The sequence below is a fragment of the Streptosporangium sp. NPDC000563 genome (assembly GCF_040299985.1).
Taxonomy (GTDB): Bacteria; Actinomycetota; Actinomycetes; order Streptosporangiales; family Streptosporangiaceae; genus Streptosporangium.
On record NZ_JBEPDA010000005.1, the window covers coordinates 196,682 to 311,560 of the forward strand.

108 protein-coding genes and 1 pseudogene (2 of these 109 only partly in view) are annotated in these 114,879 nt (G+C 68.4%); 57 read left to right on the forward strand and 52 right to left on the reverse strand.

Going from position 1 to position 114,879, the window contains the following annotated elements; all coding sequences use genetic code 11:
- A protein-coding gene (locus ABT352_RS15960; RefSeq protein WP_350945569.1) for a DUF4407 domain-containing protein crosses the window boundary here: on the forward strand, nt 1-381 show its final stretch. The gene continues 954 nt to the left of window position 1, outside the view; only the last 381 of its 1,335 coding nucleotides appear in the window; its start codon lies beyond the left edge, outside the window; its stop codon occupies nt 379-381.
- 143 nt (nt 382-524) lie between these two features.
- On the opposite strand, the gene ABT352_RS15965 is transcribed toward ABT352_RS15960, so the two are convergent.
- Entirely contained in the window at nt 525-1,067 is a 543-nt protein-coding gene (locus ABT352_RS15965) for a hypothetical protein (RefSeq protein ID WP_350945570.1), read from the reverse strand.
- A 423-nt stretch (nt 1,068-1,490) separates the two neighbouring features.
- Nucleotides 1,491-1,928 carry a hypothetical protein gene (locus ABT352_RS15970; protein WP_350945571.1) on the reverse strand — a complete coding sequence of 146 codons (438 nt, stop codon included), beginning with the start codon at nt 1,926-1,928 and terminating at the stop codon, nt 1,491-1,493.
- A gap of 302 nt (nt 1,929-2,230) precedes the next feature.
- On the opposite strand from ABT352_RS15970, the gene ABT352_RS15975 reads away from it, so the two are divergent.
- The 6 genes from ABT352_RS15975 to ABT352_RS16000 all read left to right on the forward strand — a co-directional run bounded on the left by ABT352_RS15975 (nt 2,231) and on the right by ABT352_RS16000 (nt 8,187).
- Nucleotides 2,231-3,439, forward strand: a complete 1,209-nt coding sequence (locus ABT352_RS15975; protein WP_350945572.1) for an RNA ligase RtcB family protein — start codon at nt 2,231-2,233, stop codon at nt 3,437-3,439.
- Complete coding sequence (gene prfH / locus ABT352_RS15980; RefSeq protein WP_350945573.1) at nt 3,436-4,059, forward strand: peptide chain release factor H; 624 nt, start codon at nt 3,436-3,438, stop codon at nt 4,057-4,059. Before ABT352_RS15975 ends, prfH begins: the two co-directional genes overlap by 4 nt.
- Nucleotides 4,056-4,706 (forward strand): MOSC domain-containing protein, encoded by a 651-nt coding sequence (locus tag ABT352_RS15985; RefSeq protein WP_350945574.1) that lies wholly within the window; start codon nt 4,056-4,058, stop codon nt 4,704-4,706. The genes prfH and ABT352_RS15985 overlap by 4 nt, the downstream gene beginning before the upstream one ends.
- Nucleotides 4,707-5,187: 481 nt before the next feature.
- Nucleotides 5,188-6,033 (forward strand): peptidoglycan-binding domain-containing protein, encoded by an 846-nt coding sequence (locus ABT352_RS15990; RefSeq protein WP_350945575.1) that lies wholly within the window; start codon nt 5,188-5,190, stop codon nt 6,031-6,033.
- Between the two features lie 234 nt (nt 6,034-6,267).
- Nucleotides 6,268-7,170 carry a peptidase inhibitor family I36 protein gene (locus ABT352_RS15995; protein WP_350945576.1) on the forward strand — a complete coding sequence of 301 codons (903 nt, stop codon included), beginning with the start codon at nt 6,268-6,270 and terminating at the stop codon, nt 7,168-7,170.
- A gap of 57 nt (nt 7,171-7,227) precedes the next feature.
- The gene (locus ABT352_RS16000; RefSeq protein ID WP_350945577.1) at nt 7,228-8,187 is read left to right on the forward strand and encodes a SpoIID/LytB domain-containing protein; all 960 of its coding nucleotides are present in this window, start codon (nt 7,228-7,230) and stop codon (nt 8,185-8,187) included.
- 168 nt (nt 8,188-8,355) lie between these two features.
- Here ABT352_RS16000 and ABT352_RS16005 read toward each other — a convergent pair whose 3' ends face one another.
- From ABT352_RS16005 to ABT352_RS16015, 3 genes are all read right to left on the reverse strand, one after another.
- Nucleotides 8,356-9,357: an NBR1-Ig-like domain-containing protein gene (locus ABT352_RS16005; protein ID WP_350945578.1), complete on the reverse strand. Its 1,002-nt coding sequence runs from the start codon at nt 9,355-9,357 to the stop codon at nt 8,356-8,358.
- A gap of 328 nt (nt 9,358-9,685) precedes the next feature.
- On the reverse strand, nt 9,686-10,564 hold the full coding sequence (locus tag ABT352_RS16010; protein ID WP_350945579.1) for a bile acid:sodium symporter family protein: 879 nt from the start codon (nt 10,562-10,564) through the stop codon (nt 9,686-9,688).
- Nucleotides 10,565-10,940: 376 nt separating this feature from the next.
- The gene (locus ABT352_RS16015) at nt 10,941-11,096 is read right to left on the reverse strand and encodes a hypothetical protein (RefSeq protein ID WP_350945580.1); all 156 of its coding nucleotides are present in this window, start codon (nt 11,094-11,096) and stop codon (nt 10,941-10,943) included.
- A gap of 495 nt (nt 11,097-11,591) precedes the next feature.
- On the opposite strand from ABT352_RS16015, the gene ABT352_RS16020 reads away from it, so the two are divergent.
- A complete protein-coding gene (locus ABT352_RS16020) occupies nt 11,592-12,590 on the forward strand; it encodes a lytic transglycosylase domain-containing protein (RefSeq protein ID WP_350945581.1) in 999 nt (332 codons plus the stop codon).
- 207 nt (nt 12,591-12,797) lie between these two features.
- On the opposite strand, the gene ABT352_RS16025 is transcribed toward ABT352_RS16020, so the two are convergent.
- The 5 genes from ABT352_RS16025 to ABT352_RS16045 form a co-directional block, all read right to left on the reverse strand.
- Nucleotides 12,798-13,169, reverse strand: a complete 372-nt coding sequence (locus ABT352_RS16025) for an STAS domain-containing protein (RefSeq protein ID WP_350945582.1) — start codon at nt 13,167-13,169, stop codon at nt 12,798-12,800.
- Nucleotides 13,170-13,270: 101 nt separating this feature from the next.
- Nucleotides 13,271-13,864 (reverse strand): GNAT family N-acetyltransferase, encoded by a 594-nt coding sequence (locus tag ABT352_RS16030; RefSeq protein ID WP_350945583.1) that lies wholly within the window; start codon nt 13,862-13,864, stop codon nt 13,271-13,273.
- Nucleotides 13,861-15,333, reverse strand: a complete 1,473-nt coding sequence (locus ABT352_RS16035; protein ID WP_350945584.1) for an APC family permease — start codon at nt 15,331-15,333, stop codon at nt 13,861-13,863. The genes ABT352_RS16030 and ABT352_RS16035 overlap by 4 nt, the downstream gene beginning before the upstream one ends.
- 33 nt (nt 15,334-15,366) lie before the next feature.
- Nucleotides 15,367-16,062: a GOLPH3/VPS74 family protein gene (locus tag ABT352_RS16040; RefSeq protein ID WP_350945585.1), complete on the reverse strand. Its 696-nt coding sequence runs from the start codon at nt 16,060-16,062 to the stop codon at nt 15,367-15,369.
- Nucleotides 16,063-16,525: 463 nt separating this feature from the next.
- Complete coding sequence (locus ABT352_RS16045; RefSeq protein ID WP_350945586.1) at nt 16,526-17,725, reverse strand: esterase-like activity of phytase family protein; 1,200 nt, start codon at nt 17,723-17,725, stop codon at nt 16,526-16,528.
- A 711-nt stretch (nt 17,726-18,436) separates the two neighbouring features.
- Here ABT352_RS16045 and ABT352_RS16050 point away from each other — a divergent pair.
- From ABT352_RS16050 to ABT352_RS16075, 6 genes are all read left to right on the forward strand, one after another.
- Nucleotides 18,437-18,688, forward strand: coding sequence for a hypothetical protein (locus tag ABT352_RS16050; RefSeq protein ID WP_350945587.1), 252 nt, complete (start codon nt 18,437-18,439; stop codon nt 18,686-18,688).
- Nucleotides 18,689-19,135: 447 nt separating this feature from the next.
- Nucleotides 19,136-20,275: a glycosyltransferase gene (locus ABT352_RS16055; RefSeq protein ID WP_350945588.1), complete on the forward strand. Its 1,140-nt coding sequence runs from the start codon at nt 19,136-19,138 to the stop codon at nt 20,273-20,275.
- A 23-nt stretch (nt 20,276-20,298) separates the two neighbouring features.
- Entirely contained in the window at nt 20,299-21,327 is a 1,029-nt protein-coding gene (locus tag ABT352_RS16060; protein ID WP_350945589.1) for a glycosyltransferase, read from the forward strand.
- Nucleotides 21,328-21,427: 100 nt separating this feature from the next.
- Nucleotides 21,428-22,912 carry a glycoside hydrolase family 130 protein gene (locus ABT352_RS16065; RefSeq protein ID WP_350945590.1) on the forward strand — a complete coding sequence of 495 codons (1,485 nt, stop codon included), beginning with the start codon at nt 21,428-21,430 and terminating at the stop codon, nt 22,910-22,912.
- A gap of 114 nt (nt 22,913-23,026) precedes the next feature.
- Nucleotides 23,027-23,584: an ArsR/SmtB family transcription factor gene (locus ABT352_RS16070; protein WP_350945591.1), complete on the forward strand. Its 558-nt coding sequence runs from the start codon at nt 23,027-23,029 to the stop codon at nt 23,582-23,584.
- Nucleotides 23,577-24,452, forward strand: coding sequence for an SRPBCC domain-containing protein (locus ABT352_RS16075; protein ID WP_350945592.1), 876 nt, complete (start codon nt 23,577-23,579; stop codon nt 24,450-24,452). Before ABT352_RS16070 ends, ABT352_RS16075 begins: the two co-directional genes overlap by 8 nt.
- Before the next feature lie 102 nt (nt 24,453-24,554).
- Here the strand turns inward: ABT352_RS16075 and ABT352_RS16080 are convergent, their stop codons facing one another.
- Nucleotides 24,555-25,664: a zinc metalloprotease gene (locus ABT352_RS16080; RefSeq protein WP_350945593.1), complete on the reverse strand. Its 1,110-nt coding sequence runs from the start codon at nt 25,662-25,664 to the stop codon at nt 24,555-24,557.
- 379 nt (nt 25,665-26,043) lie between these two features.
- Between ABT352_RS16080 and ABT352_RS16085 the strand changes: the two genes are divergently transcribed.
- Nucleotides 26,044-28,056 carry a LuxR C-terminal-related transcriptional regulator gene (locus ABT352_RS16085; protein WP_350945594.1) on the forward strand — a complete coding sequence of 671 codons (2,013 nt, stop codon included), beginning with the start codon at nt 26,044-26,046 and terminating at the stop codon, nt 28,054-28,056.
- A gap of 181 nt (nt 28,057-28,237) precedes the next feature.
- Here the strand turns inward: ABT352_RS16085 and ABT352_RS16090 are convergent, their stop codons facing one another.
- Nucleotides 28,238-30,865: a CHAT domain-containing protein gene (locus ABT352_RS16090; RefSeq protein ID WP_350945595.1), complete on the reverse strand. Its 2,628-nt coding sequence runs from the start codon at nt 30,863-30,865 to the stop codon at nt 28,238-28,240.
- A 232-nt stretch (nt 30,866-31,097) separates the two neighbouring features.
- Between ABT352_RS16090 and ABT352_RS16095 the strand changes: the two genes are divergently transcribed.
- The 4 genes from ABT352_RS16095 to ABT352_RS16110 all read left to right on the forward strand — a co-directional run bounded on the left by ABT352_RS16095 (nt 31,098) and on the right by ABT352_RS16110 (nt 34,511).
- Nucleotides 31,098-32,540, forward strand: a complete 1,443-nt coding sequence (locus ABT352_RS16095; protein WP_350945596.1) for a S8 family peptidase — start codon at nt 31,098-31,100, stop codon at nt 32,538-32,540.
- A gap of 66 nt (nt 32,541-32,606) precedes the next feature.
- The gene (locus tag ABT352_RS16100; protein ID WP_350945597.1) at nt 32,607-33,185 is read left to right on the forward strand and encodes an RNA polymerase sigma factor; all 579 of its coding nucleotides are present in this window, start codon (nt 32,607-32,609) and stop codon (nt 33,183-33,185) included.
- A 165-nt stretch (nt 33,186-33,350) separates the two neighbouring features.
- Entirely contained in the window at nt 33,351-33,785 is a 435-nt protein-coding gene (locus ABT352_RS16105; protein ID WP_350945598.1) for a hypothetical protein, read from the forward strand.
- 135 nt (nt 33,786-33,920) lie between these two features.
- Complete coding sequence (locus ABT352_RS16110) at nt 33,921-34,511, forward strand: hemerythrin domain-containing protein (protein ID WP_350945599.1); 591 nt, start codon at nt 33,921-33,923, stop codon at nt 34,509-34,511.
- Nucleotides 34,512-34,647: 136 nt separating this feature from the next.
- Here the strand turns inward: ABT352_RS16110 and ABT352_RS16115 are convergent, their stop codons facing one another.
- Complete coding sequence (locus ABT352_RS16115; protein WP_502992868.1) at nt 34,648-35,541, reverse strand: iron-containing redox enzyme family protein; 894 nt, start codon at nt 35,539-35,541, stop codon at nt 34,648-34,650.
- 649 nt (nt 35,542-36,190) lie between these two features.
- Between ABT352_RS16115 and ABT352_RS16120 the strand changes: the two genes are divergently transcribed.
- Both ABT352_RS16120 and ABT352_RS16125 read left to right on the forward strand, forming a co-directional pair.
- Nucleotides 36,191-36,646 (forward strand): hypothetical protein, encoded by a 456-nt coding sequence (locus ABT352_RS16120; RefSeq protein WP_350945601.1) that lies wholly within the window; start codon nt 36,191-36,193, stop codon nt 36,644-36,646.
- Between the two features lie 300 nt (nt 36,647-36,946).
- Complete coding sequence (locus ABT352_RS16125; RefSeq protein WP_350945602.1) at nt 36,947-37,417, forward strand: MarR family winged helix-turn-helix transcriptional regulator; 471 nt, start codon at nt 36,947-36,949, stop codon at nt 37,415-37,417.
- Between the two features lie 204 nt (nt 37,418-37,621).
- On the opposite strand, the gene ABT352_RS16130 is transcribed toward ABT352_RS16125, so the two are convergent.
- The 3 genes from ABT352_RS16130 to glyA form a co-directional block, all read right to left on the reverse strand.
- Nucleotides 37,622-38,560 (reverse strand): anti-sigma factor RsbA family regulatory protein, encoded by a 939-nt coding sequence (locus ABT352_RS16130; protein WP_350945603.1) that lies wholly within the window; start codon nt 38,558-38,560, stop codon nt 37,622-37,624.
- 127 nt (nt 38,561-38,687) lie between these two features.
- Nucleotides 38,688-39,044: a DUF3140 domain-containing protein gene (locus ABT352_RS16135; RefSeq protein WP_350945604.1), complete on the reverse strand. Its 357-nt coding sequence runs from the start codon at nt 39,042-39,044 to the stop codon at nt 38,688-38,690.
- 256 nt (nt 39,045-39,300) lie between these two features.
- Nucleotides 39,301-40,638 (reverse strand): serine hydroxymethyltransferase, encoded by a 1,338-nt coding sequence (gene glyA / locus ABT352_RS16140; protein WP_350945605.1) that lies wholly within the window; start codon nt 40,636-40,638, stop codon nt 39,301-39,303.
- A 240-nt stretch (nt 40,639-40,878) separates the two neighbouring features.
- Between glyA and ABT352_RS16145 the strand changes: the two genes are divergently transcribed.
- The 5 genes from ABT352_RS16145 (at nt 40,879) to ABT352_RS16165 (ending at nt 48,060) form a co-directional block, all read left to right on the forward strand.
- Entirely contained in the window at nt 40,879-41,487 is a 609-nt protein-coding gene (locus ABT352_RS16145) for a TetR/AcrR family transcriptional regulator (protein ID WP_350945606.1), read from the forward strand.
- A 432-nt stretch (nt 41,488-41,919) separates the two neighbouring features.
- Complete coding sequence (locus ABT352_RS16150) at nt 41,920-43,653, forward strand: ABC transporter ATP-binding protein (protein ID WP_350945607.1); 1,734 nt, start codon at nt 41,920-41,922, stop codon at nt 43,651-43,653.
- A 107-nt stretch (nt 43,654-43,760) separates the two neighbouring features.
- Nucleotides 43,761-45,671 carry an ABC transporter ATP-binding protein gene (locus tag ABT352_RS16155; protein ID WP_350945608.1) on the forward strand — a complete coding sequence of 637 codons (1,911 nt, stop codon included), beginning with the start codon at nt 43,761-43,763 and terminating at the stop codon, nt 45,669-45,671.
- A 243-nt stretch (nt 45,672-45,914) separates the two neighbouring features.
- Complete coding sequence (locus ABT352_RS16160; RefSeq protein WP_350945609.1) at nt 45,915-46,952, forward strand: FAD-dependent monooxygenase; 1,038 nt, start codon at nt 45,915-45,917, stop codon at nt 46,950-46,952.
- A 247-nt stretch (nt 46,953-47,199) separates the two neighbouring features.
- Nucleotides 47,200-48,060 carry an NAD(P)H-binding protein gene (locus ABT352_RS16165; protein ID WP_350945610.1) on the forward strand — a complete coding sequence of 287 codons (861 nt, stop codon included), beginning with the start codon at nt 47,200-47,202 and terminating at the stop codon, nt 48,058-48,060.
- Nucleotides 48,061-48,338: 278 nt separating this feature from the next.
- On the opposite strand, the gene ABT352_RS16170 is transcribed toward ABT352_RS16165, so the two are convergent.
- Together ABT352_RS16170 and ABT352_RS16175 are read right to left on the reverse strand one after the other, a co-directional pair.
- A complete protein-coding gene (locus ABT352_RS16170; RefSeq protein WP_350945611.1) occupies nt 48,339-49,175 on the reverse strand; it encodes an MBL fold metallo-hydrolase in 837 nt (278 codons plus the stop codon).
- A complete protein-coding gene (locus tag ABT352_RS16175; protein ID WP_350945612.1) occupies nt 49,169-49,765 on the reverse strand; it encodes a dihydrofolate reductase family protein in 597 nt (198 codons plus the stop codon). The genes ABT352_RS16170 and ABT352_RS16175 overlap by 7 nt, the downstream gene beginning before the upstream one ends.
- A gap of 74 nt (nt 49,766-49,839) precedes the next feature.
- Between ABT352_RS16175 and ABT352_RS16180 the strand changes: the two genes are divergently transcribed.
- Nucleotides 49,840-50,355: a winged helix-turn-helix transcriptional regulator gene (locus tag ABT352_RS16180; RefSeq protein WP_350945613.1), complete on the forward strand. Its 516-nt coding sequence runs from the start codon at nt 49,840-49,842 to the stop codon at nt 50,353-50,355.
- On the opposite strand, the gene ABT352_RS16185 is transcribed toward ABT352_RS16180, so the two are convergent.
- Nucleotides 50,310-50,906 carry a TetR/AcrR family transcriptional regulator gene (locus ABT352_RS16185; RefSeq protein ID WP_350945614.1) on the reverse strand — a complete coding sequence of 199 codons (597 nt, stop codon included), beginning with the start codon at nt 50,904-50,906 and terminating at the stop codon, nt 50,310-50,312. The genes ABT352_RS16180 and ABT352_RS16185 overlap by 46 nt on opposite strands.
- A gap of 191 nt (nt 50,907-51,097) precedes the next feature.
- Between ABT352_RS16185 and ABT352_RS16190 the strand changes: the two genes are divergently transcribed.
- Entirely contained in the window at nt 51,098-51,982 is an 885-nt protein-coding gene (locus ABT352_RS16190) for an NAD-dependent protein deacetylase (protein ID WP_350945615.1), read from the forward strand.
- On the opposite strand, the gene ABT352_RS16195 is transcribed toward ABT352_RS16190, so the two are convergent.
- The 3 genes from ABT352_RS16195 to ABT352_RS16205 all read right to left on the reverse strand — a co-directional run bounded on the left by ABT352_RS16195 (nt 51,971) and on the right by ABT352_RS16205 (nt 54,512).
- Nucleotides 51,971-52,699, reverse strand: coding sequence for an HAD family hydrolase (locus ABT352_RS16195; RefSeq protein WP_350945616.1), 729 nt, complete (start codon nt 52,697-52,699; stop codon nt 51,971-51,973). The genes ABT352_RS16190 and ABT352_RS16195 overlap by 12 nt on opposite strands.
- A 199-nt stretch (nt 52,700-52,898) precedes the next feature.
- Nucleotides 52,899-53,786, reverse strand: a complete 888-nt coding sequence (locus ABT352_RS16200; RefSeq protein ID WP_350945617.1) for an endonuclease/exonuclease/phosphatase family protein — start codon at nt 53,784-53,786, stop codon at nt 52,899-52,901.
- Between the two features lie 255 nt (nt 53,787-54,041).
- The gene (locus ABT352_RS16205) at nt 54,042-54,512 is read right to left on the reverse strand and encodes a hypothetical protein (protein WP_350945618.1); all 471 of its coding nucleotides are present in this window, start codon (nt 54,510-54,512) and stop codon (nt 54,042-54,044) included.
- A 264-nt stretch (nt 54,513-54,776) separates the two neighbouring features.
- Here ABT352_RS16205 and ABT352_RS16210 point away from each other — a divergent pair, with 264 nt between their 5' ends.
- From ABT352_RS16210 to ABT352_RS16220, 3 genes are all read left to right on the forward strand, one after another.
- A complete protein-coding gene (locus ABT352_RS16210; protein WP_350945619.1) occupies nt 54,777-55,409 on the forward strand; it encodes a LysE family translocator in 633 nt (210 codons plus the stop codon).
- Nucleotides 55,410-55,687: 278 nt separating this feature from the next.
- Nucleotides 55,688-56,248, forward strand: a complete 561-nt coding sequence (locus tag ABT352_RS16215) for an RNA polymerase sigma factor (RefSeq protein ID WP_350945620.1) — start codon at nt 55,688-55,690, stop codon at nt 56,246-56,248.
- Nucleotides 56,245-57,192, forward strand: coding sequence for a hypothetical protein (locus ABT352_RS16220; RefSeq protein WP_350945621.1), 948 nt, complete (start codon nt 56,245-56,247; stop codon nt 57,190-57,192). The genes ABT352_RS16215 and ABT352_RS16220 overlap by 4 nt, the downstream gene beginning before the upstream one ends.
- A 125-nt stretch (nt 57,193-57,317) precedes the next feature.
- Here the strand turns inward: ABT352_RS16220 and ABT352_RS16225 are convergent, their stop codons facing one another.
- Nucleotides 57,318-57,692 (reverse strand): winged helix-turn-helix transcriptional regulator, encoded by a 375-nt coding sequence (locus tag ABT352_RS16225; protein WP_350945622.1) that lies wholly within the window; start codon nt 57,690-57,692, stop codon nt 57,318-57,320.
- 53 nt (nt 57,693-57,745) lie between these two features.
- Here ABT352_RS16225 and ABT352_RS16230 point away from each other — a divergent pair, with 53 nt between their 5' ends.
- Entirely contained in the window at nt 57,746-58,135 is a 390-nt protein-coding gene (locus tag ABT352_RS16230; protein ID WP_350945623.1) for a YybH family protein, read from the forward strand.
- 68 nt (nt 58,136-58,203) lie between these two features.
- Here the strand turns inward: ABT352_RS16230 and ABT352_RS16235 are convergent, their stop codons facing one another.
- From ABT352_RS16235 to ABT352_RS16265, 7 genes are all read right to left on the reverse strand, one after another.
- A complete protein-coding gene (locus ABT352_RS16235) occupies nt 58,204-58,983 on the reverse strand; it encodes a dihydrofolate reductase family protein (RefSeq protein ID WP_350945624.1) in 780 nt (259 codons plus the stop codon).
- Between the two features lie 143 nt (nt 58,984-59,126).
- Nucleotides 59,127-59,852: a cation efflux transmembrane domain-containing protein gene (locus ABT352_RS16240; protein ID WP_350945625.1), complete on the reverse strand. Its 726-nt coding sequence runs from the start codon at nt 59,850-59,852 to the stop codon at nt 59,127-59,129.
- A complete protein-coding gene (locus tag ABT352_RS16245; protein WP_350945626.1) occupies nt 59,852-60,193 on the reverse strand; it encodes an ArsR/SmtB family transcription factor in 342 nt (113 codons plus the stop codon). Before ABT352_RS16245 ends, ABT352_RS16240 begins: the two co-directional genes overlap by 1 nt.
- A 285-nt stretch (nt 60,194-60,478) precedes the next feature.
- Nucleotides 60,479-61,870, reverse strand: coding sequence for an RNA polymerase sigma factor (locus tag ABT352_RS16250; RefSeq protein ID WP_350945627.1), 1,392 nt, complete (start codon nt 61,868-61,870; stop codon nt 60,479-60,481).
- Nucleotides 61,857-62,222: a YciI family protein gene (locus ABT352_RS16255; protein WP_350945628.1), complete on the reverse strand. Its 366-nt coding sequence runs from the start codon at nt 62,220-62,222 to the stop codon at nt 61,857-61,859. The genes ABT352_RS16250 and ABT352_RS16255 overlap by 14 nt, the downstream gene beginning before the upstream one ends.
- A 131-nt stretch (nt 62,223-62,353) precedes the next feature.
- Nucleotides 62,354-62,992 (reverse strand): class I SAM-dependent methyltransferase, encoded by a 639-nt coding sequence (locus tag ABT352_RS16260; protein ID WP_350945629.1) that lies wholly within the window; start codon nt 62,990-62,992, stop codon nt 62,354-62,356.
- Nucleotides 62,993-63,097: 105 nt separating this feature from the next.
- Nucleotides 63,098-64,243 (reverse strand): epoxide hydrolase family protein, encoded by a 1,146-nt coding sequence (locus ABT352_RS16265; RefSeq protein ID WP_350945630.1) that lies wholly within the window; start codon nt 64,241-64,243, stop codon nt 63,098-63,100.
- Nucleotides 64,244-64,305: 62 nt separating this feature from the next.
- Here ABT352_RS16265 and ABT352_RS16270 point away from each other — a divergent pair, with 62 nt between their 5' ends.
- Complete coding sequence (locus tag ABT352_RS16270; RefSeq protein ID WP_350945631.1) at nt 64,306-65,244, forward strand: helix-turn-helix transcriptional regulator; 939 nt, start codon at nt 64,306-64,308, stop codon at nt 65,242-65,244.
- A 68-nt stretch (nt 65,245-65,312) separates the two neighbouring features.
- Here ABT352_RS16270 and ABT352_RS16275 read toward each other — a convergent pair whose 3' ends face one another.
- Nucleotides 65,313-66,314 carry an ADP-ribosylglycohydrolase family protein gene (locus tag ABT352_RS16275; protein WP_350945632.1) on the reverse strand — a complete coding sequence of 334 codons (1,002 nt, stop codon included), beginning with the start codon at nt 66,312-66,314 and terminating at the stop codon, nt 65,313-65,315.
- 180 nt (nt 66,315-66,494) lie between these two features.
- Here ABT352_RS16275 and cpt point away from each other — a divergent pair, with 180 nt between their 5' ends.
- The 5 genes from cpt (at nt 66,495) to ABT352_RS16300 (ending at nt 71,162) form a co-directional block, all read left to right on the forward strand.
- On the forward strand, nt 66,495-67,028 hold the full coding sequence (gene cpt / locus ABT352_RS16280; protein WP_350945633.1) for a chloramphenicol phosphotransferase CPT: 534 nt from the start codon (nt 66,495-66,497) through the stop codon (nt 67,026-67,028).
- A 265-nt stretch (nt 67,029-67,293) separates the two neighbouring features.
- A complete protein-coding gene (locus ABT352_RS16285; RefSeq protein ID WP_350945634.1) occupies nt 67,294-68,355 on the forward strand; it encodes an ABC transporter substrate-binding protein in 1,062 nt (353 codons plus the stop codon).
- Nucleotides 68,356-68,440: 85 nt separating this feature from the next.
- The gene (locus ABT352_RS16290) at nt 68,441-69,271 is read left to right on the forward strand and encodes an ABC transporter ATP-binding protein (RefSeq protein ID WP_350945635.1); all 831 of its coding nucleotides are present in this window, start codon (nt 68,441-68,443) and stop codon (nt 69,269-69,271) included.
- Nucleotides 69,272-69,281: 10 nt separating this feature from the next.
- Entirely contained in the window at nt 69,282-70,139 is an 858-nt protein-coding gene (locus ABT352_RS16295; RefSeq protein ID WP_350945636.1) for an ABC transporter permease, read from the forward strand.
- A 246-nt stretch (nt 70,140-70,385) separates the two neighbouring features.
- Complete coding sequence (locus ABT352_RS16300) at nt 70,386-71,162, forward strand: DUF899 family protein (protein WP_350945637.1); 777 nt, start codon at nt 70,386-70,388, stop codon at nt 71,160-71,162.
- 251 nt (nt 71,163-71,413) lie between these two features.
- Here ABT352_RS16300 and ABT352_RS16305 read toward each other — a convergent pair whose 3' ends face one another.
- The 5 genes from ABT352_RS16305 to ABT352_RS16325 all read right to left on the reverse strand — a co-directional run bounded on the left by ABT352_RS16305 (nt 71,414) and on the right by ABT352_RS16325 (nt 75,841).
- Nucleotides 71,414-71,923, reverse strand: a complete 510-nt coding sequence (locus ABT352_RS16305) for a hypothetical protein (protein ID WP_350945638.1) — start codon at nt 71,921-71,923, stop codon at nt 71,414-71,416.
- Nucleotides 71,924-72,179: 256 nt separating this feature from the next.
- Complete coding sequence (locus ABT352_RS16310) at nt 72,180-72,908, reverse strand: class I SAM-dependent methyltransferase (RefSeq protein ID WP_350945639.1); 729 nt, start codon at nt 72,906-72,908, stop codon at nt 72,180-72,182.
- Nucleotides 72,909-73,138: 230 nt separating this feature from the next.
- Nucleotides 73,139-73,891, reverse strand: coding sequence for a DUF429 domain-containing protein (locus ABT352_RS16315; RefSeq protein ID WP_350945640.1), 753 nt, complete (start codon nt 73,889-73,891; stop codon nt 73,139-73,141).
- A gap of 190 nt (nt 73,892-74,081) precedes the next feature.
- A complete protein-coding gene (locus tag ABT352_RS16320) occupies nt 74,082-74,747 on the reverse strand; it encodes a response regulator (RefSeq protein WP_350945641.1) in 666 nt (221 codons plus the stop codon).
- On the reverse strand, nt 74,744-75,841 hold the full coding sequence (locus ABT352_RS16325; RefSeq protein ID WP_350945642.1) for a sensor histidine kinase: 1,098 nt from the start codon (nt 75,839-75,841) through the stop codon (nt 74,744-74,746). The genes ABT352_RS16320 and ABT352_RS16325 overlap by 4 nt, the downstream gene beginning before the upstream one ends.
- A 140-nt stretch (nt 75,842-75,981) precedes the next feature.
- Here ABT352_RS16325 and ABT352_RS16330 point away from each other — a divergent pair, with 140 nt between their 5' ends.
- The 4 genes from ABT352_RS16330 to ABT352_RS16345 all read left to right on the forward strand — a co-directional run bounded on the left by ABT352_RS16330 (nt 75,982) and on the right by ABT352_RS16345 (nt 79,547).
- The gene (locus ABT352_RS16330; RefSeq protein WP_350945643.1) at nt 75,982-77,100 is read left to right on the forward strand and encodes an alpha/beta hydrolase family protein; all 1,119 of its coding nucleotides are present in this window, start codon (nt 75,982-75,984) and stop codon (nt 77,098-77,100) included.
- Between the two features lie 226 nt (nt 77,101-77,326).
- On the forward strand, nt 77,327-77,965 hold the full coding sequence (locus ABT352_RS16335) for a hypothetical protein (protein ID WP_350945644.1): 639 nt from the start codon (nt 77,327-77,329) through the stop codon (nt 77,963-77,965).
- 143 nt (nt 77,966-78,108) lie between these two features.
- Nucleotides 78,109-78,927 carry a sugar nucleotide-binding protein gene (locus ABT352_RS16340; RefSeq protein WP_350945645.1) on the forward strand — a complete coding sequence of 273 codons (819 nt, stop codon included), beginning with the start codon at nt 78,109-78,111 and terminating at the stop codon, nt 78,925-78,927.
- Between the two features lie 176 nt (nt 78,928-79,103).
- A complete protein-coding gene (locus ABT352_RS16345) occupies nt 79,104-79,547 on the forward strand; it encodes a GNAT family N-acetyltransferase (protein ID WP_350945646.1) in 444 nt (147 codons plus the stop codon).
- 53 nt (nt 79,548-79,600) lie between these two features.
- On the opposite strand, the gene ABT352_RS16350 is transcribed toward ABT352_RS16345, so the two are convergent.
- The 8 genes from ABT352_RS16350 to ABT352_RS16385 form a co-directional block, all read right to left on the reverse strand.
- Nucleotides 79,601-80,137, reverse strand: coding sequence for a GNAT family N-acetyltransferase (locus ABT352_RS16350; protein WP_502992869.1), 537 nt, complete (start codon nt 80,135-80,137; stop codon nt 79,601-79,603).
- Nucleotides 80,138-80,482: 345 nt separating this feature from the next.
- Nucleotides 80,483-81,643, reverse strand: coding sequence for an ATP-grasp peptide maturase system methyltransferase (gene tgmC / locus ABT352_RS16355; protein ID WP_350945648.1), 1,161 nt, complete (start codon nt 81,641-81,643; stop codon nt 80,483-80,485).
- Complete coding sequence (gene tgmB, locus ABT352_RS16360) at nt 81,640-82,575, reverse strand: ATP-grasp ribosomal peptide maturase (RefSeq protein WP_350945649.1); 936 nt, start codon at nt 82,573-82,575, stop codon at nt 81,640-81,642. Before tgmB ends, tgmC begins: the two co-directional genes overlap by 4 nt.
- Nucleotides 82,576-82,586: 11 nt before the next feature.
- Nucleotides 82,587-82,859, reverse strand: coding sequence for a putative ATP-grasp-modified RiPP (tgmA, locus tag ABT352_RS16365; protein WP_350945650.1), 273 nt, complete (start codon nt 82,857-82,859; stop codon nt 82,587-82,589).
- 209 nt (nt 82,860-83,068) lie between these two features.
- The gene (locus ABT352_RS16370) at nt 83,069-83,920 is read right to left on the reverse strand and encodes a helix-turn-helix domain-containing protein (RefSeq protein ID WP_350945651.1); all 852 of its coding nucleotides are present in this window, start codon (nt 83,918-83,920) and stop codon (nt 83,069-83,071) included.
- Nucleotides 83,910-84,440 carry a DUF6879 family protein gene (locus tag ABT352_RS16375; RefSeq protein WP_350945652.1) on the reverse strand — a complete coding sequence of 177 codons (531 nt, stop codon included), beginning with the start codon at nt 84,438-84,440 and terminating at the stop codon, nt 83,910-83,912. Before ABT352_RS16375 ends, ABT352_RS16370 begins: the two co-directional genes overlap by 11 nt.
- Nucleotides 84,441-84,445: 5 nt before the next feature.
- A complete protein-coding gene (locus ABT352_RS16380; RefSeq protein ID WP_350915960.1) occupies nt 84,446-84,643 on the reverse strand; it encodes a hypothetical protein in 198 nt (65 codons plus the stop codon).
- A gap of 522 nt (nt 84,644-85,165) precedes the next feature.
- Nucleotides 85,166-86,377 carry a hypothetical protein gene (locus ABT352_RS16385; RefSeq protein ID WP_350945653.1) on the reverse strand — a complete coding sequence of 404 codons (1,212 nt, stop codon included), beginning with the start codon at nt 86,375-86,377 and terminating at the stop codon, nt 85,166-85,168.
- A 97-nt stretch (nt 86,378-86,474) separates the two neighbouring features.
- Here ABT352_RS16385 and ABT352_RS16390 point away from each other — a divergent pair, with 97 nt between their 5' ends.
- Nucleotides 86,475-89,348: an AfsR/SARP family transcriptional regulator gene (locus ABT352_RS16390; protein ID WP_350945654.1), complete on the forward strand. Its 2,874-nt coding sequence runs from the start codon at nt 86,475-86,477 to the stop codon at nt 89,346-89,348.
- Nucleotides 89,349-89,555: 207 nt separating this feature from the next.
- Here the strand turns inward: ABT352_RS16390 and ABT352_RS16395 are convergent, their stop codons facing one another.
- Nucleotides 89,556-90,146, reverse strand: a complete 591-nt coding sequence (locus tag ABT352_RS16395) for a hypothetical protein (RefSeq protein WP_350945655.1) — start codon at nt 90,144-90,146, stop codon at nt 89,556-89,558.
- A 657-nt stretch (nt 90,147-90,803) separates the two neighbouring features.
- On the opposite strand from ABT352_RS16395, the gene ABT352_RS16400 reads away from it, so the two are divergent.
- Complete coding sequence (locus ABT352_RS16400) at nt 90,804-91,685, forward strand: TIGR03619 family F420-dependent LLM class oxidoreductase (protein WP_350945656.1); 882 nt, start codon at nt 90,804-90,806, stop codon at nt 91,683-91,685.
- 79 nt (nt 91,686-91,764) lie between these two features.
- On the opposite strand, the gene ABT352_RS16405 is transcribed toward ABT352_RS16400, so the two are convergent.
- Nucleotides 91,765-93,351: a metallopeptidase domain-containing protein gene (locus ABT352_RS16405; RefSeq protein ID WP_350945657.1), complete on the reverse strand. Its 1,587-nt coding sequence runs from the start codon at nt 93,349-93,351 to the stop codon at nt 91,765-91,767.
- Between the two features lie 393 nt (nt 93,352-93,744).
- Here ABT352_RS16405 and ABT352_RS16410 point away from each other — a divergent pair, with 393 nt between their 5' ends.
- Entirely contained in the window at nt 93,745-95,133 is a 1,389-nt protein-coding gene (locus tag ABT352_RS16410; protein WP_350945658.1) for a hypothetical protein, read from the forward strand.
- 109 nt (nt 95,134-95,242) lie between these two features.
- Here the strand turns inward: ABT352_RS16410 and ABT352_RS16415 are convergent, their stop codons facing one another.
- Both ABT352_RS16415 and ABT352_RS16420 read right to left on the reverse strand, forming a co-directional pair.
- Nucleotides 95,243-96,118, reverse strand: a complete 876-nt coding sequence (locus ABT352_RS16415; protein ID WP_350945659.1) for a phosphotransferase family protein — start codon at nt 96,116-96,118, stop codon at nt 95,243-95,245.
- 2 nt (nt 96,119-96,120) lie between these two features.
- Complete coding sequence (locus tag ABT352_RS16420) at nt 96,121-96,582, reverse strand: very short patch repair endonuclease (protein ID WP_350945660.1); 462 nt, start codon at nt 96,580-96,582, stop codon at nt 96,121-96,123.
- Between the two features lie 625 nt (nt 96,583-97,207).
- On the opposite strand from ABT352_RS16420, the gene ABT352_RS16425 reads away from it, so the two are divergent.
- From ABT352_RS16425 to ABT352_RS16450, 6 genes are all read left to right on the forward strand, one after another.
- Entirely contained in the window at nt 97,208-97,477 is a 270-nt protein-coding gene (locus ABT352_RS16425) for a hypothetical protein (protein WP_350945661.1), read from the forward strand.
- An 18-nt stretch (nt 97,478-97,495) separates the two neighbouring features.
- Complete coding sequence (locus ABT352_RS16430; RefSeq protein ID WP_350945662.1) at nt 97,496-99,832, forward strand: Z1 domain-containing protein; 2,337 nt, start codon at nt 97,496-97,498, stop codon at nt 99,830-99,832.
- Entirely contained in the window at nt 99,829-100,842 is a 1,014-nt protein-coding gene (locus ABT352_RS16435; RefSeq protein ID WP_350945663.1) for a PD-(D/E)XK motif protein, read from the forward strand. The genes ABT352_RS16430 and ABT352_RS16435 overlap by 4 nt, the downstream gene beginning before the upstream one ends.
- 89 nt (nt 100,843-100,931) lie before the next feature.
- Complete coding sequence (locus ABT352_RS16440) at nt 100,932-102,662, forward strand: hypothetical protein (protein ID WP_350945664.1); 1,731 nt, start codon at nt 100,932-100,934, stop codon at nt 102,660-102,662.
- Nucleotides 102,659-103,585, forward strand: a complete 927-nt coding sequence (locus tag ABT352_RS16445) for a hypothetical protein (RefSeq protein WP_350945665.1) — start codon at nt 102,659-102,661, stop codon at nt 103,583-103,585. Before ABT352_RS16440 ends, ABT352_RS16445 begins: the two co-directional genes overlap by 4 nt.
- The gene (locus ABT352_RS16450; protein ID WP_350945800.1) at nt 103,557-104,327 is read left to right on the forward strand and encodes a DUF6339 family protein; all 771 of its coding nucleotides are present in this window, start codon (nt 103,557-103,559) and stop codon (nt 104,325-104,327) included. Before ABT352_RS16445 ends, ABT352_RS16450 begins: the two co-directional genes overlap by 29 nt.
- Before the next feature lie 101 nt (nt 104,328-104,428).
- On the opposite strand, the gene ABT352_RS16455 is transcribed toward ABT352_RS16450, so the two are convergent.
- The gene (locus ABT352_RS16455; protein WP_350945666.1) at nt 104,429-105,517 is read right to left on the reverse strand and encodes a DNA cytosine methyltransferase; all 1,089 of its coding nucleotides are present in this window, start codon (nt 105,515-105,517) and stop codon (nt 104,429-104,431) included.
- 679 nt (nt 105,518-106,196) lie between these two features.
- Between ABT352_RS16455 and ABT352_RS16460 the strand changes: the two genes are divergently transcribed.
- Nucleotides 106,197-107,462, forward strand: coding sequence for a DNA cytosine methyltransferase (locus ABT352_RS16460; protein WP_350945667.1), 1,266 nt, complete (start codon nt 106,197-106,199; stop codon nt 107,460-107,462).
- A gap of 31 nt (nt 107,463-107,493) precedes the next feature.
- On the opposite strand, the pseudogene ABT352_RS16465 reads toward ABT352_RS16460, so the two are convergent.
- The 3 genes and pseudogenes from ABT352_RS16465 to ABT352_RS16475 all read right to left on the reverse strand — a co-directional run bounded on the left by ABT352_RS16465 (nt 107,494) and on the right by ABT352_RS16475 (nt 111,392).
- Nucleotides 107,494-108,259 (reverse strand): annotated as a pseudogene (locus ABT352_RS16465) (transposase family protein).
- A gap of 125 nt (nt 108,260-108,384) precedes the next feature.
- On the reverse strand, nt 108,385-110,118 hold the full coding sequence (locus ABT352_RS16470; RefSeq protein WP_350945668.1) for a S9 family peptidase: 1,734 nt from the start codon (nt 110,116-110,118) through the stop codon (nt 108,385-108,387).
- Nucleotides 110,115-111,392: an NsdA family TPR-like regulatory protein gene (locus ABT352_RS16475; protein ID WP_350945669.1), complete on the reverse strand. Its 1,278-nt coding sequence runs from the start codon at nt 111,390-111,392 to the stop codon at nt 110,115-110,117. The genes ABT352_RS16470 and ABT352_RS16475 overlap by 4 nt, the downstream gene beginning before the upstream one ends.
- A gap of 773 nt (nt 111,393-112,165) precedes the next feature.
- On the opposite strand from ABT352_RS16475, the gene ABT352_RS16480 reads away from it, so the two are divergent.
- From ABT352_RS16480 to ABT352_RS16500, 5 genes are all read left to right on the forward strand, one after another.
- Nucleotides 112,166-112,549, forward strand: a complete 384-nt coding sequence (locus ABT352_RS16480; RefSeq protein WP_350945670.1) for a hypothetical protein — start codon at nt 112,166-112,168, stop codon at nt 112,547-112,549.
- Nucleotides 112,506-113,060: an ATP-binding protein gene (locus ABT352_RS16485; protein ID WP_350945671.1), complete on the forward strand. Its 555-nt coding sequence runs from the start codon at nt 112,506-112,508 to the stop codon at nt 113,058-113,060. Before ABT352_RS16480 ends, ABT352_RS16485 begins: the two co-directional genes overlap by 44 nt.
- Before the next feature lie 171 nt (nt 113,061-113,231).
- Nucleotides 113,232-114,116 carry a hypothetical protein gene (locus tag ABT352_RS16490; RefSeq protein ID WP_350945672.1) on the forward strand — a complete coding sequence of 295 codons (885 nt, stop codon included), beginning with the start codon at nt 113,232-113,234 and terminating at the stop codon, nt 114,114-114,116.
- A 10-nt stretch (nt 114,117-114,126) separates the two neighbouring features.
- Nucleotides 114,127-114,630, forward strand: a complete 504-nt coding sequence (locus tag ABT352_RS16495; RefSeq protein WP_350945673.1) for a PIN domain-containing protein — start codon at nt 114,127-114,129, stop codon at nt 114,628-114,630.
- Nucleotides 114,631-114,848: 218 nt separating this feature from the next.
- Nucleotides 114,849-114,879, forward strand: partial view of a VOC family protein gene (locus ABT352_RS16500; RefSeq protein ID WP_350945674.1) — the beginning only. 389 nt of this gene lie beyond the right edge of the window; only the first 31 of its 420 coding nucleotides appear in the window; the start codon lies at nt 114,849-114,851; its stop codon lies off the right edge, out of view.

Genomic DNA, 114,879 nt, shown 5'->3' on the forward strand with positions numbered 1-114,879 from the left:
CTGCTTGAACGATGGGAGGCATTGGGTACGGTCGCAGGGCAGAGCGGCATGGTCAACTTCGCTCACTGGTTGTTGCGCGTCATCTTCGTGCTGCTCGACTGCATGCCGATCATCTCCAAGATGCTGAACGGCAAGACCGAGTACGACCGCCTTCTCACCCAGGAACTGCGCGCGGGCTCGGCCTGCCACGAGGCCGAACTGAACTTCACCACCCGGCAGAGGACCGGCGAGTACGAGATCAAACTGCGCGAGGAAGAGCGCCGACTGAAAGCCGAACGCGGCCGGATCGACCGGGATCAGCGCGTGGACGAGGCTTCCAAGGACGAAGAGATCGACCGCCTCGCCCGTACCTTCATGAGCTCGATGCCCGCACATCGATGAGGACCGGAAACTCCACCCCCTGGACCGCGGCCCCTTCTTCGGACACCACGGGTCACTTCCTGGGGCGACGTGTCCTTCGGTCAGCCGGTACGAGGCCGGGTTCGCCGGACCGTCGGGGACCGCCGTCGTGCGTTCCCGTCCCTCTAGAGATAGAAGATCGCCAGAACGGTGAGGCCGATGCCTAGGGCTATGAAGGCCGGCGTCCTGGGCTGTCGGGCGGCCTCCTTCCGTGAGGAGATCACCAGCACGGCGCCCACCGCCACCGCGACCAGCAGGTGCAGGCCGTACCAGACGGGGATGGGCGGTTTCCCGAGGACGGTGCCCGACAGCAGGTCGTCGGCGGCTCCGTAACCGGCGAGCGCGGCGAGCAGGCCCAGGCCCAGTGCCGCGAAGGCGTACCGGAACCGGCCGAGCAGGACCCAGAACATTGTTCCCAGGACGAGCAGGACCGAGGAGGTATGGTGCAGTTTCCGGACGAGCAGGCCACCGCGCACGTCGAAGCTGAGGTTCAGGAGCGAGTTGTAGGCGGCACTCATGGGAATGCCCCGAAAGGGCTCGTAAGGACCGCTGTAGATCACCGTCTGGCCGCTGGGCACGTAGAAGAAGGCCAGGAACCCTCCGGTCAGCAGAACGGCCACAAAACAGTAGACCAGCATCTCACCCACCAGCTGCCTCGCGCGCTCCATTCGGCATATTTCACCACATCGGGCAAGCGTCGGCTCGGCGACCAGGAACATCGGTGCGAGGAGGACAGGGGTTCGGAAACTCACTGACGAGGTTCAGTGGCATCGGCGGAATTTCCGAACTCGCTCCCCTTAAGGTGTTTCTGTCGTTTTATGTCACGCCGGTCCGGTGGAGAGGGGAACGGACGCGGGTGAAACGCCGTTTCCGCGTGATGGCGGTCGTGCTGCTGATGGGAGTCTGCGCCTGCGGGGCCGCCGTACCGCCGTCGGCCACCGAGGAGCAGGCTCCGATCCTCCCTTCCGAAGTCGGCCCTGCGGAGACGCCCCCACCCGTCCCCTCTCCCGTTCTGAAGGCGGGAACGTCTTTCGCACGGGGACCCGGGATCCTGATGGCGTATCGTCGGTGTCCGGCCCATTCGGGGAATTTCAGGGCCGGTCGGCTCTTGAGTAGAGTTCTTGCACTCGGATGTATTGATCCACCCAGAACGCATCTTTCTCGCTCTTCGAGGCGTTTGGCCGTAGTAGTCCAAGTTGTGTGGCCAGGGCGTAGAAGCCGCCGCCGGGGTCGGTCCCGCCCTTGTGTGTGACGAGGGCTGAGATCATCAGCTCGGTCTCCGGATAGGTCCTCTCCACGATCAGGCCCAGGAGATATCCGATGGCGGCTCGCTCATCGGCGCGCCCGAAGTCGAAGCCGGGAAGGCCCGTTCTCTGCGTCAAAGCGTTGTTGAGGTCTTCGTACGACGTCTCACCCGGGGTTTGAGCGCGCTCGACGAGGAACTCCAGCCCGGCCTCCGTAAGCTGATCCCACGTTTCTTCGTCGCGGCTGTATTTGTACATCGAATCGCCTCCGTCGGAGATGGTCACGGGGAACCCGGAAATTCGGACGACACGGCCAGGTCGCCAAGGAGCTTCGATCCTATCCGCGTGGTCCGACGGAATCGCTTCCGTTCAATTAACGTCTTCTCGCCGTCGGCGGTTTAGGTTGGTGGCGATAATCCGAAAAGCGTGCAGCCCTTATGACCGAAAACCACTTGCCTCGCGTGGTGGGGGTCCGGGAACGTGGTGTTCATGACGCTCTGACAGACAGCGCCACCGCGTTCCGAGATGCCACGGCGCTTCCTCGCGCCGTGTTCCTGTCAGCCCCCTCCCGAGCGAAGCGAGCCTCTTTGTCTCAGCAGCACTCCCGGCAGCAGTCCCCGCTGCCGTCCGGCACGGACACCACGAATACCGGGGACACGGCTTCGGCCACCGTCGCCGTGTTCGCCTCCCCCGCGAGCTGGATCGAGTCCGACGCCCTCGCGCAGTGCCACCAGGTGGCCGCCCTCGACGGCATGACGCACGTCGCCGCCATGCCCGACCTGCACCCGGGCAAGGGCGCGCCCATCGGGGCCGCCATGACGTCGACCGTGCTGTATCCGTTCCTGGTGGGCTCCGACATCGGGTGCGGCATCGCCGTGTTCCCCATGAAGCTCAGGCGTGCCGTGCCGGAGAAGCTCGCCGCCCGGTTCCCCGATCTCGATCGTGCGCTGGATCCCGAGCGGGATGCCGACGACCCGGCCTGGGCCGTGCTGAAGGGCGAGATTCCCGCCGGTCACGTCGAGGGGCTCGGGACGGTCGGCCGGGGCAATCACTTCGTCGAGCTGGCGCGGATCGACACCGTCTTCGAGCCGGACCACGCGAGCCGGCTCGGGCTCGCCGCCGGCGACCTGGTTCTCATCGTGCACAGCGGTTCCCGAGGGTTGGGCGAGCGCATCCTGCGGACGCACACCGAGGTCCACGGCGCGGGTCCCGCGCCCGACCCCGGCGCCTACCTGGCGATGCACGACGACGCCGTACGCTGGGGGTCGCTCAACCGGCGGTTGATGGCCGCCCGGGTCGCCCACGCCCTGGGGGCCGAGCCCACCGAGCCGCTCGTCGACGAGTGCCACAACCTGGTCGAGGTCCGCGACGGGGTCTACCTGCACCGCAAGGGAGCGGCACGGGGTGACGGCCGCGACGTGCTCATCGCCGGTACGCGGGGCACCCCCTCCTACCTCGTGGCCGCCCATGCCGGGCCGGACGCCGGTCATTCCGTCGCGCACGGCGCGGGTCGCAAGATGTCGCGGGCGGACGCCCTGCGCCGGGGCCGGGCCAAGCACACGATCGAGGAGTTGCGCCGTACGCCGGTGGGGTCGCTGGTGGTGTGCGGAGACCGTCAGCTGCTCTTCGAGGAGGCGCCGACGGCCTACAAGCGCATCGAGCAGGTGATCGCCGATCTCGTTCACCATGACCTGGCCACGCCTGTGGCCACCACGGTTCCGCTCGTCACCTACAAGACGCCCGACCTCGGCCCTGCCTCCCAGCGGGACCGGCGCCGCGAGCGGGGGCGGCGATGAGCGTCCACCTGTTCCTGTCGGCCGGGCGTGGCCCGCAGGAGTGCGCCTGGGCGCTGGCCCGGCTGCTGCGCCGCCTGGAGGCCGACGCCACCCGGCAGAACGTGGAGATCCGCCGGGTCGAGAGCGTTCCCGGTGAGCGGCCGGACACCTACCGGTCGGTCCTGATCCAGATCTCGGGAGCCGGCGCCGAGGCGTTCGCCGCCTCGTGGACCGGGACGCTGTGCTGGCAGGCTCCCAGCCCGTACCGGACCAGCACGAGCCGGAAGAACTGGTACGTCATCGCGCAACCGTGCGAGGTCGACGTCCCGCGCACGACGTTCAGAGAGGCGGACGTCGACGTCGTCGCCTGCCGTACCGGTGGCCCCGGCGGTCAACATCGCAACAAGGCGAGCACGGCGGTGCGGGCGACCCACCGGCCCTCGGGGATCGTCGTCGTGGTCGACACCGAGCGGCAGTTCGGCCTCAACCGCCGCATCGCCATGCGGTTGCTGAGGCAGCGCATCGAGGACGGCGACTCGGCGGCGGAGCGCGCCGCCGTCACCGGCCGTTGGCGCATCCACGACGAGCTCGTACGCGGCAATCCCATTCGTGTCGAACGTCTGGAAAAATCGCCGTCATGAAGCTGCTCTCCGTCAATATCGGCCGGCCTCGCCCCAACCCGTGGAAGGAGTCGGAGTCCACGGGCATCGACAAGCGGCCCGTCGACGGCCCGGTCGCCGTCACCGCCCCCGGCCCCAAGGGCACCGGCGCGGTCGGCCTCGCCGGTGACCGGGTCTATGACGTGAAGCATCACGGTGGTTCCGACCAGGCCGTCTACGCCTACGCCCGCGAGGATCTCGACGAATGGGAGTCCGAGCTGGGCAGGTCGCTCTCGAACGGGGTCTTCGGGGAGAACCTCACGACCTTGGGGCTGGACGTCAACGGCGCCCTGATCGGTGAGCGTTGGCGGATCGGGCCGGACCTCGTCCTGGAGGTGACGTGCCCGCGCATCCCGTGCTCGACGTTCCAGGGGTGGCTGGAGCGTGAAGGCTGGATCAAGCGGTTCACGCAGGCCGTCCGGCCGGGCGCGTACCTGCGCGTGATCGAGCCCGGTGAGATCCGCGCCGACGACCCGGTCGAGATCGTGCATCGTCCCGACCACGACGTGACCGTCGCGCTCGTCTTCCGTGCGATGACCCTGGAGCCGAAACTGCTGCCGCGACTGCTCGTCGCCGACGCGCTGCCGGAGAAGGACATGGAAATGGTCCGCCGGCGCACCAACGCGTAGGCGCCGGTTTCAGGGGATCACCTCGTAGGCGGGCAGCCGCCCTCTTTCGCCTTCGCCCTTCTTCCGCCTTCGCGGCGGTGATAGTTGATCATCCGCGACGCTCACGCCCTGATGCGGCGGACGTCGAAACCCGGGGCCTCGCCGCCTTGACGGCCGGCTCGAAGGCTCCGTGATAGCGGTCACCGGTATCGGTGACGAGGACTTCGGTCATGGCATTCCTTACGGGAGGCGAGCGCGTGGCCGCTGTACGGCCGTGTTGTCCTGCCTGGTCACTGCCCTGCGCGACTGCTGTACGGCCACGTTGTCCTGCTCGGATACTGCCCCGCGCGGTCGCGGGCCACGCGTCGGACCGCCTGTCAGCCCTGTAAGGAAGCCCTTCGAACAGGCTGACAACACGATCTCGTTGTGGACAGCGCGAGCGATCCGAAACTGTGGATCCCGCCGCAGAAATCCCCTCCAGTGTCCGAAACCAGGAGAACCCATGAAGTTGCCTTCATACGCCGCCGCCCTCGTGGCGGCCGCCCTGTTCGCCCCCTTGACGGGAGCGTCCGGGGTGTCGGCGGCACAGGCGGCCGACGCGAGGGTCCTTCCGAGCGTGAACATGGAAGCCACCCTCAAGGCGGCCCAGATCGACCCGCGACGGCCTGACGACACGCTGACCCCGGGGGCGAAGGCGAGCGTGCTCCTCGTCGAGCGGGCGCTGCGCGATCGGCGCCTGCTCGATTCCAAGTGGGTGGACGGTTACTTCGGCAGCACGACGGTCGCCGCCTTCGCGAAGTTCCAGCGGTCGCTCGGCTTCACCGGTCTCGCCGCCAACGGCCTGCCGGGCAAGGCGTCGCTCACCAAGCTCGGGGCCGGCCGCTTCAAGGTCACCGACGTCGTCGTGCCGGGGGGCCGGGTGTCGTTCGGCGGGGGCGTCGTCAACACCCGCACGCGGAGCATGCTGGTCGAGGCGAATCGGCTGCTCGGCCGCGATCTCGTGCTGTTGCAGGGGTCGTACAACCGGGGCGGGGATCCCACGTCCGCGGGTACCCACGACGGCGGGGGCGCCGTGGACATCTCGGTCAAGGGGATGAGCTCCGCCACCCGTACCGCGGCCGTCCGCGCGTTGCGACGGGTCGGCTTCGCGGCATGGCTGCGCACTCCCGCTCAGGCCGACTGGCCGTGGCACATCCACGCCGTCGCCATCAACGACACCGACCTCTCCGGCCAGGCCCAGAACCAGGTCGGCGACTACTACCTCGGCCTGAACGGGCTCTCCGGCCGTGGTCCCGACGACGGCCCGAAGGTGGCCATCCGCACTTGGGAGGAATACCGGCGTCGCTGACCATCCAAAGCCCTGTCCGAAGCCCTGACCGCGCGGGCACCCGGACCGCGCGCCCCCCTGGCTCCCCGGCCGCACGCATTCCACCCCGTATGACTCCATACCGCACGCATTCCACCTCGTACACACCTCAAGGCCGCACCCCCGGGCCACATCTCAGGCCCACACCAGGCCGTACCGACACCTCAGGCCGTACAGGACACCCCAGGCCGCACAGACACAAGGAGAAAGAACAGCATGAGAACGCGTAACAGGATCCTCGCCGCCGTGGCCTCCGCGATGGTGCTCGGCGGAACGGCCGTCGCCGTCGCCCCGCCCGCCTCTGCCGCCGACCGCAACGGCGTCTGTGAGACCGGCGAGTTCTGCTACTACTTCAACAGCAACAACCAGGGGTCGGTCTCCGACTTCACCGGATCCGTCAACGACTACGGCACCAAGCAGCCCTCCTGCTTCGACTACAAGGGACCCGGAAACGGTAAGGGCAAGTGCATCAAGAACGCCGCCGCCTCCGTCTGGAACCGCACCTCCAAAACCGTCCGGGTCCATTTCAACAGCAATTACGGTGGCAGCGTCTACCAGGACTTCAAGCCTGGCGCGAAGGGCAACCTCAAGCCCGGTCTCAAGAACGAGAACGCCTCGCACCAGTTCAGCCCGTCGTCGTCGTCACCGGGACGCGTCAACCTGTCGTCCGCGCTGTACAAGACCAGTGGCGGATACATCAGCTGCGCCTTCGACGGTTACACCAGCACCCCCGGCCGGCATGAGGGCATCGACTTCTACCGTGGCATCGGCACGAACGTCCACTCCCTGGTGAGCGGTCAGGTCATCCACCTCGCGCGCGGGGCCAACGGCGGCTCGGGGCTCTCCACGATCTCCATCTACAACGCCTCGTCGAACAGGACGGTCATCTACCTGCACTCCGCTCCGCGCTCCTCCCTGCGTGTGGGTCAGCAGGTCTCGCGCGGCCAGCTCATCGCCAACGAGGCGTGGCGCGGGGTGTCGTCCAGCGGGGCCGCGCACACCCACGTCGAGGTGCGTCCGGGACGGCAGAAGCTCGCCGCCAAGAGCGTCGGCGACCCGGTACTGAGCAACCCGAACCCGACCTCGTTCTGGGTCTCCCAGGGCTACAACCTCCGCTGAGCGCGGCACGGCTCTCGATTTTCGATGAAGACGACGATGAAGAAGAGGAAGGCGACCGTGTCCCCACGAACCGCACGGCCGATCTCGCGACTCGCCGCCGTGGCCTCCGCGATGGTGCTCGGCGGAGCGGTGCTCGCCGTCGCACCATCCGCTTCGGCCGCCTCGGCCGCCGGCCGTAACGGTGTCTGCGAGAGCGGCGAGTTCTGCTACTACTTCAACAGCAACAACCAGGGGTCGGTCTCCGACTTCACCGGATCCATCGGTGACTACGGCACCAAGCAGCCCTCCTGCTTCGACTACAAGGGACCCGGAAACGGCAAGGGCAAGTGCGTCAAGAACGCCGCCGCCTCCGTCTGGAACCGCACCGCCAAAACCGTCCGGGTCCACTACAACAGCAACCACGCCGGTAGCACCTACCAGGACTTCAAGCCCGGCGCGAAGGGTAACCTCAAGCCCGCGCTCAAGAACCAGAACGCCTCGCACCGGCTGATGGGCTCCTCGTCGCCGAGCCACTGCAAGACCGACGGCACGCACAGCAGGATGCCCACGACGATCCTCGTCTACCGCAAGTCCCTCAACCGCGTGGACCGGGTACCGTTCAAGACCTACATCAAGAACGTCCTGCCCAACGAGTGGCCGTCGTACTGGCCGAAGGAGTCTCTCAGGGCCGGGGCGATCGCCGTCAAGAACTTCGGCTGGTACTGGGCGCTGAACTCGGCGAGCAGGACGCCGAGCGGCGAGTGCTACGACGTCTCCGACCACACGTCCAGCCAGGTGTACAAGCCCGGCTCCGCGACGGCGGCGACGAACGCCGCGGTGGACGCGACGTGGGGCACCCGGTTGACGCGCAACGGGAAGATCTTCAGGGCCCAGTACTGCGCGACGACGACGGCGTGCGGCCACTGGGTCACCGGTGACTGGATGTCGCAGACCGGCTCCCGCGACAAGAGCAGGGCGGGCTGGAGCCACTCCAGGATCCTCAAGTCCTATTACAGGGGGATCGTTCTCGGTTCCTGACCTCTTTCGAAGACCTCCCCGCGTTCCCCGTCGTGCGTCGCACGGCGGGGAACGGGCGTTCGGTCCTGGGCATCGAGGGCGTCCTCCCGATGCGGCCGACGGGCCGGGAAGCCGGTCGGTCGATGGGGCAAAAGCCCCGCTGGGAGGTGCTCACCTCCATCGTCTCCGTCAGTCGACGATGATCTGGAAGTTGAGCGGCCGGCCTCCGGGGAACGCGACCCGTCCCTCACCGTCCATCATCTTGAACCGCACGTAGCACAGGCCCGGGTTTCTCGGCGTGGTGATCTCGGTCCGGATGTCGACGATCTCTCCGGGGCGGGTGTCCTTGATCGGTACGTCGGAGATGGTCTGACATTGGTCGGGCTGCTGCGGGAGGTCGAGGCGCCGCAGTGAGTATCCCTTCCATGGCACGGTCCCGGCGTTCTTGAGCCGCCACACCTTGGTCCTGGTCCGGCCGGGGCCGACGCTCGTGCAGTCGGGGAGCGTGATGTCCCCGATGAACACCGCGGAATCCCCCTCGTTCGCGGGCGGATCGTACGGCGGGTTGGTCGGGACCACCGGGCAGTCGGTCGCCGCAAGCAATGCCCTCGACGGGCTGCCCGACGGGGCCGGGCCGCGATCGTCGTTCCCTGAGTCGCGGTTGACGACCACCGCGATGAGGACCGCCGTCCCCACACCGACGGCCGCCGTCGCGAGCGCCGCCGCTGCCGGGCGGGGCAGCCGGAATCGCCCTCGGCCTCCGGACGGTTGGGGGACCTGCCGGGCGTCGCCCACGATCTCGCCGGGCGGTGGCGGCGGAGTCGTCGCGGGTACGGGTGCCTGAGGCTCACCGGCCGCCGGTGGAACGTACGACCCGACGACGATGCGCATGGAGCGATCTTCCGCGGCTGCCGCGGTTTCAGGGGCCGCCACGGCTTCCCCGGCCTCCGGGGCGGGGACCGCGAGCCCACCGGGCGGACCGGCCACCGGGGGGCCGACGCGGTTCGCGGGATCTCCGGCGCTCACCGACCTGACCGCCAGGTTCGCCCTCTCCCAGCGTTCGCGGTACGCGGCCGGGTCCGCGCCGCACGCCTTGACGAACTCGACGGTGGTCTCCCAGCTCGGGAGCCGGTTGCCTTTCGTGGCCTCGTGCAGTGTCGTGTGCGAGATCGCCCCCGACCGACCGGACATTTCCCGAAAAGGTGGGTTGCCGACAGATTTGCGAAGTTCTCGCAGAGCCGTCGCGAAGCCCTCGATCGCCTTCACCCGTGCAGGCATGTCATCCACCGGAGTGAAGCTAACAGCGCCCACGCTGTTTACTCAAGCTTGACCCCACGGCGACGGGGGAAGTAAGGCGGCCGGTCTCGATGCCGCTCAGCACCAGGTACGTGCCGCACAACGTGGTCCGGCCGTCCCGCTCCTCCTGCCGGATCGACTCCCATCGATCGGGTCGTCACTCCTACGTCCCGGCGCACCGGTGGCGTACCGAACCGGCGCCGCCTTCACCGGGCCGGCCGCGTCAGGGGCGAGCCTCGTCGTACGGAACCTGGGTGGTACGGGACGACCTGAGAAGGAATCCGGCCGCGGCGGCGGTGAAGAACATCAGCACGCCGTAGGTGGCGGCGGGGATCGCCATCTGGGTGTTGTTCAGCAGCGTGAGCGCGACCGCGATGGACAGCGTGGCGTTGTGGATGCCGATCTCCATGCAGGAGGCGACGGCCTGGCTGCGCTCGATCCTGGCCAGGCGCGGCACCCAGTAGCCGATGGCCAGGCTGATCACGCTGAACAGCAGTGTGATCAGGCCGACCGAACGGATGTAGTCGCCGAGGTTGTCCAGCTCCTGCAGCAGAGCGCCGAGGATCACCAGGACCAGGATGACGGCGGAGGCGATCTTCACGGGGGTGTTCATCCGCTCGGCGAAGCGCGGCACCCACGCCCGGACCGCCATGCCGATCGCGACGGGGACGAGCACGATCGCGACCACCTGGACGGTCTTGTCGAACTGCAGGCCCAGCGCGGCGGAGTCGGCGGCGAAGTAGTTCAGCGACAGGTTGGTGACCAGCGGCAGCGTGACGACGGCGAGCACGGAGTTGATCGCGGTGAGCGTGACGTTGAGCGCGACGTCGCCGCCGAACAGGTGACTGTAGAGATTCGCCGTGGTCCCGCCGGGAGAGGCGGCCAGGAGCATCATGCCCACGGCGAGCGCGGGCGGCAGGTCGAAGGCGAGCACCAGACCGAAGCAGATCACCGGCAGCAGCAGGACCTGACAGGCGAGCGCGACCACGGTGGCCTTGGGATAGGCGGCGACGCGGCGGAAGTCGGCGATCGTGAGGCTCAGACCGAGACCGAACATGATGATCGCGAGGGCGATGGGCAGGAAGACACCGGCAAGGGCCATGGGGGGTGGTCCTCTTTCCTCTTTTTCCTCGGATTTCCTGGGACGTCTCCTCGGGGCGGGGCGGAGTCGGCGTGGCGGGAGCCGGTCATCGCGGGCGACGCCTGCGCGGCGTCCGCGATGTCACGGAAGATCGGGGAAGGTGACCGCGCCCACTCCCGCGGAGACGGTACGGACAGGGGGCACGGTGCGGGGTGGGTCCAATGATCACTCACATCTCGGGATAACACCAGGAAAGAACCCAGATCCAACCGGATGCGTGTTCAAGTAGTGATCGTTCGATTTCGCGGGCCGGTTCTCACTTCATCCGGCTTCGATGAGACGGGAAGGATCGAGGTCGCCGTACGGAACGACCTGACGAGACGCGCGGTTCGTCGCCTTACCGGTCGGTGTTGTCCGGAGCAGCCGGAGCGTCGGACTGCTCGGTCGGCTTGATCGGCTCGGGCGACTCCGGTGACTCGGACGGCTTGATCAGCTCGATCGGTCCGGGCGGCAAAAGTCGATCTTCAATCACGGTTGCCACGACGAGGCCCACCAACGTCATGATCGCTAGAACTGATCCGAACAAGATTCCTCCCAGCACCGGCCCCATATCTCCCCCAACAAGCCATATGTGCTGCTTCCCTCACATATCAGGATTATTCGGACACGGTTGGCGAAAATAGGGCTGTTCGGCTTACCGGATCAGGACCAAAGTCCTTCGGCGCAGGTCAGAAAGGTGATCGTGACGTGATGGCCGGGTCCGCCGACCGTCGCGGGCCGCATCGGTAGGCCGGGAGGTCGTCGCTCGGGTACGTTGGGGCCGATGAACGATCAGCGCGCGGAGGTTTCACGGCCGGAGCGTGACCACCGGTCGAACAGACGGACGATGCCCGCACGACCGGATACCTCGGGGAATCCAGGCCCCGCACAGAGGCCGGAGGTCTTCGGGAGGTCAAACACCTCAAAGAGGGCGAACGCCTCAGGAGGTTCGGGCGCCCCGGAGGGCGGGTCGGCGGGTTCGCGCGTGGGCCGGTCGCGTGGGAAGCCGGTGATCGCCTCTCTCGTCGGCCTGGTCCTCGCGATCTCCGGCTGCGCCACCTCGCAGAGCGCCGCCTCACAGGATGCCGCCGCACAGGGCTCCACCTCCCAGGGGACCTCCCCGGACCCCGCCTCCCTGGGCGCCCCCTCGGGGAGCACCGCCCCACCGGCCGCTCCCGGCCAGGAGACGGCGTCACCGGCGGAGGAGTCCTCGCAGCAGACGCCGCCCGCGGGTCAGGTGTCCACCCCGCCCTCCCCGAAGGCGGCGATCCCCACCGACCCGGCGCGGCTGGCCCGTTCCCTGGCCACGACCACCGCGGAGCTCCGGCGCGCCATCGACGCCTGGCGGCGCGACGGCGATCCCGGCAAGGGAGAACCCCCCGAGCCGGTGGTGCTGCTCGCCCTGCACCAGCAGCGGATCTACCGCTACCTCGTCCTCAACCCGCAGGTCGCCGCCCGCACCTACGCCAAGCTGCCGAAGGCCCTGGCCGGGCAGGCGAAGGACAACGTGACGGCCGGCCGGGATCTGCGCTCTCTCGTCCGGCCCATCAGCGGGGCGGTGAAGTTCCGTGTCCAGCCGCCCAAGCCCGCCGACTTCCTGCTAGGTCACTTCCGGTACGCCGAGCGGCGGTTCGGCGTGGAGTGGGAGGTGCTGGCGGCGGTGATGTTCGTCGAGACCAAGTTCGGCCGCGTACGGTCACCGAGCCACACCGGCGCCAAGGGCCCCATGCAGTTCATGCCGAGAACGTGGGACGCCTACGGAATGGGCGGCGACATCCAGGACACCCGCGACTCCCTGCTCGCCGCGGCGAACTATCTTCGCGCGTCGGGGGCACCGCGCGACTACCGGCGCGCGCTGTACGCCTACAACCACTCCCAGGCGTACGTCAACGCGGTGTTGCTGCACGCGCGCCAGATCAAGCAGGACATCAGGAATTACTACGCCTACTACAACTGGCAGGTGTTCGTGGTGACCACCCGTGGAGATCGCCGCCTCACCGGCCCCTGACCCCGCACCCCGCGCCACCTGCCCGTACAGGAGCCACGCACCCCGCGCCACCTGCCCGTGCAGGACACGGGTGTTCGCGGTGACCGCCCGTGGGGACCCCTGTCCCGCACGGGCCATGCCGCCCGTGGAGCCCCTGTCCTGCACGGGCGTTGCCTCCGCGCCGCGTACCGGTGCGGATCTTCGAGCCCCGGCGGAGCGGAGAGTGAATCACTCCGGGGGGAGCAGGTCGGCGGCGGCCTGTTCGATGTCGTCGCACACCTCGAAGTGGGACAGCAGGCCGGTGCGCAGCAGCAGGTGCGCGAGCCCGTCGGGGAGGCCCACCAGAACGAGCCGGCCGGTGGCGGTGTCCTGGACGCGTTGCCGGGTCTGCGCCAGCACCCCCAGGGCGGTGGAGTCGTAGAAGGCCAGCTGTGACAGCTCCAGCACGAGGCGGGGGCCGTCGCTCATCGACCATGCCTCGCCGACGTGGTGGGCGAGCGTGGACGCGGTGATGAAGTCCAGGTGCCCACCGACCTCCAGCACGCTGCAGTGCCCTCGATGGGTCACCCGCACCCACAGCGCCTGATCGTGGTGATCCACTCAGTCCTCCTTGCCCCATAGCGTCGGCGGACCTCCGCGATACCCCGATCGAGAGCGGCGATACCCTCCCTCACGGTTTCAAACTCGCGGAGGTCCCACGGTCAGGGGTTCGGTGGCCGCCACATCGGATACATCGGCGGCCCGCCGGGCATGAAGATCGGGTCGCCGAGGTCCTGATAGCCGTGACGCAGATAGAGCCTGCGGCTGTCGACGCTGCTCGCCTCCAGGTACGCCGGTGTCCCCTCCTCGTCGAGTCCTCGGTGGTACTCCTCGAGCAGCCGGGTCCCCGTCTTCCGCCTTTGGTGCCCGGGGAGCACGGCGAGGAACGCCAGATAGTGGTGCGGGTCGTGGGGGTGGCGCTTGTCCATCTCCTCCCCCATCAGTTCGATGCGCTCGGCGTGGGGACCGGCGAACGACTCGACCCGGGCGGCCCGGTCGGGGATCTCCGGGAGCGGCTCGACCCCCTTGTGGAACCACACGGCGACGGCGGACATGTCGGCCGTCGCGAGGACCTCGCCGTGGACGAGGGCGCTCTCGCTGGTCATGGCGAAGAAGGGGGGCATCACCCGGCGGCGGTCGTCGTCCGACGGGATCATCCAGGCGGAGATCTCCTGCTCGTGGAAGGAGGTGGCGATGATCGCGCCGATGGTCTCCGCGGCTCCCGGCGTGTTCGGAACGCGAATGATCTCGGTCATTCGTTCCCCTTCACGGCCGCCTGGGCGCCGAGCCCGATGTTGGCGTACACGTTCGGCTTGCTGGACCGCAGGGCGAGCCCCCACATGACGCCGAATCCCGCGGCGACGAAGTAGATGGCGGGCATGATCCAGCGGAGCGGGGAGTCGGGGGCCACGCCGAGCACGGTGTCGAAGTTGAGCATGACGAGCACGATGACGACGAACAGCAGGACGGAGGAGATGACCGGGGCGATCCGGGTCCGCCAGGCGTTCTCCGGGGCGGGATTCCTGGCGAAGTAGGCGAATACCGAGACCGAGGTGGCCGCCAGCATCATGAGCAGTCCCAGGCCGCCGAACGATCCGACGGTGAAGAACAGCTGGATGACCGGGTCCAGGCCGAAGAACGCGTAGATGACGATCGTGGCCAGTCCGATGATGCTCTGCGCCACCGAGCCGTTGACCGGGGCACCGGTCCGCGGGGAGGTGCGGCCGAAGGCCGCGGGCAGGACCCGCTCCCTGCCGAGGGCGAAGATGTAGCGGGAGATCGTGTTGTGGAAGGCGATCAGCGCGGCGAAGAGGCTCGTCACGAACAGGAGGCCGCCGAGGGTGGCGATGGTCGCCCCCAGGTGCTGCCCGGCCAGGTTGAACAGGAGGTTCGAACTCTGCTCGCGGGTGGCTTCGACGATCTTGTCCGAGCCGACCGGCACGGTCATCGCCCACGACGACAGGGCGTAGAGGCCGGAGATGACGGCGAGCGCGATGTAGGTGGCGATCGGCACCGTGCGCCTCGGGTCCTTGGTCTCCTCGGAGAACACCACCGACGACTCGAAGCCCGCGAAGGAGGCGATGCAGATCGCGACGACCGCTCCGATGCCGGGGACGAAGAGGTTCGCCGGGTTGAAGACGTCGAGGCTGTAGCCGGACGCCGCCGGGTTGATCAGGTCGGCGATGTCGAACAGCACGACGATGGCGATCTCCGTCAGCAGCAGGACCGAGAGCACCTTTCCGTTCACGTCGACCCGCATCAGCCCGAGCACCCCGGTCAGCACCCAGGCGACCAGCCCGATGACCCACCAGGGCGGGGAGCTGCCGAACCAGTCGGCGATCAGCGGTTCGCCCGCCGCGCCGATCATGCCGTAGAGGCCGACCTGGAGCGCGTTGTAGGCGAGCAGCGCGACCCAGGCGGTCGCCACTCCCAGCGGCCGGCCGAGTCCTTTCGCGGTGTACGCGTAGAACGCCCCGGCGTTGACGACGTATCGGGCCATCGTCACGTACCCGACGGCGAACAGGCCCAGGATGGCTCCGAGCAGGATGAAGGCGAGCGGGACGCCGATCACGCCGGTCGCGGCGTAGGCGGCGGTCACCGAGCCGCCGATGACGGTCAGCGGCGCCGCCGCCGAGATGACGAAGAACACCACGGAGGGTACGCCGAGGCGGTCCTGGGCGAGCGCCTCGGAAACGGCGCTCACCCTGCGTTCTGTCACGGACATGGGGGGATTCCTTGCGGTGAGGGGGGTGGGGGTTCAGCGGCGGCTGATGACGGCGTCACCTACGGCAGCCTCGGTCTGGGCGATCAGTTCCTGGAGCGGCGCCGGGAGGGCGGCGATCGCGTCGGAGAGGTAGCCGGGGTTCTGCTCCCACAGGACGAGGCGGTTGCCGCCGGTCGCGACGAGCAGTCCCAGCAGGACACTGTCCTGGACGTTGAGTGGCTCACGGCGTTGGATCGCGAGGTTGACGCGTCCCGCCGGCCATCCCGCGACGTTCACGTCGACCGGCACCCGCTTCCGCGACGGGCGCCTGCCGGGCGGGCGCAGCAGCCCGTCGTCGACCATCCGGGCCGCCACGTCGGCGAGTGCCGTACGGGCGAGGAAGTGCAACCAGGTACGGAAGCGATGCGAGGGTTCGGCGACGATGTGCTCCAGGGCGGTCCCGGCGACCCGGTCTCCGGGCGGCGCCTCGTCGAGGACAACGAGTTGTACCTGTCCCGCCACCAGTCCCACGGTTATCCGTCCGGCGAGCATCAGTTCTCCCAGAATGGCTGCGGCCAGTCCTAAATCGGTCAGGCGGGCATGAAGCCGCATCCGGCCGGTCGCGTTGTCATGCATGACAAAGAACAGGTCGTTGCCCAATCGGGTTCCTGAAAGATCCACTCCAACCACGAACGGCGATCGTATAGGTAAATCGTTAAATTTGTCATTACGTGAACAAGGTTCTGGCACCCGACACGGATCGGATCGGCAAAAACTAAAGAAACGGACATATGACCAACAACCCCCAGCTACGCCAAGGGGTGTATCGAAAGAACGGACGAATCCAAGAATTTACATATTTTTGGTCACCGGAGACGGCGGCAGGGAGGAAGAGGGCTCCGAGGCCCCGAAGCCGGAGAATGCCCTGCTCAGCAGGCTCAAGAAAGCGCGATCTTGTAAACCCCGGCGAATCCCCGCGAATCATCGCGGGGTTTGATGCGGGCGTTTTTCGAAGTTTGGGACTGACGTAATGCCGTCCCGGCTTCCACCACCCACACGGCAGTGGTATCGGGCGGCGCAGGCATCCGCGCCGAGTCCGAAACCGTGCCCGGCCACCTCGCCGTTTCACGCGTTCAGCCCGCCGACACCACCGTTCGCACGTGGTATCGACGGGCTGAACCGTTTCAGTGCCGCCCTTTCAAGGAGGGCGCTTTCAGCAACCCCGGGCCGCGAAGGCGAGGAACTTGGTGACCTCGTTGCTGTCGAAGTTGTCGTCGGAACCGATCACCAGCGTGCACTCGCCGTTGCGCAGGCGCGGCCCCCAGGCGAGGCTCTCCAGGTTCTGCACCGGCGGCCGCACCGTGCTGAGGTCGGAGACGAGACGCTTCGAAACGGGGCGGTACGGCTGTCCGCCGACCAGGCTGTCGCGGGTCAGCACGTTCGTGGCACCGCGCAGGTCGATCTCGTACAGCTTGGCCTTGTAGTTGACACCCTCGATCCAGGAGCGCTCAAGGGCGAGGTAGCGGTTCTCGTCGATCGCCAGGATCTCCGAGACCCCGCTGTCCGACCTGCCGTTCGCCGGGACCGGTGCCGCCGGGAGCTTGTCGATCGGGTAGGCGTACTGGCCGCGCGGCCGGCCGTCGCGGCCCCACACGGTGATGCGGGCCGTGGCGCCCTTGTCGACGGTCGGCAGCGGGCCGTCCTCGTACCTCGGCCCCTCCGTGACGGCCGCGATGCTCCGTTCCGTGAACGTGAGCCCCTCGAACCCGAGGTCGCGCCGGGGGCCGTTCTCGGTGGAGGTCATCTTCAGGTTGCGGGGAATCGCCAGCTCCCCGAGGTAGCGGCCGTCGGCGCCGCTCCAGCGGACGGACATGTCGGTCACCGGGATGTTGGGATTCTCCGCGTCGGGCCGGTCGCCCTCGTTGGCCCACAGCAGCCTGCGGCTCCACCGGTCGTAACGGATCGCCTCGGGATCGGCGGACCTGGGCCGGCCGGCGGCCGGGTAGGGGCTCCCGCCGGGGCGCCGCAGGGTGGTGACCCCGGTGAGGTTCACCCGGGTGAACGCTCCGGTGACCGGGTGGATGTCAAGACGGCCGGTGTAGAAGCGCGCCGGGTTGTAGCGCCCCCGGTCGTCGGAGACGAAGTACCAGGTGCCGGTGCGCGGGTCACGGTCGAGACCGGAAAGGCCGCCGACGGTGGTTCCGCGGAAGCGCATCTTGTGCGGCAGGCGCTGCTCGCCGAGGAAGCGGGTGATCCGGAGCCCCTGCGGCGGAGCGGCGACCTCCGCCGCGGGCTGTGCGGCCACTGTCGAGGGGCGCGCGACCGCCGCCGACGCCTGCGCGCCGACGGCCCCGAGGCTGACCGCCGTCGCGAGCGCGGCCGCGAGTGCCGTGATTCTTCGCGAATTGGCCATATGACTCTCCTCTTCCCAGAAATGATCCCGAAAGAACTGGCTGGAACATGAGACCGCGATTGGCGGAAAATTTCCACGAGAATCAACAATTCAACGCTCATTGGCCGCTCAATGACAGGGCAGAACAAGCCATTTATCATGCATTTTCCGTCACTGAGTCGGTGATCAGGGCAAGGCATTTCAAAGCATGCGGGCACGGATGTCGGGGACGTCGCCGTACGGGCAGCTCACACCCCGGACGCGTGCCAGGATCAGGCCCGGATGGCGCGGGCCGCGGAGCGCTCAGGCCCCGGACGCGTACGCGCACGGGTATTTCCGGTCACGCCCGCGACCGTCACGTCCGAGGCGGATCCGGCCGGGCGGCACGCGCCCGCACGACAACGGCGCGCACCATTTCCCTGGCGTGTGAATCGCACCGAATTGGATGGCGATCGGCCTGTCATGACACGGATAAGTCACGGTGGCGCACGAAAGCCGATTCCGGGGTTTATCTCTCGATCGCGGGAACGCGTACATAAATGCAATGCGCCGGGAGTCGACCTGCCCTACTGACGCTCTTGTCCTGGTTCAGAGGCGAAGGGCGGGGCTTGTTCTGGTTCAGAGGGTGAGGGGCGAGGCTTGGGCGGGCGGCTTCCGGCGCGAGGAGTACGCTCAAGAGGACGCCGACAACTCCGCCGGGTCTACTCCATATGGACGTCTGGACGGCGAAACATGGCGGATACCGAACCTACGTGCGAGCTGCACCTGCGAATTTTCGGGCAGCCCCACGACCTGATGCTGCGCCTGCACGGCCCCGAGCCCACCGAGGACGAACTGGTGGGCTGGATGCGAGACGGGTCGGTGATCAGGCTCAAGGTCACAGAAACGGCCGGGCGGACACCCCACACCATGCTGGTGAATTTCAGCAGCGTGGTTTTTGCCTGGATCTGTCCATATCAGTCCGGTAGAGGGGTGAATCGGTGAGGTCGCGGGAGGATTGGAAACGGGTCAGCGCCGCATCCGGTGACCTGCGAAGGTGGCCTAGACCGAGGTGACCTCGACGGAGGCGACTCGGCCGGAAGCGGCCCATCCGTTGGAGGCGGCCCGGAGTCTCCGCGATTTCGCGCGTCGGCGCGATCGACCGGGCGGGGTGTCGTGCCCAGGCCGAACGCAGATTCGGCGTGGACAGAATGGTGGCCAATTGTTTACCCATCTACCGCCACATAGTGGACCGAGCGTAAGCCCCTGATACTGTCAGGGTGACGTAGCCCCCGCGATCTGTCGCGGGGTCGCGGCAGCCGGGCCCCGACGAGGACGGCCCCCGGCGCCAGGCTTCAACTCCATCCGTCACCACGCTGGCCGATGGACGTCTTCACCGCGTGAGGTCCGCATCCGTGAGCCGGAGCGGCCGATGACCGGAAGGCTTGGCAGTTGGCCTGTACATACGGATTTCTCAGCACCCACCCGCCCACACAGTGCGGGCTGGCCACCTTCAACTCCGCTCTGGCCGCCCACCTCACCGAGGGCGGTACCTCCGGCGGGATCATCCGCGTCACCACGGACGTCGACGACAAACGCCCCGTACCCGGGGTCGTGCACACCTGGGCACCCGGCGGGCACGAGAGCTGGAAGGCGGCCACCTCCGCCCTGGAGCGGTTCGACGTCGCGGTGGTCCAGCACGAGTACGGCATCTACCCCGGCACGGACGGACAGGACATCCTGCCGCTGCTGCGGCATCTCACGGTGCCCAGCATCGTGGTCCTGCACACCGTGCTGACCCGGCCGACCCCCCGGCAGCGGCGGCTGCTCGAACAGATCGTGGACGCCGCCGGCACGGTGGTCACCATGACCGGCACCGCCCGCGACCGGCTGCTCGCCGGCTACCACGTCGACTCGGCCAAGGTGTCCGTCATCCCGCACGGTGCCGCCGACCACATGCGCGTCCCCGCCCAGCGCCGCCCGCGACCCCACCTGCTCACCTGGGGGCTGATCGGCCCCAGCAAGGGCATCGAGTGGGCGTTGCGGGCGCTCGCCCTGCTGGGGGACCTCTCTCCCTCGCCGACCTACACGATCGCGGGCAGGACCCACCCCAAGGTGCTCGAACACCACGGGGAGGCCTACCGCGCCCGGCTGCAGCGGATGGGGACGCGGCTCGGCGTGTCCGCCTCCGTGCGGTACGACCCCGTCTACCGCGACCAGGCCTCGCTGATCCGGCTGATCCGCTCGGCCGACGTGGTCGTGCTGCCGTACGACTCGCACGAGCAGGTCACCTCAGGCGTCCTGATCGAGGCGGTGGCGGCCGGGGTCCCGGTCGTCGCCACGTCCTTCCCGCACGCCGTGGAACTACTCACCGACGGGCCCGGCCTGCTCGTACCCCACGAGAACCCCGGGGCGCTCGCCGCGGCCGTACGCCGCATCCTCACCGAGCCCGGCCTGGCCGAGGATCTCAGCAACCGTACCCACACCCTGGTCCCGACCCTGCTGTGGCCCGCCGTCGCGGCGCGCTACGAGGAACTCGCCCGGGGCCTCCTCGCCGGACGCCCGGCAGCCGTGGCGGCGGCCCTTCCGTGACCTCCACAACCCCCATCCCCCTCGTGAACGCCCCCGCCCTGCCCGGCTTCAGGCACCTGGCGCGGTTGAGCGACGACACCGGCCTGTTCGAACACGCCAGGCACGCCGTCGTCCGCCGCCAGCACGGCTACTGCACCGACGACGTCGCCCGCGGGCTCGTCGTGACCAGCCGTGAACCGGCGCCGACCCTCCGGGTACGGCGGCTCGCGGAGTGCTACCTGGCCTTCCTCACGCACGCGCAGGACGACTCCGGCGCGTTCCACAACCGCCTCTCCCACGACCGGCGCTGGACCGACGAACCCGGCCTCGGCGACTGGTGGGGGCGGGCGCTGTGGGGCCTGGGCACCGCGGCGGCCCGCAACCCCGCCCCGTGGATCCGCGACGAGGCCCTGACGTCCTTCACCGCCGGCACCGCCAGGCGGTCCCCGCACCCGCGCGCCATGGCGTTCGCCGGGCTCGGCGCGGCGGAGGTCCTGCGCGTCCTGCCGGACCACGCCCCGGCCGCGGCCCTGCTCGCGGACGCCGCCCTCGCGATCGGGGCTCCCTCGGCCGATCCCGACTGGCCGTGGCCGCAGCCAATGTTGACGTACGCCAACGCCGCCCTCGCCGAGGTGCTCATCGCGGCGGGCCACCTCGGCGGCGACGGCTCGATGCTCGCCGACGGCCTGCGGATGCTGGCCTGGCTACGCGACATCCAGACCGGGGACGGGCGGCTGTCTGTCGTAGCCGTCACGGGCTGGCGGCGGCTCGCGCCTCGGGACCGCTACGACCAGCAGCCGATCGAGGTCGCCGCGCTCGCCGACGCCTGCGCCACGGCGGGCGCCGTCACCGGCGCCCCCTCCTGGCAGGCGGGCGTGCGGCAGGCCTCGGCGTGGTTCCAGGGCGCCAACGACCAAGAGACGATCATGTGGGACATCGCGACCGGAGGGGGGTACGACGGCCTGACCATGGACGGCCCCAACCTGAACCAGGGCGCGGAGTCGACCATCGCGCTCATCTCCACCCTGCAGCACGCCGAACGCCTGGTGCGCGAACGGAGTGAGCTTCCCTGAGGACACGCGCCCCGGCCGCGCTCCTCCAAGGACAGCCCTCCCCGTCCGCACCTCCCGAAGGGCGCCACGGCCCGGCCTTCCACCCGATAGACGAGGTGCCATGACCATCCAGGACCTGGCCACCAGGCTCGACCAGACCCTCGCCCCCGACCCGCGAAGAGTGATCATCAAGCTGTTCGTGCCCGGCGAGGACGCCGCCCTGACGCGCAGCCGGACCTCCGCCCTGATCGACCGCATCGCGCTCCTCGGCCACGACGAGACCGCCGCGCTGCTGGAGGAGACACTGCGAAGGTTCGGCGACCGGCACCGTGATCTCGCGACGACCTTCCTGCACCACTACGACCTGGTCCACTTCCGGGTTCCGAGCCGCCTCGACCTGCCCCCCGCGGCCCGCCTCCTGGTCGGCGCCTACTTCAGCCACGAGTACGCGGTGGAGGGCGCCGCGCTGTGCAACCCCTCGATGGTCGCCCACCCCGACCAGTCCGGCCTGAGCCCCGGACAGCTGCGCGTGGTGATCAGCACTCGGCAGATCGGCGAGGGCCACCTGTCGTCCATCGGCTTCGCCACGGCGGTGCTCGGCCCCGGCGACGAGCTCGTCATCGCCGATCGCTCGGGACCGCTCACCACAGGGCCCCGGCACGGTGTCCCCCACCGGCGCGACCTGCTGGCCGCGGCGCTCGCCGACGAGGACCGCGACAACGAGGTCTCCGCCACCGTGCTGGGCTCGCTGCCGGAGAGCTTCGACGACGACGACTTCGAGCAGGCGGTCACCCGGCTCCCCACCGACCTGCTCACCCGCACCACCACGTACGGCACCGTGGAGGATCTGCGCCGGGCGACCGCCTCCGACTACGCCGTGACCTTCCCCGCCGACGTCCCCCTTGAGCGGCGGGTGCTCTGGCCCGCCGGCGCGGCCGAGAGCAACGGAATGGAGGACGCCCGTTTCGTGAGGATCATCGGCGAGGACGGCACGCCTTCGTACCGCGCCACCTACACCGCCTACGACGGGCGGCACATCCGCTCGCACCTGCTCGCCAGCGACGACCTGCGTACCTTCGAGGTCACCCCGCTGCGCGGGCCCGCCGCCGTCAACAAGGGGATGGCGCTGTTCCCGCGTCAGGTGGGCGGGCGTCGCCTGGCGCTGTGCCGCTCCGACGGCGAGACCATCGGCCTCACCTCCCTCGGCGAGGACAGCAGGTGGCGGCGGCCGGTGCCGCTCCACTCCCCGCGCAGCGGCTGGGAGCTGATCCAGGTCGGCAACTGCGGATCTCCCCTGGAGACCGGGTCCGGCTGGCTCGTCCTGACCCACGGCGTCGGCCCGATGCGGCGCTACGCCATCGGCGCGATGCTGCTCGACCTGGACGAGCCGCACCGCGTCATCGCCGAGCTCCCCGGCACGCTCCTCACCCCCGGCGACGCCGAGCGCGAGGGGTACGTGCCCAACGTCGTGTACTCCTGCGGCGGTCTGCTGCACGCGGATGCCCTCTGGTTGCCGTACGGGGCGAGCGACGCCCGGATCGGATTCGCCCGCGTGACCCTTGCCACCCTTCTGGGGGCGATGCGAGCGCCCTCGGGAGACGGGTGATCCCGCACCGACTGACCGCCTGACCGGTTCGGCACGGGGTGGAGTAGGCCGCGCCGAACCTTCCGGCGCCGGTCATTGACAAAATATAATTTTATGTACAAGGTTGATTTTGCAATGAGAGACGTCCTGTACCTGGAACAGATCGAGCAGGCCGAGGCCCTGCTCAAGCCGCAGCGCATCGAGGTGCTGCGGCAGCTCGCCGAGCCACGCTCGTGCACCGAGGTCGCGGCCCTGCTCGACCAGACCCCGCAGCGGGTCTACTACCACGTCAAACGCCTGGTCGAGGCGGGTCTGGTGACCCAGGTGAGCGAGCGCAGGGTGCGCGGCATCCACGAGGGCGTCTACCAGGCGAGCGCCCGCTCCTACTGGCTCTCCCCCCGGCTCGTCGGCCGGATCGGCCTGCGCCCGACCGGGAACGAGCTGGGTCTGGGCTACCTGCTGGACCTCATGGAGGAGGTCCAGGCCGACATCGGCGCGCTCGACAGGACCGCGCCCGAGCTGCCGTCCGTCGGCGTGTCCGGCGAGATCCGCGTGCTTCCCGAGCGGCGTCAGGAGTTCCTGAACGAGCTCCAGACGACGCTGCAAGACCTTTTCACCCGTTACGGCGGCGCCGAGGGGGACGCCTTCAAGCTCGCCGTCGCCTGCTACCCCAAGGGAGAACCCCGTGAGTGATCCGATGAAGCTGAGCGCGCGGGTGGCCGCACCGCTCAAGGAAGTCCACCACGCCCTGACCGACCCGGGCGAGCTGCGCGTCTGGCTGGCCGAGCACGCCGAGGTCGAGCTGCCGCACCGGTACGAGTTCTGGGGACGCCACACCCCCGAAGGAGACGCGCCCCACCAGCGCCCGCTGCACGTCGACGACCACACGCTGCGCTTCTCCTGGCTGCTCGGCGGCGAGGAGACGACCGTCGAGATCACCCTGGAGGAGGAGAGCGCGGAGTCGACCGTCGTCTCGCTGACGCAGACCCACTTCGACCGGGAGACCGCGCTGGCGGAAAGCGGCGTCCTGGGGATGGTGCAGACGTTCTGGTGCCTGTCGATCGCGAACCTGGTCGACCACCTGGAGGGGCGCGAGCTCACGCCGAAGACCGACTTCACCTCCCCCGTCATGCGGGAGCGGCTCGTCATCGACGACTCGCCGGAGGCGGTGTTCGACTCGCTCGTCGACTCGGAGAAGTTCAGCACGTGGTTCGGCTACAGGATCGACATCGAGCCGTACGTCGGCGGGCGGTTCGCGATGGGCGGCTTCGAGGCCGACGGACAGCCCGCGAAGATCGCCGAGCTGGAGCCGGGCCGCAATCTCACCCTGGAGTGGCCGGGTCTCGGTCTCGTCACCTGGGAGCTGGAGGGCTCGGGCGGCGCGACGCGCCTCACCTTCATGCAGAGCAGCTTCAACGAGAGGAAACCCCCGTACGCCGGGTGGATGGGCTGGCTCAGCGGCCTCGCCGAGCTGCGCCGCTTCCACGAGCTGAGCGACTGGCGCTCGATCTGGCTCGCCCCGAGCGCCGACTCCCCGGAGGCGGCGACGGTGAGCGGCTGACCGCACACGCACGACTCCTGCGACACCGGTCCACGGGGGCAGGGTGTCATGGAGCACGGCTGACCGCGCACGCGCGACTCCGGCCCTCTCCGCGTCCGGCGCTCACCAGCACATGACGGCCGCCTGGCCGGGACCCCAGCAGGAGTGGACGCGGACGCGAAGGACGTAGCGACGGTCCCTGCGCAGGTGGACGCGCAGGGACGCGTTGCGCGGACGGCCTCCGTCGTCGTCACCCGCCAGGTAGCGCAGGTCGCCGCCGACCTCCTCGAACAGCACCAGCACCGTGTCGCACTCGCCGAAGACACCGACGGCGTAGTCACGGGTCGCGCGGGGGACGATCGTGAAGTCTCGCTGTTCCCCCGCCCCGGCGCCGAGCGGGGCGGAGCGGAACGGCGGCAGTTCGGGCGGCGGCTCGGCGCCCGGGGGCGGATACCAGCGGCGGGCGAACGCGGCGTCGAGCGCGGAGACGGTGCCCGGTGGCGCGACCCCCGCCCGGTAGCACGGCGGCTCCAGGATGAGCCCCGGGCCGAACCGGTATCCCATCACGGACAGCGGATCCCACACCGGGCCGTTCGCCTCGCTCTCGTCGAGCCTGCGGATGACGTTGTGGAACGTCCGCGACCTGGGCCAGAGGTTCGGCGGTCCCGCGAAGTCCTCGTAGACGGCCTCCTCGTCCCAGAGGATGCCCGAGTACGGGCTCTGGTGCTCGTGGACCATGCCGATGACGTGGCCGATCTGGTGCAGCACGGTGCCCCGGCCCGACGCCCCGGTGAGGTCCCAGCCGAAGTTCGTCGTACGGGAGGCGGTGCCGACGCGGAGCGCCTCGCGTCCCACGGCCGACCACGATCCGGCGTCCCACCGGAACCCGATCCGCAGCTCCGCCTCGCTACGGTCGGCGACCTCGGCGAACTCCAACCCGATGCCGAGGTCCTTCCACTCCTGGAAACCCCGGCGCACGGCGTCACGCTGCCCGTCGTCCCCCCGCTCGCCGCCGGAATACCCGCCGGAATGCCCGCCGTCGTGTCTGCCGCCTTGTCCGCCGTCGCGTCCGCCGTCCAGGAAGCAGTAGTGCAGGACCGTACCGTTCAGCCACGCCCGCCGCCCCGAGAGCAGGGCCGCGCGTCGCCTCCCGTGGAGTCCTTCCGGCGGCGCGTGGGCGGGGTACGCGGGAAGCGAGCAGTGCCGGACGCGCTCGCCGGCGCCCGCTCTCATCGGCGTTCCCGTGGCGTGGAGGCCCCGGCCCCCGGACGTGAGGAGGAGATCAAGGAAACCGTGTCCACATGCCACGAGACTGGAGACGGAACCCCTGACGCGCATGAGTAGGGGGTACTCAATTCGACGTGTATCACGGACGGGGAACCCGGCTCATACAGCTGTGAGAAACCCACGGTCCCCCTGGCCGTTCACGGCCAGGACTGAGGAACTCGATCTCGTACGGCGAAACCTGGCGGCCGGCCGCCGGGGCGTCGTCGTGACCGGCGCGGCGGGGAGCGGCAGGAGCCGTCTCACCGCCGAGGCCGTCCCCGAGGCTGTGACCGCCCCTATAAGCAACCCCGTAAGCAACCCCGTGAGCAATCCTGTGAGCACCCCCGTGAGCGACACTGTGGCCGCCCCCGTCCACCCTCCTGTTCACGCCCACGCCTCCGTTCGCGCTCCTGTCCACGTACGGATCACCGGAACGCACGACACCCGGAACACCCCGCTCGCCGCCTTCGCGTCTCTCCTTTCCCACCCCTCGCGTCTCACGGAGTTCTCCGCCTCCCATGGGGCGGCGCCGCACCTCACGAAACCCTCCCCGCGTCTCGCGGGACTTCTCTGCCCGCCGGACCCCGTCGAGGCGCTGGACGGGGTGCGTGTGCTCGTCGTGGACGACGCCCACCTCCTCGACGAATCCTCGGCCGCGCTCGTTCTCCGCCTCGCGCTCAGGGGGCGTACCCGCCTGCTCGTCACGGTCAGGGAGGGGGAACCCGTACCGCGGGACGTCTCCCGGCTCTGGGAGGAGGGCCTCCTTCCGCGCACGACACTCGCCCCCCTGACGGAGAGCGAGTGCGGGGAACTGCTCTCCCGTGCGGTGGGCGGCTACGTGGACGCCCTCACCGTCAGGCGCCTGCACCGGGCGAGCCGTGGCGACCTGCGACTTCTACGCGAGCTGGTCGTCGCCGTCCACGCCGGAGGGGATCTGAGCCACGTGTCTGGCACGTGGACCTGGCGCGGAGTTCCTCCGATGACGGCGCGCGCCAGGGAGTTGGTGGAGGAGACCATCCGCGACGTCGGCGGGGACGAACGGGAGGTGCTTGAGCTCATCGCATCGGGCAGGCCGCTGAAACTCGTCACACCCGGCGCCGGGGTGACCTGCGGCGTCCTCGAACGCCTACGGGCGAGAGGGCTGGTCACCATGGACGACCGGCGCTCGATACGGCTCGTCCACCCGCTGCACGGCCCGGTGCTCCGAGCCGCCGCGGAACGCCGCGGGGCGGGCGACCCGTCCGGCACGCGACGGCTCCTCCCCACCCCGGCCACGACACTGGAGGCCGAGTGCGAGGAACTGGTCGTACGCGCGTACTCGGGAAGGCTCACGGGGATCCCCCGGGGCGCCGGCGAGCGGATGGCCGAGGACGACACCGGCTGGGACGAGCCCGCGATGCCGGAGTTCTGCGCGCGGCGGGCCCGCGTCGCCCGGCTGCGCGGGGAGACCCGCGAGGCCATCGCCTGGAGCCGCGAAGGGCTGCGCCGCTCCCCCCACCACCGTGCCTGCCTGGCCGAACTCGCGCACGCCTCCGCCTACATCGGCGACCTGACGACGGCGCGGCAGGCCCTGTCGCGCGGTCCGGCCCCCCGAGGAGACGCGCGGAGGCGCACGAGCGAAGACGCGCGGACGCGTATGGACGGCGACGCACGGACGCCCATGAGCGAAGACCTGCGGACGCGCATGGGTGAAGACGCGCGGACGGGCATCGGCGGAGACGTGCGGACACGTATGTGGCTCGCCACCGAGCGGGCACTGACCTGGACGCTCGCCGCCGAGGGAGACCTCGACGGTGCCCTGCGGTCCGCGCTGCGCGCCGCCGGGGACGACCCGCTCGAAGACGACATGTTCGCCCTGCACGACGTGGCTCGACTCGGCACCCCCGAACTGGTCGTCGACCGGCTCGCAGACCTCGCCGACCGCGCCGAGGGAGACCTCGCCCCCCTGCTGGCCCGGCACGCCCGCGCGCTCGCCGGGCGCGACGGGGAGGCGCTGGACAAGGTGGCGCGGGGTCTCGCCGATCTCGGCCTGGCACTGTACGCGGCGGAGGCGTTCGCGCACGCGGCCCTCGTCCACGACGACCGGCGCGCCTCACAGTCCTCCAGGAACCGGGCCGCCGCACTGGCGGGAACGTGCCAGGGGGCGCGCAGCTCCGCCCTGGTCAACCTCGCGCTGCCGAAGCTGACCGCACGCCAGCGGCAGATCGTGAGCCTCGCCGCGGCGGGCCTGACCAACCGGCAGATCGCCGAGCAGCTCACCGTGTCGATCCGTACGGTGGCCAACCACCTGTGCGACGCCTACGCGCGGCTCGGCAGCAGCGACCGCGCCGACCTGGGAAGGCTCTTCACCGTTGGCTGACGCGAAGACCGACCACGCCGGGCGACCCGGCCGACCGGGCGCCGAGGCGCGCCCGTCCGGTGAAAGCCCGACCGGGCAACCAGGCGCTGAGACGCACCTGTCCGGTGAGAGCCCGACCGGGCGACCGGACGCCGAGGCGCGCCTGTCGGGTGAGGGGCCGGAGCCCGCCCGGCCGGGGCCTTCAGGCCGCGCCGATGGCGGAGAAGGACCAGCCGGTCGCCCGGTTGAGCGCGTCGCCGGGCATCGCGAGCCGCGCGTCGCGCAGGGCCTCGGCCATGCTCAGGCCGCGCCGCAGCCCCTCGTGCAGGGCGAGCATCAGCGGAACCACGGCCTCGTCGTCGACGGGCACCGAACTCGCCACGATCCCGGCCGTGCCCAGCGGCAGCAGCGCCGTGGCGAGGCCGAGCAGCTCGTTCGCGCCGACCGGCTGCAGCCTGCCGGAGTCGCAGCTGGACAGGACGATCCGGTACGGGGCGCTGTGCAGCCGTTCGAAGTCGTGCACGGTGAGCGGGCCGTCGTCCATCCTCAGGGAGGAGAACATCGGGCTGTCGGAGCGGAAGGTGCCGTGCGCGGCGATGTGGGCGAGCCTGCTGCCGTCGAGCGCCGCGAGCACGGCGGGGGCGAGCGCGGTGCCCTCCTCCAGCACGGTCGCCTCCCCGTAGCGCGCGGCCAGCAGCGGGACCTCGGCGCCACCCGTCGCGAGCCCCGGCCCCCTCACCAGCACGACCCGCTCCCTGGACGGCGACGGTTCGATCCGCCGGGCGCGGAGCCAGGCGCTCGCGGAGGGCGAGACGCTCAGCACCCGCTCGCCCAGCGCCGGCAACAACGCCCAGGGGACGCCGTGCAGCCTGCCCGGCGGTACGACGACCACGGGGCCGTCCCCGAGGTGGCGTACGGCGGGACCGAGCAGCGACTCCTGGAGGCGGCGTCCGCCCGCTTCGAGGACGGGCAGTCTGTCCTCCGAGCCCCCGTACGCGATCCGTCTGAGACCGGCGCGGGCGTGGTCGGCGTCGATCGCCGCGTCGGCGAGCCGTCCCGCCGCGAACCTGCGCACCCGGCCCCGGCCGCAGAGCAGGACGTGCAGCTCGCCGTCGACGGCGACGATCTCGATCAGCCATCCGTCGCCGAGCCCGTCGAGCAGCGGGCCCGCGTCGAAGCGGTGCCCGTCGAAGCCGCCCGCGCTGCGGGTGCGGAGCGTCCGGGCGCGGATCTCCTTCTCCAGCCTCCGCTGTTCGCGTTCCAGCGCGGGGGCCGGCACGCCACCCGGCCTCGCCGTGTCGATCCGGCTGCTGATCTCCCGGAAGGCCGTCACGTCGCGCAGCAGCTCGGGATCGTCGGGGGGACGGGTGGGCGGGACCGCGAGCACGGTGGCGCGCCAGCGTTCGCTCCAGTCGAGGAAGCGTCGGGGGCCGCCCCGCGCGAGGGTGGCCCGCTGCGCGAGTACGGCCAGCTCGGCCCCCTGCGCGGTCGCCCGCGCCCGCAGCTCCGAGGCGCCCAGGGTCATCCTGTGCTCGTCCAGCAGGTCGAGCCCTCGGCGGCAGGCGTCCAGCACGCCGCGCGTACGTCCCGCCGCGGCGGCTCTGAGCGCCTGGGCCACCCAGCCGTCCACGCGGGCGAAGGCGGGGCCGCGCGCCCTGGTCCTGGCGGCGGCGGCGAGGTGCCGTTCGGCGTCGGCCTCCCAGCCGAGGGCGAGGGCGGTGCGTCCGGCGAGCAGCGAGGCCTGGACCGCCTCGGGGGAACGCAGCTCCGCCAGCCGCAGGGCGACCTCGGCGGCGTCGCGCACCGAGCGGCCGGAGACCTTTCCCGCCGCGAACCTGGCCTGGACGAGCACGAGCCGGGCGTGGGCCTGCCACCAGTCGCGGCGCTGGCTGGAGAACAGCCGGATGGCCGTGCTCGCGCGGGCGATCGCCGCGTGCGGCTCGCCCGCCGCGATCGCGGCCCGCGCGGCGATGAGCAGGAGTTCGGCGCTGCGGGTCGTCTGACCTCCCATCCGGTTCAGCTCTTCGGTGGCGGTGTCGGCCTCCTCCAGCGCCTCGCGGGCGAGCCCCGCCGCCAGCAGCACCCCGCACCGGCGGATGTGCAGGACGAACATCGGCGTGCCGAGGGCCTCGTAGCGGCGCGCGGCCTCGTCGAAGAGACGCAGCGCCGCCGGCAGGTCGCCGGACCTGAACGCCGCCAGCCCCCGGCTCTCCACCGCGTCGGCCTTGTCGTGCTCCTGGTCGGTGGTCTCCCACAGCCGCTCGGCGGCGACGAAGTCGGCCTCGGCCCGCTCGACGGATCCCATCGCGAGGTGGACGGTCGCCCTGAGCGTGAGCGCCCGCGCGGTCCAGATCGTGTCCTGTGCCCTGCGCAGGGCGGGAATGGCCCTGCGCAGGTCGTCGAGCGCCTCGCGGTGCCCGCCGAGCACCCACCAGACGTAGCCCCGGCGAAAAAGTACGCGGGCGCCGGTGATCCCGCTGCCCCTCTCGACGGCCGTCTCCAGCGCCGCCAGCCCCTGCCGGGTGCGGCCCGCGTGGATGAGGGCGGCTCCCAGGGTGGCGAGCACGTCCGCCTCCCGGTTGGCGGAGCCCGACCTGGCGGCGAGGGCGCGGGCCTTCCTCAGGTGGCCGATCGCCGCCGTGAGGTCGCCGAAGTCGCGTTGCCAGATGCCGATCACCTGGTGGGCGACGGAGGCGTCGTGCGGGGAGGGGGAGTCGGAGAGCACGGCCCGCGCTCCGGCCAGCGCGTCCGCCGGGCGGGCGAACACCAGGGGCAGCAGATCGAGAGGGTCTCCCGCGGGCCGCGGGATCCGCGAGCTTCCCCCGGTCACGGATCGATGTTAGACGTGGTGTGTTCAGGGCGTCCATGCCGCGGCGCCCTCCCCGAGAACACCTCCCGTCCAGCTCCGGACTCCCCTCTCCTTACCGGGCAATTCGCTCGTCCGTGCCGGGTGACTCCCCCGGTTCGTATCGAGCGGATCGCTCGGAAGGTGTATCAGTGAGGCATCCGGTGGCTCTTAACCCATGGCGACGTCAGGACATCTGCGAAACAGGATGGCGAGTATGGCACCAGACAGGTTCCAGGAACAGTTCGACCAGATCCAGGACGCCATGGGAGAGGTGGTGCTCGCGGCGGGTTTCGAGGGGTCACAGCCCATGTTCCTCTACGAGAAGGGCTACGTCCTCGCCCGCGTGGAGGACGCCGACGAGGTCGCCTCGACGGTGAGGAGAGCGTTCGCCAGGGATCGCGGCGACCGGGACGCGGGCGTGCGGGTGGAGCGGGAGGAGAGTCCCGGCGGCGTGCTCAGGATCCGGGTCGGGGAGCCCGACAGGAGGGAGCGCTTCGCCGACCGGGACGTGTCGGACGCGCTGAGGGCCGTCGAGGACCTGGAGCGCGAGAACAGGCGCCGCATGGTGTCCAGGAACCACATCGTCTCCATCGCGGTGAACTGCTGCCCCGGCGACGAGCCGGTGCCGATCTCCCGGTGCGAGTCGCCCAACCCGGCGGTGGCCGAACTCGCCGACGAAGGGGGCGCGCCGGTGTCGGTCCTGGTGGTCGACACCGGGCTGGTGGAGAACTACCGCTCGCACCCCTGGATGCACCGCGTCGTGGGCGAGGGCAAGGAGATCGAGCTCGACGACGAGGGCATCCTCAAGCAGTACGTCGGGCACGGCACCTTCATCGCCGGGCTGATCAGCGCCGTCGCGCCCAACACCGACGTCACGGTGCACGCGACGCTCGTCAACGCGGGCGCGATCAGCGAGAAGGAGCTGGGTGACAAGCTGCTCGGGGGGATGCTGCCCGAGGGGAGGTGGCCCGACATCGTCAACCTGTCGGCGGGGACGCCGAGCACCGGCGCGGAAGCGCTCCTCGGGCTCGAACGCTTCATGGACGCGCTGATGGGCCACCCCGAGACGCTGCTCGTGGCGGCCGCGGGCAACAACGGCAACGACGTGAGGTTCTGGCCCGCCGCCTACGCCGACCACCCCGACTACGCGGGTGCCGTCGTGTCGGTGGGCGCCCTGCGGAAGGACGGCGCGGACCGCGCCTGCTTCAGCAACCACGGGCCGTGGGTGACGACGTACGCGCCCGGTGAGCGTCTGGTGAGCGCCTTCACCGCGGTGGACCCCACTCCCGCGGCGTACGACTACCAGCACTCCACCTTCCCCGCGTGCAGGTACGGCCGACTGTACGACTGCACCTGCCAGTTTCCGCCGCACCGGGGCGAGCTCACCGAGAAGATGGCGTCGTCGCCGAACGCCATCCGTGAGCGCGTCGAGTTCGACGGCCTGGCGGAGTGGAGCGGCACCTCCTTCTCCGCTCCCCTCGTGGTCGCCATGATCGCCAACTACATGGCGCGGAACCCGGGGGTCGGCTCCCGGGAGGCCGCGGGAAGGCTTCTGCAGGAAATCCCCGTCGGCAGGCTGTCCGGCATCACCACCCCGGCCCTCATCCCCGCCACCTGGACGCCACGGAGCGTACAAAGTGTCCCGGCCACGTCCTGAAAACCAGTGCGGGCGGATCGGTCCTGCGACGTACGATGACAGTCCAGAAAGCAAGGGGACGTCACCGTGGATCGAGACTCGATCGGCATCCTCTTCCGCGCCGCGGTGGACTCAGACGACGCCGCCGCGTGGAAATCCCTGGTGGAGGGCCTCAGCCCGCTCGTGTGGTCCGTCGTGCGCGCCCACGGACTGAGGGACGCGGACGCGCAGGAGGTCTACCAGACGACCTGGTTCCGGCTCGCCCAGAATCTCACCCGGATCCGCGAACCGGACAAGGTCGGCGCGTGGCTGGCCAGCACGGCGCGCAACGAGTGCGTCAAGGTGATCAGGGCCGCCCGGCGGGTCTCCCCGAGCGACGACCGGGAGATGTTCGATCGCGTCGCCGACGACCGTACACCGGAGCAGGCGCTGATCGACTCCGAGGACGCCGCCCGGGAGCGGGAGCGGGCACGGGCGGCCTGGCAGGCCTTCCAGGAGCTCGGTGAGAGCTGCCAGCGGCTGCTGCGGCTGCTCACGGCCTCTCCGCCGTTCAGCTACCAGGAGGTGTCGGCGACGCTCGGCATCGCCGTCGGGAGCGTCGGGCCGATCAGGCAGCGCTGCCTGCGACGGCTGCGCGTCCTTCTGGGCAGGAGGGGTTTCCGGTGAACCTCCCGAGCGGACGGGATGTCCGCGTGGACCTCCCCAGGTGTGCTTTCCGGGGGAATCTCTTCGGGCGTGCCTTCCGGGCGGACCTTGTCAGGTGTGCCTTCCGAGTGGACCTCCTCGGCAGGCGAGGTTTCCGGGTGGACCTCCCGGGCGGACGGGTTTCCGATGAGTGACGACGAGCTGGAGGCGGAGCTGCGCCGAGCCATCGAGCTGTTCGACCCCGTTCCCTCGCATCTCCTGCAGATCGCGGTCGAGGCGTACACGCTGCGCACGCTCGACGCCGAGCTGGCCGAGCTGGTCTTCGACTCCCTGAGCGGATCCTCGCGGGTGCGGGGGGAGCGGCAGCCGCGCATGCTCACCTTCCAGGGCGTGGGGCTCACCGTCGACCTGGAGATCACCGTGACCGCCGTGGGCGGCCGGGTGGTGGGCCAGCTGATGCCGCCGCGTCCCCTTGAGGTCGAGGTCCTCGGAGGTCGTCCGGTCACGCTGACGGCCGACGACCTGGGCAGGTTCATCTACGACGACGTTCCCGCCGGGCCGTTCAGCCTCCGCTGCCGTCTCGGCGACGCGACGGTCGTCACCGAGTGGATCACCGTCTGACGGCGGCTCACCCCGCCGGGTGGCGGGGCGAGGTTCCTCGCGTACGCCTGCGCGTGCCGCCGCCTTCGCGGTGCCGGTCCCCCGGGTTTCGGTGCCCGGGTGCGGGTAATCGACCTGGTAGTCGAAGGGGGACCCATGAACGACCGCCGGACCATGCCCGAGCCGATGAGCGAGAACGATGTCGTGGACCTGCTGGTGCGCCAGCACGCGATGATCAGAAATCTGTTCGACGAGGTCGAGGAGGCCCCCACCGGGGCGCGGCGGGCCGATGCCTTCCAGCGTCTCGTACGGATGCTCGCCGTGCACGAGACCGCAGAAGAGGAGATCGTGCACCCCTACGCGCGTCTCAAGATCGAGGACGGGGGCGAGGTGGTCGACGCGCGCCTCGCGGAGGAGAGGGAGGCGAAGCAGTTACTCGTCGACCTGGAGGAGCTGGGTCCCGGGCACCCCGAGTTCTCCGCGCGTCTCCAGGTGTTGCGTGCGGCGGTGCTCACCCACGCCCACGCCGAGGAGAGCCACGAGTTCGCCCAGCTGCGCGCCCGCACGAGCGTGGCCGAGCGCCGGGCCATGGCGGCCGGGGTGAAGGCGGCCGAGGCTCTGGCACCGACCCATCCGCATCCCGGTACGGAGTCGATGATGATGAACCTGCTGTTCGGGCCGCCTCTCGCGATCGTGGACCGGACCCGCGACGTGATCCGCCAGGCCATGCGCGGCTCGGGCGGCTGAGCAGGGGCGGTCACGACCTCGGTGCCGCGCCCGCCTCTCGCGACAGGAGCGCTCACGTCCTCGGCGCGGCACCCACCTCTCACGGCGGGAGTGGTCACGACCTCGGCGCCGTGGCCGCCTCTCGCGACAGGAGCGCTCACAACTTCGCCGCCGCATCCCCCTCTCGCAGCGACGAGGCGCCGCGACGCCAGCGGCTCATGACGTGCTCGGCGAAGAGCCGGTCCAGAGTGAGGGCGCAGGCCGCTCCGTACAGGACGTCACCGACCCGGGTGGGGTGCCGCGTCACGAACTCGCCGCACATGTCGTGCGCGGCGGTCTGCTCGCGGACGGCGTCGGCGCGTGCGTGCTCGTCGTAGAAACGTCTCGTCGCCTCGTCGCCGCCCAGCCTGCCCAGTCCCGTGGAGTAGCGACGGTTGGAGATCGAGGAGATCGTCTCGAACACCGCCAGGTGACCGAGCAGCGCCCCGAGATGACGTCGGTGCAGACCGAACAGTGACATGGTGTTGGAGATCGCCAGCGTGATCGCCGGAACCCGGTCGAGGTAGGCGCCGTAGGAGTCGTCCAGGCCCAGCCCGCGCATGGTGGCCCGAAACAGCTCCGAGCGCGTCCGCCCCGCGCTCCCCCCGCCGTACTCGTCCGCCTGGATCGCCGGCAGCGCCGCCTTGGGGCGGCCGTCCAGCCCAGGGATCGCCCAGGTGTGCGGGCCGGCCTCCCTGAGGTGGTGGATCGACCGGTGCGCGCCGAACTCGCGGAACTGCTCCAGGTCGGCCTGCCCCTGGAGGAATCCGGCGAGGTCGGGCCCGTCGACGGCCGTACCCACGAGTTCGGCGAGGGCCTGGCGGGTCTGCTCGGGCCGCGAGGCGGGTGGGTACGGTATCGCCCGCGCCAGTCCCTCCTCGAATCGCGCCTCCAGGATCTCCCGCACCTCCAGAAGGGAAGGGCTCCACTCCCACCGGTCGTCCACCCCCGCGAAGCCCCGGTAGTGCAGCTCGTAACAGACGAAGAGCGCCAGTTGCACGTCCTCGTCCATGAGGACGGGGCCCGCGAACCGGGCGGGGAACGACAGGAGTGGGAGCGAGAGGAGACCGAAGCGGTGCGGTGGTCGTACCAGCCGCTCGAAGAGCATGGAGGTGATCGGGCCCCGCACGGCGGGCAGCGCCGGAGCCCTGCCGGGGAGTTGATCCTTCACCGCGATGCCGTCGTCGTGGACGTCGGCGATGCGCCGCCCGTAGTGAGCGGACGCGTCGAACTCACGCGCCATGCGTCCCCCGTTCGATACCCAGAGCGATCCGCTGCCCGACCCGGAGCCGGCGAAACGCCGCCAAGATCATTCTTTCCCCCCGATGAGCTGCGGAAACAGCGAAATACTCAGCTATTCCGTAGCCCTAAGGTACTCCTGCCGTCAGGAGGTCCGCCGAAGACGGGCAGCGGATCGAGCCGGCGGCCGGTGGAGCCGCCGGTTCCGTACCGGTCGGCGGAGGCGGCCGGGATGTTCCACGATGTTGCGTGCGAAGCCCTGCCCGTGGGGACGGTGCGGCGTCTTCGGCCGTTTCCGGCGGTGGAGAAGAAGTGATGATCCTCACCGAGAACCGGTGAAAACGCCGGTGAGAACATGGTGTCCCGGCGCGTGGGAACCGTGGAAGCGTCGGTCTCTCGGTACGGGAAGGTACGGTCGGCTCATGTCCGAGCGCAGCATGCCGCATGACCTCGCCGCCTGGGCGTGCCCCCACGGGCAGGACGCTCGCCGGGGTTGCACGACCTGCTACGAGGAGTCCATCGATCCCGACACCTCGCACCCCTTCTGGGAGGTCGCCGCGTGGTTCACCACCTCACGGCCGCTCCCGATCAAAACGCTCCAGGACGCGCATCATCACGATCGCCATTTCGCCCTCGACCAGCCGTCCACCCCGCTGGTCTACCTCCTGACGGGACGTGCCCGCGCGAGCGACAGCGTGCAGGCGATCGCGGGCGTCGTCGGCTTCCTGATGCACAACCGGCACGTGGTGTCCGACTTCACCGTGACCGAGACCCGTGCCACCCGACGCTCTCCCGGCACTCCCAGCGCGCCCAACGCGACCCGCCAGACCGACAAGTGGCTCCAGGACCGGCGCCGCCCCGACGGACGCGCACCGTGAAAGCCCTCCCGCCGCACCGCAGGTGAGCGCGCTGCGGATGAGCAGGGCCGCAGATGAGCAGGCCTGTGGATGAGCAGGCTTGGATGAGCAGGCTTGGATGAGCGCGCCGCAAACGAGCGGGGCCGCAGATGGGCAAGGCCGCGGATCGGCAGGGCCGCGGGAGTCCCGCCGCACCACCGAGACAGACAGGCCGGTCGTCCCCATCCTCCGCCACGGCGCGCCGCCGAGGATGACAAGGTACGGCGGCAGTCCCTAAGCTCGACAACACCATTGTCGAAACGTCGAGGCCAGGAGGCGAACGTGGCGGCCGACCCTCCGGGCTTCGAGCTCCCGCTCCGGCTCTTTCTCGGCTTCCGGGTGCTCATCGACGAACTCCACGCGGAGCTCGCCCGCCAGGGGCATCCCGACATGCGACCGATGCACGGCTTCGTTCTGCAGGCGATCGGCCCCGAGGGCACCACGGCGGTGGAACTCGGCCGGCGGCTCGGCGTCTCCAAGCAGGCGGCGGGCAAGACGGTCGACACCCTGGAGCAGCTGGGTTACGTCGAGCGCGGCTCCGACCCCGGCGACGCCCGCCGCAAGATCGTACGGCTCACCGAGCGGGGCGTCGACAGCCTCGTCCGGTCGGCGCGTATCTTCGAGGACCTGCGCGCGAGCTGGGCGAGGACCATCGGCGAGGACCGGCTGCGTGCCCTGGAGTCCGACCTGCGCGCCGTGACCCCGGATGAGGTCTTCCGCCTCGACGTCCCCGGCTGGTTCGGCGGCCACTGAACGTTCACGGGAGCGACGGACGACGGGACCGCGCGAGGCCGGTTTCGGCCGGTTCCAGGGAGGCGACTGCTAGCGGACGGCGGTTCGGAATGCCGAACACGCGCGGACACCGGTTCGAGGCATGCCGGAACAGGCGCGGACGCCGATTCAGGGGACGTCGTAACAGGCGCGGACACCGGCTCACGGGTTGTCGAAACAGACGGCTCACGGGTTGTCGAAACAGACGCGGACGGTGGTCCCGCCCTCCCCTGTGTGCACGCGGACCAGGTCTCCGAGGAGGTTGGTCACGAGCAGTCCCCGCGAGCCCTGCTGCCGGGAGTCGGCCGGGCGGCGTCCCGCGAGGGGGTCGACGATGTGGCCCGCGTCGCTGACGTCGAGGACGATCCGGCGGTCTTCCGTCCAGATCCGCAGGATCCCGGAGCCGCCCCCGTGTTCGATGCTGTTGGCGGCCAGCTCACTGGCGATCAGCCGCAGATCCTCCAGGCGCACCCCCGACAGGCCCGCCCGCTCGGCGTACCGGACGGCGAAGGCGCGCACCCGCCACAGGTCCTCGCCGCCGAAGGGGAGAACGTCGGCGTCCTCCGGTTCCGGCAACGGCCCGCCGCACTTGCGGATGACGCGTTCCGGCGCGTAACCGGTGCTGGTACGCGGCCCCGAGCCGTCCACGAGAACGGGATGGGCCGCCTCGGCGAGCTCGATGATCTCGGCGTCCAGCCCGTCCAGGTCGTACGGGCACAGGATGACGGCGTCCCGCCCCGAGAAGGCGAGGTTGATCAGCGCCTCGTGCAACAGGCACGCGTCGTGCTCCGTCCGCGGCCGGTCCGGCCAGACCGGTTCGCCGACGATGCGGACCCGGCGGCCTGGGTGGAGGTCGGCGAAGGCCCACAGGACGGCGGGGATGATGCGCCCGGGGTTACGGCCGACCTCCTCCATGTCGAGGAAGTGCACCTTGTCGGCCGCCTCGCCCAGCTCCGCCCGGATGAGTTTCAGGTTCTGTCCCGGCACGGCGACCGCGACCGGCTCTCCGGCCTCGACGCCCTCGCGGACGAAGGGCACCGTACCGTCCAGATACTGCCGGAAGCCCCGGTAGAAGAGTGCCGGATGGGCGAACAGCTCCACCCTGGCGGTCGTCGGCGCATTCACGGCGTCTCCATTTCGATCGGGGAGGGTTCGGAGGCTTCCTGTTACTTTGTCAGCCTCCGGCTTCCTGCCGCCCTGTCAGCCTCCGGCTTCCTGCCGATGCGTCAGCCTCCGGCTTCCTGCCGACGCGTCAGCCTCCCAGTCGTGACGGTCTGAGCGGGTTGTGGCCCACCTCCAGCAGCGCCCGTCGCCGGTCGTCGTCGTCCTCGTCGACCGTACCCTCGGCCAGCGTGTCCTCGACGCGGTCGACGGCCTTGCGCATCGTCTCGATGTCGTCGGTGGTCAGGTCGGCCTTCCGCTTGCCGAGAACCTGGAGCACCTGACGCCCGAGCGGCGGCATGGCCGCCTCGGGGCTCACGGCGGCCGCGTCCTGTGAGGCCGAGGCCGACGCGAGCAGGAAGGCCCTCAGCTCCTCCGATGTCATGTTCACGACCTCGTGGAACTCCTGCCACACCAGGTCGAGGATCAGATCCGACTCTTCGGCCACCGTGCTCTCCTCTCATGCCGGGCCGGTAAGGCCACGCCCCGGACACGAACCGGCCACCGGCGCGGATCGGACCTCCCACGGGTGGAGGCGCGCGGTGACGGGCGCACGGCCCGCCCTACCCCGGCTTCCGTCCCGTTAACACGCGGGCCGGGGTACGGGCGGGAAAAGAGCCCTGATGATCAAGTGGGCCGAGCCTCCCGGACGGCGGTGTTGCCGGCCGTTACGGAAAGGCCCCGGACGGCCGGGCAAGCCCTCCTCAGGCGGGGTCGTCCACCGTGAAGCGCACTCCCGAGAAGCGGCTCCGCCACTGGGTGACCTCCGGTGCCACGGTTCCCGGGTCGACGTTCTCGTCCAGGCCCCGGGCGATGAACGACGCCAGCTCCGGCATGTCCGCCTCGGTCATCCCAAGCCTGACGATCTCCGGCGTACCGATGCGCAGGCCGTTCACGTCCCCCTCGACCGCTTCCAACGGCAGGCCGATGCCGCAGGCGAGGAGGTTCGCCTCGCGCAGCCGCCGGGCGGCCCGCTGACCGCCGCCGTAGCGGTGGGCGAGGACGGCGAACTGGTGGGAGCGGGTGCACCCGCGCTCGGCGGCGAAGACCGGGACCCCGAGGGCGATCAGTTCGTCGGCGAGCCTTCGCGCGGTCGCGACCATCGCCTGCGCGTAGGCGGGGCCCGCGGCCTTCCAGTCGAGCATCGTCATGGCGAGCGCCGCGGTCTTTCCCGCGTCGAAGTTCGCGGTGAGCCCGGGGTAGGCGATCGCGTCGAGCCGCTGGGCCAGCTCGGCGTCGTCGGTCACGATGAGCCCGCCCGCGGGACCGCCCAGGCTCTTGTACGTGCTCATGGTGATCAGGTGGGCGCCCTCTTCGAGCGGCTGCGGCCAGGTCCTTCCCGCGATCATCCCGCACAGGTGGGCGGCGTCGAAGAGCACGCGGGCACCGACCGAGTCGGCGATCTCGCGGATGCGCGCCACGGGGTGGTGGAACAGGTTGAGGCTGCCGCCGATGGTGATCAGCTTCGGCCGTACCCGTACGGCGAGCTCGCGCAGGGCGTCGACGTCCACCGTGTAGCCGTCGGACGTGACGGGGGCGGGAACGGTCTTCAGCCCGTACAGGCCGGCCGCGCCGGGCTGGTGGTGGGTGACGTGACCGCCGATGCTCGCCGGCGGGGCGATGATCGTGTCGCCGGGTTCGCAGACGGCCATGAACGTGTAGAGGTTCGCGAGTGCTCCGGAGCCGACGCGCACCTCGGCGTAGCCCGCACCGAAGACCTCCGCGGCCAGCTCGGCGGCGACGATCTCGATTTGTTCGATCGCCTCCAGGCCCATCTCGTACTTGTCGCCCGGGTACCCCAGCGACGCCCGCGACCCGAGGTTGGCCGAGAGCAGGGCCTCGGCCCTCGGGTTCATGATGTTCGTCGCCGGGTTGAGGTTGATCGACTCCACGTCGTGGATGCGGTGGTTCTCGGCCACCAGCCGCTCGATCTCACTCTGGACCGAGGACGCCGTCTGGTCCGTCACGGCCTTCAGGACGGACTGGACGCGATCCTCGGTGGTGGCGGGCACCCACGGGCGGTGGGCGAGGGCACGGGGCATCGGGTGTTCTCCTGGCCGACAGGCAGACGGCTGTCGCGGTGACGTCAGGATGTCTGCCAGACGACGTTAGAACGCAGACAATGGCCAGCGCATCGGGTGAAAGACGGGCTTTCTAGCTGCTTTTTCCTACATTTGCCGGAAAAATACGGCCAACTTCTGCAGAAAAGATCACTTCTTTCACACGGACCCCACCCCTTAAATGAGTGAGCGGCTCACTCATTCATTCGCTAGGATGCCGACGTGACATCGACCTCCCAGCGTGCCACCCCCCTCCCCCCCGACGAGCGGCGCGCGGCGCTCATCGCCTCCACCCTGTCGCTCGTGCTCGCCGAGGGGCCGGACGTGAGCACCCGGCGGATCGCGCAGGCGGCGGGGGTGGCGGAGGGAACGATCTTCCGGGTCTTCGCCACCAAGGACGAGCTCGTGAGCGTGGCGATCGCGAGCGCCTTCGACTCCTCCTCGCTACTGGGCGAGCTGAAGACGATCGACCGTACGGCCCCCCTGGACGTTCGGCTCGTCGAGGCGGTCGAGATCCTGCAGCGGCGCACCGCGCGAATCTTCCGCCTGGTGGACGCGATAGGGATGAAGGCCATCGAGGCCGGTCACGAACACCGAGATCTCTCCGAGGAGAGCGCGCTGATCAGGGAGGCGCTCACCGGTCTGATCGAACCCGCCAGGGAACGGCTGCGCTGCGAACCGAGCGAGGCCGCCCGCCGACTGCAGTTGCTGGTCATCGCGTGCACCCATCCTCGGCTCGTCAAGAGCGATCCGCTGGCCGCCTCGGAGGTCGTCTCCATGCTGCTCGACGGGGTACGCCTCACCGCCGCTCCCCCGGAACCGCTTCCCTGACCTCCTACCGCTCCCCCGGAACCGCTTCCCCGATCCCCCGCCCTCTCCCGAACCTCTTCCCGACCTCCCGCCCACCACCCACCACCCACCGGAACCGCTTCCCCGACCCTGCCCACGGCGCCCCCGGCACTCCGACGCTCCCGGCACCCCGCCCGCAACCGCCCCGACCTCGGCGGTCCCGGCCCCGGCGGCCCCGACGAGCCGGGAACGCGACCTCCCGTCCTTCCGTCCTACCTCGACCCTTTCCTCCTGCCTCGACGTCCTCCTCGGCTTGACCTCAACCGAGCTTCACCTCGCAGGCTGATTCCCACCATTCCCCTGAAGGAGATCCCCCATGATCCCGGTTACCGGGGCGACGAGCGCGACCGGCCGACGACGGCCGGATCCCCGGCACGACGTTCCTCGCCCGGCCACCCCGCGCGAGGAGCCCTCATGCTGACCCGGCTGCTCCGCACATACCTGCGCCCCTACTCGTGGGCGCTGACAGCCGTGGTGGTGCTGCAACTCGTCGGCACCATCGCCTTGCTGTACCTGCCCAGCCTGAACGCCGACATCATCGACCGGGGCGTCGCCACCGGCGACACCGGCTACATCCTGTCCGCCGGGGGCTGGATGCTGCTCGTCTCCCTCGTGCAGATCGCCTGCTCGATCGCGGCGGTCTACTACGGCTCCCTCACGGCCACGGGATTCGGGCGTGACGTGCGCGCGGCCGTCTTCCACCGGGTGGGGGGGTTCTCGGCGAGGGAGGTCTCCAGGTTCGGAGCCCCCTCGCTGATCACCCGCGGTACCAACGACGTGCAGCAGGTCCAGATGCTCGTCGTGATGACCTGCACGATGCTGATCGCCGCGCCGATCATGGGCGTCGGCGGCATCGTCATGGCCCTGCGTCAGGACCTCGGCCTGTCCTGGCTCATGCTGGTCTGCGTCCCCGCGATGCTGGTGTCGATCGGCCTGATCAGCGTCCGCATGGTCCCCCAGTTCCGCGCGATGCAGGATCGCATCGACCAGGTCAACCGGGTGCTGCGCGAGCAGCTCACCGGCATCCGCGTGGTGCGCGCCTTCGTTCGCGAGCGCGAGGAGACCCGCAGGTTCGCCGACGCCAACACCGCGCTGACCGAGACGTCGCTGCGCGTCGGGCGGCTGACCGCGCTCATCTTCCCCACCATCATGCTGATCCTCAACATCTCCAGCATCGCGGTCCTCTGGTTCGGCGCCGCGCGGGTGGACAGCGGGGAGATGCAGGTCGGCGCCCTCACCGCGTTCCTCATGTACCTGATGCAGATTCTCATGTCGATGATGATGGCCACCTTCATCTCGATGATGATCCCGCGCGCCGCGGTCTGCGCCGAGCGCATCGTCGAGGTGCTCGACACCGACTCGTCGGTGACACCGCCCGACGACCCCGTACGGCAGGTGAGCGGGCGCGCCGAGCTGGAGATGCGTGACGTCGAGTTCCGCTATCCGGGCGCGGCGGCACCGGTGCTGTCCGGCGTCTCCTTCCGTGCGAGCGCGGGACAGACCACCGCCGTCATCGGCAGTACGGGCTCCGGCAAGACGACGCTGATCTCGCTGATCCCCCGGCTGTTCGACGCCACCTCCGGCACGGTGTCGGTCGACGGCGTCGACATCCGCGACCTGGACCCCCAGATGCTCTGGACGCGCATCGGCCTGGTGCCGCAGAAGCCGTACCTGTTCAGCGGCACCGTCGCGAGCAACCTGCGCTACGGCGACCCGGACGCGAGCGACGCGGAGCTGTGGGAGGCGCTGGAGGTCGCCCAGGCCCGTGACTTCGTCGAGGCGATGCCCGAGGGCCTGGAGGCACCCATCGCGCAGGGCGGCACGAACGTGTCGGGCGGGCAGCGGCAGCGGCTCGCCATCGCGAGGGCGCTGGTCAGCAAGCCTGAGATCTATCTGTTCGACGACTCGTTCTCGGCTCTCGACCTCGCCACCGACGCGCGGCTGCGCGCGGCCCTGCGCCCGCACACCGCCGATGCCACCGTCGTCATCGTCGGCCAGCGGATCTCCACCATCGCCGACGCCGACCAGATCATCGTGCTGGACGACGGTGTCGTCGTCGGCCTGGGGACTCATGACGAGCTGATCGAGTCCTGCCCCACGTACCTGGAGATCGTCGAATCCCAACTGGCCTCGGAGGCCGCAGCATGAGCAGCGACCGGCCCATGACGACCACGCGACCGCGTCCCCCGATGCCCGTCGGAGGCTTCGGGCGCGGCCCCTTCGGGGGGGCCGCCGGGATGCCCGCGGAGAAATCGATGACCTTCGGGCCGTCGGCGCGCCGGCTCTTACGGCGCCTGGCCCCCGACCGCCCGAAGCTGCTGGTCGTGATCGCCCTCGCCGTGACCAGCGTGGTGCTGAACGTCCTCGGACCGAAGATCCTCGGCCACGCGACCGACCTGATCTTCACCGGGGTGATCGGCAGACAGCTGCCCGCCGGGACGACCCCTGAACAGGCGATCGCCGCCGCCCGCGCCGCGGGCAACGACAACTTCGCCGGCCTGCTCTCGGGAATGGACTTCGTACCCGGCCGGGGCATCGACTTCGGCGCGCTGGGCACGGTCCTGCTGTGGGTCCTGGGGATCTATCTCGCCGCGTCGGCCTTCGGCTGGCTCCAGGGTTACCTGCTCAACGACGTGGTGCAGCGCACCGTGTTCCGGCTGCGCGAGGAGGTCGAGGAGAAGCTGAACCGGCTCCCGCTGCGGTTCTTCGACGGCCAGCCGCGCGGCGAGCTGCTCAGCCGGGTCACCAACGACATCGACAACGTCTCCCAGAGCCTGCAGCAGACGATGAGCCAGCTACTGGTCTCACTGCTGACCGTGATCGGCGTGCTGACGATGATGTTCGTGATCTCGCCGCTGCTCGCGCTGATCGCCCTGATCACCATCCCGCTGACGATGTTCGTCACCGCGCTGATCGCGAAGCGCTCGCAGAAGCACTTCGTCGCGCAGTGGGCCCACACCGGCAGTCTGAACGCCCACATCGAGGAGGCGTTCACCGGTCACGAGCTGGTGAAGGTGTTCGGACGCCGTCCCGAGGTCGAGGAGGTGTTCAGGCAGCGGAACGAGGAGCTGTTCAAGGCCGGCTTCGGCGCCCAGTTCGTGTCGGGGATCATCATGCCGATGACGATGTTCATCGGGAACCTCAACTACGTCGCCATCGCCGTCGTCGGCGGCCTGCGGGTCGCCACCGGGTCGATGAGCCTGGGTGACGTGCAGGCGTTCATCCAGTACTCGCGGCAGTTCACCCAGCCGCTGACCCAGGTGGCCTCGATGGCGAACCTGATGCAGTCGGGGGTCGCCTCGGCCGAGCGGGTCTTCGAGCTGCTCGACGCCGAGGAGCAGGCACCGGATCCCGCAGCCCCGGTGCCTCCCACCGTCAGGCGGGGCCGCGTCGAGTTCGAGCACGTGTCCTTCAGCTACGACCCGGAGCAGCCGCTCATCGAGGATCTGTCCCTGGTGGCCGACCCCGGGCACACGGTCGCGATCGTCGGTCCGACCGGCGCGGGCAAGACCACCCTGGTCAACCTCGTCATGCGCTTCTACGAGTTGAACTCCGGACGGATCACCCTCGACGGCGTGGACGTCACCGCGATGCGCCGCGACGACCTCCGCTCGCACATCGGCATGGTGCTCCAGGACGCCTGGCTGTTCGGCGGGACCATCCGCGAGAACATCGCCTACGGCAATCCGCTCGCCACCGAGGAACAGATCCAGGCCGCCGCACGGGCCACGTTCGTCGACCGGTTCGTCCGTTCCCTGCCCGACGGCTACGACACCGTGATCGACGACGAGGGGGGCAACGTCAGCGCCGGGGAGAAGCAGCTGATCACCATCGCCCGCGCCTTCCTCGCCGACCCGTCGCTGCTCATCCTGGACGAGGCCACCAGCTCGGTCGACACCCGCACCGAGGTCCTGGTGCAGCACGCGATGGCCGCGCTCCGTTCGGACCGCACCAGCTTCGTCATCGCCCACCGGCTGTCCACCATCCGCGACGCGGACCTCATCCTGGTGATGGACGCGGGCCGCATCGTCGAGCAGGGAACCCACGACGAGCTGCTCGCCGCGCGGGGCGCCTACCACCGCCTGTACTCGGCGCAGTTCAGCGGTGCCGTGGTCCTCGAGGGCGACGAGCCCGCCGGGGAGGCGGTGGCCACGACAAGAGGGTGATCGCGACCGGGGCGACGGCCACGACGAGAGGTCGACCGCCACCGGAGCGACGACCACGAGGAGCGGATGATCACAGCGGGAAAGCGGTGATCACGACGAGAGACCGACCGCGGCCGGTGAACAGGTAACCGGCCGCGGTCGATCCCGACGCCTCACTCCGCCCGCCCCAACTTGCCTAATTCACCACAGCGGTGGTACCACAGACGTGGCACCACCGCTGTGGTGATTAGAGGGGAGCAGGGCATGAGGGGAAGAGCCGCCATCGTGGGGGCCGGGATCAGCGGCCTGACGACCGCCATCGGGCTGCGCGGCATCGGGTGGGAGGTGCACGTGCTCGAACGCTGGCCGAAGATCAACTCCCAGGGCACGGCCCTCGGAGTGCGGCCCGACGCGCAGGCCGCGCTCGCGCGGCTGGGACTGGACGAGGAGCTCCGTCGCCGTACGGTCCCCTACCGGCGGGCCCAGATCCGCACGCCGGGTGGCCGCAGGATCGCCGACCTCCCGCTGGAGCGCATCGAGCGCAAGGGCGGCGCGCCGGTCCTGATGTTGTCCAGGATCTCCCTGATGGAGATGCTGCTCGACGCCGCGGGAGACGCCTCGATCACGACCGGCACGGAGATCACCGATCCGGAGGCGCTACGCGGAGAGTACGACCTGGTGGTGGGGGCCGACGGGTTGCGCAGCACGGTCCGCACGGCGTATTTCGGCACCGCCGTCCGCCCGCGCTACACCGGGATCGTGGCCTGGCGGGGCGTCGTGGGGTTCGAGCCGGACCTACGCGGTGAGACCTGGGGACCCGGCCAGGTGTTCGGCATCACTCCCCAGGAACCCGGGTCCACCAACTGGTACGCCGCCGTGGCGACACCGGAAGGCCACCGGGAGACCCTTGACGAGCTGCGTGCCCGCTTCACCGGCTGGCACGACCCGATCCCGAGGATCCTCGCCGAAGTCGACGAGGAGACCGTTCTGCGGCACGAGATCCACGAGCTGTCCTCGCACCTGAGATCCTTCGTGACGGGCAACGTCGCCCTGGTCGGCGACGCGGCGCACGCCATGTCACCGGCCCTCGGGCAGGGCGCGTGCCAGGCCCTGCTGGACGCCGTCGCTCTCACCGACTGCCTCCGCACCGCGGACGAGGTCGAGACCGCGCTGCGCGCGTACGACGCCAGGCGCAGAAAGCCCGCTCAGCGTCTCGTGACGATGTCGCGGCACATGGCCCGCTTCTCGAACCACCCCCTGACGGGACCGCGCAACGCCCTCCTGCGCCTCCTCCCCGCCTGACCACGGCCAAGACCTCCCGCTCGACCTCGTCCGAAGACCTCCCTCCCGGCCACGGCCACGTCTTTCCGCCCGACCACGGCCAGGACTTTCCGCTGACCGCAGCCGAAGACGCGACACCCTCACACGCCTTCCCCCGCCCGACCTCGGCCAGAGCGGCAACGCGCTCATGCACCCCCTACCGCTTGACCTCAACCAAAGATGAGGTCGCAAGCTGGTCGGGACATCCTCACCCACGAAGGAGATCCGCATGATTCTGGTCACCGGAGCGACCGGCAAGGTCGGCGGGCAGACCGTCACCCAGCTCCTCGACGCGGGCCTCCCCGTACGCGCGCTCACCCGTGACCCCACCTCCGCCGCCCTCCCGAAGGGCGCCGAGGTCGTACGCGGTGATCTGGCCGACCCCGCCACGCTGGACGACGCCCTGGACGGGGTCGAGTCGGTGTTCCTCGTCTGGCCCACCCTCTCGGCCGACCACGCGGCACCCTCGACCATCGAGAAGATCGCCAAGCACGCCCGCCACGTCGTCTACCTCTCCGCACGCGGTGTCCCCGACCCCGCACCGGGCACGCCCGAGCCGGACCCGAACTCGATCCTCGGCTCCCATGCCCTCATCGAGCGGCTGATCGAACGGTCCGGGCCGGAGTGGACGTTCCTGCGGCCCGGCGGGTTCGCCGCCAACACCCTGATGTGGGCCTCGCAGATCCGCGACACCGGCACCGTCCGCTGGGTGCACGGAGGGGCCACCAGGGCACTCATCCACGAGCGGGACATCGCCGCCGCCGGGGTGAGCGTGCTCACCGGCACGGGCCACGCCGGAGCGAGGTACGTGCTGAGCGGCCCCGAGACCCTCACCCAGATCGAGCAGGTGACCGCCATCGGCGAGGCCGTCGGCCGGGCGGTCCGCTGGGAGGAACTCCCGCCCGAGGAGGCGCTGCGCGAGCTGGTCGACCAGGGCTGGCCGCCCGCGGCGGCGAAGGGGCTGATCGACGGGCACGCGCAGATGGCGATGTTCCCCGAGTCGGTCACCTCCACCGTGGAGGAACTCACCGGAAGGCCGGGCACCCCGTTCCGGCAGTGGGCCGCCGACCACGCCGACGCCTTCCGCTGACGCGCCTCGGCCGGCTATTCGTCGTCGATTCCCGGCAACACCGAGAAAGAGGTGAGCCGGCGAAGAGAGCGGCGTGTTCCGCGAATGTCGAGATCACCGGTGGCGGTGACCTGCAGACGGCATCCGGCGCTGTTCACGCGTCCGGGGTGCCGTCCGCTCGCGTCCGGTGCGAATACGGATACAGCAGCAGTCGGAGCTCGCCCCGATCGTGTTTGCGGTCGCGACGTGCGCGACTGACGCGAAGTTCGCCACCTTGGCGTCGTGCCGCACACCGGTCGCTAGCGGGGCGTTCCTTCGCGCTCGCCTCGTCGGGCGAGGCGTTGGAGTTGTCCTTCGTGCACGTCGCTCACCCACTCCCAGCCGGGCTTCGCCGACGGGCCGACCCGTGGGTCGGTGGAGACGTGGCCGTCCCGCAGCGCGAGTACGTACGCCCGATCCAGGTCGATCCGCGCCCGCACCTGGTCGGATCCGCCGACGGACCCGTGGCCGGGGACGACGACGTCTACGCCGTCCGCCACGCCCTCGATCAGGTCCAGCGCGGTGAGGTATTCCTCGATCGGGTCGGCGGTGCCCTCCATGTCGAGCATCGGGACCAGGACGTCGGACAGCATGTCGCCGGCGACGAGAACCCCGCGTTCCTCGATCAGCAGCGCCGCGTGGCCCGGGGCGTGCGCCCGGTGCTCGATGATCCGGATCTCGGGGCCGTCCCAGGGGATCCGCGTGGTTTCCGCGGGCAGTCCGGTGATGAGGCCGAGCAGGTCCATCGGCACCTGCCCGGCGATCTCCGTCTCGAGCAGGTGGTCGGCGATGCGGTCCTTCGCACCCGCCTCCGACAGCTGCTCCCGGATCGTGGCCGCGCAGCGCGCCGTGCCGTAACGGGGCGCCTCGCCGAGCCCGGCGTGCCAGAGCAGGTGGTCCCAGTCCGGATGCGTGGAAAACCCCGCCACCACGGGCCGGCCCGCCTCGCGAAGGTCGTTCGCGAGGCAGTCGAGCTCGGAGCCGGTCACGCCGGGGTCGACGAGCAGCACACCGGCCCTGCCCCGCACCACAACGGTGTTGGTCTGCACGAACTCGCTCTCGTGGACCCACACCCCCTCCGCGACCTGCTTCAGCACGAGCCCGTCTCCTTCGCGTCCCGGATGGCGTAGTGATGCATCGTGACGCCCTGGTCGAACGATCGCTGCTCCAGCAGGTCGAGATCGATCGGCAGGTCGTAGTCGTCGAACAGCGGCCTGCCGAAGCCGAGGATCGCCGGATGGGTGAAGAGCAGCAACTCGTCGAGCAGCCCCGCCCGGAGCAGCTGCGTGGCGAGCGCCGCGCCGCCCACACCGATGGTGCCGTCGGTCTGGTCACGGAGGGCGGCGAGCTGCTCGATCGCGTCGTCCCCACCGATGATCCGGGTGTCGTGATCGGCGCTGTGGCGGGTGCGGGAGACGAGCACCTTGGGGGCCGCCGTCCAGATCTCGCCGTATTCACGCAGGAAGTCCGGCAGCGACGCGTCCTCGCGCGCCCGCGGCCAGAACTCCTCCATCGTCTCGTACATGACCCGGCCCTGGACCATCACCGCGAGCTCCCGCGCCCGCGCGTTGAACTCGCGGTGCAGCTCCTCGCCGATGCGCAGCCACTCGCCGGCGCCGTTGTCCCCGGGAACCTGCTCGATCCGCAGGTCGAGGGACACGTTCATCCAATAGAGGAAGCGACCCATCAGCTCCTCCTTCCCATAGTGCTTGCATTTTGCAACTACTATATTGGCAACGAAACAACCGTCAAGGAGGAGTCGTGGAACCACGGTCCGGCTGTCCGATCAACGCAGGCGTCGAGTTGCTCGGAGATCGCTGGTCGTTGCTCGTGCTGCGCGACATCATCTTCGGCGACCGCCGATACTTCCGCGCGCTGCTCACCGGGTCGATCGAGGGCATCGCCTCGAACATCCTCGCCGACCGCCTCAAGCGGCTCATCGACGCGGGGATCCTCACCCGCGGCGCCGCGGGCCGCGGGCAGCGCGCGCGCTTCAGCCTCACCGAATCCGGCATCCAGACCCTGCCGATCATCTACGCCCTCGGCAACTGGGGCCTCGACTGGACCTCCGGCAGCGCCGAGCTCCGCAGCCGCCAGCAGCTCATGCGCGACGAGGGTCCGGCGTTCGTCGAGGAACTCATGGACGAGCTCCGCGTCCGCCACCTCGACGCCCCGCCGAAGCCGCACGAAGGCCCGGGCGCGTTCGAGCGACTCAACGCCGCCTACGTCGCCTACGTCGCCTCCGGCGGCTCCGGCGGCTCCGACTCCCGCCCGTAGACGGCGTCCAGGAGATCGCGGACGAACCGATCGAGATCGTTCAACCCGGCGGCGGCCAGGGTGTCGTGACCGTCCGCCAGCAGGTGCGGGACGGCGGCGTGCATGGCCAGCGTGACGGCGGCGGCGCGACGCGGGGTGACGGGCAACCCGGCGGCGCGCTGGGCCCGCTCGAAGTCGGTGAAGTCGGCGGCCGCGATCGCGTCGAGTATGGTCGCCAGCCACGGCCTGCGCGCCGCCTCCGCCTGGAGTTCCAGGTAGGCGAGCAGGCGAGAACGACCGGGACCCGCGACGTTCTCCAGAAGCCCGCGGAACATGGCCACCAGCCCGTCCCGATCGACGGGTTCCCCTCCCGGCACCTGGTGGTACAGCTCGACGCAGCGCTCGGCGATCGCCCGCAGCAGGGAGTCTCTGGTCGGGAAGTAGTTTTTCGCGGTGCCCGGCGGGGTGGCCGCGACGGCGTCGACGGCCCGGTGGGTGAGGCCGCGCCCTCCGGTCTCCGCGAGCACCTCGATGGCCGCGTCCCGCAGGCGGTCTCGCCGCTCCCGATTCATCTCGCCGACATTACCACCACACCCGTGGTGACTTCTGCCGGCGACCTTGGGACGCAGCGACCTTGAGGCGGTCCCGCCCTCGTCGGCCGCCTGGACGAGATCACCCGGGAAGACGCGGCGGGCATGACCGGACACGGCGGAACTTCCGGCCAGGCCCGCGGGCGGGCCCCGAGGCCGCTCCACCCGTACGGATGGGGCAGCATGGAGGGGTGAGCGAGGGTACGAGCACACTGGCGAGACTGCTGACCGGGGGCGGCGTCCTGGTGCTGAGCGGGGCCGGGATCTCGACGGAGTCGGGGATCCCCGACTACCGGGGACCTGGCGGGACCCTGAACCGGCACACCCCCATGACCTACCAGACGTTCACCGGCGATCCGGTGGCCAGGCGGCGCTACTGGGCCCGCAGCTACCTCGGGTGGCGGGCGATGACCCGGGCCGCTCCGAACAACGGCCACCGCGCGGTCGCGTCCCTCCAGCGGCGGGGCCTGGTCTCCGGCATCGTGACGCAGAACGTCGACGGCCTGCACCAGGCGGGCGGCGCCCGGTCCGTCATCGAGCTGCACGGCAACCTGCGGGAGGTGGTCTGCCTGGGATGCGGCCACTCCAGCCCGCGCGAGGAGCTGGACCACCGCCTGACCGAGGCGAACCCGCGCTTCGGCGCCCTGCCCACCGCGATCAACCCGGACGGCGACGTCGAACTGCCCGACGAGGAGATCGACGGTTTCCAGGTGGTCGGATGCCGGGCGTGCGACGGAGGGATGCTCAAGCCCGACGTCGTCTTCTTCGGGGAGACCGTTCCGGCGGAGCGGGTCCGCACGTGCTTCTCCCTCGTGGAGGAGGCGCGGCTGCTCCTGGTCCTCGGGTCGTCCCTCACGGTGATGTCGGGCCGCCGGTTCGTGCTGCACGCCGCGAAGCTCGGCATCCCCGTCGCGATCGTCAACCAGGGCCCGACCAGGGGCGACGGCTACGCGGCACTCACCGTCGACGGCCCTTTGGGCACAGTCCTTCCCGAGCTGGTCCGCCTCGTCGACACCGAGATCGACACCCAGACGGTGCCCACCGGCTCACCCCGCTGATCCGCCCGTCCGGTCCGACACGCCCAGCACGGCCCGTACGACGGCGTCGGTGTCGGCGAGGTCCTCCAGCACCAGCTCAGGCCCCGCCTCGCTCAGGACGTTCACGTCGTTGAAGCCGGTGGCGACCGCGATCACCCTCGCTCCACCCTCATGACCCGCACGGACGTCGTTCGGCGTGTCACCGATCAGCACGGTGTTGCGCACGGTGAAGGAGTCCCCGTACTTGTCGGCGGCGCGTCGCTGCGCGCCGGCCACCAGCGCGGCGCGGTCCTCGTGGTCGGTGCCGTACGCGCCCACCTCGAAGTCCACGAAACCGTCCAGCCCGAAGACGGTGAGCTTGCCGATCGAGACCGCCTCGGTGTTGCCGGTGAGCACCGACTGCACCACGTCCTCGCGTTCCGCCAGCGCCGCGAGCACCTCGCGTGCCCCCGACAGGGCCCGGCCACGCTCCCGCATGACGGCCTCGCGCACGACGAACGCCTCGGCGAGGGCGACATAGAAGGAGTCGAGGAGCTCGTCCGACACCTCGACGCCGTGCGCCTGGAGGATCTCGGAGATGATCGCCCGCTCGGTCCGCCCCGCCACGCTCACCGGGTGTTCCATCCTGCGGCCGGTGGTGGCGTGCAGCGCGTGGTCGTAGGTGTCGGCGGTGACACCGCCGGCGTCGATCAGTGTGTGGTCGATGTCCCACAGTACGAGCGTTCTCGGGGAGCTCACCGCCCGAGCATAACGAAGCCGGGATCCTCGGCCCCTGACGGCCCGGCCTCCTGGAAGAGCGCGACCCCGATCGCCGACGAAGGCCCGAGCCCGACGCAAACGACACAGCGGAGCGTGAACGGCGTGGGACGGCGTCCGCACGACCGCCCGCGAGCGGGTCGGCCCCCGTCTGGAGGCCGCTCGCCCACATCCTCGTCCGTCAGAGGTCGACGCGGGCCAGGAGCGGCAGGTGGTCGCTGCCGGTGGCGGGCAGGGTCCAGGCGGCGACGGGGACCGCCGTACGGGTCATGACGTGGTCGATCCCGGCGAGGGGGAGGGCCGCGGGCCAGCTGAAACCGAACCCCCTCCGCGCCGAGACCAGCCGCGAGGTGAGCGGGGCCAGGCCACGGTCGTCGACGGTGCCGTTGAGGTCGCCCAGCAGAACGACCCTGTCCAGCGTCTCCGAGGCGACGGCCGCACCCAGCGCGGCGGCGCTCTCGTCCCTGCGGCCGGACCCGAAACCGTCCGACGGCCGGATACGGATCGAGGGAAGATGCGCGACGTACACGGCCACGTCCCCCTGTGGCGTCCGCGCGGTGACCCGCATCCCACGGTTCCAGTCGGGTCCGACGTCCGCGGGCCTGATGTCCACCGGCCGCACGTCCGCCAGCGGGAACCTGGACCACAGGCCGACGGTGCCCACGACCGCACGGTGGGGGTGGCCGGAGGCGAGAACGTCCTCGTAGAAGGGCCGGACGACAGGCGTCAGCTCCTCCAGGGCGATGAGGTCGGCCCCGGCCCCCGCCAGGGCGAGCGCCGTCCCCTCGTGGTCGGGATTCTCCTCGCCCACGTTGTGCTGGAGCACGGTCAGGTCACCCGCCGCCTCCCGGTCGGCGGGCAGCACCCGCCCGCCGAAGACCACGCCCCACACCGCCGCGGGCAGCACCAGGGACACCGTCGCGAGGACCGAGCGGCGCAGCAGCGCCAGACAGAGCAGCGCGGGAACGGCCAGGCCAGCCCACGGCAGGAAGGTCTCCAGCAGGCTGCCGAGATTGCCCACGCCGTTGGGCACGACGGCGGGGAACGCGAGCAGCACCGCCACCAGCACGGCGACCGACGCGAGAACCCGTCCCCGCGACCGCGTTCCCGAAGCCCCTGAGGACCTTGAAGACCCCGAGGATTCCCCGGATGCTCCGTCCGACGCGTCCCGCCCCTGCCCCCGTCTCCCTCCCCACGCCCGGAGCCCGGCCCGGCGAGCGTCCTTCTTCCCGCCCTCCCCGCCGACCTTTCGATCTTCGATGCTCATGCGTCCGACCGTACGATCATCGCGGCCCGGCCGGGCCCTCCATCGCGAAACGGACATCTAGTCGGCCGAGAGGCGTCCGGCGAGCCGGTCCAGGCCCTGCCTGATCATCTGCCCGTACCCGTCGTCATCGAGTGCGCCGACGGCGGCGCGTCCGCGTTCGAGGTGGTCGCGTGCCCGGTCGAGGTCGCCGAGCCTGCGGTAGGCGTCACCCAGGTTGAGGTGCAGGGATGGGTAGAAGCCGCTCACCGAACCGGCGACGCCCACCTGCCGGGCCCGCTCGTCGGTGACCAGGTCGGCCGCCTCCAGGGCGCGCAGGTCCCAGAGCAACTCCTCCTTCACCTCGTCCTGCACATCGGCCATCCAGTGAGCGAGAGCGCACCGGTGCAGAGGATCGCCCGTCACCCCGATCTCCTCCCACAACTCGGAGAACAGCCTCCGAGCGGCCTTCCGCTCACCCCGCCTGCCCAGATCGGCGGCATGGCCGATCCTGGCCATCATCACATCGGGTGTCACATCGGGCTCGGTCATGCGGTCTCCTCGGCGGAAGGTCAACGGTGCGGCGACTGTAGCGACGGCCACCGACACAATCCGCTGTGGACCGTTCGGCACGGTGAAGGCGGTTCACGGTGACGCGCCCCCATCGCCCGTAACACGCGTTCCCCGCCCGTAACGCGCACCTCCCGCCCGTGATACGCACCCGCCGACCGTGACACGCACCCCCGGCCCGTGATGCGGACCCGTCGGCCGAATAAGTGTTTTCACCTCGTGTGTCCTCCATGGAACGATCACGTCATGCCGATCGACCCGCACCTGCTCGCACTGTTCACCGTGACCGCGAGCATCGCCATGCTCGCCCCCGGACCGGACATGTTGTTCGTCCTGGGATGTGGAATGCGCGGTGGCCCTCGCGCCGGCCTGCTCGCCACGGCCGGGGTGGCGACGAGCGAGGCCATCCACATCGCCGTGGCGGCGGCCGGACTCGCCGCCCTCTTCGCCGCGGCACCGTTCGCCTTCACCATCCTGCGCATCGCCGGAGCCGCCTATCTGATCTATCTCGGCGTGCAGATGATCCGTCACCGCAACGACGTTCGGAGCGAGATGGCGGAGGGCGGCGGCGGGATGTCGGGCCGCCGGGCCTATCTGAACGGCCTGCTGACCAACCTGCTGAACCCGAAGATGGTCACCTTCACGATCGCCTTCCTTCCCCAGTTCATCAACCCGCAGCTGGGTCACGTCTGGATGCAGTTCGCGATCCTCGGCGTCATCCTGATCGCGTTGGAATTCCTCGTCGACGGTACGGTCGGCGTGCTCGCGGGACGCATCGGCGGATGGCTCCGTCAACGGCAGGCCGCTCGCCGTCGTATCGAGGTCGCCACGGGAAGCCTGTTCATCGGCCTGGGAGTACGGCTCGCCGTCGAACGGTGACGTCACGGGGCTGTCGCCTGGAACGGTGCCGTTCCGGCATCGTTCCAGGCGACGGGAGTCCCCCGGGCAGCCCGCGCAGCATGACGTGTTTTATCCGGTTCCGCTCCCCGCCGGGTCCCTCACCTTTCGCGGTCAGATCGCGTCTGACCTGCTCGCACCCCTCGCGTCGAGTAAGACCGGGTGAGACGGGACAGCTTTTTCGTGGCGGCTGGAAATGATGCCTCATCAGCACACATAAGGAGGAGTGTCAGTCAAGCGAGTTGATGAGGAGAGTCGCCATGGGACCGCCCGCGGACAACGAGCGGCTGGTCAGATTCGAGGCCGTCTACAACCGGGCCTACGGCCAGATCACGGCCTATGCCGCGCGCCGCTGCGATTCGCCACAGGACGCGGCGGACGTCGTGGCGGAGACCTTCACCACCGCCTGGCGGCGGGTGGACGAGCTGCCGGAGGGAGAGGAGGCCACGCTCTGGCTGTACGGCGTGGCGCGCAAGATACTGGCCAACCACTACCGAGGCGACAACCGTCGGCGGACACGCCGTACCGAGCTCGATGCCAAGATGGCCGACCTGTACGGAGACTCCCCTGACAGCAAGGTCGAGCTCGGGGCGATCGGCCAGGTCTTCCGGACCCTGTCCGACGAGGACCGTGAGCTGCTGTCGCTGGTCGCCTGGGAGGGCCTGGATCGCGAGGAGATCGCGACAGCGCTCGGGGTGTCGCGCAATGCCGTACGCATCAGGCTTCACCGTGCCCGCAGACGCTTTTCCCGAGCCCTCGCGGAGGCCGAGGTCCACTTCACGTCAGAGAGCCGGTTGATACCGACGGAGAGGCCGCTATGAAGAACATCGACGAGATCGAGGCGGTGAAGTCGCTGGCCAGGGTCGCACCTGGCGGGCAGGGAGGTGACCCGGCCGACGCGGAGGCGCGGGCGTTGCTGGCCGCGATCACCTCGGAGGAGCCTGGCACGGTGACGAGGATCCGCAGGTACGCTCCCCGACGTCTCGCCCTGGGACTCACGGCCGCGGTCGCGCTCACCACGGGGGCTATGGTGGGCCTGAACGGTTTCGGAGCGTCGAGCTCCTGGGCCGTCACCAAGGCCGCCGACGGGACGGTGACCATTCAGGTCCGCGACTTCCGTGACGCTGCGGGCCTGGAGAAGCGACTGAAGGACCTCGATGTTCCCGCCGTCGTCGACTACGTTCCCTGGGGACAGCAGTGCCGCCAACCACGCGGCAAGCACGTGACGAGCATCCCCCACGGTCTGTACAGCGTGCCGGAGAACATCCCCGGTGAAAAGCACGGCTGGCAGATGCGGATCGACACCAAGCGCTTCAGGGCAGGTCAGACCTTCGTCTGGACCATCAGCGCCCCCGAGAGCGGGCAGGGCAGCAGCAGCACCACCTATCTCATGGAAGGACCGGTGGCGCCCTGCGTACCCGCACCCGCCTCCGCCCCGGGGGAGGCAGGTGCGGAATTCCGGAACGCGACGCTCAAGGGCCGTTCGCTGGAAGGATTCCGGGTGGACGAGAAGACCGTCGGCGAGGTCCTGCCGGAGCTCAGGGAACGCGGTAGGAAGGTCATCTTCCTGATCATGGCCGTCCCGCCGGGAAACCCCGGAGGTTTCGGCGAGGAGCGTACGCAGGAGGAGCCCGTCGGTGACGACTGGATCGTCTGGGAGGCGGAGGAGAACGCCAAGGGGGTGATCCGCCTGCTCGTCACGGAAGAGCGCTACGACGACAACCCCGTCTACGGAGGCCCGCGAGAGGCCGTCGTCACCGAGTAGCCCTGCCATTGCGAACGACCGGCCGTCGGCGGGGGGACGTGCAGGGGTTCAGTCCTGCGCGCGGGGATCGCGTCGACTCCGTAGACCGCGCCGGCGAGACCGCCGGTGACCGCGATCGGAGTGATTCACGTGTCCGACGGCCGGTGCGGCGAACCCCAGTCCCACAGTGCCTGGAGGACGGGGCCGAGATCGCGCCCGCGGGAGGTGAGGCTGTAGCGCACCCGGGGCGGCCAGTCGGGGCGGCGGTGGCGATCCAGCACACCGGCCTCGGCCAGGTGCGCGAGCCGGTCGGACAGCACCTTGTCCGACAGCGCGGGCAGTGCCTGGCGAAGCTCGCTGAACGTACGGTCGCCCCGCAGCAGTTCACGGATGATCAGGGTCGTCCAGCGTCCGTGCAGGGCCGCCAGGGTGATCTCCACCGGACATGACGGGGTGGGTTCTGTGACGTTCGCATGGGGATGGTCGGGCAGGCCCGAGTAACCAACCGTTTGGTGAGCCACGAAGGCGCCTCCTAGCGTTTCCGCGTCCGAGTTGTTTCTACCGAAACGGAGCGATGATGCGACAGCTTGCCGAACGTCCGGAGGATGTGCCCACCGTCTTCGCCGAGCGCTTCAACGCCGGTGACGCCGACGCGGTGGCGGAGATCTACGAGAGCGACGCCGTGTTCGTCTCGGAATCCGGCGCGCCGCTGACCGGAGAGCAGATCAACATCGCCAACGGCCGTTTCCTGGATCTGGGACTGCCGATCACCGTCCGTCCGCGACACGTCCACACCACGGGCGACCTCGCCCTGCTGATCGTCGACTGGGTGATCGACGGCACGGACCGCGGGGGCCGACCCGTGCACTTCCAGGGCACCGCCACCGACGTCGCCCGACGGGGACAGGACGGGTACTGGAGGTACGCCATCGACAACCCCTTCGGCGCGGTGGAGAAGGGGTGAGGGTCTCCTCGGTCGCCGGAGCGACCGAGGGATCCACCGCGCCAAGGGAAGTCGGCGAAGAGTCCGTCTCAGCTCAGGAGATCTGAACTCCCGCTGCCTCGGTCGTCGAGGACGAGGGCGGACCGCCCGTTGACCGTGTAGCGGATGTGCGTGACCTCGGGGGTGTGGATCACCCTGGTGGGGATGAGCTCGATCGCCTCCTTCTCCGCGAGGCCGAGGCCGAGATCGGCGCCCGGCCTCGTACCCGCGCCCAGGCCCGCGTCCAGATCGGTCCCCGCGCCCAGGCCCGCGCCGATGTCGGCGCCGAACAGGCTCATCCCCCTGCCGAGCACCACCGGGACGATGTGCAGTTCCAGCTCGTCCAGCAGACCGGCCTGGAACACCTGGCGCAGCAGGGTGCCGCCTCCGGCGATCGCCACGTTTTTGCCCCCCGCGACGGCGCGTGCCTGCTCCACGGCACTGGCGACGCCGTCGGTCACGTACGTGAAGCTCGTCCCGCCCTGCCGCATCAGGGTCTCGCGGGGGCGGTGGGTCACGACGAACACCGGCGCGCGGAACGGCGGCTCGTCACCCCAGGGAACCTCGCCTCCGTCCGCCATGTTCCGCCCCATGACGTAGGCCCCCGCGGCCTCGAACGACTCGGCGATGATGTCGGAGTTGACGTCCTTCTCACCACCCGCGAAGCCCTGCCGCTCGCGCCAGGCCATGGCGTCGATCACCCACCGGGTGACCCGGAAGAAGCCCGCGGCCTCCTCCGATTGCAACCAGCCCGACCGCTCACCGGTGTGTCGCGGACCGGCGTAGTAGCCGTCGAGGGACACCGACATCTGTGCCGTCACCTTTGTCATATCGCTTCGCTCCTGTTCCGGCGGCCCCCCGCTGGGGGCCGCTCGGTAGAGGATCGGAGCCGCGGACCGGATTTCTACCTGCCAGGAGACAGAAAGTTCGGCGGACTTCGATATCGGATGTCGGTGACCGCGTCACGAGAGCTTCAGCGGTCGCGACACGAAAGCGTGCAGCCACACGAAAGTGTGCAGCCATCCGCGCAGCCGCCGGCCTCCGACACCGTGCCGCCGGACAGGGGGGCGGCGGGGACGGTGCAGCAGGTGTCGCCGCGCCATGCCTCGCGGCCTTCCTTGACCGCCACGGCGGCGATGACCAGGGCAGCGACCGGGTCGGCCCAGGACCAGCCGAACAGGCTGTTGAGCGCCAGGCCCACCAGCAGCACGGCCGACAGGTAGGTGCACAGCAGGGTCTGCTTGGAGTCGGCGACGGCGGAGGCGGAGCCGAGCTCGCGGCCCGCGCGACGCTGCGCGGCCGACAGGAACGGCATGATGGCCAGGCTCAGGGCGGCCAGGACCAAACCGGGAGTGGAGTGCTCGGCTTCGCCGGTACCGAGCAGGGCCCGGACGGCGTCGAAGGTGACGTAGGCGGCCAGCGCGAAGAACGACAGCGCGATGACCCGCAGCGCGGCCCGTTCCCGGCGTTCGTGGTCGGTGGCGGAGAACTGCCAGGCGACCGCGGCGGCCGAGGCGACCTCGACGATGGAGTCCAGGCCGAAGCCGATCAGGGCGGCGGAGGAGGCGACGGTGCCGGCGGTGATGGCGACGGCGGCCTCGATGACGTTGTAGGTGATGGTCGCGGCCACCAGCAGCCGGATGCGGCGCGCCAGCGCGGCCCGCCGGGCCGGGGTCGGGCCGAGTGTGACGGAGACCATCAGCAGCAGCCCCGCTCGTCGGCGTCGGCGCAGGTGCGTTCGGCGTCGGCCGCGACCGCGACGACGGCGCCACTCAGGTCTGTGAGTGCGTGACCGAGCCGGGGGTCGGCCAGCTCGTAGCGGGTGCGGCGGCCGACCGGGACGGCGACGACCAGGCCGCAGTCTCGTAGGCAGGCCAGGTGGTTGGACAGCCGGGTGCGGGAGATGCCCAGAAGGTCGGCCAGGTCGGCCGGGTGGGCGGGAGCCTCGCGCAGCGCGAGCAGGATCCGGCAGCGGATCGGATCGGCCAGCGCGCGGCCGAAGCGCGCCAGGACCTCGATCTCGGAGGCGATCGTCAACATACCATCATTAGTACAGGGTTCCCTGAATTCAGGGAACCCTGTACTAATGATGGTCGAGCGAGTGCGCTCCGGGACGACCGAAGACACACGGCGATCGGCGCGCATCGGGCACGACGAGCCGAACGCCCGCCCGCCGACACCTCATCAGGCATCCGCTGACGCTCTCGTTTCGCCCGGCGCCGCCCCGCCGCGGTTCGGCTCGGCTCGCGCGGCGGGCGGCGCGACCGCCGCCCGGCCGGTTACCGGTGCACGCCACCGGACGACGCGATCTCGCGGCCGGTCGGCTCAGCTCGCGCAACGGGCGGCACGCCGCAGGAGGAACCGCTGTTCAGGTCGGCTACCGGCCAGCCGTGCGGCCTCCCGGTACGCCGAGGACGCGGCGGCGGTCTCCCCCGCCCGGTCGAGCAGGTAGGCGCGGACGGCGAGCAGCCGGTGATGACCGGCGAGCATCCCGGATTCCAGCTCGTCCAGCAGCTCCAGACCGGCACGCGGTCCGCGTGCCATCCCCAGCGCGACCGCCCGGTTGAGGGTGGTGACGGGGTTGGGGTGCAGGCGCTCCAGGATCTCGTACAGCTCCAGGATCTGCTGCCAGTCGGTCGCCTCGGCCGACGGTGCCTCGTCGTGTATCGCCGCGATCGCGGCCTGGACCTGGTACGGGCCGAGCCGGCGGGTCGCGAGCGTATGGGTGAGGATCTCGGTCCCCTCCGCGATCGCCTCGGCGTCCCAGCGGGACCGGTCCTGCTCCTCCAGCGGCACGAGCACCCCGTCTGGGCCCGTACGCGCCGCGCCGCGCGCCTCGGTGAGCAGCATCAACGCCAGCAGGCCCGCGACCTCGCCGGAGTCGGGCAGCCGCGCGTACAGCCGCCGTACCAGGTGGACGGCCTGTCCGGTGAGGTCGGGCCGGCGCAGGTCCGAGCCGGAGCTGGCGCTGTAGCCCTCGTTGAACATCAGGTACAGCACGTGCAGCACGACCCTCAGCCGAGGCCCGTGCTCGGGATCCGGAGGCAGCTCGAACCGCGCCCCGGCCTCCCGCAGGCGCTGCTTGGCCCGCGAGACGCGCTGTCCCATCGTCTTCTCCGGCACCAGGAAGGCCGCCGCTATCTCGCCGGTGGTCAGTCCGGCGACCGCCCGCAGTGTGAGCGCCAGCTGCGACGAGACGGTCAACGCCGGGTGGCAGCACAGGAACAGCAACTCCAGCAGGTCGTCACGGGCCACCTCGGCGTCCGGCGGCGGCGCGACCAGCGCGTCGCGCGGCGTGGCGTCGAGAGCGGCCCTCTCCCGGCGCTCCCGTGCGCTGTCGGCCCGGACCCGGTCGATGTACCGATTCGCCGCGACCTTGTTGAGCCAGCCCAGCGGGCGGGCCGGGACACCGTCACGCGACCAGGCGTCCGCCGCGGTGATCAGCGCCTCCTGCACGGCGTCCTCGCAACGGTCGAAGTCCCCGTACCGGCGCACCAGCGAACCGAGCACCCGGGACGCCGACGACCTCAGCAGTTCCTCGACCGACTCAACCGAGTCGTCCAGCTCAGCCGAGTCGTCCAGCTCAGCCGCCCCAGCCGTTTCAACCGGCTCGATCAGCCCAGCCGGCTTGACCGCTTCGACCGCCTCGTCCGCTTTGATCGGCTGAACCGGCTCATCCGGCTTGACCGGCTCGAAAGGCTCGTCAGACCTCGTCACTCGCCCAGTCACGTCCCATCAGCGGCCACACCTCCAGGCCACCGCCGTACAACGTCCCCGGATAGGCCCGCGCGATCTCCAGCGCCCGCTCCTCGTCGTCCACCTCGACCACGAAGTAGGAGCCGACGAACTCCTTCGCCTCGACGTACGGGCCGTCGGTGACGACCGCGTCACCACCCACCCACCGAACCGACCGCGGCCTGGGCATCAGCCCTTCGGACTCAAGGAGCTCCCCCGACTCACGCAGCGTCTCGTTGAACCCGTCGACCTTGGCGATCAGACTCGCCATGTCCTCCGGCGCGAGAGCGTTCCAGATCTCCTCGTTGCCGTAGATCAGCATCAGATACTTCATCGTGCCGTCCTCCTTGTTGATAGCGGACCGTATCGTGACAGCACGACGATCCTTGGGGAAGCCACTCCGTGGTCCGGGAAAATGCCCGGCCTCCGACTCGATGTGCCGCCCGTCGTCGGATTACCAGGCACTCATGCGGTCGGGTAGGCCGTTCCCCGGATGAGGAAGGACATCGGTGTACGCACCGCGGGCAGCAAGAAGCGCTCCAGAGCGGTGATGGTGAACCCGGCCTGCTGGATCACCAGCGCGCTGTCGCGACCGGTGTGACAGCCACCGGCCAGGCGCGGCCAGACGGTGGCGTCCAGCAGGTCCTGCACCCACCTCATCCCTGCCGAGTCGGCGCGTACGTGCTCCAGGAACCGCAGCTGCCCACCCGGAGCCAGCACCCGGCGCATCTGGCTCAGCGCCGCGTGCGGGTCGGGCAGCGAGCACAGCACCAGTGAGGCCACCGCGGCGTCGAAAGTGCCATCGGCGGCCGGAAGGTGCTCGGCCAGGCCCTCGCGGACCTCGACAGGGACCGGTGCCCGTACAGCCGCGGCACGGGCCAGGTGACGCAGCCGCGGCTCCGGCTCGATCGCGAGCACGCGCGTGACGGTGGACGGGTAGTGGGCGAAGTTCAGCCCGTTTCCCGCACCCACCTCGATCACCTGACCGGACAGGCCCTCCAGCAGCGCCTGGCGATGTCCGGCCAGCCCTCGCTTCTCCACGACCCGGCTGATGCGGGCATAACAGCGGGCGAAGAGCGGATGGTCGACACTCGTGGCAGCCATGCTGTTCTTCTTCCCGCTCGTCACCGTCTCACCGGGTGAGGGCGGGAGCAGACGGTTTCCCCATGAGGGAATGACCGGTCCGCGCCGTTCCACCGTCGCGCTCGGTCACCGCGGTCGTACGATCCGGAAGAAGTGCCGAATGTCGGAGATCAGCAGGTCGGGGGCCTGCAGCGAGGCGAAGTGGCCACCTCGGGGGTGATGGGACCAGTGGGTGACCGTGTTCGAGAGCTCCGCCAGCCCGCGGATCGCCCGGTCGCCGGGAAAGTTCGCCACACCCGTCGGGACCGGTGAACGCTCGGGAGGTCGGCCCCACGACTCGCCTGCTTCCAGATAGAACCGGGCCGCCGATCCGGCGGTCGCGGTCAGCCAGAAGATCGTGACATTGGTCAGGACGGTGTCACGGTCGACGGAGGTCTGCTCGGTTCCGGCGGGGTCCCAGTCCACGAACCACTCCAGGTTCCAGGCGAGCTGACCGACCGGGGAGTCGTTGAGCGCGTACGCCAGAGTCTGCGGCCGAGTACCCATCTGCGTGGCGTAGCCGGAGCGGCCGTACCACCACATCTCGTTCTGCTCGGCCTGCTCCCTCTCCGCCTCCGAGAGCGTGTCCAGCATGCCGGGATCGGCCGGGGTCGCGGCGTTGGCCAGCGCGTTCACGTGGATGCCGATGACACGCTCGGAGTCCCCCCGGCCGATCTCCGGGGAGACGACGCTGCCCCAGTCGCCGCCCTGGGCGCCGTAGCGCCGGTATCCCAGGCGTCGCATCAGCTCGGCCCAGGCCCGCGCGACGCGGGTGACCCCCCAGCCGGTCTCCCGCGTCGGCCCGGAGAACGCGAAGCCCGGCAGCGACGGGATGACGACGTGGAAGGCGTCCGCCGGGTCCCCGCCGTGTGACCGCGGGTCGGTCAACGGCCCGATGAGGTCCAGGAAGTCGTACACCGTGCTCGGCCACCCGTGGGTGATGATCAGCGGAGTGGCGTCGGGCTCGGGCGAGCGTACGTGCAGGAAATGGATGTTCTGCCCGTCGATCGTCGTGGTGAACTGCGGGACCTTGTTGAGGCGGGCCTCGTGCTCCCGCCAGTCGTAGCCGGTACGCCAGTGCTCGACCAGTTCGACGAGGTAGTCCTTGTTCACGCCGTAGGACCAGCCGACGCCGGGAAGTTCGTCCGGCCAGCGGGTGCGGGCGAGGCGGTCTCGCAGGTCGTCGAGTTCGGTCTGCGGAATGTCGATACGGAAGGGCGTTTCTGTGCTCATGCCGCCCACCCTGTGCCCCGTGTAGGACAGCTCCGTTCCTATACAGGGGCGATAGTGGAGGAATGTTGGAAACACCCGCTCGACTGCTGCGACTACTGTCGTTGCTGCAGACGCACCGCGACTGGTCCGGTACGGAACTCGCCGAGCGGCTGGGAGTCACCACCAGGACGGTACGGCGCGATGTCGACAGGCTTCGTGAGCTGGGCTACTCGATTCGCGCCTCGATGGGCCCGGTCGGCGGTTACCGGCTCGGAGCCGGTTCCTCGCTACCCCCGCTGTTGCTGGACGACGAGGAGGCGGTCGCGGTCACGGTCGGCCTGCACAGCGTGGCAGAGGTCGAAGGGGCTTCGCTGCGCGCCCTGACCAAGATCGAGCAGATGCTGCCGTCCCGGTTGCGACACCAGGTCATCGCGCTGAGAAGCGCGGTGGTCGCGATGTCTCCCGAGAGCGGCCCGCCGGTGAAGGCGGCGGTGCTCACCGCGATCTCGGCCGCGATCCACGCTTCCGAGGGGCTGCGTTTCGACTACGTCAGCCATCACGGGGCCGAGTCCCGCCGCGGCGTCGAGCCACATCGCCTCGTCTGCTGGGGACGGAAGTGGTATCTGGTCGGCTGGGACGTCGAACGGGCCGACTGGCGCACCTTCCGGGTCGACCGGATCTCGCTGCGAACGCCCAACGGCCCTCGGTTCACCCACCGAGAACCACCCGACGGCGACGTCACGACCTGCCTGTGCAGAAAGATGGGCTTCGAGATGTGGCCACTCCGCGCCAGGCTGCGGATGCACGCCTCCGCGACGGACATCGCCGGACGCGTCAGTGGAATCGTGACACCCGTCGACGACCACACCTGCCTGCTGGAAATCGCCACGGACTCGTTCGATCTCGTCGCGTTCACCGTAGGCATGCTCGACGTCGACTTCGAGGTCGAATCTCCCCCGGAACTCGCCCGGCATCTCCGCGAACTGTCCCACCGCTTCGCCAACGCGACCGCCCTCCCGTGACGAGGATTCCGCCCGTCAGGAGAACGTCCCGGACAGCGGCGACGCGCCTGCTCCCCGAAGCCGTGACCTCATCTCACCAGACGCTGTGCGAGATCGACCAGCTCGGGCAGGCGCAGCACCCGCTCACCGGCCCCGGGCAGCGGGACGTGCAGGGGTTCGGTCCAGCGTACGGGGATCGCGTCGGCTCCGTAGACGGCACCCGCGAGACCGCCGGTGACCGCGGCGACGGTGTCGGTGTCACCGCCCAGGTCGATCGCGGCGCGTACCGCGTCCGCGTAGCCGGAGGTGGTACGCAGTGCCCAGAGCGCCGAGCCGAGGCAGGGCCAGACGGCACCGTTGGGCTCGGTGGCGTCGTCGGGGTGCCAGTGTGACGCGAGAACGACGGAGTATCGCTCGCGCTGGTCGGGATCGACGAGGGCGAGGCTGTCCGGCAGCGCGGCGACGGGGTCGCCGCCCTCCAGCGCCACACGCAGCAGATCGTGGAAGATGGCCGTTCCCTCCCAGGCCGCGGGGTCGCCGTGGGTGAGCGCGGCGATGCGGCGGGCGGCGTCCATGGTGGCGGTCTGCCCGTGCCGGGCGAAGTAGACCGCCGAGGTGGTGGCCCGCATCAGCGAGCCGTTTCCCGCGGCGCGGTGGTTGACCTGGAAGTGGGTCGCGGCCGCGCGGTCCCAGGGCATGCCGTTGGTCAGGACATCCTCGGTCTGCAGCCCGATGTCCTTGGGATCGGAGGCCGCCCAGCGCTGAAACCTGGCGAAGACATCCGGTAGGTCCAGCCCTTCGCGCTCCAGCAGCGACTCGGCCAGGTGCAGGGCCATCTGCGTGTCGTCGGTCGCCTCCCCGACGTCCCAGCCGCCGCCCCCGCACATCTCGTTCTCCTTGCCGGGAACGTCGCCGGGAGTGTTGCCGGGAACGCTGTCTGGAACGCCGCCGGGAGCACTGCCTGGAACGCCGCCTGGAACGGGAAACCGGGCGGAGAACGCCCCGGCGGGACCGAATTCGAAGGGGGCGCCCAGCGCGTCGCCCACCGCCGAGCCCACGACGGCACCGATGGCACGGTGTGTACGGTTCATCGCGGCAGCCTACAGAAGGACATCTCCGGCACCGAGCCTCGAATCCTCCGACTTCGACGGGAGCGGCGGCGCATCCGTCGAAGGCTGCGGCACTCACCACGATCTTCGACCGCGTTCCGAGCCTCCGAGGGGCCGCGAAATTCGCTTCGTGTCGTGCGGGAGAGGTTCTACTGTGGCCGGGTGGCGACTCAGATGATCATCATCAACGGTGGTTCCAGCTCGGGGAAGTCCGGGATCGTACGGTGCCTGCAGGCCGTTCTTCCGGATCCGTGGCCGGCGTTCGGCGTTGATTCGTTCATCGACGCGATGCCCGCGAGGATGCGGGCGTCGACCGAAGGGCTCGAGATCACCGCGGACGGCGGGGTGAGCGTCGGGGCGGACTTCATGGAGCTGCAGACGGCCTGGATGCGGGGCGTCGTAGCCATGGCCCACGCCGGCGCCAGGGTCATCGTCGATGACGTCTTCCTCGGTGGAGCCGCCACCCAGCAGCGGTGGCAGAGGCTTCTGGGCGAGCTGGACGTGCTGTGGGTCGGTGTGAGGTGCGAGGGTGCGGTCGCCGCGGGCCGTGAGATCGCACGCGGTGATCGGGTCCAGGGGATGGCCGCGTCGCAGGCGGAGGTGGTTCACGACGGCGTGATCTATGACGTGGAGGTGGACACCACGCATACCGAGTCCCTGGCGTGCGCGCGGATCATCGCCGCCCGGGTCGACTGATCGACGAAGCGGCCCTGTAGAGCGACCATCTCCAAGATCAGAATTTGACCACGACCATCGGCCCGTCGAGACCTCCCCGCCAGACACATCGACGCCCCAATCCGACATAAAACCCAATAAGCGGACATACGGGACGACGCCGAAGCGTCCAGGAACACAAACCGGTAACGGCTCGTGCCCGTGCGATCACAACGCTTGACAGGAGGGCTCGTTTGCAATGTTATGCACTTAACCGACTTATTAAGTAGGAATTAAGGAGTAACCCATGAAGGCTCGCAGGCTCCGGGGGACGGCAGTGGCACTGGCCGCGGTCACGGTGACAGCCCTCGCGGCGGCCTGTGGAGGAGGCGGGGGGTCCTCCGGCAGTGACGGCGCCACGGCGAAGACAGAGGTCCGCCTCGGCTTCTTCCCCAACATCACGCACTCCACGGCCCTGGTCGGGGTGCAGAAGGGGCTGTTCGCCAAGGCGCTCGGCGACGACGCGACGCTGAAGATCTCGACCTTCAACGCCGGCCCGGCCGCGACCGAGGCGATCTTCTCCGACGCCATCGACGCCACCTACATCGGGCCGAACCCGGCCATCAACGCCTGGTCGAAGTCCAAGGGCGAGGCGATCAAGATCGTCGCGGGCGCGGCGTCCGGCGGCGTGTTCCTCGTGGTCAAGCCCGAGATCAACGGCGTCGAAGACCTCAAGGGCAAGAAGATCGCCACACCTCAGCTCGGCAACACCCAGGACGTCGCGCTGCGCTACTGGCTCCAGGAGAAGGGCATCAAGACCGACACCAAGGGCGGCGGCGAGGTCTCCATCCTCCCCCAGGAGAACGCCCAGACCCTGCAGACCTTCGCCACCGGCGACATCGACGGCGCCTGGGTGCCCGAGCCCTTCGCGAGCCGTCTGGTCCAGGAGAGCAAGGGCAAGATCCTCCTCGACGAGACCGAACTCTGGCCGAACAAGCAGTTCGTGATCACGCACCTGATCGTGCGGCAGCAGTTCCTCAAGGAGCACCCCGACCTGGTGAAGAAGCTGGTCGAGGCGCACGTCGAGGCCAACGAGTTCATCAAGTCCGACCCGGCGGGCGCCAAGGAGTCGATCAACGCGGAGCTGAAGGAGCTGAGCGGCAAGCCGATCGCGCAGGAGATCCTGGACAGCGCCTTCGGCAACATCACCTTCACCAACGACCCGATCGCGTCCTCCCTCGCCGGCAGCGCCGAGCACGCCCAGAAGGTCGGCCTGCTCGACCCGGTGGACCTGAACGGCATCTACGACCTCACGATCCTCAACGAGGTCCTGAAGGCCAAGAGCCAGCCTGCCGTGAGCGACAAGTGACCGGTCCGAGCGAGCACCACAGAACAGAAGAGTCGAGGCGGCACCACCGGTCACCATCCGGCGAGCCGCTGGTCAGGGAGGCGAAGTGACAGCTCCGATCCAGGAGCTGCGCCCCGGCCGGACCGACGGGCACGAGCCCGCGGTCCGGCTGGACGCGGTTTCCAAGGTGTACGGCAGGGAGCTGTTGGCCCTGGACCAGGTGACGCTCTCGGTGGACAGGGGCGAGTTCGTCTGTCTGCTGGGGGCGTCCGGCTGCGGCAAGAGCACGCTGCTCAATCTCGTCGCGGGTCTCGACCGTCCCACCGCCGGGGAGATCGACACTCGGGAGGCCCGCATCGCGATGATGTTCCAGGAGCCCGCCCTGTTCCCCTGGCTCACGGTCTCAGGGAACATCGAGCTGGCGCTCCGGGTGACGAGTTCGGGCAAGACCACGAAGAAGGAGCGCCAGGCGCGGGCGAAGGAACTCCTGGAGATCGTCCACCTCGCCGACTTCGGCCACAAGCGCCCGCACGAGCTCTCCGGCGGCATGCGCCAGCGGGTCGCGCTCGCCAGGGCCCTCGCCCAGGAGGCCGACGTACTCCTCATGGACGAGCCCTTCGGCGCCCTCGACGCCATGACCCGCGACCTGCTCCACGACGAGCTGGAGCGGATCTGGCGGGAGCGCGAGCTGGCCGTCCTGTTCGTCACCCACAACGTGCGCGAGGCCGTACGGCTCGGCGACCGGGTCGTCCTGCTGAGCAGCAGGCCCGGCACGGTGATCGAGGACTTCCCCGTGACGCTGCCGCGGCCCCGCCGTACCGACTCCGCCGAAGTGGCCGAACTCGCCTCCACCATCACCGACCGGTTGCGCCAGGAGGTGTTGCGCCACGCCCAGCCGGCGGCGCAGCGGCCCGCCGGCACCGGGATCGAGAAGTAGCGGGTGACCAATGACTGCTGATCTCTCCCAGCACATCGCCGGCCTGGACGCGCTGGAACTGTCCCACCGGGAACGACAGAGCCTCGCCTCCAGGATCTGGGCCAGAACCTGGCCGATGCTCTCGGCGATCGCCCTCGTCCTCGCGGTCTGGGAACTGGTCGTGCTCAGCGGCTGGCGCCCGGAGTACGTCCTGCCCGGCCCCTTTACCGTCCTGGCGGATCTGTGGAACCGCCTCGGTGAGGCCGAGTTCTACCAGGCCGTGGCCGTGACGATGCGCCGCGCGGTCACCGGGTTCGCGGTCGCGGTGCTGGTCGGGCTCGTGGTCGGCGCGGCCGTGTCACGGGTCAAGCCGCTGCGGGCCGCGCTCGGCTCCCTCATCACCGGCCTGCAGACCATGCCCTCCATCGCGTGGTTCCCGCTCGCGATCCTGTTCTTCAAGCTCAGCGAGAGCGCGATCCTGTTCGTGGTCGTCCTCGGGGCGGCACCGTCGATCGCGAACGGGCTGATCGCCGGCGTGGACTACACCCCGCCGATCCTGCTCCGCGCCGGGCACATCCTCGGCCTGCGGCGCCTCGCGCTCTACCGGCACGTCATCCTGCCCGCGTCACTGCCGTCGTTCCTGTCGGGACTCAAGCAGGGCTGGGCGTTCGCGTGGCGATCCCTGATGGCGGGCGAACTGCTCGTGATCATCGCCCATCAGGCGTCGATCGGCGAGCAGCTCGACAACGCCAGGGAACTCTCCGACGCCCCCGGCCTCCTCGCCACGATGATCGTGATCCTGGTCATCGGCATCGTGGTGGACATGTGCTTCGGCGCGGCGGACAACGCCCTGCGGCGTCGCTGGGGCCTCGACCAGGGCGTCGGCTGAGAGCGCGGCGGCAGCGGCGACACGGTCACCCGCGTTCGACCGGTCGCCGCTGCCGGACCACGACGGCGTCCCGCAGCCGTGGGACCGTACCGACGAACCACCCACGCGCCCGGACGGCGTCGTCGGCGCCACCGGAAGACCATCGACGTCGCGGGCGAAACCGGCGGCCATTCCCAAGATCAGAATTTGACGACGATCGGTCGAACGTGTTGTTCCGCCCTCTCCAACCGGGCTAAACAGGTTCACATGACAGAGACACCAGCAGCCGGACGCCCCCTGCCGCGGCCACCGGTCGCCGATCGGCGGACCTGGCAGAAACAGATCGACGAACTCCGGGCCAAGGAGAAGGCCCACACCAGGGCCGGAGACGCACTCGCCGCCGAACGCCGTCGGCTGCCGATGGTCGAAGTCGATCCGCGGACTCCGCTGATCGGAGCCGACGGCCCGGTGCCGTTGATCGACATCTTCGGCGGCCGGTCCCAACTGATCGCCTACTTCCAGATGTGGCACACCGGTAAGCCCGCTGCGAAGCAGTGCATGGGCTGCACCTTCTCCACGTCCCACATCAACGAGTTGTCCTACCTGCACTCGCGGGACGTCGGCTACGCGACCTTCTGCCAGGGACCGTACGAGGAGAGCTCGCGCTACCGCGACTTCATGGGCTGGACGATTCCCTGGTACTCGGTGCCGCAGGACGCCGTGGACCGATTGGTCGCGGACCGGTACTTCGGCATCCTGGTCACCTATCTCCGCGACGACGACAAGGTCTACGAGACCTACTGGACCACCGGCCGCGGCAACGAACTGATGGCACCGTCGTACGGACTGCTGGATCTGACCGTCTACGGTCGGCAGGAGTTCTGGGAGGACTCGCCGGAGGGCTGGCCTCAGCGTTGGGACACCCGAGGCGACCAGTTCCTGCTGGACGGCCGCCCGACCGCCCAGTGGTCACGGATCAAGGCCGGATACGACGACGACCTCGGCACCTCGTCCGGCGGTGATCACCAACCGCACTGCCACTGAACGGGCATCCGTCAGGGGAGAGAATCCACTGCTCGCCGCGCCAAGAGCGACCTGAGCCGATCCGCCGCGAGCGCCGCCGCCCAGATCAAGCAACCCTTCCACTGCCTCCTTGCCGCACGCGGCACGGGCCGCGACCGGCGATCGCTCGGCGACCTCGGGGTCGTCGCGCAGGCTGTCGTGCGCGACCACGCGCGGCACGCCCAGCGGCGCCGGCCCTCGGATCACCACCGCGGGCAGGCCGAGGAGCCGCCTCACACGTCATCTCGCGCGAGGGCGCCGGCGCGGAGCAGTCGCCACAGGCCGGCGAAGGCCAGGGTGGCCGTCACCGCGCTCATCCCGAGCCGTCCCCAGTGACCGGTCTCGAACTCGAACGCGGTCTGGCGCAGCACCTCCACGGAATGAACGGCGGCGCCCTGCTCGAACATGATGTCGTTGCGCGGCCAGAAGTACAGGACCGAGAACAGGAACTCGCCCAGCAGCAGTGACAGCAGGCTGCCGCCGGCCCACAGCCGCGTGTCCCGGATGGGCCACACCAGGATCAGGGTCGCCACGGAGGCGATCACGGTCACCGCGCCCATCGGCGGGAAGAAGTCGGCGGGACCGCTCACCACGAAGAACTCCACCGACTCGGCCAGGGAGGCCGGCACGTCGTGGAACACGTTGGGGTAGATGACGATCGTCTCTACCGCGATACCCCCGAACGCCACCATGGCGATCCAGACGTACGCGGTAAGGACGGCGAGAGAAAGTCGATGTCGCATCAGCAGGCTCACCTAACGGGTGGGAAGCTCGGACCCGGTCACGCTACGAGTCCGCCCCTCGCCCCGTCGTCGGCCTGAAAGCCCGACGCGCGTACGCGTTTCGACGTACCTTCTCGCGGTCGACGCTTGATGGTGCGGGTACCCGCACCATCCTGAGAGTGCGTTCCGCGAACTGATGCCCTGTTCGTCGTTGGCGTTGGGAAACGACTCCCGCAGTGGGCCGCCTTCGAGCCTCGGCCTGAACCGTCCCGTGTTCTCAGGTCGTGGACTGGGCGATGAACACGAACTCGCGCCCCGGGCGGTCAGGGGCCTCTCGCACATCGAGCACCCGGTAGCCATGAGCGACCAGGCTCGATTCGACCTCCTCGCGGCTGCGGAACCGCAGGGTCGAGTCGGAGACGACCGTCGCACCGTCCACCGGCAACCTGTAGGTGTAGCGGAAGGAGACGAACGGCAGGCTTACTTCGGTGACCTCACGGCGCCGCTCCACCTGTCCTTTCCCGGGGATGTCGAGGATCAGGTGATCATCGTCGGCGGCCCACTCCTCCCAGGCCCGATACTCGGGTCGCCTGGTCTCGAACACGAGATATCCGCCTCGACGAAGAACGGCGTGGACGCCCCGCAGAGTCTCCGCCCAGTCGTCGTCGGTGAGGAAGACCTGCGCCACGTTTCCCGTCATCACCGCGAGATCGGCGCCGAACGGCGGCACCGTCCTGACATCTCCATGAACCCAGGTGACCGTTGCGGTCGCGTCCTTCGACTTCGCGACCTCAAGCGACGCCTCCGCCGGATCGACCCCCACGACGGTACGGCCGGTTGCGGCGAGCAGGACCGCGAGGGATCCCGTCCCGCAGCCGACGTCGAGTACGCGGTCCGCCCCCAACTCGTCGGCGAGGTCGAGGTAAGCGGCCAGGTCGTCGCGGTCGCCGTCGAAGGCGTCATAGACGGGTGCGAGACGAGGGTGCGCGAAAATCGCATCAGGCACCCGGCGACCGTATCCACGTTCAAGCGTCCCGGCCACGGATTTAACGAACCGCCCGGCGACTCGCGGCTGTCCCGCGAACAACCCGGCCGGATCGTCCAGGACACGCGGATCCACCCGGCTCGCCCTGCCGTCCCCGATCCCGATCCCGATCCCGATCCCGAGAAGGGGAGACGACATCGGGGGTGGGCGCCTCGTTCAGGACGACCAGGGTGCCCGGCTACACGTTCTCCTCAGCCGGCCGGGCACAGCTCACTCAGAGGTCCGGTGGGGAGCGCGATCCATCCCTCGGAGCGAGCCGAGTGAGCTTGGTCCTGTGCCGGAACGGTCGCGAGACCCTGAGCCGCGGCGCGGGCGGTGAGCGCGGCGATGACGGCGTCCGTCGCATGGTCGGACGTCCGGCAGATTCGCTCGTGTTCCCCCAGGTCCAGCCATGGCGCCGCTTCCTGGAGTTCATCGACCAACCGCGCGAGTCCGCCACGGTTCGCCGGGCTTTTATAGCGGCCGTGGGGCAGGCCCCAGCATCTGAGCGAGGCCGCGGGGTAGACCTCCGCCACGACACCGGTGCCGCTACGGTCGACCGGCTGCCCCTGCCGGGCAAGCTCGGCGAGCAGGGCCGCGCAACGCAGGGCCGTGCTGCCGATGAGATTCGCGGAAACACTCAGAGGATAGAAGTCCAGGACTTCCTTCACCTCGTAGTCGGTGACCCGCATGGTGAACTGCCTGCGCCAGGCGACGTCCGTGCTGCCCTCGGGCACGGCGACATGTCCCGTGCGGTGAGCCGTGATGAAATCAACGAACTTGTCCGGCCAGCCGAGCGGACAGTCGATACCGGCCTTGTCCGCGCCTTTGATCGCTTCGACGATCAGATCATCGTCCGCCACAGTCTCCAGCCTGCGGACACGGGCCACGTCGGCAGACCAATCAAGCCAGGCCACCGCCGTCTCTTTCGCCTCTGTCGCCAGGTCAACACCAACCGTGAACACCGTTTCACGATAAAACACCGGCTGATCGGCGGACAGGCGGTACTTCTACGGAAAGCGGCTGCGTACGCTCAAGGACCTGGACAGCGCCGCGATCGTGTTACGCGAGATGTGGCCGCCGACCCGGACGGTGATGCGCGGACCGCGCTGGACGGCATGGACCTGCCGGCAACCCCTCCTCCTGCCAAGGGCATCACGCCTTGGTGGCACTGACGAGGCCGCTCTCGTAGGCGATGATGACGAGCTGGGCGCGGTCGTGCACATCCAGCTTCGACAGCAGGCTGCGCACGTGGGTCTTGACGGTGGAGATGCTGAGGCGCAGGTGGGCGGCGATCTGGGGATTGGTCAGACCGCGGGCGACGAGCGTCAGCACCTCGCGCTCACGGCCGGTCACCGCCGTCAGCTCGCGCGCGGTCAGGGCGTCGGCGGCGGCCCTGCGGGTGAACTCGGAGATGAGCCGCCGCGTGACCGTTGGTGCGAGCAGCGCCTCACCGGAGGCGACCACGCGGATCGCGGCCAGTAGGTCGGCCGGCGGGATGTCCTTGAGCAGGAACCCGCTCGCCCCGGCGCGCAGCGCCGCGTAGACGTACTCGTCCAGGTCGAAGGTGGTCAGGATGACGACCCGGGCCCCGGCCCGTGACGGGTCGGACAGGATATGGCGGGTGGCCTCCAGTCCGTCCATGTCCGGCATGCGCACGTCCATGAGGACGACATCGGGCCGGGTGCGCGCGGCCAGCTCGACGGCCTGCGCTCCGGTGCCCGCCTCGCCGACGGCGACCAGGTCCGCCGCTGTGCCGACGAGCATCGTGAGCGTGGCACGCAGCAGCGGCTGATCGTCCACGATCGCCACCCTGATCACAGCGCCTCCTGCGAGGCGTAGGGGAGGTGGGCCAGCACGCGGAAGCCGCCGCCCGGGACCGGGCCTGCGATGAGCCGCCCACCGTACATGAGGCAGCGCTCGCGCATACCGCGCAACCCGTGCCCACCTCCGTCACCCGGTGGGCACCGGCCGTCGTCGGCCACCTCCACCTCCACCACCCCGGCCTCAGGTACCGTGACCCGCACCCGGCAGCCGGTCCCGGCATGCTTGCCCACGTTGGTCAGCGCCTCCTGGACGATCCGGTACACGGCCAGCGCCACCCCCTCGGGCAAGTCCCCGGCCTCGACGTGCAGGTCCACCTCGACCCCCGCGTGCGCGGCCAGGGCGTGCAGGTCCTGCAGCCGTGGCACGGGCGCGGTGCCCTGGAGGCCGGACTCCGAGCGCAGCATGCCGAGCATGGCGCGCATCTCCAGCATCCCCTTCCGGCCGATGGTCTCGATCAGCCGCAGCGCCTCGCGCGCCTCCTGTGGACGGGTCTCGGCGACGAGCCCGGCGACCCCGGCCTTCATCGTGATCAGGCTCATGCTGTGCGCGACGACGTCGTGCAGATCCCTGGCGATGCGCAGCCGTTCCTCAAGGGCTGCCCGCTCCGCCGTACGGGCCGCGTGCAGACGCTGTTCGCCGACGGCCAGGCCCGCCGTCCAGGACAAGCCGATCACGGTCAGCCCGAACCCGACGTCGCCGAGCGCCTGCGTCCAGGACGGCCAGGCGGCGGCGAGCAGGGCGGCGGCCACACAGCCCAGCGACGCGGACAGGCCGGCGACGGCCGGTCCGCGCGGCTCCCGCACACCGACCGAGTAGAGCACCACGGCGACCGGCAGGTAAGCCGCCTCCACGCCCATGAGCAGCGCAGCGGCGGCGGCCGCGAGCGAGACGACCAGCGAGGGCAGCGGCCACCGTCGCCGCGTCGCGACGGGCAGCGCGGCCAGGGCGGCCGCGACGACCGCCGCGATCACGCCGGTCCGCAGCTGCGCCGCCGCCGCGAAGGCGGCGGCCAGCAGGAGCGCGACCACCACGTCCACGGCCACCCAGTGGCCGTGGCGCAGCCTGTGCACCACCAGGCTCTCTCTCATCAGCCGACAGTATCCGCGCAGGTCACCTGCGCGACATCGTCCGCGAGGAGGAACGCCTGTCTGGCATAGCGTCCTGGGCTGATGTGAGCTTCGTCCGGCAGGGCGATGCCACCGTGCGGTCCTGGCGACAGCGTGGAGGCATGAAGACGACACCTCTCGTGATCGCCGCCGCCGCGCTCCTGGTAACGGTCGCGTCCCCGGCGGGCGCGACCACAGCCCCGGCGCGGTTCGAACCGCCCTCTCCCACGGGCCCACACAAGATCGGCACAGTCGCGCTGCACCTGGTCGACCAGTCCAGGACCGACCCATGGGTGACCGACCGCAAACGCGAACTGATGATCAGCATCTGGTACCCGGCGCGCAAGACGGCCGGATACCCGCTCGCGCCCTGGATGCCGAAGGCGGCGGCCGACCGCTACCTGCGCGACATGGGGCTGCCGCCGGGCAAGCTGGTCCTGGGCGACACCGACGGCCATCAGGGCGCTCCGGCCGACCGGCGGCTCGGGCGGTTGCCCGTGGTGCTGTACTCGCCCGGTGCCAATGCCTCGCGCTCCTTCGGCACCGGGGTGGCGCAGGAGCTGGCCAGCCGTGGCTACGCGGTCGTGACGATCGACCACACCTACGACGCGGCCGTGGTCGAGTTTCCCGGCGGCCGGGTCGTCACCAACCCGAAGGGCGAGATCACCGACTTCGTCAAGGCGGCCAAGGTACGAACCGACGACACCGGGTTCGTGCTCGACCAGCTGCCCGGCGCCCTGCCCGCGGGGCTGAGGGGGGTGCTGGATCTGAGGCGCATCGCGATGTTCGGCCACTCCCTCGGTGGCGCCACCACCTCCTCGGCCATGTACGCCGACAGGCGTATCAAGGCCGGGCTCGGCCTCGACGGCGCGGTGCTCGGCCCCGTCGCCAACGCCGGGCTGGACCGGCCGTACTTGGTGGTCGACACGCCCGGCAAGGGAGGCATGGTCAGCAACCCCGCGCTGCGGACGTTCTGGAAGAACCTGCGCGGATGGCGGCTCCACCTGACCGTCAGGGGCGCTGCGCACAACTCCTTCGGCGACGACGTCCGGCTCATCCGCAAGGCCGGGCTGCCGGTAGAGGAACTGGTGGAATCCGTCGGGACGATCACCGAGAAGCGGGCGCTGGCCTTCCAGCGCGCCTACCCGCTCGCCTTCTTCGACCGGTTCCTGCGCGGCAGGAAGTCCCCGCTGCTCGACGGGCCGACATCACGTTTCCCCGAGGTCACCTACACCAGGTAGGTCACTCACCCCCCGCCACCATCCCGGCGAGACGCATCGCCGAACACCTGCCGCCCCCTCACGCGAAGGCGCCTACGACTTCCAGCGGGGGGCGAACAGGCCGCCATCTGCACGGCGGTCAGTCCCGTTCTCGCCTGCTGATCAGGGAGTGCGTCCGGGCACAAGTGATCTCCAAGGGGGCGTGCCCATCCTGGGGGGCATGTACAACAATGCGGGGCTCTGAAGCATGACCGACAAAGCCAAGCCCGGCAAAAAGCCGTGGTGGTATGTCCTGCTGGCTGTGCTGGCCGCCCTCGCGGCTCCGACCTACTTGGTGACGAACCTGGTTTTGGCCGTGGTGGAGGCGTCTCAGCCGTGCGTGTCACCGCCCACAGGCACCTGGCCGCCGACTGCCGCCCGCACCGAGACCTTCATCGACTTGCCGCTCACCGCGGCGGACATGCCCCGTACCTTCCCCGGCCCGGACGAGGAGTCCGTCATCGCCGCGGTCTACCGGACACCCGACGAGAAAAGGGTCCAGGTATGGCGGCGCCACCCAAAGCACACAGACCCGGACGCCTCGCTCGACGAGGAACTGCAGCAGTCCGGTAGCAAGTCGGTCAGGGGCAAATCCGGCACCAAAAGCACCGATGCCTGCGCCGAGGGAATCGTGGCGATGTCGACCGGCCCGCTCGGTGGCGCGGCGGCCTGCTACCCGTCCCAGTTCAGGGACGCGAAGACCCGGATCTACGAGCCGGGGGCGGTATGTCTTTTCTTCGACCGGTGGTCCGGGGCGAAACTGGAGGGGCCGGACATGACCGTGAGCGAGTTGGCCGAGCTGATGTCCCACCTGCGACCCGCCATCCAGGTCACGGGCACCCCGTGACCGCCCCCCCGCCGCTGCCCTGTGCGTCAAGCCCATGCGGGACACACGGGGATCCGGTCCTCGGCTCCGCGGACACGACACCGAGAATGAATGCATGATGAGCCGGTGAGCACTTCCTCCAGCGAATCCGGCTCGGACCGGCCATGAGATTCCTTGTCGTCGGCGGCAGTGGGTTTCTCGGCGGCGAACTCGTCCGGCAGTGCCTGGTGGCCGGGCATGAGGTGGCCGCGACCTACCTGACCCGGCCGGGAGAGGCCGCGGGTGTCGAGTGGTCGCCGCTCGATGTGCGCCGGCGAGACGACGTGGACGCGCTGATCGGCGCGTTCCGGCCGGAGGTGGTCGTCAACGCCGCGTACCTGCAGTCAGACTGGGCCATCACGGCGACCGGAGCCGCGAACGTGGCTCTCGCCGTCGCTGCGGCAGGTGGGCGCCTGGTCCATGTGTCCAGCGACACGGTCTTCTCCGGCGCCGCGATTCGCTACGACGAGACGTGCCTGCCCGACCCGATCTCCCCGTACGGTGCGGCCAAGGCCGCCGCCGAGACGGCGGTGAGCGCGATCGCGCCGACCTCGGTGACAGTCCGGACATCCCTGATCATCGGTGACGGCGGTTCTCCGCACGAGGCGCTGGTGCGTTCACTGGCCACCGGCAGGGCGAGCGGAGTGCTGTTCACCGACGACGTGCGATGTCCCGTGCATGTCGCCGATCTCGCCGCGGCGCTCCTCGAACTCGCCGTGTCCGAGTATCACGGCGTCCACCATGTCGCCGGAACCGATGCGATCAGCCGGTACGAGCTGGGGCTGCTCATCGCCCGCCGCGACGGACTCGACGCGGACCGATTGCCTACGGGCCGGAGAGCGGACACCAACGTGCCCGGTCCGCTGGATGTGCGCCTGGAGTGCGAGATGACTCAGCGGCGGCTTCGGACCAGGCTGCGTGGCGCGCGGCGGTTTCTGGGGTGACGTTTCCATCGCCGAGGTCCGGCGTCGCGGAGTACGCCGGACGTCGGTGCCCCTGTTCTCCACACGTCACCGATCTTCAGCGGAGACCTGGCGCCACCGGCCGATTGGCCGCCGCTCAAGGCCTGAATAAGCTCGGGCGCGTCACTTCACGCCGAGCACATCAGGGAGCCCCATAAGTGGTGATCATCGCTCAGGAGACGTCGTTCGACGAGGCCGAGATGCTTGAGCTCTACGACTCGGTCGGCTGGGGCCCGTGGACGCGCGACATCACCCGGGTATGCCGGAGCCTGGCCAACTCGCACCTGGTCATCACCGCCAGGGACGAGTCGGGCACGCTGCTCGGCCTGGCACGGACGGTATCCGACGACGAGATCGTCTGCTACGTGCAGGAGTTGCTGGTCAATGCCCGACACCACGGCAAGGGCGTCGGCCGCCGACTGCTGGAGCACCTCAAGGACCGATACGCGCACTGCCGCTACTTCGTGCTCACCACCGACCACGAGTCCACCCCGGCAGGCCCCGCGAACCACGCCTTCTACCGTCGCCTCGACCTGATCGAGCATCATGAGCAAGGGTTGTCGGCCTTCGGCCTGCGGGTGCGCGACCCACAGAGCCTGTAGACGAGTAAGTCCGAAGTGCGGGGACCGTGTTTCGCCGAGCATCGACCCGCAGATCACCTGCCGTGGATGGCGTCGAATTCACTGCGGGTGATCGCCAGGACCCGCACTGACTGCCCGTAGGCCGGGACTACCGTCTCCCGCTCCTGGCGCATGCCCAGCTTCGTCATAACGCGGGCGGACGCGTGGTGATCGACGTGGCAGATACTAATGATCCGATCCAGGCCCGCCTCGGCGAATCCGAAGCGCAGTGCCTCTCCGGCTGCCTCAGTGGCGATACCCCGGCCCCAGAAACACCGTCCCAGACGCCAGCCGATCTCCACAGCCGGCAGAACTTCGGGAAGGAAGCCGGGGACCGTCAGCCCCACCCAGCCGACCAGTTCCCCGGTCTCGCGCAGTTCCACGGCGAATATTCCGAAGCCACGCTCGTCCCACTCCCGTTCCATGAACGCGAGCGCGACGGCGGTCTGTTCCTTGCTGCGGACCGAGCCATCCCCGACAAAGCGCATGACCTCCGGATCTCCGTCGATCGCGGCCAGCGGCTCCAGATCCTCCTCACACCAGCGACGCAGCACCAGCCGCTCGGTTCTCACTCCCATCACGATCGATTTCCCCTCGGTCGGGTTGCCTTCAGGCATCCGGTCCCGCAGACACAGCGAGGGCGCCCAGGATCCTGTTGTATCAACGACGGGATCGGAGGAAGCCCTTCGGAACATCGATCCCTTGAGACCGCCAGGGATCCTGTCCCGAAACCGACGTCGAGTAACACGGTCCCGTCCAACTCATCGGCGATGTCGAGGTAGACAGTCAGGTCATCGCGAGTTCCGTCAGAGGCGTCCGCCCATCTGATTGGACGCATCCGGCCTCCTCGGCCGGGCGACACGGCAGGAGTCCGGCCGCCGGTCCGACATGAGGAGCCGTACCGGCGGCCGGGAGACTCAGACGGGCAGGTCCCAGCCCGACCCGCCGGGGTCTCCCAGCCAGACACGCTGACACTCCTCGCTCACGGTGAGCCCGTACGCCGACTGGTGCGGAGATCCCGCCTCCTGCCAGGCCAGGACGGCATCCTCGACCGCGTCCCACAGCCGCAGCGGCCCGTGCTGGCGGACCGTCCACCCACCCGCCGCCTCCGGCCGGGTGGTGGCCTGTGAACCGGTCGCCACATCCAGCAGGGCGACCTCATCACCGCCACCCAGCTTCACCGCCGACGGCGCGGCCAGCTGTCCCGCGAACAGCCCGGCCGGATCGTCCAGGACGCGCGGATCCACCCGGCTCGCCCTGCCGTCCCCGATCCCGAGGAGGGGAGACGACATCGGGGGCGGGCCGTGCGGGCGGGCGGTCATGAAGTAGACGTCGTCCTCCAGGAACCGTCCACTCGCCGTACCATCGTCGGCGACGGTGAGGTGCGCGAACGCGACCCCGCCCATCCACCCGGAGAGCGGAGCGGTGATCGTGCCTCCGTCGCGGACCTGCCACAGCCAGGGGATCGGGATGTAGCGCACCGAACAGGTGGCGATCAGCCGGTCATACTCGGCGTTCCCCTCGTACCCCGCGAGACCGTCACCGACCACGAGCGTGGGCGCGTACCCGACGTCGGCGAGCGCGTCGCGAGCCCGCCCGGCCACGACCCGGTCGTACTCGATCGAGGTGACGGTCTCGGCGCCGAGCCGGTGACACATCAGCGCCGTGGAGTAGCCGGTTCCGGTCCCGATCTCCAGCACCTTCTCACCGTCAAAGATCTTCGCGGCCTCCAGCATCCGTACGACCAGGCCGGGCATCGTCGACGACGACGTGGGCGCCCCGCAGGCGAGACCGCGCACCTCCTCGACCAGCACGCCGTCGACCTGAGTCACCCACGTCTCGTCGCGGTAGACCAGCTCCAGCCACTCGTCCTCGGTCATCTCCTCGCGGCGCACCACCTCCCACCGGTCGCCGTACTCGGTCGCCCTGGCGATCGCCGGACCGAGAAACGGCTCACGCGCCACCGACTCGACCGCTTCCCGCCAGGCCGGGTCGTGCAGACATCCGGTCCGGACGAGCCGGTCCGCGAGGTCACGGCGAAGCCGGGCCGCCGACGCGGGCGTGCCATGAACGGTCACGGTCGTTCCTCCAGGAGCAGATCGGCGAGAGTGGCGGCGATCGGCAGGCCGGTGGCGTCTTCCAACCAGCCCCACTGTCCATTGGGGTTGCACTCGAAGAAGACCGGATCGCCGTCGGCGGTGAGCGCGAAGTCGAACGCGCCGAAGCGCAGGCCGAGGTGCTCGACGTACGCGAGGCAGCCCTCGGCAAGACCTGGCGGAGGTTCGACCACCGTGTACGAGAGACGGTCATAGTCCTGCCGCCAGTCGAGCAGGTCGGAGTCGATCCGGACGCAGAACACACGCCCGCCGACAACAGTCACTCGCAGGTCGGCCACCTTGTCGACGCGTGCCTGGAACAGGTGCGTGGTGAGACCGACGGTGTCGTCCAGATCATCTGGTGTGACCTGGGCCGTCCAAATGACGGCGGGCTCGCCGGCGGGACCGGTGTACGAAGTCGCTCGCAGCGGTTTGTAGATGATCGGACCATGTTCGGTCGCGAACGCGCGGACGTCGTCCACCCGATTGGTGACCAGGGTGGCGGGCACGTCGAAGCCGACCCGTCGCGCGATGGCGAGTTGGAGGGGCTTGTGCTCAGCCGCCGTGATCGCCCACGGGTGGCTGACGTACTGACACGGTAGGGAGGCGAGAATACCGCCGACCCCGAAACGGGCCTGCGTGGCGGTGAACCGCTCGATCTGGGACGGGCTTTCCCGCAGGTACGGTGTGGGCCGCCTGTAGTAGACGGACCGCACCCGCTCCAGGACAACCTCCCTGGAACGGGTGGCCAGAACGCCGCGCGGCGGGAACTTCCCGAACCACGTCGACAGTTCGGCGTCGGCCGGGAATTCCACCCCTGGATCAAACCGGGCGACACGAGCGCCTCGCTCGTTCAAACGATCGATGACCATGTCAGCCGTCTGATCATCCAGGCAGGTGAGCACCAGGATCACGCGGACAGCCCTCAGTCGGTGTCGTAGTCGGTGACGGTGGTCTGGTCCGAGGGCTGAGGGGCTGAACCGTCGCCCCCTCCCCCCGTCTTCTGCGACCTGCTGGTCTGCTTGTTGGTGCCGTGCTTGCCCGCTTCGATGAGCCGGCCGGTCGTCACGTCGCGATGGACACCGGTCTGGGTGACCGGGTCGAGCTCGACCCGGTACGGGACAGCGAGTGTGATTTCCGCCAACGCGAACGGAACCGATCGCGTGAGACCCCACGGCTGTCCGAGCGGGTTTTCCATGGCCTCGTCCTTTCCTCAACGTGGCGCGGCAGATGGTGATGCCCTGCTCCGCGCTCCGCGCGATGACGGGATGTCCTGGAGATCAGCACCGAACCCCGGACCTGACCGTCTGTGAGGGCATGTTCCGACGGTAGGAAGCCGCTCACAGTGGGTCAACGAGATTGCTCCAGATTGCTCGAAAACCTGTCGACACCCGAGACCGGTAGCCGTCAGTCGCGAGGCTCGGTTTCGGCGTGCAGGTCATCAAGCACCCGAGCGATGACCTCGCGAGCCTCGCGGCCGTAGCGGGCGATACCCGCCAGGGAATCGAAGATCTTCGCGTAGATCTCGATCTCGCTGGGCTGAGTGAGGGTGAGCTCCGCGGCGAAGGTCTCGACAAGCACGGTGTGAGCTTCCAGGATGTGGAATCCGTGCAAGGGCGTGGCCGCGTACGACTCCCGTAGTGGAATGACTCCGAGTCTCAGCCTGGGCAGCGACGTCGCGAGGGACAGGCGATCCAGCTGCTCCACCAGGATCTCGCGAGGCGCCGTTCCGTACCTCAACGCCGCCTCGGTCATCACGATGTGAACATCCGCTTCGTACAGGACGTCCTGGCGCTTGATCCGCGCCTTGATCCCCTCCTCGATGTCGTCGCGCGCCCCCCAGATGTCCACCGACCGCCTGAAGCGCTCTCGCATGTACGGAGGGATCTGGAGCAGGCCGGGGATGACGGAACACTGAAACGACCGGATCCGCCCGGCCCCGGATTCGAGCCGGCCTATCTCCTGCTGACGCGCTTTCACCCCGTCACGGATCCGGCGGCGCCATTCCACGTACTTCGACTCCAGGGAACGAAGCTCCGCGACAAGATCGGGCTCCTTCTCCCCGGCATTCGCGATCTCCAGCCAGACCCGGATGTCGTGATCGGTGGGAGTCTGCCTGCCCAGCTCGATCTTGCTGACCTTGGACGCCTGCCACCCCGCCCGACCGGCGAGTGCCCGGCCGCTCAGACCGGCGTCCAGCCGGACCTCTCGCAGCTTGAATCCCAGTGATTCGCGTGCCTGGCGGATGTCACTCGACACGCTTCACGAATTCCTCGCGGGAGACCGACAGCTTCCGGGCGAGATCGAACCATCCGCGATGCTCGGCCACGACGCCGGGATCATCGATCAGCTCGGCACCCAGCATCGATCCGTCCTCGTCGTCGAAGTGAAGGACGGCCGAGAGGGAACGGTCGAAGCACCACACGTCGAGCTGAGGGACACCCGCCCTGAGCGCGGTATCGCGGTCCAGGTATCGGATGTCCTCCCCCGCCGCGTTGTTGGCCACGGCTCCGTGCAATCCGAAGCGGGCGTAATCCGACAGCGGGAGGGAGACGACCCGGACCCGCTGGAAGTATCGCCCTTCCGCCGCCGCCTGACGGACCGCGTGGAGCCATGGCCTGTCCGCCCACTCCGGATCGGGCCTTCCCTCCAGGAACCGCCGCAACGGCTCCTGCTCGATCGGCGAGTTGTAGCGGTCGCGCGTCTCCAGACGCTGAGCGGTGGACCGGAACGAGGCGAACAACTCCTGGAAGCGGTCGCCTCTGACGAGTTCCGTCACCCTTGCTACTCCTTCGGAATGAACGTGAGCATCTCGCGGGGAATCTCGACGATAGCCTCTCCCAGCCCGAGGTTGACGGCGTCGCCGAGCGCCTGGGGGTCGAGGATGAGCTTGCCCTGGATGGCCACCGTGCCACTGGAGGTCTCGTAGGCAGCGGGACAGTCACCGTTCTCGGAGGACGTGCCGAGGAACCGCAGACGCATGTGCATGATCCTTCCCAGAGATTGCTACAGATGGCTAGCAACGTTGACTTTGGAGGTGATGACGGACGACGTCAAGGCACCTCGCAGGTAAGGCCGCTGTGGACGCCCTGAGGGGCCTCGCGTTCTCCGGACAGCGACCCGGGGAAGATCCACCGGCTGACCGCGCAACGGGTGCACTTCGAGCAGATAGTCCTGCTGCCCGCACGCGAGCGACCTGTTGCTGTTCACCGACGTGGCGGCGCACACCGGCACGGAGAACAGGTCGGGGCAGGTGCGCTGGAGCGTGGACATGCGGTTCGAGACGACCCACGGCTCAAGGTCTTTGTCGCTGGAACCAAAGGAGGGCTACCGCGTGGTGCGCGAGCGCATGGCCTCCCGCAGCGCGCGCCCAGTGCGGGCGCTGGGCGAAGAGGGGCCGCGGCACCGGCAGCGGTGGTCGGCATGGTCGTGTGACTTGCCTGGCAAGTCGCGCTCCCGCAACCGGTGGAGCGGTGTGTTGCCAGGCAAGTTGTCCGATCCTGATCAGATGACGCGGACCTGGAACTGGTCCCCGTCCAGGACCCGGGACTTGTAGTAGAAGGCGCCCAGGTCGGCTCCGCCGAGAGTGTTCTCCGCCAGGGGAATCATGCAGGCGCTGTAGCCGCCGGAGTCGGTGGAGACGCGCATCGTCAGCCACGTCGCGCGACAGTTGAACTCATACGCGGTGTTCCAGTTGAAGATGAAGATGTTTCGGCCGTATGGCTGGGAGTACGCGCCGTTGTAGGTGGACTTGAAGGGGTATTCGTCACAGGACCAGACTCCCGGAAGCGGGGGGTCAGGGCGCCCCGGCGGGCATGCCCTGTTGTAGTTGTTGGCCATGAGGGTCTCGTTCTGGGTCCTGGTCAGGAGATTCGTCATCTTGAAATGGTTGATGGCGAGCTGGAGGTGGCGAGCATACGACGGGTAGCGATACGACAGGACGTCGTGCATCGGGACGACCGAGTCGTAGACGCAGCCCGAGGGGTAACCGGTCAGCGCGTCGTCGCAGCGGTGCACGGCCGGCGCCGTGATCGAGGGGTTTGTCGTCGGGTTGACCCATCCCGCGTTGGCGAACCAGTACCTCGTCCCACCGTGTGCCCCCCACCTGTAGCCGCTGAGCGGGCTGTGGAAGTACGTGGTGGTCGAGTGGACGCGGCCCGGAAGCGCTGACCCGCCGACCAGTCCGCTGCTGGACACCGTGCAGCTGGCGAGGCATTGCGGCTCGGCGTAGACGAAGGTGTCGAGCACCACGGGGATCGCCGGGCCGGAGACGGAGTTGGCCTGGTAGTGCCACGACTGGCTCCAGCGCAGCGAGCTGTAGTCAAGGGTCGTCAAGCTGGAGACGGTGAACTGTATCGAGCCGATGACGACCCCGTTGGGCACCGTGAAAATGAGCAGGAGACCATCCTCTATCACGCATGCGGCTGTCCGGGACAGCGTGGCGCGCCCGCCGCAAATATCGGCGGCGGCGGCGACGCCGGCGTCGGTCGTGGCCGGGCCGGTTTTCCTCGCCTGCTTGCGGATACAGGTGGCGGTCTCGGACTTCTCGGTCGCGGCGATCTTCGCCGCGTGCTGTTTGAGGTCGGCGCCGCACTCCTGTACGACGGTGGGCTCCGGTGTGGGCTTGTCCGGTGCCGCTGTCGCCGGAGGAGTGGGGACAAGCAGGGACAACAGCGCCAGAGCGACGCTCGCGATCCCCGCTTTCCATCTGGCCACGGGTTACTCCCTTCGTGGAAGAACGTTGGACGAAGGGAAACCCCGGCCTCTGGACAGGCTCTGGAAGTTTGATGAACATCGCCTCTACACTGTGGCGGTGCTGGTCGTCCAGGTGCTCGGCCGCCTGCGGGTGTGGCACGACGATCGCGAGGTCGATGCCGGGCCGCCCGCCCGCCGTCTGATGCTGGGGGTTCTGGCACTCAACGCCGGGCGGCTGACCACGCGCCGGGAGCTGATCGAGTCGCTGTGGGGCGACCGGCCGCCGTCAAGCGCGGTCAACGTGTTGCACACCCACACCAAACACCTGCGCCGCCTGCTCGACCCACGGCACAGCCCGCGCGGCCAGGACGGCGTGCTCTCCACCGTCGGCGACGGCTACCTGCTGCGCCTGCCGGAGGACGCCCTCGACCTGCTGCGCTTCCGGCGTACGGTGGCAGCCGCGCAGCAGGCGGAAAGCGACGGCGACCCGGCGCGAGCAGCCGCGCTCTTCCGCGAGGCGCTGCGGCTGTGGGAGGACGACGACCCCCTGTGCGACGTGCCGGCGCTCGAAAGCGACCCCAAGGTGTGGGGCCTCAAGGCCGAGCGCCGTCGCGCGCAGCTGTCCTACTGGGACCTGATGCTGCGGGCGGGCAACGCCGCCGAGGTCATCGCCGCGCTGGCGGTGCAGGGCGCGGTGAGCCCGCTTGACGAGGCGGTGCAGGCCACACTGATTCGCGCGTACCAGGCGACGGGCCAGCGGGCGATCGCCTTCGAGCGGTACGAGACCACTCGCCTCGTGCTGGCCCGGGAACTGGGCGTGGAGCCGAGTGGGGAGCTCCAACGGGCGCACCGGCATCTGCTTGAGGAGCAGGAAAGCCGTGGTGTGCCAAGGATTCCGCGTCAGCTCCCGGCGCCGGTGCCGGACTTCACCGGACGCGTCGACGAGCTGGCCCTGCTTGACGCCGCGAGCGCCCGCCGCCCACCGGGGGTCGTGGTCGTCTGCGGCACCGCGGGCGTGGGCAAGACGGCTCTCGCCGTCCACTGGGGTCACCGCAACCGCGAACTGTTCCCCGACGGGCGCATCCACCTCGACCTGCGCGGCGACGACGCCGAACACGCGTTACCCCCGCACGAGGCGCTGGGCCGCATGCTGGCCGCCGTCGGCGTGTCCGCTCAGGACATTCCGGCCGACACCCAGTCGCGGGCCGCGCGCTGGCGCACCGAGACCGACGGCCGCAGGTTGCTTGTGCTGCTTGACAACGCGGCCTCGACCGAGCAGGTACGGCCGCTGCTGCCCGGTACGCACGACACCCTCATGGTGATCACCAGCCGGGACAGGCTGGCCAACCTGGTCGCCCTGCACGGCGCGCACCGCATCGAACTGGACCTGCTGCCCCGCACCGACGCCGTCCACCTGCTGCGCCGGCTGGTGGGCGAGCGGGCGGGCACCGATCCCGACAGCGTCGACTCGCTCGCCACCATCTGCGCCCGCCTGCCACTGGCGCTGCGCCTGGCCGCCGAGTACGCCGGGGCGCAGGCGCACCTGCCGCTGGCCGGCGTGGTGACGCGGCTGCACCTGGCCGGACCGCTGGATCTGCTCGACTGGGGTGGGGCGGCGATCCGGCACGTCTTCGGCTGCTCGTACCGGCTGCTCGACGCCGAGGCGCAGCGCCTGTTCCGGTTGCTGAGCCTGAACCCGGCGCCGCACTCCACACCGGCCTGCGCGGCGGCACTGGCGGAGGTCGACGAGATCGACGCGGCCCGGCTCCTGCACCGGCTCGCCTCGGCGCACCTGCTGCGGTGCGACGCCTTGGGGCGCTACGGATTTCACGACCTTCTGCGTGCGTACGCCGCCGAGATCAGCCTTGCCCTGGACGGCGAGGCCGAACGGCAGGCGGCCGTGGACAGGCTGCTGGAGCACTACTGCGGGACCGCCGTCGAGGCGAGCGACACCCTCTACCCCGGGTGGAGCGGGAGCCGGCGGCACGCCGGGCTCGCCCTCAAACCCAGCGGCGTCACTCTCTCGCCGGGCGCGGCACTGTCGTGGTTGGACAGCGAGCTGGCGTCGTTCGGCACGATCTGCCAGTTCGCGGTCAGGCAAGGGCGGCCCGAGCGGGCGGTCACCCTTGCCGCCGCGTTACACCGCTACCTGGAAGCGGGGCACGGCACCGAGGCCCTGTCGATCTACGAGTGCGCCGTCGACGCCGCGCGGGGGATGGGAGACGAGGAGGGCGAGGCGCATCTGCGGACCAACGCCGGGGTCATCCTGCGGTTGCTCGGCCGGTACGCTTCGGCCGTCGAGGAACTGAGCGAGGCGCTGGAGCTGTGCCGGAGCAGCGGCAACCGCCACGGCCAGGCCCGCTCGCTGTCCAATCTGGGCATCATCGAGGAACGTCTCGGCGAGTTCGCCTCCTCCGCCGCCCGGCACCGCGAGGCCGTCGCGCTCTACCGCGAGATCGACGATCCCTTCGGCCAGGCGGCGGCGCTGACCAACCTGGGCAATCTCAAGGAGTCGATCGGCGAGCACACCGAGGCGGCGCGGCACTTCCTGGCCGCGCACGACATCTTCGCCGCGCTCGGCGAGCGCGCCGGGCAGGCCATCGCCCTGTCCAACCTCGGCCAGATCCACAGCTCGCTGGGCGAGGACACGCTTGCCGTCGCGAAACTGCGCGAGGCGCTGAGCCTGTTCCGCGAGATCGAGCACCGTGACGGGGAGGCGACCGCGCTGAGCAACCTCGGGACCGCCCTGTGCCGTCAGGCGAAATTCGACGAGTCCCTGTGGCACCTGGAGCAGGCGCTCGAGATCTTCCGGTCGACCAGACACAGGTACGGCGAGGCGAGTGTCCTCAACGCGATCGGTGAGGCGTTGCACACCATGGGTCGTGACGGCGAGGCGGCGCAGCGACACCGGCTGGCGCTGGCGATCGCCGCCGAGACCGGCGACGAGGACGAGCGCGGCCGTGCCGCCGCCGCGCTCGAAAACCTCGGCTGAGGACCGCGAGGCGTGAGAGCACGGTGTCGGCGCGACCGGTGACGGCCTCGTACGAGCCGGTGAGGAATCACAGTGTGGCGTCACCGTCGCCGTCGCGGATGTGCAGGCGCGCGAGGTTGACGAGAGGTTCGAGTGCGTGACGCGCGGTCCGCACAGACCTTGGGCCCGCAGCCGGGAAAGTCAGGGGTAACCCCCGGGCTTTCTTGTTCAGTACGACGGGGTGTCTTTTTCGCCGCGGAGCACCCGGAGTGCCTCCTCGGCCCGATTCTGGGCCTCCTGATGCGTCAAGCCGTCCACGGAGGCGACGAAGGAGACGAAGACGTCCCTGTCGGGGGCCTTGAAGCTGAAGGTGTCTCCCAGCGAGGGGAAGATCCTGCGCGTGAGTTCCATCGTGGACGCGGTGATCTTCTCGTTGGGAGTACTGTCCCCGCCGATTGCCGAGAGCATGCCGAACCATGCGCCGAGGCGCCACGTCAGGGCCTTGGCGAAGGCGATGTTGAACGGAATCCCCACGATGGGAATGGAGCCGACGAGCTTGTCCCAGAGCAGGTCCTGGGCGAGGAAGGGAATGTTCGGCTTCAGGTATTCCTTGGCGGCCTCCCCGGTGATGTGGCCCCTGCCGTAGATGCTCCGTACGTCGTTCCACAGGTCGATGTAGAACGGAATCGCGATCACGTCGACGACCAGGTTCGCTCCGCCGCCGAAGAACCCGCTCGCACCCTGCGCCAACACGTTTCCCGTCGCGAGTGTGCTGGTTCTTTCGTAAACCCGCGCGGCGCGCTCCTCTTTTTCTTTCATGTTCCCTTCCGCTTTTTCGTGTCCTGCCAGATGGAACGAGGCCGGTGGACCGGCCGTACCGAGTGTAGAACCAAGCGCCTGTCCAGAAGTTCTGCACGTAACCGGGTGCGATATCGCCGGAGTGGACAGACATTGACAAGGGCCTCGCCGGAGGTTGGATCGAAGTCGCCTTCCTCGTTCACTCCGGTCGGCGAGGTGGTGGCCAGTATGCGCCCTTCTGTCGTGTTCGCCAATGCTCCGGCCGTCTCGGTCGAGCACCTGCGGGCGCCTCAGCCGCTGTGATCGCCCACGGGTGGCTGACGTACTGACACGGCAGTGAGGCGAGAATCCCGCCGACCCCGAAACGGGCCTGCGTGGCGGTGAACCGCTCGACCACGGTCACGGTCGTTCCTCCAGGAGCAGATCGGCGCGAGCCGTGGTGATCGGCAGGCCGGTGGCGGCTTCGATCGATGTGGCCGGTCGGTCAGGTGGAGCGGTGGTGCATCCATGCTCGCTCCGCCTTGCCTTGACGCCGGTGACAGGGTTCTAGTGTGGCCGCGACAGACGGGTGGGGACGTCGTCGACGCATGGTGAGGCCATGACGCCGCCTCGGTACCGGCCCATGCCGATCCGCGACCGCCTGTCCATCGCACCGACCGGCCGACCGAAGGAACGACGATGAAGTTCGCAGTCAGCTACAGCACGCCCTACCACGGCGTCGACCCCGACACGATCGTGGCCTACGCCCGGCACGCCGAGGACTGCGGCTTCGAGGCGCTGTATCTGCCCGAGCACATCGCGCTGTACCCCGGTGCGACGGTCGGGCACTTCGAGCTCCCGCCGTCGCTACCGTACTTCGATCCGCTCGATTGCCTGAGCTTCGTCGCCGCGGCCACGCGACGGATCCTGCTCGGGACGGGTGTGCTGCTGCTGCCGTACCACCATCCGGTGATCCTCGCCAAGCGCCTGGCGACCATCGACGTGCTGTCCAAGGGGCGGATGCGGCTGCTGACCGTGGGGCTCGGCACCCTGCCCGGTGAGGCCAGGGCGACGGGCGTCGACTTCGGCACCCGTGGGCGTCGCGCCGACGAGGCGATCGACGTGATGCGGCTGCTCTGGGCCGGTGGCGAAGAGGGGGTCGACTTCGACGGGGAGTTCTTCGCCTTCGACAAGCTGTGCCAGTTTCCGAAGCCATACGGGGTCACCCACCTGCCGATCCACGTCGGCGGATCGAGCCGGGCGGCCGCACGCCGCGCCGGACGACGCGGCGACGGCTACTTCCCGGGTGGCGCGCTCACCCCGGACGAACGCGCCCTCCAGATGGACCTCGCCCGGACCGCCGCCGCCGAGGCGGGCCGCAGCCCGGAAACGCTGGAGTACACGCGATCAGGGGCGATCGACATGACCGCCGAACAGGTCGAGGCGTTCGCCGCGCAAGGCGTGACCCGCATCGTCGTGAGTGCCACCGCCACCGAACCGGAACGGCAACGCGAGGAGATGTCCGCGTTCGCCCAGCGGTTCGCCCTTCCCGACACCACCGAGGCGGGGACGCGCACCTGACGCCCGCCCCGCCTCTCGAACCGGGCCCGGCCGGTTCGCCGCTTGTCCGGCCTCGCACCGAGCCCGGCCGCCTGCCGCGCTAACCCGCCGGGCGCAGGACCCGCTGCCAGGAGGTGTGCGTGTCGTGCAGGGCGCGTTCGCGCCGGTCGACTGTTACGCAGATGTTGTCACCGGCGAACGCCTCACGCCAGACGTAGCCCTGGATGCAGGAGCGCGGCCCGTCCGGGCCGTTCGTCCAGCGACCGGCCCCCATCATGTTGTCGGCGATCACCTGGTCGCGGATCTCCTGGGTGACGCAGACCTGATCGAAGCTGTCGGCCCCCCGCCAGACGTAGCCCGGTTTGCAGGCGTTGGGGCCCAGGACCAACCTGGCCGGGTTGACCCGCGAGGAGGCGGCGGCGTTGTCGGCGATCACCTGCCGGCGCGCGGCGGAGCTCACGCACACGGTGTCGGAGGGCGTGGCCAGCCGCCGCGTACGCTGGAGGAGGCATTTGCCGTTCTCCTCCCAGTTCGGCGCGTCCGCAGTGTCGGCCTGGGTCTCCTCGTAGACGGCCGGTGTCACGCACACCAGGTCGTTGGGCGTCGCCTTGCGGTGGACGTAGCCTGCCAGGCACTTCCGCGTGATGTCGGTGCTGACCGTGACGACCGCCTCGTCCTGGCCCACGGAGTCGATGGAGACGCTGACCCCGTTGGTGTTCAGCGACGTCACGGGATCACGCGTTTTGCTGCGCTCCCTCAACAAGTACGACCTGCCCTCCCTGACCTCGTGCAGGAGCACGATGTCGCCGGGGATTCCCTTGCTCTGGCCGGTCTTCTTGCGGAACTCCACCGTGTAGTAGTTGAACGGGTCGGCGACGTTGAACGGGACGCGCACCAACAGCGTGCCCGTCGAGCCGGGCTGGTCCAGGGGTGCGAGGCGCACCGTCCGGTCGGCCACGCCGTCCGCGCCGAGCGTGACGATCCGGTGGGGTTCCAGCCAGCCCATCTCGTCCCGGTTGGGACCGTTGAAGCCGACCGCGCTGGTGCCGAACCTCTGCGTCTCGTACGTGTGGATGTGCATGGCGCTCATGACGTCCCACTGGTCGTCGTACTCGCCGAACTGTGCCCAGTCGGCGTTGCGGTAGGTGGGGTCGTCGGAGAAGGAGTGGTCCCTGTCGTAGCCGTGCAGTATCTCGTGGGTGGTGAAGCCGAGGTTCCAGGCGAGCGGGTCCAGCAGTATCCGGCCCCCTCCCGCGGAGCCCGAGTCCCACGCGTAGTTGACCATGGCGGCGACCCGGTGGTTGGACGGGACGGTGTAGCCCGCGGCGGCGGCCGTCCGGACGCAGTCCTCGGTCCGCTGCCACCGGTCCTTGGCCTTGGCCTGCGCGACCGTGACGGGCATCGTGTACCAGCCCTTCACCACCGATCCGGACACACTCGTGCGCCCGTGCGACTGATCGGCGAGATAGTCGGCGAACCCGCCGAGTCCCCTGCCCGCGTCGGTGAACAGTTCCCGGAAGAACTGCGGGGGCCTGGGCTCCGTATCCGGATGGTCGGCGAACTTGCACAGCAGCACCGACCAGGGCAGGTCACCCTGCACCGGGTACGCCTGTGCCGGTAGGGCGGGCACGCAGACCAGGGTGAGCAGCGTGATCGCGGCGGTCAGGAACGATCTTCGTAAACGCATGGGTCCTCCATCGGGAACACCTGAGATCAGACCGAAGATCTCAACCACCGGTTGTCGCTCACTTGTGTGCGAATGGGACCTCACAGCCGGGTCCTGACCGGTGCCGTCACTCATGAGGTGACCGCCGGATCACATGCCGGCCACCGGCCTGAAAGGGCTCCCCGGGGAGTGGTTCCAAGGCGCACGTCTCAGCCGCCGAGCCGTGCGCCCGGACGGCGCCGGGCCGCCTTGAACCGCGTATCCCGGGCCGGCTTCTCCACCAGTGAGATGCAAGCCGTCTCCCATCACCGTTCGGCACCGTGGCATGAGCGTGAGACGGCGAGGTGCCGCTCAGGGCATCGGCCACCGCCGTCCACGGCATTCCATCGCGCCCATCGTGAAACGAAGGTGCTCATGAAACGTGTCACGACCCTGCTCGTCCTCGGCCTGCTCGCCGCGCTGTTACCCGGGACCGCCCACGCGGACCACGAGTACGGCCAGGCGGTCGTCCAGAGCGTCCAGGTCGACAAGCCCACCTACGCGGGGCCGTGCCATGGAAGGGAGAACGATCTCAAGGTAACCGTGCAACTGACCTACACCGGTCCGGGTTGGGCCTATGTGTCCTACACGTTGAGCGGGATCAGCGACGAATACGTGCACCACGTCCATCAGCAGGAGCAGAACGGGCCGGGCACGTACGAGTTCCGGATTCCGTTGACCGAGTCGGGGACCAGGCAGCTCAAGGTGGTCGGCCTGGTGTGGAACGGCGGCGAGCCGGTCGAGACCGGCACACCGGTACAGGTCACGATCGACCGAACCTGCCAGGACGCGAAGGCGACCGTCGAGCCCGTGGGCGACTACACCGGGCTGTGCGGATCGGAGGCCACCACCCCGATCAAAGGGGTGATCACCTCACCGATCGCGCAGACGGTCCGCTACCAGTGGTACTACGCCATCACATACGGCGGCTCCCCCGTACCCGGTCACGAGATCCAGACGCTCGTCTTCGACAGCCCCGGAGCCCGTGAGGTCACCGGCTTCCTGCCGCGCACTTCGTCGGGTTGGCCCAGGCGTTACTACATCAACATCATCGAGCCTTCGCCCAACCCCAGCCAGGCTGTGATCACCCAGACGACCTGCGCGACCCCGCCCGTGGACATCGCCGGCGCGAGCCAATTGAACTACGACGGCCCGTGCGGTCCGGACTTCTCGACCCCGACACGCGCCATGATCACCAGCGGCAAGGGGGAGACGCGCTACCAGTGGGTCGACGAGAACGCGACCCCGCTGCCCGGGGCCGGCGTGCAAACCGTGAACATCTCGGAGCAGGGCGGCACGCGGTACGTGGACGGCCCGCGGCTGCCCAGACAGCGCCCGGGGAGCGGAAAGGTGGGAATCGTCTTCCCCGACCTGCGTACGGACGTGATCGGCCTGGCCTCCTGGTCCACGACCTGCCGCCCCCTCGCGACACCGAACCTGACCCAGGTCGAGTTCACCGGCGAGGAGGAGTCCTGCGAGCTGCGCCGGCCCGCCACCTTCACGCTGAAGGGTTCGATCACCGCGCTGGGGCCGGGTCCCATCCGCTACGCGTACGCACGCAAGAGCGCCCAGACGAACAACGCCTGGGTCCGCGACCCCTGGACCTCGCTGACGCTCACCTCGGCCGGCACGGTCGACGTGCCCAAGCAATGGACGGTGCCCTTCTCCCGGCAGGGGGAGCAGGGATACTGGCGCCTTGAGATCGACGAGCCGTACACGGGCGTGTCCGGCCAGGCCCGCTACTGGTTCTTCTGTTCCAACTGACCGTAAGTTTTTTATCCCGGGCTTCCGAGCCCTTCTCCCGCCGAACAGGGCGTTCTGTCGCTCTGACCGCTGAGGAGGGCTCGGGACCGGTGAATGACGTGGCAACCGGTCAGGTGGAGCGATGGTGCACCCATGCTCGCCCTGCCTCGGCGGCCCGCGCACGGAAACCGCGCCCTTCCTCCGGGCCGAACCGCGCCTTGTGCAGGCGGAACAGCGTCCACAGCGCGGCCAGGCCGGTGACCGCGTCCGCGGGTGCTGACTGCCAGGCCGGTACGCGGGCCAAAAGCGCCTCGGTCTGCTCCGGGGTGTGGCCCGCCTCGATGAGGCGGGGAGCGAGCATCACGGCGTCCACCCACGCGGCACCGCGCACCGCGAACGCCCAGTCGATGACGTACGCTCGCCCGTCGTCGATCCGGAAGTTGCCGGGGTGCAGGTCGTAGTGGAGAAGAGTGTCCCCCTCCAGCGCGTCGAGGCTGAACGTGGTGAGGGCCGTCTCGTACATGGCCCGGTCCGGCAGCTCCCCGGCGAGCAGGGCCGCGGCCTTGGCTTGGAGGCCCGCGATGTTCACCGCGACCTCCGGAAGCCCGCCGGGGCACGGGGTGAGCGCCTCGTTCAGGATGGCCACGGTGTCCAGCACGAGCGGCACATCCGGCGAACCGGGCGACAGATCGGCGTCGCGGCCGTCGACGTACTCGTGCAGCAGCACGATCCACCCGTCCACTTCGCCGCTCCAGCGCAGGTGGGGCGCGGGCAGGCCGGGTGGCAGTACGGCACCGGCTCGTCGCTCGCGCTCGTAGAGGGGCGCGGCCAGGTTGGTGGTGGGGACGGCCTTGAGGAAGGCGGTTTCGTTGTCTTCCGTGTGCAGCCGGGCGGCGAGGCCGGGCATGAGTCCTTTGGTCACGGGTTCGGCCTTGAGGACTTGGCCGACCTGCTCCTCGACGGTGACCCGTACGTTGACGGGGAGGTCGTCCCACTGGGGTTTCACGGTCAGCCCTCCCTCGTACTGATACCCGCCTCGCGTCTTACGTTGAGAGAGTTGACTCGCTCGGCGATCCGTCTCGCCGATGCGATCGGGTCTTCGTGCTCCCAGACGCGGATCACGGTCCACCCAGCCTCAGCGAGAATCCTGTCGGTTTCGGCGTCGCGCTCTCTGTTCCTACGAACCTTCTCTGCCCAGTACTCCGCGTTCGTCGCCGCCTTGGTGTGGTGCTCAGGGCAACCATGCCAGAAGCAGCCATCCATGAAGACCGCGATCTTCACCCTGGTGAAGACCATGTCGGCTGTACGGCGAATGCTCGGCAGCGGACGGACCGAGACTCGATACCGGAGTCCGAGGGCATGGGCCGCGCGCCTGAGCGCGAGTTCCGGCTTGGTGTCCCGTCCCCGGTTGCCCTTCATGCTTTTGCGGACGCCTTCGCTGGAGGCGCGAGTCGGCCTCTCGACTGCCATGCTCCCTACCGTATCGAGAGCTAAGCGCTCTGGGCTTGATCCGCTTCGACGGACATTCCTCCGGGACGAACCTCTGATCTCAGATGTCCATCAATAGATCAAGCCCAGATACACAGAGGCGCTGATAGACCGATCTGACGACACGACGTACTAAGCCAAGGGGCAGAACCCACGCCTGGGAGATGCAACGGCTCCGTCTTACAGCGTTGAAGATGGCGCTTCCTTGGCACAAGATACCAGTAAGGCGGGGACACTCAGACGCCGGTTGTCATGTTAACGATCTGATCTCTACCGGTGACTACGGTAATCCACAGGAGCGTGCCATCCGTCTACAAGACATACTAACCAGCTACCCCTGGAGAGACAGTTGCATACCACCAAGGAGCTTCCGGCCGTCCGCCACGCTATCGTCCGCCTGGATACGATCACCCGCCACCCAGCCTCCAGATAAGAGCCCGTTTTTCTTTATGTCTGCCATCGTCATTCCTTTAGCGATGCTGTTGAGCTACGTGATTTCTATTGTCACCATCGCCCCTGACAGCACCCCTAAGGCGGTCGAGAGAACCATGCCAGCCGCCTAACACCATTTCTAGTCCACCTCGGTGAGAACGCCCAGTAAGGCGAAATGACCGTCTTTTCAACAATGCATATTGTTAAGGTTTGGGCCATGGATAAATTTGCTGCAGTTTTCATCGATTGGGTTGAGCGTTTTGGGCTTGAAGGCGCTCTGGAGCACTTCCGCGGAGGACCGTTCACGAACAAACAGATCGACGAGTGGGTCACGGAATACCAGCGCCTAGTAGAGGACGTGAAGATTGGCTACCCGCCGAAGATGCTCTCAGCCCCTGGCCTCAAGCCTTGGTATCCCGGCCCGCTGCCCCATCATAAGCGCTAGCCCGCCTTCCGTGATTCGTTGACACGGCTGTCAACTGATGCACTGGAGAAACTGGACCAGTCGACATCGAAGATCATAGCCAATACTCACAGCCCCAATACCCCGAAGTATCTAACAAAAGGCCTCGTCGTTGGATACGTCCAGTCGGGCAAGACCACCAGTTTTACCGGAGTCGCGGCCAAGGCTGCCGACATCGGTTACAAGCTGGTTATCGTGTTGTCGGGCAGCCATAACGGTCTGCGTCGACAGACCCAAGAACGGCTGCAGGTCCAACTTGTCGACACCGCTGGTGACGGCGCTTGGTTCCCGTTGACGGATACGACCAAGGATTTCTACAAGCCTTCAGCAACGTTCGCCGCCCATCAAGGAGGCGACCGCACGATTTTAATCGTTGCGAAGAAGCAAAAGGACGTCCTTTCTAGGCTCCTGAGCTGGCTTACTAAGGCATCGCGTGACGGGGCACTCGCCAATGCTCCAGCACTGATCGTTGATGACGAGGCCGACCAGGCAAGTGTCGCAACCGCGAAGATCAATCCTCAGATACGGTCCCTGCTCAAGCTGTTCCCGCGTTGTGCCTACATCGGCTACACCGCCACCCCGTTCGCCAACGTTCTCATCGACCCGTCGGTCCACGACGAGCTGTATCCAGAGACGTTCATCCTCAACCTGCCCGAACCCGACGGTTATTTCGGCGCCGAGAAGATCTTCGGGCGGGATGCGGTCGAAGGCGAGTACGTAGGCCCTCAGCTCGACGGCTACGACATGGTGCGTACCGTGCCTGACAAGACTGTCGCGCAGATCCGTCCGGTGGGTCGAGGGTCAGAGAACGGGTTCGTCCCGACCATCACCGACGAGCTCGCGAAGTCACTGCACTATTTCATCCTCGCCACTGCGGCTCGACGGCACCGCGGCGATGAGAGCCATTCAACAATGCTCGTGCACACTGGAATGAAGACCGCCATCCACGATGCCTATCGGGAGCCGCTACGCAATTTTCTTAATAATCTTGCTACTGCGGTTGAATGGCAGGATCCCGACACGTTCACTGAGCTGAAGGCGTTATGGGAAGAGGAGACCAAGCGGGTACCAGCATCGCTGTTCGATGGCCTGGCACCGGTGTCCTTCGATGAGTTGATCGGCCACCTTCCCGAGGTCCTCAGTGACGTAAAGGTGATCGTAGATAACTTCCGCAGCCGAGACAGACTGGACTACTCTGGTGAACGCCCGGTGGTCGCCGTCGCAGTCGGCGGTAACACACTCTCGCGCGGCTTGACTTTGGAAGGGCTGGTCGTCAGCTTCTTCGTCCGCTCGGCCAATACCTACGACACCTTGCTGCAGATGGGCCGATGGTTCGGCTACCGAAACGGCTACGAGGACCTGCCGCGCATCTGGATGACTAAAGCCTTGAAGGCAGACTTCCGGCACTTGGCAACCGTCGAGGCCGAAATCCGCTTGGACATCGCCCGCTACGAGGAGCAAAACCTGTCCCCCCGCGAAGTAGGAGTGCGAATCAGGACTCATCCGGTCCTCAACGTCACCGCCAAGATGGGGGCTGCCCGCATCGCATACGCCTCCTATGGAGGCCGACGAGTACAGACTCGGTATTTCCGCGAGAATGACGCTACCTGGCTCGGCGCTAACCATACGGCAGCGACCGCACTGGTGACTGAGGCCATCGCTGATGGCGTCAACGTCGATGACCATGGAGACGGCACCGTGATCCTTCGGGACGTCGACGTCTCGCATGTGCTCACCTTTCTCCAGACCTACCGCGTTCATGAGGATTCGCCCGATCTGGATCCGCGCCTGGTGACCGCATACATCGGCAAGGAGAGTCGACGCGCCCATCCCTCGTTGTTGACCTGGAATGTGGCACTGATGGGTGCCCTAGTCAGCGATGTAGATCACGTCGTCGACTTCGGCGCTGGAATCCGACTCGGCACGATCAACCGGTCGTTAATCAAGGACACGGGTGGTGATGAGGCCGATATCAAGACGCTGATGTCCAAGGAGCACCGAGTTGTCGATATGGACATCAGCACGTCGGAGGCACGCGGGAAGTCGGAGGGTGCGCTGGTCGACCTACGCAACGCCAGCATCGAGCACGCAACGACTGGATTGCTCCTGCTGTATCCCATCGCCCGGGACTCCCAACCTGAGCCTGCCAACATCGAAGCACGCGTGCCGTTCAACGCAGCCGACCACGTGATCGGCATGGCGCTGGTCTTCCCCGGCAACGCCGACGACAAGGTGAGCAACAAATATGTACAGGTTGACACCAGTGGCGTCGATATTTCTGAATATGACGAGATCAACGACGCTCTCGAAGAGAATCAGGACCCGGAGACGGCATGACAACTAACGACCGGGTCTGGCAAGCACAACTGCGAGCACGCTGGGCTGTGCTGAGCACGCGCCGTAACCCCGCTGGTGTGGTCACCAGCGGCATGGGCATCACAGTCAGCGACGGTACAGAGGTATTAGCAGGTATCGATGCTCGTGGAGACCACCATCTGCTTGTCCCTACTGGCGTCGACGCATCCATCACCGAGGATTCGCAGGCTGCGTACGTCAGGATCCAACGATGCACATTGGTCGTCGACGGATACGTCCGAACCTATGCCGACATCGTCTGCCACCGCACTGATTTGTCCGAGTTGTTCGACGACATCCTCGCGGCCATGCTCGCCCAGCTTGCCGCTGGCCCCGCAGAACGGCCCGACGCCGTATGCAAACGGGTGTTGGACGAGTGGCGTGAACTATTGCGACACCGCGGAGGCCTGCTCGGCGACGACGCGCTGCGAGGCTTGTTCGGGGAACTCATCATCCTGGAACAAATCCTAATGACAGGCGACGCACACAATCTATCGGTGTGGCGTGGACCTGACCGCGAACCTCATGACTTTCACCTCCCAGGCGGCGACCTAGAGGTCAAGACCCTCGGCGCGGCTGGGTCAGCAGTCCGGATCCATGGTATCGAGCAGCTTGAACCGCCCGAGAACAGTAACCTGCACCTGATCATGGTCCGACTGGCCACCGACCGTGACGGACTCGCCCTACCCGACCTTGTCGAGCGGATTCAGCAGAAGGCCAGCGATCGCCGAGCGTTCGCTATAGCCCTGGCACGGGCTGGCTACGGCGCGACTGATGCCGAGCACTACCGCGACCGTCGGTTCATCGTCACGCAAATCGCCGCACTACCCGTCGATGACGGATTTCCGCGCATTGTCCCCTCGTCACTAGCCGACTCGCTGCCTGACGAGGTCAGTGCCCTGTCTTACACTTTGGACCTGTCGCTTTTGCTGCCCAATGCACTCACCGGCGCCTCCATCGCACCGCTGTTCGCAAAGGGGGCCCTATCCTGAGCCCGGAACCGTGTTGGTGGTCCGAGCCTGTCGCCGCGACCGGCTCGGCCAAAGCCGAGGGCATCCGCAAGCAGCTAGGCACCCCTCGGATGGACCCTCTGACCCTCCTGGTTCGCGAAAGCGCCCAGAACAGTTTGGACGCGGTCGATCCTACTGGTAACGGCGTCCGCTATAGCATCGGTCTGTCTCAACCAAGATCCGAACAATTACTGCGCTGGCGGTCCCTGCTGTGTCCTGGACCGGAACGCGCCAACCTCGGCATCGAGGAACTCTTCAATGTGGGCAACCCAGTCATGGTAGTGATCAGTGACCGCGGCACCCAAGGACTGGGCGGCCCACTGCACGCTGACGTAGCCCTCGCGCCTGGGGCCGACTTCGTCAAGCTCCTACGTAATATCGGTGAACCCCGCGACCGGCAGTTCGGGGGAGGCACCTACGGATTCGGCAAGGGAGCCCTGTTCACCACCAGCAGCATCGGCACAATCCTCATTCGTACCCGCTGCCGCTGGCAGGGCCGCCTGCAAACCCGACTGATCGCCGCTGCGCTGGGAACGGGATTCCAACGCAACGGCCGCGTCTACACAGGCCGGCACTGGTGGGGTCCGATCATCGATGGAGTTCCCGACCCGATGCTGGACACCGAAGCGGAAAACATAGCCAGCTGCCTCGATCTACCGCAGATGCACCCGGAAGAAACGGGTACCGACATCGTAATTGTGGGCGCGACCCTTGGGACTGTCCCTATGGGCGGTGAGGACGACGAGGAGCACCCTCGTACCGTTCATCAAGCCGCCGAGCATCTCGCTTCAGCGATGATGTGGAACCTGTGGCCGCTTATGTTGCCCACGGACGCTGAAGTAGCATCGCTGCACTGTCAGGTCACAGCCGACGGCGTGAACGTTCCCGTACCACGTCCGGAAGAAGAGCCGGCCATCAGGCCGTTCGTCGACGCTTACCGGGCACTGGATGACGCTCCGACGATCATCCGCCGGAAACGCCCCGCCACCGTGCTCGGCCGCCTCGCCATCCGCACTGGTATCGCGCCGATCCATACTACCGTCGCCTCGTTGGCCGCCCCGTTCACGGGTTCGGCCCACCATTGTGCGCGGATGCGCGAGCCGCGACTGATCGTCGACTACTTAGAAGGCCCTCGGTCAACGAATGCCGTAGTGCACTACGGCGCGGTATTCCTCGCCGACCACGAACACGATCAAGTTTTCGCCGACGCCGAACCACCGACTCACGATGCCTGGGTGCCCGACAAACTGACCGGCAACGCCGCCAGCATCATCCGCCGAGCTGAGGTGGAACTGCTTACGGAGCTCGCAACGTATGTTGAACGACAAAATGGCATGTCATTGAGCGATGGTACCCAGCCACCGCTGGGTGCACTATCCAGTCGCCTGGCCGGCCTGATTCCCACCGCGAGCGGCCCAGGTGCCGACGCCAGCGGAGGTACGTTCCGCCCTGGTGGTGGCGGATCCTCGGCAGCGGCACGGATTACAAGCGCACCCCGGATGGTGCGCCTGAACGGCGCCTCACGCATCGTCGCCGGGTTCCAAGTACACCCCACCTCGCGCCCTGTAACAGTGCAGGTCGTAACGTCCGTCGCGCTAGATGTCGGTAACGAGAGTGAACCGCCGATCGGCGCGGACAGTCCGGTCGTCTTGGAACTGTGCGACAAGGGCGATCGAATCATTCCCGGCGACACCGTCACCGTAGGCCCCGCCGATAGCCGAGACTGGACTGTGGTCATTCGTCCCGCGAGCGGAGCTGCAGCAAGGGTGCGACTCCTTGTCACCGAGGGCGATGACGCATGAATCGTGGTGTTCCCCCATTTTTGCTGCCTGGCGCAGACGTCGTCAAAGCCCATCCTTGGCAACTGCACCAAGACACCGGAACCATCCCGCTGCCAGCGTTTCTGCCCGACTGGGACTACAACACTGATCTGCACCTAACTCGCAGCATCTATGTCGACACGGTACGAGTCCGCCGGGAGGCTGCGCTGCCCAGAGAGGCTCCGCTGCTGCTCGTCGTGGAATGGACTGCGGCTGCTGCACAGACTTCCGACCTTGCCTGCCGCATCTCAGTGCCCGCTAGCGCCAAGGTCACTGTGACCGCAGACATCCATGGAGCGCTGCTTGGCGGCGCGCTGATCCTCACTACCCGCCTAGTCCTCGGCGAGGACATTCTGGCTACGGACCCGTTCTTCGCGCAACACGCTGGCGACGTCCTGTATGAGGACACCGTTCGCATCGAGCTACAGGGCACCGCAGGTCGACTGCCCACATACATAGTGAACTTCGCAGAAGCCGGTTTCGATTCTGATGCGCGATGGCACGTAGAGTTGCCTACGAGCCTATCCGAGCCAGCAATGGCGGCAGTGCGGATTTACCTCAACAGCGCCGACACGGAGGTCGTCAACGCCGCGAAAAAGGCCGCTGCACCGACACCAATACAACAGCGGATCCTCACCTGGATGGAGGCGGACCTGACCAGCCGCTTGGTCGAAGCTGCACTAAGGCCCGAATGGCGCGAGATTTTGCACGACTACACCGACGACGTCGACAGTATCGGAGCGAGCCTTGCTGCCCTGCTAGCGGCCTTGTTCCCATGCGAATCTCCAGCGACGCTAGCCACGATGCGCGACAGCGACCCTGGGCGATTCCACTCCCGTCTACAGGGCGCAATGAAACGGATGCGAGCACACCGTGATGATGATGCTGTATCCCCGACTGTCTGATGTCGAGGGTCGGATCTTGCTTGACCGAATCCGACTCCAGGACATCGATATGCTTGCCCGTAATGCGCAGCTTGACCACCCGATGGTCTATGCGCCGACCGGTGGCATCCCAGCTGGTCGCGAGCATCTTGAGGCCGTCGCCCACGCGATCCGCCAATGCGCCAAAGAGCACGGTTACCCCAACCGCATCGGCGACATCACACGCCCCTTCGACCGTGCCCTAGCCACCGTCGTGTTCAAGGATATCGACATGGCCCCGGCCGAGGCCGCCGCTCCCGAAGTATGGACCTACATGGCGATCCGGCTTGTGCCCGACGTCGTCATGTGGCGCTGGCAGCCAAAGTACAACGAACAACGCTGGATCGGCCGCGGCCTGGTCCGGCATACTCTTGGTCGGTTGTGGTGGCAGGCATATGCCCTTGGCCTCCAAACCGACGACGGACGCGACTACGCGCTGCTCGACACGCTATCTGAAGCCGATCTCAATCAGATCTTCGAACGTCGCAGCATCGGCGGCACCCCGCCACTGGCCCGAGCTCTCGTCTCAGAACTCGCTGACGCCCGCATCGTTGAATCGGGGCTTCCACGTCGTGCCATCGTTCGTGATGTGACCAAGCGAGTCTGTCGACTCATCCCGTTCACCTCGTTCTTGGCTCTCGATGAACAGCAAATCCGAATGCGACTTCGTGGCGTCGTAACCGAATCCCTGACGGCTCTAGCAGCGGAGAGTCAACCTCTCTAAGAGTGAAATTTTGGTCCCGACAGAAAAACTAGACGATGGCCGCCAAGAGCCTGATTTTTTACGAAAACTACAAGCATTGACACTTCTCTAATGCGAGACTCTTATTCAGTCACCGCACTGGAGCATATGTCACATGAATGCGCTATCCCATTCCTCTTACGCAGGGTTTCCCTCCATTTCTCCTTCTCTGAAATGACTTTTTCGAGAAGTTCGGCTTCTAAATCGAGTGTCGCAGCAAGAACATGGGTCGCCAGACGCGGCGGAATGGCGTTTCCAATCTGCTGAGCGATATCTTTACCAGCCCACGGATAATCAAGAGGGAAGGTCTGTAGCTGTCCCGCCTCCGCATTGGTAAAACGAGGAGCCTCATCCCCGTTGTTCGTCACCACTCGGTTGCGAGATATCTTTCCAGTGACAGTGGCTGCTGGCTCAGAGGAGTTGCGTCGGCCGCGAGCTCTAGGGTCGCCACCAGTACCGTAGTTAGAGACGACGACAAATGGCTCTTGCCGGTCGAGCTCGTCACCCATCGTCACCCACGGGAGCAGTCGCTGATCTCCCTCTGTCCGAGGCACCCCCTTGCGGTACGGGCGATGCGTCGCGTTGGGCAATACAGCCTTACCGTCAAAACGAGCAATCAAGACCGCACGACGCCGCGTCTGCGGTACGCCGAACTCCTCCGCGCGCAGCACGCCATGAGCCACCGAGTAGTTCTTGCGCTTGAGGATTTCGCCAACCACTTCCCATACCGGCAGTACGGCGGGCACCTGCTCCAGCACGATCGCCTTGTAAGGGCGCTTTAGTTCTATCGCTTCGAGAGCCCACCGCAGAGGCTCCAACACTAGGCCTGTACGTTCGTCTTTCAACAGCGCCAAGTCCGAGGTGACATCCTCGCCCTTCGCCATACGCTCGGCAAAGCCGAGCACATCATCTAGGGCACGGCGGCCAGCACCGGAACCCGCAACGGTGTATGTCTGGCATGGCGGCCCACCTGCGAGGACGGTGGCGTTAGGGAAACCCGATGGGCCGTACTTACGAACATCCTCGTACTTCGTATTCAGTTCGGCTGCGCAGCGGGTCCTGCACGCGTTTATATCCCATTCAATGCCGACAACGGGTATGCCCAGCTGATGTGCAGCTACGTCCAATCCGCCTGGACCGGCGAATAGATCCACAATTTCGTCGGCGTGCACACGGTCTCCTGGGCTGTCGGAATGGAGGTCAGGGATGGCAGAGCCGGCGTGTGCTCACCGCCGATCTACTCCCGAGACTCGCCATGACCAGGAAAGCGTACTCCCTGTTTACGGTGGCTAGCCACCGTGGCACGTTGGTCCTATGCCCAACAAGCACAAGAACGCTTCCGTGGTCTGCCGTCCGGATCCAGAGCTCTATGCGCAAGCCAAGGAGGCTGTTGCAGAGGTGGGCTCCACCATGAACGCGCACCTCATCGAGTTCCTACGCTGGGTCGTCAGAGATACCGACGAACTTCCCCCTCGTCCGGCTCTCAGGGGAACGGACCCATCCCTCAACAAGGAGGTGGGTCCAACACATCTTGATCGCGACAGCGCATCAGAGGGGGGATCCGAGGGATCACCCTCGATCGGATCGCCCACATCGTGATCTTGATCGAGCCCCGGTAATGGTCACCTCCAACCGACTGACGACATGGCGACGCATCATCTGACCATGTCGAGCGGTGCCCAACGACTCATCGTCAGCCACCGATCTTCACAACACACCCAGCGGCCAGGTGGCGAAGACAGGTAATCGGCCCCACCCAACGACCAAGAACTTCACTACCGTCAGATGACATCTCCCTGTTTTGTCGGATGGGACCGATATTCTCCCTTCCTGGCCAACAGGAGGATGCACATGGGCGACGCCGGAAGAATCTTGAAGGTCTTGGAGATCTGCGCTGGTGCCGGGGGTCAGGCGCTGGGTCTGGAGCGAGCCGGCTTCGAACATGAACTGCTGGTCGAGTTGGATGAGAACGCTGTCAGCACTCTCAGACACAATCGGCCGCACTGGAAGGTCGTACAGGGCGATGTCGCCGACCCTACAGTGTGGAATCCCAGGGACTACGAGGGGAAGATCGACCTTCTGGCAGGTGGGGTTCCCTGCCCTCCTTTCACGATCGCAGGAAAGCAGTTGGGAGCCACGGACGAGCGCGATCTCTTCGCCTGGGCGATCGAGCAAGTCAATATCCTGAGACCTCGCGCCCTGTTATTGGAGAACGTCAAAGGGTTGAGCATGCCCAGGTTCTCTGGTTATCGGCAACATGTGCTGGACCGACTACGCGAATTCGGATATGCTGCCGAATGGCGACTTTTGAACGCTTCCAACTATGGTGTTCCGCAGCTCCGCCCCAGGTTCGTGCTCATCGCAATGACATCAGATGATTTCGCATATTTCCACTGGCCCGAGCCAGTCGACCATCCCCCTACAGTCGGGAATGTGCTATTTCCACTAATGTCCGCCAAAGGCTGGAATGGAGCAATGGACTGGGCAGAGAAAGCCAACGGAATCGCGCCGACCATCGTCGGAGGCTCAAAGAAACACGGCGGTGCCGATCTAGGTCCCACCCGAGCAAAGAAGGCATGGGAGAAGATGGGCGTAAACGGCTGGGCTTTAGCCGATGATGCCCCCGCCTGCGATGATGTGTTCGACATCGGCCCCAAACTAACGGTGGAGATGACCGCTCGCCTACAAGGGTGGGACGATGAAGAATTCAGTTGGAAGTTCACTGGCAAGAAGACCGCGAAGTACCGACAGATCGGTAATGCGTTTCCTCCTCCGGTCGCCAAAGTAATCGGCATTGCCATCGCCGCCGCACTCGATCACACGACCGAACCACGTAAGCGCGACCTAGCTACAGCGCACGACCCTATCTATCGAGCCCTCCGCGACCGAGACGACTTCATGACCATCGCCCAGATCACTAAAGCGATTGGGGTTAGACTGGAAATCCATGAACTGGAGCGCCGGATCAACCTACTTAGCCAGGACTTTCACATCGAGACCCGTAGCGATAAAAGTAAGTCGACAGCCTATAAACTCGGCGCTTTCAAAGCATTCCGCGGCGAAGAAGATCATGTCCGCCACGGAAAGTTTCAACAGGAGAGAATTCGCATCAGTTAACCCCTGATGAACAACTTACATTGAACGTATTTCATCCCGCTTCGCGGGTCTGGAGAACGCAGATGGCTTTGATGAGCTGACCTGCGCGAAGGGGACAGCAGCGTAGTTTCCGCAGGATGCGCCAGGTCTTCAGCACCGCGTTGGCGCGCTCGCCGGGGCCGCGGAGCTTGGCGTGGGCGGAGTTGGCCGCCTTCTGCGAGGCGGGCTTCTTCCTGCCTTTGTACGGCACCAGCACCCGCTGGCCGGCGCCGGTGTATGCCTTATCGGCAAGGGTGATCAGCCCGGCGCTCTCCAGACGCCGGATGATGCCCCAGGTCCGCGCCGCCGTCAGGTCGTGCACCGATCCTGGAAGGGAGCCCGAGGTCCACAGCGGTGTGCCGTCCGGAGCGGCGATGACCTGGACGTTCATGCCGTGATGGTGGTGTTTGCCGGAGTAGTACGGCCGGTCGGCGGCGACCCGGTCGATCGGGATGAGCGTGCCGTCCAAAACGACGAAGGCGTATCCGGCGCGCTTGGCCGTGCGCAGCGCCTGATCCAACGTGGGCGACCGCCGCGCGAGCAGGGCAACGGCTTCGTGGACGTAGCGCCAGGCCGTGGCCGCCCCGATACCGAACCCGGCCGCGACCTCGGCGAACGTCTCCCCCTTGCGCAGGTGCACCAAGACCAGCAGTGCTTGCTGTCCGGGGTTGAGCCGGCGCCAGGTCGAACCGATCGAGGCTCGATGACGGCGGATCACCCCGGCGAGGTAGGTCAGGGTCCGACGGTGACAAGGGCAGCACAGCACGATAGAACAGCAACTTGAAGCCTCTGGTTACAGGTTGATCTTGGTCGACAACCCTTATACCAGGGGCTTCTCTACGTCAGGACCGAACCCGACGCCCCACAGCGAGCTCACGACCTGCGACACCAGGTTGGAATCAGCTCACTGAAGGTGTTCCAATTCCGCGTGGAGAACACGGTGGACGTCAACCGCTCTTCGCAGTGTGTGTCCCGCTCCGGGGATGACGACCAGACGAGCATTGAGGCTCCTGGCCTGCTCCAGTGGGGTTACCCGATCCTCGTCTCCATGGATCAGAAGCAGCGGATGCTGAATCGCGGCTTCTGGTCCGCCGGAGAGCTCACCACGAAGCAACTCCGCGTGATGGGCCTGGAACTTCGGTGCAGCACCGCTCCAACTCTCCAGGTCCACCACGGCTGACCTGGCGATCCCGGCCGCGAACACATCGGTGATCGCCAAGGCGCGCAGAACGGTGTACCCGCCGGCGCTTGCACCCCAGATCGCCACCCACCCAGGATCCGCTCGACCGGCGGACGCAAGATGACGAGCCGCGTCTGCGCAATCGGTGGCGTCGACCATCCCCCATCGATGACGAAGACCTAACCGATACGCGCGGCCATACCCGGTACTCCCTCGGTAGTCGACATCAGCGACGGCGAAGCCCCTGCTCGTGAAGTACTGCGTGTGGAGATCCAGCCGTAGCGGCCAATTCGCCGTCGGCCCTGGATGAGCCCGTACAAGCAGTGGCGGAGGCCCATCGTTTCCTCCCAAGGGCGGGTAGTAGAGGCCGTACGCCTCACCTCCATCGCGGGTGTCGAAGGTGAAAGGCTCCGGCCGGACGAGCGATGCCTGGTCAAGGTTGATGTCGGCCGGTGTGAGCTCATGAACGGCGCCGCTGGTCTCGGCCAGCACCACCGTGGGCAACCGAGTAGGACTGGAGCCGATGAAAGCGACTTTCCCGCCCACCACTGCCAGGTAGGGCTTGATCGAGGTGTACGGCAACGCGAGCCGTTCCACATCACCGTCGGAGCGCTTCACGGCTAAGGAGTGCAGCGGCCCCTGCTGGATGACGGCCATGACCTGGCCACCCTGAAAAACATAAGTGCGATACCCGAACTCCCAGGGAGCCGCCGCGACCTCGAACTCCCCCGTGATGACCGGCTCGGCATGGCCGTCGCGCCAGGCGTACAGGTTCCACCAGCCCGACCGGTCGGAGACGAAGTGCAGCACCCCGTCGTCGCTCCACCGCGGCTGGCAGACCGACTCCTCGTCCCCGCCCGCGACCAGCCTCGTACCGGTAAGCACACCATCAGGCCCGATGTCGGCCAGCCAGAGCCGGGAGCCGTCCCACGGCATGAGCGGCGCGTTCCACGAGACCCAGGCGAGCTGCTTCCCATCAGGGCTGGGCTCCGGGGACATGTAGAAGTCCTCGCCGGAGGCGATGATCGACGGCTCGGCCGACAGAACGACCAGCTCGTTGTGGACGCCGTTCTCTTCGTGACGTTCCCGTACACAGACCAGCTCGCCGGTGCCCAGAAGAAGACGAAGATCGGCATAGCGCCAGCTTCCCGACGACGCGGGAGTCACCGGCACAGGGTGACCCCCGTCGCGTACGTGATAGACCCGCTGGTCATCCGCGTTGCAGAACCACAGATCCCGCTCGGTGGCCAGGTAGGCACCTCCGCCGTACTCATGCACGTAGGAAGCGACGTGGAAGCCCTCCGGCAGCACGTCCTGGCGGCCGTCGGCAGCGGTCCAGCGCACGAGCACGTCCCCGTCCGGCCGTCCCTCGATCCAGTAGACGGTCTCACTGACCGCTTGGACCGCGTCGTACGAGACGGTGGCGCGGGCGACGACCTCAGCGGGGATAGGGCTCACTCTTGCAATGATCGGACGAAGTCATCCAGTTCGCGAGCGACCCCGGGTTGCCGGGGCGCCACCCGGTCCCGGAAGCGGTGGACCCGGGACATCCCGGCGACCGATCCTCGCCGGGCGAACACGGCGATCGCCTCCTGGGTCAGCCGTACGGCCTCGGCGGGTTCGCCTTCTCCGAGGCGTGCCTGCGCCAGGTCCACGGTGAGTTCCGCCTTGCGTCGCACGCACGTGGCGGGAACTCCGCCGATGGCCTGCTCGAAGGAACGGGCGGCCTGGGCGTAGTCACCGAGTTCAAGGAGGCAGTTGCCCTGGTAGCCGAGCAGCCGCTCGCGGTCGAAGTCGTACATCCATTCGTCCCGCTCGTCACCGGCCCGTTCCAGGGCCGTGTTCGCCTTGTTGAGTTCGGCCAGTGCCGCTCTGCCGTCGCCCGCGTGGACGCGTGCGGTGGCGCTCACGGCGTGCAGCCAGGACCTCGTCACGTGCGTGACAGAACGACCGGCCGTGTCCAGAGCCGCTGAAGCGTGTCGAACGGCTTCATCGGCCCGTCCGGCCGCATCCGCGGTGATGGAACGGTAAGCGCTGACGTAGGACCGAAGCCCTTTGTCGCCCGCTTCCCCAAGAGCGTCCAAGGCGGTGGCGTACCTGTGTCCCATCGCGAAGTGGTCACCGAGATCGAACCAGATCCACGCCGCGAACCCGGCCGCTTCCCCAGCCGCGTAGGCGATTCGCCGTCGCAGCTTGTCAGGGGCGGGAGCCTCCAGGAGAGAGCACAGGAGGGCGAGGTGGCCGTCGACCGGGACGAGCATCTCGGCAGATGTCAGTTCGTGGTAGAGGCGGCGCTGACGCACGGTGATCGTTTCGATGTCCTCCACCACGGCGAAGGTGATCGCCGAAGCGTGCTTGCCGCACGTGCTGAGCCGTCCCCAGTCGACACCGGAATCCGGCGCCTCCGGACTGGGCCTGCGCGCGGCTTCGCTGCGGTGGCGGAGGTGCGCCTGCTCGCGGATGACACCCGGGAGCATGTTGTTGAGCGTTCCGCCCGCGCCGAGCGCGGTGTCGCATGCGATGACCACGGACTCCGAAGGAGCGACCGAGGCCCGTTCCACCGCGCCAAGGTGTTGCCAGGAGTATCCGGTCAGCTCGCCGAGTTCCATCAGCGTGAGCGAGCGCGCCTTGCGGAGTTCGCGCATCCTGGACCCCAGCGCGGCGAGCAGTGACGAGCCTGGGTCGAGGGCCTTGGCCGGCCGCCCGCGACCACCTTTCCTTTCGGTAGCCATCCGAACACTCCCTGCTGTTTTTGCTGTTCGTTGCGAGCAAATCAGGTCGTACGGTCTGCTGTCAGCACCTTGAGCAAGCTGGATCGTGAGAGATGGACGCCCATGAGCACCGCCTCGATACATGCCCTCGATCGGCTGAAGAAACGCGCCTCCGAGCACGCGGGCGACGCCGCCCTGTCCGGCGAAACACGCCGAGGTGTGGCGAGAACTCCTCCGCGCGTATCCACTGCCCGCAGCAGCGGCGAGAACGAACAGCGACCCGATCCGACGGGGAACGGCGGACGCTCACGACCGGCGAGCTCAAGAACATCAAAAACGGCCCTGCCCGGCGAATGGCGTCGCCTGGCAGAGCCTCGACCGCACTCTGGAGGTGCGCGATCTGTGTCTCACAGTAGTAGAACTCCGAAAATCATCCGTATCCGTTGGCATGCCGAGCGTCCGCCCTCACCTCTCGGCTGCCGTTGGTGCGGTCATCCCCCGTACGCGCACGACGCCGCCAGCCTGCCGCACCGCCCAGGACACCTGTGGGAGCAGCCCACCTCGGCCCAGGTCCGTACCCGCATGACGGCCCGGCGCCGCCTCGGGCTCTGCGGCCGACTGCCCGCACCTCCCACACCGGCCGTCGTGACCCCACGCCCGCCGAGCCACCCCTTCACGGGCTCCCCCGTCCCCCGGGGACGCCACGCGCGATCGGCCACCCCGCCCTACGGACGCGAATCGCCACCAAGAACACGGCCCGGCAGGCGCGAGACGCACCGGAAGGGAGTGGCAGCATGAGTGCACCTCCCATCGAGGCAAAGGCGGACGCGGAACACCTCCGGCACGAACCCGGCGACGACCCCCGCGCGCTACGCACGCTGAGGCTCCGCTTTCCCGACTGGCGCCCCTGGTACGGCCACGCCACCGGACGCTGGTGGGCACTCTCCCCCACCCGGTACCGCCAGCGCATCGGCCTCGTCGAAGCCGACACCCCCGCCGAACTCGCCGCCCGGATGCAGCACATCGAGGACTTCCACCCCCACCCCGAGCAGGCACACCAGACAACCGACAAGGACCTCGGGGCCGCCGAAAGCGACCAGCACAGCGAGACCATCAGCAAGGGAGGTGACCGAGATGACCGTACGACTGCTGTCCGTACTCGCCGGAGTGCTCACTGACCGATTCCGGACGACAACCGACGCCCCCAACGGGCCGGCCGCCACCATCTGGCCGCCCTACCCCGGCCGGATCCCCGGCTGGTCAACGACGCCGAACCACACCCCCGTCATCTCCCAACGCTTCCCCGCCACCCCCGACCAGGTCAGAAACGCCCGCGCCTTCGTCGCCGACATCCTCGGCGACGACCATCCACTGCGCGACGACGCCACCCTCCTCACCAGCGAACTCGCCACCAACGCCGTCGAACACACCACCACACCAACCGACACCGGAACCGCGGGCACCACAGCGGGCGACCGGCCACCGGAGTTCGTCGTCACGGTCGCCTTCACCTCGCACGGCGTCATCATCACCGTCCAGGACCCCGGCTCCACACAGATCCCGCACGTCAAGAACCCCAGCCTGAACGCCACCGGCGGCCGAGGACTCCTCCTCGTCAACGACCTCGCCACCCGCTGGGGCTTCCACCGCGACCCCACAACAACCGTCATCTGGTTCGAACTCACCTGACAGACCGGCCCGAACACTCCCGGTCAACGTACTGATCTTGGGGCAGACTCCGAATCCACCCCAAGGTCAGGCCCTTTTGGCAGAAGCGGTCGCCCAGGCTCGGACAACGGTCCATGATGCTCACGTGCTGTTCGACCAGGGCGCGAACCCCCTATCACTGAGGCACCGACGATGACGCGGCGCGAGCGACGGCCCCGGTTGATGGTCCTGTCGCATCGGTCCCGTTACGGTGAGGCCATGAGTGCCAATGCGTTGGAAGTCCGCCTCCGCGAGGGGAGAGAGCGGATTGATCTCGCGCGGTACACCGAGACTCTCACCCAGGTTCAGCGTGCGCTGAACGACATCGACCATGTCCTCACCCAGCGGAAAACCGTCAGACCCGCGTGGATCGTGCAGGACCTTGGCCATGACGAGCAAGAACTCGTTGTACGCCTGAGCGCCAGGGAGACCCCTCGCCGCGACCACGCTTCTCTGCTCGCCTCCATTGACGCGCTGGTCTCCGGGGTGGAGCAACTCCAGGAGACTCCCGAGGTTCCCCAGTACTACACCGCGACCACCGTCGAGCGGCTGTTGAGGATCGGGAAACCCGGAAACGGTGTTCAGGAGGTCTCCCTCGCCACGGTCAACGACACGGCCGGTCCGCACTTTCCGGTATCCGAACCGGTCCGGGAGCATGCCCGGCTCGCGATGACCGGAACGCAGGTCTCCCTCGGGTCGGTAGCCGGCTGGATCGACCAGATGAGCGTGCGTCGCCTGAACAAAGGCGTGTCCTCGGTGAGCCTGTTCGACCCTTTGACACGACGGGCTGTTCTCGGACGGCTTCCCGCCGAGATGCAGGCCGTCGTCGAAAGCATGTGGCGTAGACGAGTACTGGCTCGCGGGACGGTATGGCGCAACGACCACGGACAGGTGGTCAAGATCGATATTGAACACCTGGAGCCTCTCCCCGAAGAGTCGGCAGCACCCGCATCGGTCGCGGAACTGCTGGGGATCGCACCCGACTGGCTGGGCGACCAGAGCGTCGACGACTACATCCGGGAGGCGAGGCGTGCCTAGCCTCCCCCGCGTGTATCCCGACGCCAACGTGTATCTCGACTTGATCACCCGTAATGAGGACATCAACAAGAGCACGGGGGAGGAACGGTGGCGCAGCGCCGAAGCGGTGTTCAATGGAATCTTCACCCGAGAGGCCGAAATGGTTGCCTCTCCCCTGGTCGAAGCCGAGGTCCTGTGCAACGGCAACGCGCGCCTACGCCGGGAACGTTCCGAGAACGTACGCGAGCTGCTCCGAACGTGGTTCATCGCACCTGGCACCATATGGGTTGACATAGACCGATACCTCGTCCGCGAAGCCGTTCGCCTCCGCGATGCCTACGGATCGCAGCATGCAAAAGGCTCGAAACCCTTCGGCGCGGCCGACGCGCTGCACCTGGCAGCCGCACTCCGTGCGAAGTGCGGCTATTTCATGACATGCGATGAAGGTTTCCCCCTCGGACAGACCATTGACGGAATGAAGATCATCCACCCCAACATCGTGTGGCCGGAAAAGCTACGACTGGAGATGGAGTAGAGGTCCGCTTGATGTCTTGCTGCCGCTCATGATCCTGCGCAGGTTGATCGACACCCAGGTTGAGGGAAGCGCTGAGGACTCCCGATGGCTCGCGGCCTGGCTGGCCACGAACGCCCCTGACCTCGCGCCTCTGGCCGTGCCGGAATCATCGCGATGAGCGCGGGTCCGTCCTGCGGGGGAACCTCAATCCTGGTCAGGCGCGCGGAAGGGATCTCGGTATGAGCAAGGTGACCACCGGCATGCTGCACC

Bases quoted from the DNA above. Each gene is read 5' to 3' on its own strand.
- ABT352_RS15965 (WP_350945570.1), bottom strand. From the start codon at position 1,067: ATGGAGCGCGCGAGGCAGCTGGTGGGTGAGATGCTGGTCTACTGTTTT.
- prfH (WP_350945573.1), top strand. From the start codon at position 3,436: ATGAGCGTCCACCTGTTCCTGTCGGCCGGGCGTGGCCCGCAGGAGTGC.
- ABT352_RS15985 (WP_350945574.1), top strand. From the start codon at position 4,056: ATGAAGCTGCTCTCCGTCAATATCGGCCGGCCTCGCCCCAACCCGTGG.
- ABT352_RS15990 (WP_350945575.1), top strand. From the start codon at position 5,188: ATGAAGTTGCCTTCATACGCCGCCGCCCTCGTGGCGGCCGCCCTGTTC.
- ABT352_RS15995 (WP_350945576.1), top strand. From the start codon at position 6,268: ATGAGAACGCGTAACAGGATCCTCGCCGCCGTGGCCTCCGCGATGGTG.
- ABT352_RS16005 (WP_350945578.1), bottom strand. From the start codon at position 9,357: ATGTCCGGTCGGTCGGGGGCGATCTCGCACACGACACTGCACGAGGCC.
- ABT352_RS16010 (WP_350945579.1), bottom strand. From the start codon at position 10,564: ATGGCCCTTGCCGGTGTCTTCCTGCCCATCGCCCTCGCGATCATCATG.
- ABT352_RS16030 (WP_350945583.1), bottom strand. From the start codon at position 13,864: ATGACCGAGATCATTCGCGTTCCGAACACGCCGGGAGCCGCGGAGACC.
- ABT352_RS16035 (WP_350945584.1), bottom strand. From the start codon at position 15,333: ATGTCCGTGACAGAACGCAGGGTGAGCGCCGTTTCCGAGGCGCTCGCC.
- ABT352_RS16045 (WP_350945586.1), bottom strand. From the start codon at position 17,725: ATGGCCAATTCGCGAAGAATCACGGCACTCGCGGCCGCGCTCGCGACG.
- ABT352_RS16050 (WP_350945587.1), top strand. From the start codon at position 18,437: ATGGCGGATACCGAACCTACGTGCGAGCTGCACCTGCGAATTTTCGGG.
- ABT352_RS16065 (WP_350945590.1), top strand. From the start codon at position 21,428: ATGACCATCCAGGACCTGGCCACCAGGCTCGACCAGACCCTCGCCCCC.
- ABT352_RS16070 (WP_350945591.1), top strand. From the start codon at position 23,027: ATGAGAGACGTCCTGTACCTGGAACAGATCGAGCAGGCCGAGGCCCTG.
- ABT352_RS16080 (WP_350945593.1), bottom strand. From the start codon at position 25,664: ATGAGAGCGGGCGCCGGCGAGCGCGTCCGGCACTGCTCGCTTCCCGCG.
- ABT352_RS16095 (WP_350945596.1), top strand. From the start codon at position 31,098: ATGGCACCAGACAGGTTCCAGGAACAGTTCGACCAGATCCAGGACGCC.
- ABT352_RS16105 (WP_350945598.1), top strand. From the start codon at position 33,351: ATGAGTGACGACGAGCTGGAGGCGGAGCTGCGCCGAGCCATCGAGCTG.
- ABT352_RS16110 (WP_350945599.1), top strand. From the start codon at position 33,921: ATGAACGACCGCCGGACCATGCCCGAGCCGATGAGCGAGAACGATGTC.
- ABT352_RS16115 (WP_502992868.1), bottom strand. From the start codon at position 35,541: ATGGACGAGGACGTGCAACTGGCGCTCTTCGTCTGTTACGAGCTGCAC.
- ABT352_RS16120 (WP_350945601.1), top strand. From the start codon at position 36,191: ATGTCCGAGCGCAGCATGCCGCATGACCTCGCCGCCTGGGCGTGCCCC.
- glyA (WP_350945605.1), bottom strand. From the start codon at position 40,638: ATGCCCCGTGCCCTCGCCCACCGCCCGTGGGTGCCCGCCACCACCGAG.
- ABT352_RS16150 (WP_350945607.1), top strand. From the start codon at position 41,920: ATGCTGACCCGGCTGCTCCGCACATACCTGCGCCCCTACTCGTGGGCG.
- ABT352_RS16155 (WP_350945608.1), top strand. From the start codon at position 43,761: ATGACCTTCGGGCCGTCGGCGCGCCGGCTCTTACGGCGCCTGGCCCCC.
- ABT352_RS16160 (WP_350945609.1), top strand. From the start codon at position 45,915: ATGAGGGGAAGAGCCGCCATCGTGGGGGCCGGGATCAGCGGCCTGACG.
- ABT352_RS16165 (WP_350945610.1), top strand. From the start codon at position 47,200: ATGATTCTGGTCACCGGAGCGACCGGCAAGGTCGGCGGGCAGACCGTC.
- ABT352_RS16175 (WP_350945612.1), bottom strand. From the start codon at position 49,765: ATGGGTCGCTTCCTCTATTGGATGAACGTGTCCCTCGACCTGCGGATC.
- ABT352_RS16185 (WP_350945614.1), bottom strand. From the start codon at position 50,906: ATGAATCGGGAGCGGCGAGACCGCCTGCGGGACGCGGCCATCGAGGTG.
- ABT352_RS16190 (WP_350945615.1), top strand. From the start codon at position 51,098: ATGGGGCAGCATGGAGGGGTGAGCGAGGGTACGAGCACACTGGCGAGA.
- ABT352_RS16205 (WP_350945618.1), bottom strand. From the start codon at position 54,512: ATGACCGAGCCCGATGTGACACCCGATGTGATGATGGCCAGGATCGGC.
- ABT352_RS16210 (WP_350945619.1), top strand. From the start codon at position 54,777: ATGCCGATCGACCCGCACCTGCTCGCACTGTTCACCGTGACCGCGAGC.
- ABT352_RS16215 (WP_350945620.1), top strand. From the start codon at position 55,688: ATGGGACCGCCCGCGGACAACGAGCGGCTGGTCAGATTCGAGGCCGTC.
- ABT352_RS16220 (WP_350945621.1), top strand. From the start codon at position 56,245: ATGAAGAACATCGACGAGATCGAGGCGGTGAAGTCGCTGGCCAGGGTC.
- ABT352_RS16230 (WP_350945623.1), top strand. From the start codon at position 57,746: ATGATGCGACAGCTTGCCGAACGTCCGGAGGATGTGCCCACCGTCTTC.
- ABT352_RS16235 (WP_350945624.1), bottom strand. From the start codon at position 58,983: ATGACAAAGGTGACGGCACAGATGTCGGTGTCCCTCGACGGCTACTAC.
- ABT352_RS16240 (WP_350945625.1), bottom strand. From the start codon at position 59,852: ATGGTCTCCGTCACACTCGGCCCGACCCCGGCCCGGCGGGCCGCGCTG.
- ABT352_RS16245 (WP_350945626.1), bottom strand. From the start codon at position 60,193: ATGTTGACGATCGCCTCCGAGATCGAGGTCCTGGCGCGCTTCGGCCGC.
- ABT352_RS16255 (WP_350945628.1), bottom strand. From the start codon at position 62,222: ATGAAGTATCTGATGCTGATCTACGGCAACGAGGAGATCTGGAACGCT.
- ABT352_RS16260 (WP_350945629.1), bottom strand. From the start codon at position 62,992: ATGGCTGCCACGAGTGTCGACCATCCGCTCTTCGCCCGCTGTTATGCC.
- ABT352_RS16265 (WP_350945630.1), bottom strand. From the start codon at position 64,243: ATGAGCACAGAAACGCCCTTCCGTATCGACATTCCGCAGACCGAACTC.
- ABT352_RS16270 (WP_350945631.1), top strand. From the start codon at position 64,306: ATGTTGGAAACACCCGCTCGACTGCTGCGACTACTGTCGTTGCTGCAG.
- ABT352_RS16275 (WP_350945632.1), bottom strand. From the start codon at position 66,314: ATGAACCGTACACACCGTGCCATCGGTGCCGTCGTGGGCTCGGCGGTG.
- ABT352_RS16285 (WP_350945634.1), top strand. From the start codon at position 67,294: ATGAAGGCTCGCAGGCTCCGGGGGACGGCAGTGGCACTGGCCGCGGTC.
- ABT352_RS16295 (WP_350945636.1), top strand. From the start codon at position 69,282: ATGACTGCTGATCTCTCCCAGCACATCGCCGGCCTGGACGCGCTGGAA.
- ABT352_RS16300 (WP_350945637.1), top strand. From the start codon at position 70,386: ATGACAGAGACACCAGCAGCCGGACGCCCCCTGCCGCGGCCACCGGTC.
- ABT352_RS16305 (WP_350945638.1), bottom strand. From the start codon at position 71,923: ATGCGACATCGACTTTCTCTCGCCGTCCTTACCGCGTACGTCTGGATC.
- ABT352_RS16325 (WP_350945642.1), bottom strand. From the start codon at position 75,841: ATGAGAGAGAGCCTGGTGGTGCACAGGCTGCGCCACGGCCACTGGGTG.
- ABT352_RS16330 (WP_350945643.1), top strand. From the start codon at position 75,982: ATGAAGACGACACCTCTCGTGATCGCCGCCGCCGCGCTCCTGGTAACG.
- ABT352_RS16335 (WP_350945644.1), top strand. From the start codon at position 77,327: ATGACCGACAAAGCCAAGCCCGGCAAAAAGCCGTGGTGGTATGTCCTG.
- ABT352_RS16340 (WP_350945645.1), top strand. From the start codon at position 78,109: ATGAGATTCCTTGTCGTCGGCGGCAGTGGGTTTCTCGGCGGCGAACTC.
- tgmA (WP_350945650.1), bottom strand. From the start codon at position 82,859: ATGGAAAACCCGCTCGGACAGCCGTGGGGTCTCACGCGATCGGTTCCG.
- ABT352_RS16380 (WP_350915960.1), bottom strand. From the start codon at position 84,643: ATGCGTCTGCGGTTCCTCGGCACGTCCTCCGAGAACGGTGACTGTCCC.
- ABT352_RS16395 (WP_350945655.1), bottom strand. From the start codon at position 90,146: ATGAAAGAAAAAGAGGAGCGCGCCGCGCGGGTTTACGAAAGAACCAGC.
- ABT352_RS16400 (WP_350945656.1), top strand. From the start codon at position 90,804: ATGAAGTTCGCAGTCAGCTACAGCACGCCCTACCACGGCGTCGACCCC.
- ABT352_RS16405 (WP_350945657.1), bottom strand. From the start codon at position 93,351: ATGCGTTTACGAAGATCGTTCCTGACCGCCGCGATCACGCTGCTCACC.
- ABT352_RS16410 (WP_350945658.1), top strand. From the start codon at position 93,745: ATGAAACGTGTCACGACCCTGCTCGTCCTCGGCCTGCTCGCCGCGCTG.
- ABT352_RS16420 (WP_350945660.1), bottom strand. From the start codon at position 96,582: ATGGCAGTCGAGAGGCCGACTCGCGCCTCCAGCGAAGGCGTCCGCAAA.
- ABT352_RS16425 (WP_350945661.1), top strand. From the start codon at position 97,208: ATGACCGTCTTTTCAACAATGCATATTGTTAAGGTTTGGGCCATGGAT.
- ABT352_RS16435 (WP_350945663.1), top strand. From the start codon at position 99,829: ATGACAACTAACGACCGGGTCTGGCAAGCACAACTGCGAGCACGCTGG.
- ABT352_RS16440 (WP_350945664.1), top strand. From the start codon at position 100,932: ATGGACCCTCTGACCCTCCTGGTTCGCGAAAGCGCCCAGAACAGTTTG.
- ABT352_RS16445 (WP_350945665.1), top strand. From the start codon at position 102,659: ATGAATCGTGGTGTTCCCCCATTTTTGCTGCCTGGCGCAGACGTCGTC.
- ABT352_RS16450 (WP_350945800.1), top strand. From the start codon at position 103,557: ATGATGATGCTGTATCCCCGACTGTCTGATGTCGAGGGTCGGATCTTG.
- ABT352_RS16460 (WP_350945667.1), top strand. From the start codon at position 106,197: ATGGGCGACGCCGGAAGAATCTTGAAGGTCTTGGAGATCTGCGCTGGT.
- ABT352_RS16475 (WP_350945669.1), bottom strand. From the start codon at position 111,392: ATGGCTACCGAAAGGAAAGGTGGTCGCGGGCGGCCGGCCAAGGCCCTC.
- ABT352_RS16480 (WP_350945670.1), top strand. From the start codon at position 112,166: ATGAGTGCACCTCCCATCGAGGCAAAGGCGGACGCGGAACACCTCCGG.
- ABT352_RS16485 (WP_350945671.1), top strand. From the start codon at position 112,506: ATGACCGTACGACTGCTGTCCGTACTCGCCGGAGTGCTCACTGACCGA.
- ABT352_RS16490 (WP_350945672.1), top strand. From the start codon at position 113,232: ATGACGCGGCGCGAGCGACGGCCCCGGTTGATGGTCCTGTCGCATCGG.